At 52.0% G+C, this 115,032-nt stretch carries 118 protein-coding genes and 3 pseudogenes (2 of these 121 cut by a window edge); 36 read left to right on the top strand and 85 right to left on the bottom strand.

Annotated elements, in window-relative coordinates; translation table 11 throughout:
- From IPK01_11885 to sucD, 9 genes are all read right to left on the bottom strand, one after another.
- Positions 1-582, bottom strand: the 5' portion of a protein-coding gene (locus IPK01_11885; GenBank protein MBK7934175.1) for an ImmA/IrrE family metallo-endopeptidase. 30 nt of this gene lie to the left of the window's left edge; the window shows 582 of its 612 coding nt (coding positions 1-582); its start codon is at positions 580-582; the stop codon falls past the left edge of the window.
- Between the two features lie 33 nt (positions 583-615).
- Complete coding sequence (locus tag IPK01_11880) at positions 616-1,137, bottom strand: NADH-quinone oxidoreductase subunit I (GenBank protein ID MBK7934174.1); 522 nt, start codon at positions 1,135-1,137, stop codon at positions 616-618.
- Positions 1,138-1,162: 25 nt separating this feature from the next.
- The gene (locus IPK01_11875) at positions 1,163-2,179 is read right to left on the bottom strand and encodes a DUF4190 domain-containing protein (protein ID MBK7934173.1); all 1,017 of its coding nucleotides are present in this window, start codon (positions 2,177-2,179) and stop codon (positions 1,163-1,165) included.
- A 92-nt stretch (positions 2,180-2,271) separates the two neighbouring features.
- Complete coding sequence (gene ndk, locus IPK01_11870) at positions 2,272-2,688, bottom strand: nucleoside-diphosphate kinase (protein MBK7934172.1); 417 nt, start codon at positions 2,686-2,688, stop codon at positions 2,272-2,274.
- Between the two features lie 48 nt (positions 2,689-2,736).
- Positions 2,737-3,126, bottom strand: a complete 390-nt coding sequence (locus IPK01_11865) for a carboxypeptidase regulatory-like domain-containing protein (GenBank protein MBK7934171.1) — start codon at positions 3,124-3,126, stop codon at positions 2,737-2,739.
- A 17-nt stretch (positions 3,127-3,143) separates the two neighbouring features.
- Positions 3,144-3,353: a type II toxin-antitoxin system HicA family toxin gene (locus tag IPK01_11860; GenBank protein ID MBK7934170.1), complete on the bottom strand. Its 210-nt coding sequence runs from the start codon at positions 3,351-3,353 to the stop codon at positions 3,144-3,146.
- The gene (locus IPK01_11855) at positions 3,350-3,607 is read right to left on the bottom strand and encodes a type II toxin-antitoxin system HicB family antitoxin (GenBank protein ID MBK7934169.1); all 258 of its coding nucleotides are present in this window, start codon (positions 3,605-3,607) and stop codon (positions 3,350-3,352) included. Before IPK01_11855 ends, IPK01_11860 begins: the two co-directional genes overlap by 4 nt.
- Before the next feature lie 29 nt (positions 3,608-3,636).
- A complete protein-coding gene (locus IPK01_11850; GenBank protein ID MBK7934168.1) occupies positions 3,637-4,017 on the bottom strand; it encodes an acyl-CoA thioesterase in 381 nt (126 codons plus the stop codon).
- On the bottom strand, positions 4,014-4,880 hold the full coding sequence (sucD, locus tag IPK01_11845; GenBank protein ID MBK7934167.1) for a succinate--CoA ligase subunit alpha: 867 nt from the start codon (positions 4,878-4,880) through the stop codon (positions 4,014-4,016). Before sucD ends, IPK01_11850 begins: the two co-directional genes overlap by 4 nt.
- 516 nt (positions 4,881-5,396) lie before the next feature.
- On the opposite strand from sucD, the gene IPK01_11840 reads away from it, so the two are divergent.
- The 3 genes from IPK01_11840 to IPK01_11830 are packed head-to-tail and all read left to right on the top strand — an operon-like array spanning position 5,397 to position 7,783.
- Complete coding sequence (locus IPK01_11840; protein MBK7934166.1) at positions 5,397-6,509, top strand: ABC transporter permease; 1,113 nt, start codon at positions 5,397-5,399, stop codon at positions 6,507-6,509.
- A 13-nt stretch (positions 6,510-6,522) separates the two neighbouring features.
- Positions 6,523-7,047 (top strand): ABC transporter permease, encoded by a 525-nt coding sequence (locus IPK01_11835; GenBank protein ID MBK7934165.1) that lies wholly within the window; start codon positions 6,523-6,525, stop codon positions 7,045-7,047.
- A 4-nt stretch (positions 7,048-7,051) separates the two neighbouring features.
- Complete coding sequence (locus IPK01_11830; protein ID MBK7934164.1) at positions 7,052-7,783, top strand: FtsX-like permease family protein; 732 nt, start codon at positions 7,052-7,054, stop codon at positions 7,781-7,783.
- 115 nt (positions 7,784-7,898) lie between these two features.
- Here IPK01_11830 and IPK01_11825 read toward each other — a convergent pair whose 3' ends face one another.
- From IPK01_11825 to IPK01_11810, 4 genes are all read right to left on the bottom strand, one after another.
- Positions 7,899-8,285 carry a hypothetical protein gene (locus IPK01_11825; protein ID MBK7934163.1) on the bottom strand — a complete coding sequence of 129 codons (387 nt, stop codon included), beginning with the start codon at positions 8,283-8,285 and terminating at the stop codon, positions 7,899-7,901.
- A 222-nt stretch (positions 8,286-8,507) separates the two neighbouring features.
- Entirely contained in the window at positions 8,508-9,323 is an 816-nt protein-coding gene (locus tag IPK01_11820; GenBank protein ID MBK7934162.1) for an AraC family transcriptional regulator, read from the bottom strand.
- The gene (locus tag IPK01_11815; protein ID MBK7934161.1) at positions 9,324-10,727 is read right to left on the bottom strand and encodes an MBL fold metallo-hydrolase; all 1,404 of its coding nucleotides are present in this window, start codon (positions 10,725-10,727) and stop codon (positions 9,324-9,326) included.
- A gap of 77 nt (positions 10,728-10,804) precedes the next feature.
- Positions 10,805-12,025 (bottom strand): GGDEF domain-containing protein, encoded by a 1,221-nt coding sequence (locus IPK01_11810; GenBank protein ID MBK7934160.1) that lies wholly within the window; start codon positions 12,023-12,025, stop codon positions 10,805-10,807.
- Between the two features lie 402 nt (positions 12,026-12,427).
- Here IPK01_11810 and IPK01_11805 point away from each other — a divergent pair, with 402 nt between their 5' ends.
- A complete protein-coding gene (locus tag IPK01_11805) occupies positions 12,428-12,688 on the top strand; it encodes a hypothetical protein (GenBank protein MBK7934159.1) in 261 nt (86 codons plus the stop codon).
- A gap of 294 nt (positions 12,689-12,982) precedes the next feature.
- Positions 12,983-13,210, top strand: a complete 228-nt coding sequence (locus IPK01_11800) for a hypothetical protein (GenBank protein ID MBK7934158.1) — start codon at positions 12,983-12,985, stop codon at positions 13,208-13,210.
- A gap of 120 nt (positions 13,211-13,330) precedes the next feature.
- Here IPK01_11800 and IPK01_11795 read toward each other — a convergent pair.
- Positions 13,331-15,347: pseudogene (locus IPK01_11795) on the bottom strand (thioredoxin domain-containing protein).
- 238 nt (positions 15,348-15,585) lie between these two features.
- Here IPK01_11795 and IPK01_11790 point away from each other — a divergent pair.
- Positions 15,586-16,941, top strand: coding sequence for an acetyl ornithine aminotransferase family protein (locus tag IPK01_11790; protein ID MBK7934157.1), 1,356 nt, complete (start codon positions 15,586-15,588; stop codon positions 16,939-16,941).
- Positions 16,942-17,022: 81 nt separating this feature from the next.
- On the opposite strand, the gene IPK01_11785 is transcribed toward IPK01_11790, so the two are convergent.
- From IPK01_11785 to IPK01_11740, 10 genes are all read right to left on the bottom strand, one after another.
- Entirely contained in the window at positions 17,023-17,997 is a 975-nt protein-coding gene (locus IPK01_11785) for an electron transfer flavoprotein subunit alpha/FixB family protein (protein MBK7934156.1), read from the bottom strand.
- 88 nt (positions 17,998-18,085) lie between these two features.
- A complete protein-coding gene (locus IPK01_11780) occupies positions 18,086-19,495 on the bottom strand; it encodes a VCBS repeat-containing protein (protein ID MBK7934155.1) in 1,410 nt (469 codons plus the stop codon).
- A gap of 193 nt (positions 19,496-19,688) precedes the next feature.
- Positions 19,689-20,465, bottom strand: coding sequence for an electron transfer flavoprotein subunit beta/FixA family protein (locus IPK01_11775; protein ID MBK7934154.1), 777 nt, complete (start codon positions 20,463-20,465; stop codon positions 19,689-19,691).
- A 13-nt stretch (positions 20,466-20,478) separates the two neighbouring features.
- A complete protein-coding gene (fabF, locus tag IPK01_11770; protein MBK7934153.1) occupies positions 20,479-21,720 on the bottom strand; it encodes a beta-ketoacyl-ACP synthase II in 1,242 nt (413 codons plus the stop codon).
- Positions 21,721-21,797: 77 nt separating this feature from the next.
- Positions 21,798-22,037: an acyl carrier protein gene (locus IPK01_11765; GenBank protein MBK7934152.1), complete on the bottom strand. Its 240-nt coding sequence runs from the start codon at positions 22,035-22,037 to the stop codon at positions 21,798-21,800.
- 14 nt (positions 22,038-22,051) lie between these two features.
- On the bottom strand, positions 22,052-22,984 hold the full coding sequence (gene fabD / locus IPK01_11760; GenBank protein MBK7934151.1) for an ACP S-malonyltransferase: 933 nt from the start codon (positions 22,982-22,984) through the stop codon (positions 22,052-22,054).
- Positions 22,985-23,011: 27 nt separating this feature from the next.
- Positions 23,012-23,998: a ketoacyl-ACP synthase III gene (locus tag IPK01_11755; GenBank protein MBK7934150.1), complete on the bottom strand. Its 987-nt coding sequence runs from the start codon at positions 23,996-23,998 to the stop codon at positions 23,012-23,014.
- A 46-nt stretch (positions 23,999-24,044) separates the two neighbouring features.
- On the bottom strand, positions 24,045-24,230 hold the full coding sequence (gene rpmF, locus IPK01_11750; protein MBK7934149.1) for a 50S ribosomal protein L32: 186 nt from the start codon (positions 24,228-24,230) through the stop codon (positions 24,045-24,047).
- 85 nt (positions 24,231-24,315) lie between these two features.
- Positions 24,316-24,825 carry a DUF177 domain-containing protein gene (locus tag IPK01_11745; protein MBK7934148.1) on the bottom strand — a complete coding sequence of 170 codons (510 nt, stop codon included), beginning with the start codon at positions 24,823-24,825 and terminating at the stop codon, positions 24,316-24,318.
- 382 nt (positions 24,826-25,207) lie between these two features.
- The gene (locus IPK01_11740) at positions 25,208-26,275 is read right to left on the bottom strand and encodes a quinone-dependent dihydroorotate dehydrogenase (protein MBK7934147.1); all 1,068 of its coding nucleotides are present in this window, start codon (positions 26,273-26,275) and stop codon (positions 25,208-25,210) included.
- Positions 26,276-26,391: 116 nt separating this feature from the next.
- Between IPK01_11740 and pyrR the strand changes: the two genes are divergently transcribed.
- The 4 genes from pyrR to IPK01_11720 are packed head-to-tail and all read left to right on the top strand — an operon-like array spanning position 26,392 to position 29,767.
- Positions 26,392-26,937, top strand: a complete 546-nt coding sequence (pyrR, locus tag IPK01_11735; GenBank protein ID MBK7934146.1) for a bifunctional pyr operon transcriptional regulator/uracil phosphoribosyltransferase PyrR — start codon at positions 26,392-26,394, stop codon at positions 26,935-26,937.
- A gap of 39 nt (positions 26,938-26,976) precedes the next feature.
- Complete coding sequence (locus IPK01_11730; GenBank protein ID MBK7934145.1) at positions 26,977-27,924, top strand: aspartate carbamoyltransferase catalytic subunit; 948 nt, start codon at positions 26,977-26,979, stop codon at positions 27,922-27,924.
- Positions 27,925-27,931: 7 nt separating this feature from the next.
- Positions 27,932-29,215, top strand: coding sequence for a dihydroorotase (locus IPK01_11725; GenBank protein ID MBK7934144.1), 1,284 nt, complete (start codon positions 27,932-27,934; stop codon positions 29,213-29,215).
- 36 nt (positions 29,216-29,251) lie between these two features.
- On the top strand, positions 29,252-29,767 hold the full coding sequence (locus IPK01_11720; GenBank protein MBK7934143.1) for a hypothetical protein: 516 nt from the start codon (positions 29,252-29,254) through the stop codon (positions 29,765-29,767).
- On the opposite strand, the gene IPK01_11715 is transcribed toward IPK01_11720, so the two are convergent.
- The 4 genes from IPK01_11715 to IPK01_11700 are packed head-to-tail and all read right to left on the bottom strand — an operon-like array spanning position 29,764 to position 33,310.
- The gene (locus IPK01_11715) at positions 29,764-29,922 is read right to left on the bottom strand and encodes a hypothetical protein (protein MBK7934142.1); all 159 of its coding nucleotides are present in this window, start codon (positions 29,920-29,922) and stop codon (positions 29,764-29,766) included. The two genes, IPK01_11720 and IPK01_11715, sit on opposite strands and share 4 nt — an antisense overlap.
- Before the next feature lie 26 nt (positions 29,923-29,948).
- Positions 29,949-30,356, bottom strand: coding sequence for a hypothetical protein (locus IPK01_11710; GenBank protein ID MBK7934141.1), 408 nt, complete (start codon positions 30,354-30,356; stop codon positions 29,949-29,951).
- Between the two features lie 2 nt (positions 30,357-30,358).
- A complete protein-coding gene (locus IPK01_11705) occupies positions 30,359-32,173 on the bottom strand; it encodes a carbamoyltransferase (GenBank protein MBK7934140.1) in 1,815 nt (604 codons plus the stop codon).
- A gap of 3 nt (positions 32,174-32,176) precedes the next feature.
- A complete protein-coding gene (locus IPK01_11700) occupies positions 32,177-33,310 on the bottom strand; it encodes an SGNH/GDSL hydrolase family protein (GenBank protein MBK7934139.1) in 1,134 nt (377 codons plus the stop codon).
- 198 nt (positions 33,311-33,508) lie between these two features.
- Between IPK01_11700 and IPK01_11695 the strand changes: the two genes are divergently transcribed.
- Together IPK01_11695 and IPK01_11690 are read left to right on the top strand one after the other, a co-directional pair.
- Positions 33,509-34,291 (top strand): TerC family protein, encoded by a 783-nt coding sequence (locus IPK01_11695; protein MBK7934138.1) that lies wholly within the window; start codon positions 33,509-33,511, stop codon positions 34,289-34,291.
- Positions 34,292-34,526: 235 nt separating this feature from the next.
- Positions 34,527-35,513 (top strand): matrixin family metalloprotease, encoded by a 987-nt coding sequence (locus IPK01_11690; protein MBK7934137.1) that lies wholly within the window; start codon positions 34,527-34,529, stop codon positions 35,511-35,513.
- A gap of 84 nt (positions 35,514-35,597) precedes the next feature.
- Here IPK01_11690 and IPK01_11685 read toward each other — a convergent pair whose 3' ends face one another.
- Positions 35,598-36,491: an RluA family pseudouridine synthase gene (locus IPK01_11685; protein MBK7934136.1), complete on the bottom strand. Its 894-nt coding sequence runs from the start codon at positions 36,489-36,491 to the stop codon at positions 35,598-35,600.
- A 192-nt stretch (positions 36,492-36,683) separates the two neighbouring features.
- On the opposite strand from IPK01_11685, the gene IPK01_11680 reads away from it, so the two are divergent.
- On the top strand, positions 36,684-38,162 hold the full coding sequence (locus tag IPK01_11680) for a sigma 54-interacting transcriptional regulator (GenBank protein MBK7934135.1): 1,479 nt from the start codon (positions 36,684-36,686) through the stop codon (positions 38,160-38,162).
- A gap of 39 nt (positions 38,163-38,201) precedes the next feature.
- Positions 38,202-40,991 carry a hypothetical protein gene (locus IPK01_11675; protein MBK7934134.1) on the top strand — a complete coding sequence of 930 codons (2,790 nt, stop codon included), beginning with the start codon at positions 38,202-38,204 and terminating at the stop codon, positions 40,989-40,991.
- 7 nt (positions 40,992-40,998) lie between these two features.
- On the opposite strand, the gene IPK01_11670 is transcribed toward IPK01_11675, so the two are convergent.
- Both IPK01_11670 and IPK01_11665 read right to left on the bottom strand, forming a co-directional pair.
- The gene (locus tag IPK01_11670; GenBank protein MBK7934133.1) at positions 40,999-41,733 is read right to left on the bottom strand and encodes a hypothetical protein; all 735 of its coding nucleotides are present in this window, start codon (positions 41,731-41,733) and stop codon (positions 40,999-41,001) included.
- A 303-nt stretch (positions 41,734-42,036) separates the two neighbouring features.
- Positions 42,037-42,987, bottom strand: coding sequence for a threonine/serine dehydratase (locus tag IPK01_11665; protein MBK7934132.1), 951 nt, complete (start codon positions 42,985-42,987; stop codon positions 42,037-42,039).
- A 198-nt stretch (positions 42,988-43,185) separates the two neighbouring features.
- Between IPK01_11665 and IPK01_11660 the strand changes: the two genes are divergently transcribed.
- Both IPK01_11660 and IPK01_11655 read left to right on the top strand, forming a co-directional pair.
- Complete coding sequence (locus tag IPK01_11660; GenBank protein MBK7934131.1) at positions 43,186-43,581, top strand: hypothetical protein; 396 nt, start codon at positions 43,186-43,188, stop codon at positions 43,579-43,581.
- A gap of 99 nt (positions 43,582-43,680) precedes the next feature.
- A complete protein-coding gene (locus IPK01_11655) occupies positions 43,681-43,827 on the top strand; it encodes a hypothetical protein (GenBank protein MBK7934130.1) in 147 nt (48 codons plus the stop codon).
- A gap of 54 nt (positions 43,828-43,881) precedes the next feature.
- Here IPK01_11655 and IPK01_11650 read toward each other — a convergent pair whose 3' ends face one another.
- The 4 genes from IPK01_11650 to IPK01_11635 form a co-directional block, all read right to left on the bottom strand.
- Positions 43,882-44,148, bottom strand: coding sequence for a GlsB/YeaQ/YmgE family stress response membrane protein (locus IPK01_11650; protein MBK7934129.1), 267 nt, complete (start codon positions 44,146-44,148; stop codon positions 43,882-43,884).
- A 166-nt stretch (positions 44,149-44,314) separates the two neighbouring features.
- Positions 44,315-45,127 (bottom strand): DUF1349 domain-containing protein, encoded by an 813-nt coding sequence (locus IPK01_11645; GenBank protein ID MBK7934128.1) that lies wholly within the window; start codon positions 45,125-45,127, stop codon positions 44,315-44,317.
- A gap of 35 nt (positions 45,128-45,162) precedes the next feature.
- Complete coding sequence (locus tag IPK01_11640; GenBank protein MBK7934127.1) at positions 45,163-46,515, bottom strand: ABC transporter permease; 1,353 nt, start codon at positions 46,513-46,515, stop codon at positions 45,163-45,165.
- A complete protein-coding gene (locus IPK01_11635; protein MBK7934126.1) occupies positions 46,515-47,429 on the bottom strand; it encodes an ATP-binding cassette domain-containing protein in 915 nt (304 codons plus the stop codon). Before IPK01_11635 ends, IPK01_11640 begins: the two co-directional genes overlap by 1 nt.
- 554 nt (positions 47,430-47,983) lie before the next feature.
- On the opposite strand from IPK01_11635, the gene IPK01_11630 reads away from it, so the two are divergent.
- Positions 47,984-48,358 (top strand): hypothetical protein, encoded by a 375-nt coding sequence (locus tag IPK01_11630; protein MBK7934125.1) that lies wholly within the window; start codon positions 47,984-47,986, stop codon positions 48,356-48,358.
- Between the two features lie 137 nt (positions 48,359-48,495).
- On the opposite strand, the gene IPK01_11625 is transcribed toward IPK01_11630, so the two are convergent.
- Positions 48,496-50,721, bottom strand: a complete 2,226-nt coding sequence (locus tag IPK01_11625; protein MBK7934124.1) for an ankyrin repeat domain-containing protein — start codon at positions 50,719-50,721, stop codon at positions 48,496-48,498.
- Positions 50,722-51,393: 672 nt separating this feature from the next.
- Here IPK01_11625 and corA point away from each other — a divergent pair.
- The gene (gene corA / locus IPK01_11620) at positions 51,394-52,494 is read left to right on the top strand and encodes a magnesium/cobalt transporter CorA (GenBank protein ID MBK7934123.1); all 1,101 of its coding nucleotides are present in this window, start codon (positions 51,394-51,396) and stop codon (positions 52,492-52,494) included.
- Positions 52,495-52,509: 15 nt separating this feature from the next.
- Here the strand turns inward: corA and IPK01_11615 are convergent, their stop codons facing one another.
- The 11 genes from IPK01_11615 to IPK01_11565 form a co-directional block, all read right to left on the bottom strand.
- The gene (locus IPK01_11615) at positions 52,510-53,235 is read right to left on the bottom strand and encodes a DUF1835 domain-containing protein (protein ID MBK7934122.1); all 726 of its coding nucleotides are present in this window, start codon (positions 53,233-53,235) and stop codon (positions 52,510-52,512) included.
- Positions 53,232-53,792, bottom strand: coding sequence for a phosphatidylglycerophosphatase A (locus IPK01_11610; protein ID MBK7934121.1), 561 nt, complete (start codon positions 53,790-53,792; stop codon positions 53,232-53,234). The genes IPK01_11615 and IPK01_11610 overlap by 4 nt, the downstream gene beginning before the upstream one ends.
- A gap of 69 nt (positions 53,793-53,861) precedes the next feature.
- Positions 53,862-54,443, bottom strand: coding sequence for a cob(I)yrinic acid a,c-diamide adenosyltransferase (cobO, locus tag IPK01_11605; protein MBK7934120.1), 582 nt, complete (start codon positions 54,441-54,443; stop codon positions 53,862-53,864).
- 81 nt (positions 54,444-54,524) lie between these two features.
- Positions 54,525-55,508 carry a bifunctional oligoribonuclease/PAP phosphatase NrnA gene (locus IPK01_11600; protein ID MBK7934119.1) on the bottom strand — a complete coding sequence of 328 codons (984 nt, stop codon included), beginning with the start codon at positions 55,506-55,508 and terminating at the stop codon, positions 54,525-54,527.
- A gap of 79 nt (positions 55,509-55,587) precedes the next feature.
- Positions 55,588-55,956, bottom strand: coding sequence for a 30S ribosome-binding factor RbfA (rbfA, locus tag IPK01_11595; protein MBK7934118.1), 369 nt, complete (start codon positions 55,954-55,956; stop codon positions 55,588-55,590).
- Between the two features lie 6 nt (positions 55,957-55,962).
- Positions 55,963-58,722: a translation initiation factor IF-2 gene (infB, locus tag IPK01_11590; protein MBK7934117.1), complete on the bottom strand. Its 2,760-nt coding sequence runs from the start codon at positions 58,720-58,722 to the stop codon at positions 55,963-55,965.
- A 107-nt stretch (positions 58,723-58,829) separates the two neighbouring features.
- On the bottom strand, positions 58,830-60,344 hold the full coding sequence (gene nusA / locus IPK01_11585; protein ID MBK7934116.1) for a transcription termination factor NusA: 1,515 nt from the start codon (positions 60,342-60,344) through the stop codon (positions 58,830-58,832).
- A gap of 6 nt (positions 60,345-60,350) precedes the next feature.
- Positions 60,351-60,842 carry a ribosome maturation factor RimP gene (locus IPK01_11580; protein MBK7934115.1) on the bottom strand — a complete coding sequence of 164 codons (492 nt, stop codon included), beginning with the start codon at positions 60,840-60,842 and terminating at the stop codon, positions 60,351-60,353.
- Positions 60,843-60,959: 117 nt separating this feature from the next.
- Entirely contained in the window at positions 60,960-61,364 is a 405-nt protein-coding gene (locus tag IPK01_11575) for a hypothetical protein (protein ID MBK7934114.1), read from the bottom strand.
- A gap of 30 nt (positions 61,365-61,394) precedes the next feature.
- A complete protein-coding gene (locus IPK01_11570; GenBank protein ID MBK7934113.1) occupies positions 61,395-62,303 on the bottom strand; it encodes an ROK family protein in 909 nt (302 codons plus the stop codon).
- Positions 62,304-62,314: 11 nt separating this feature from the next.
- Positions 62,315-63,349, bottom strand: a complete 1,035-nt coding sequence (locus IPK01_11565) for a substrate-binding domain-containing protein (protein ID MBK7934112.1) — start codon at positions 63,347-63,349, stop codon at positions 62,315-62,317.
- Positions 63,350-63,693: 344 nt separating this feature from the next.
- Here IPK01_11565 and IPK01_11560 point away from each other — a divergent pair, with 344 nt between their 5' ends.
- The 4 genes and pseudogenes from IPK01_11560 (at position 63,694) to IPK01_11545 (ending at position 67,534) form a co-directional block, all read left to right on the top strand.
- Entirely contained in the window at positions 63,694-64,260 is a 567-nt protein-coding gene (locus IPK01_11560) for a hypothetical protein (GenBank protein MBK7934111.1), read from the top strand.
- 83 nt (positions 64,261-64,343) lie between these two features.
- A complete protein-coding gene (locus tag IPK01_11555) occupies positions 64,344-65,051 on the top strand; it encodes a hypothetical protein (protein ID MBK7934110.1) in 708 nt (235 codons plus the stop codon).
- 133 nt (positions 65,052-65,184) lie between these two features.
- Positions 65,185-66,483 carry a UDP-glucose/GDP-mannose dehydrogenase family protein gene (locus tag IPK01_11550; protein ID MBK7934109.1) on the top strand — a complete coding sequence of 433 codons (1,299 nt, stop codon included), beginning with the start codon at positions 65,185-65,187 and terminating at the stop codon, positions 66,481-66,483.
- A 95-nt stretch (positions 66,484-66,578) separates the two neighbouring features.
- Positions 66,579-67,534: pseudogene (locus tag IPK01_11545) on the top strand (SDR family oxidoreductase).
- Between the two features lie 7 nt (positions 67,535-67,541).
- Here the strand turns inward: IPK01_11545 and IPK01_11540 are convergent.
- From IPK01_11540 to IPK01_11470, 15 genes are all read right to left on the bottom strand, one after another.
- Positions 67,542-68,288, bottom strand: a complete 747-nt coding sequence (locus IPK01_11540) for a hypothetical protein (protein ID MBK7934108.1) — start codon at positions 68,286-68,288, stop codon at positions 67,542-67,544.
- A gap of 65 nt (positions 68,289-68,353) precedes the next feature.
- Positions 68,354-69,637 carry a tetratricopeptide repeat protein gene (locus IPK01_11535; GenBank protein ID MBK7934107.1) on the bottom strand — a complete coding sequence of 428 codons (1,284 nt, stop codon included), beginning with the start codon at positions 69,635-69,637 and terminating at the stop codon, positions 68,354-68,356.
- 183 nt (positions 69,638-69,820) lie between these two features.
- On the bottom strand, positions 69,821-72,832 hold the full coding sequence (locus tag IPK01_11530) for a carboxypeptidase regulatory-like domain-containing protein (GenBank protein MBK7934106.1): 3,012 nt from the start codon (positions 72,830-72,832) through the stop codon (positions 69,821-69,823).
- Positions 72,833-72,913: 81 nt separating this feature from the next.
- Positions 72,914-74,116, bottom strand: coding sequence for a hypothetical protein (locus IPK01_11525; GenBank protein MBK7934105.1), 1,203 nt, complete (start codon positions 74,114-74,116; stop codon positions 72,914-72,916).
- A 137-nt stretch (positions 74,117-74,253) separates the two neighbouring features.
- Positions 74,254-75,090 carry a hypothetical protein gene (locus IPK01_11520; GenBank protein ID MBK7934104.1) on the bottom strand — a complete coding sequence of 279 codons (837 nt, stop codon included), beginning with the start codon at positions 75,088-75,090 and terminating at the stop codon, positions 74,254-74,256.
- 144 nt (positions 75,091-75,234) lie between these two features.
- Positions 75,235-75,807, bottom strand: a complete 573-nt coding sequence (locus IPK01_11515) for a zf-HC2 domain-containing protein (protein ID MBK7934103.1) — start codon at positions 75,805-75,807, stop codon at positions 75,235-75,237.
- A gap of 6 nt (positions 75,808-75,813) precedes the next feature.
- Positions 75,814-76,419 (bottom strand): sigma-70 family RNA polymerase sigma factor, encoded by a 606-nt coding sequence (locus tag IPK01_11510; protein ID MBK7934102.1) that lies wholly within the window; start codon positions 76,417-76,419, stop codon positions 75,814-75,816.
- A gap of 60 nt (positions 76,420-76,479) precedes the next feature.
- Positions 76,480-77,394: a hypothetical protein gene (locus IPK01_11505; GenBank protein ID MBK7934101.1), complete on the bottom strand. Its 915-nt coding sequence runs from the start codon at positions 77,392-77,394 to the stop codon at positions 76,480-76,482.
- 7 nt (positions 77,395-77,401) lie between these two features.
- A complete protein-coding gene (locus IPK01_11500) occupies positions 77,402-77,812 on the bottom strand; it encodes a type II secretion system protein (GenBank protein MBK7934100.1) in 411 nt (136 codons plus the stop codon).
- Positions 77,787-78,431, bottom strand: coding sequence for a type II secretion system protein (locus IPK01_11495; protein MBK7934099.1), 645 nt, complete (start codon positions 78,429-78,431; stop codon positions 77,787-77,789). Before IPK01_11495 ends, IPK01_11500 begins: the two co-directional genes overlap by 26 nt.
- A 4-nt stretch (positions 78,432-78,435) precedes the next feature.
- Complete coding sequence (locus tag IPK01_11490; GenBank protein ID MBK7934098.1) at positions 78,436-80,883, bottom strand: hypothetical protein; 2,448 nt, start codon at positions 80,881-80,883, stop codon at positions 78,436-78,438.
- Positions 80,884-81,069: 186 nt separating this feature from the next.
- Positions 81,070-81,555, bottom strand: coding sequence for a hypothetical protein (locus IPK01_11485; GenBank protein MBK7934097.1), 486 nt, complete (start codon positions 81,553-81,555; stop codon positions 81,070-81,072).
- A gap of 36 nt (positions 81,556-81,591) precedes the next feature.
- Positions 81,592-81,960 carry a four helix bundle protein gene (locus IPK01_11480; protein MBK7934096.1) on the bottom strand — a complete coding sequence of 123 codons (369 nt, stop codon included), beginning with the start codon at positions 81,958-81,960 and terminating at the stop codon, positions 81,592-81,594.
- A 61-nt stretch (positions 81,961-82,021) separates the two neighbouring features.
- A complete protein-coding gene (locus tag IPK01_11475; GenBank protein MBK7934095.1) occupies positions 82,022-84,844 on the bottom strand; it encodes a hypothetical protein in 2,823 nt (940 codons plus the stop codon).
- Positions 84,845-85,052: 208 nt separating this feature from the next.
- Positions 85,053-85,253: a hypothetical protein gene (locus IPK01_11470; GenBank protein ID MBK7934094.1), complete on the bottom strand. Its 201-nt coding sequence runs from the start codon at positions 85,251-85,253 to the stop codon at positions 85,053-85,055.
- Positions 85,254-85,288: 35 nt separating this feature from the next.
- On the opposite strand from IPK01_11470, the gene IPK01_11465 reads away from it, so the two are divergent.
- Positions 85,289-85,861 carry a hypothetical protein gene (locus IPK01_11465; protein ID MBK7934093.1) on the top strand — a complete coding sequence of 191 codons (573 nt, stop codon included), beginning with the start codon at positions 85,289-85,291 and terminating at the stop codon, positions 85,859-85,861.
- Between the two features lie 220 nt (positions 85,862-86,081).
- Here IPK01_11465 and IPK01_11460 read toward each other — a convergent pair whose 3' ends face one another.
- On the bottom strand, positions 86,082-86,522 hold the full coding sequence (locus IPK01_11460; GenBank protein MBK7934092.1) for a hypothetical protein: 441 nt from the start codon (positions 86,520-86,522) through the stop codon (positions 86,082-86,084).
- Between the two features lie 650 nt (positions 86,523-87,172).
- Here IPK01_11460 and IPK01_11455 point away from each other — a divergent pair.
- Positions 87,173-87,343: a hypothetical protein gene (locus IPK01_11455; protein MBK7934091.1), complete on the top strand. Its 171-nt coding sequence runs from the start codon at positions 87,173-87,175 to the stop codon at positions 87,341-87,343.
- A gap of 642 nt (positions 87,344-87,985) precedes the next feature.
- Here IPK01_11455 and IPK01_11450 read toward each other — a convergent pair.
- The 3 genes from IPK01_11450 to IPK01_11440 form a co-directional block, all read right to left on the bottom strand.
- Positions 87,986-88,660: a hypothetical protein gene (locus IPK01_11450; protein MBK7934090.1), complete on the bottom strand. Its 675-nt coding sequence runs from the start codon at positions 88,658-88,660 to the stop codon at positions 87,986-87,988.
- An 87-nt stretch (positions 88,661-88,747) separates the two neighbouring features.
- On the bottom strand, positions 88,748-89,821 hold the full coding sequence (locus IPK01_11445; GenBank protein ID MBK7934089.1) for a VWA domain-containing protein: 1,074 nt from the start codon (positions 89,819-89,821) through the stop codon (positions 88,748-88,750).
- 194 nt (positions 89,822-90,015) lie between these two features.
- On the bottom strand, positions 90,016-90,525 hold the full coding sequence (locus tag IPK01_11440; protein ID MBK7934088.1) for a hypothetical protein: 510 nt from the start codon (positions 90,523-90,525) through the stop codon (positions 90,016-90,018).
- Positions 90,526-90,751: 226 nt separating this feature from the next.
- Here IPK01_11440 and IPK01_11435 point away from each other — a divergent pair, with 226 nt between their 5' ends.
- The 3 genes from IPK01_11435 (at position 90,752) to IPK01_11425 (ending at position 92,941) form a co-directional block, all read left to right on the top strand.
- Positions 90,752-91,879, top strand: coding sequence for a DEAD/DEAH box helicase family protein (locus IPK01_11435; protein ID MBK7934087.1), 1,128 nt, complete (start codon positions 90,752-90,754; stop codon positions 91,877-91,879).
- Complete coding sequence (locus IPK01_11430) at positions 91,879-92,487, top strand: hypothetical protein (GenBank protein ID MBK7934086.1); 609 nt, start codon at positions 91,879-91,881, stop codon at positions 92,485-92,487. The genes IPK01_11435 and IPK01_11430 overlap by 1 nt, the downstream gene beginning before the upstream one ends.
- A 67-nt stretch (positions 92,488-92,554) precedes the next feature.
- A complete protein-coding gene (locus IPK01_11425) occupies positions 92,555-92,941 on the top strand; it encodes a hypothetical protein (GenBank protein ID MBK7934085.1) in 387 nt (128 codons plus the stop codon).
- Between the two features lie 373 nt (positions 92,942-93,314).
- On the opposite strand, the gene IPK01_11420 is transcribed toward IPK01_11425, so the two are convergent.
- Positions 93,315-93,965: a SocA family protein gene (locus tag IPK01_11420; protein ID MBK7934084.1), complete on the bottom strand. Its 651-nt coding sequence runs from the start codon at positions 93,963-93,965 to the stop codon at positions 93,315-93,317.
- A gap of 284 nt (positions 93,966-94,249) precedes the next feature.
- On the opposite strand from IPK01_11420, the gene IPK01_11415 reads away from it, so the two are divergent.
- The 7 genes and pseudogenes from IPK01_11415 to IPK01_11385 all read left to right on the top strand — a co-directional run bounded on the left by IPK01_11415 (position 94,250) and on the right by IPK01_11385 (position 99,193).
- Positions 94,250-94,459 (top strand): hypothetical protein, encoded by a 210-nt coding sequence (locus IPK01_11415; protein MBK7934083.1) that lies wholly within the window; start codon positions 94,250-94,252, stop codon positions 94,457-94,459.
- Positions 94,438-94,983, top strand: coding sequence for a DUF2130 domain-containing protein (locus IPK01_11410; GenBank protein ID MBK7934082.1), 546 nt, complete (start codon positions 94,438-94,440; stop codon positions 94,981-94,983). Before IPK01_11415 ends, IPK01_11410 begins: the two co-directional genes overlap by 22 nt.
- On the top strand, positions 94,895-95,695 hold the full coding sequence (locus IPK01_11405; GenBank protein ID MBK7934081.1) for a DUF2130 domain-containing protein: 801 nt from the start codon (positions 94,895-94,897) through the stop codon (positions 95,693-95,695). The genes IPK01_11410 and IPK01_11405 overlap by 89 nt, the downstream gene beginning before the upstream one ends.
- A 191-nt stretch (positions 95,696-95,886) precedes the next feature.
- Positions 95,887-96,222 (top strand): hypothetical protein, encoded by a 336-nt coding sequence (locus IPK01_11400; protein ID MBK7934080.1) that lies wholly within the window; start codon positions 95,887-95,889, stop codon positions 96,220-96,222.
- Positions 96,219-96,620: an SIR2 family protein gene (locus IPK01_11395; protein MBK7934079.1), complete on the top strand. Its 402-nt coding sequence runs from the start codon at positions 96,219-96,221 to the stop codon at positions 96,618-96,620. Before IPK01_11400 ends, IPK01_11395 begins: the two co-directional genes overlap by 4 nt.
- Positions 96,621-96,706: 86 nt before the next feature.
- Positions 96,707-98,400, top strand: a pseudogene (locus tag IPK01_11390) (ATP-binding protein).
- A 271-nt stretch (positions 98,401-98,671) separates the two neighbouring features.
- The gene (locus IPK01_11385) at positions 98,672-99,193 is read left to right on the top strand and encodes a hypothetical protein (protein ID MBK7934078.1); all 522 of its coding nucleotides are present in this window, start codon (positions 98,672-98,674) and stop codon (positions 99,191-99,193) included.
- 277 nt (positions 99,194-99,470) lie between these two features.
- On the opposite strand, the gene IPK01_11380 is transcribed toward IPK01_11385, so the two are convergent.
- The 13 genes from IPK01_11380 to IPK01_11320 form a co-directional block, all read right to left on the bottom strand.
- Positions 99,471-100,412, bottom strand: coding sequence for an ABC transporter ATP-binding protein (locus IPK01_11380; GenBank protein ID MBK7934077.1), 942 nt, complete (start codon positions 100,410-100,412; stop codon positions 99,471-99,473).
- 21 nt (positions 100,413-100,433) lie between these two features.
- Positions 100,434-100,574, bottom strand: coding sequence for a hypothetical protein (locus tag IPK01_11375; GenBank protein ID MBK7934076.1), 141 nt, complete (start codon positions 100,572-100,574; stop codon positions 100,434-100,436).
- Between the two features lie 5 nt (positions 100,575-100,579).
- Entirely contained in the window at positions 100,580-101,371 is a 792-nt protein-coding gene (locus IPK01_11370; protein MBK7934075.1) for a hypothetical protein, read from the bottom strand.
- Positions 101,368-101,556, bottom strand: coding sequence for a hypothetical protein (locus tag IPK01_11365; GenBank protein ID MBK7934074.1), 189 nt, complete (start codon positions 101,554-101,556; stop codon positions 101,368-101,370). The genes IPK01_11370 and IPK01_11365 overlap by 4 nt, the downstream gene beginning before the upstream one ends.
- A 253-nt stretch (positions 101,557-101,809) precedes the next feature.
- Entirely contained in the window at positions 101,810-102,166 is a 357-nt protein-coding gene (locus IPK01_11360) for a hypothetical protein (GenBank protein ID MBK7934073.1), read from the bottom strand.
- A 114-nt stretch (positions 102,167-102,280) separates the two neighbouring features.
- Positions 102,281-103,039 (bottom strand): hypothetical protein, encoded by a 759-nt coding sequence (locus IPK01_11355; protein ID MBK7934072.1) that lies wholly within the window; start codon positions 103,037-103,039, stop codon positions 102,281-102,283.
- A 4-nt stretch (positions 103,040-103,043) separates the two neighbouring features.
- On the bottom strand, positions 103,044-103,988 hold the full coding sequence (locus IPK01_11350) for an O-antigen ligase family protein (protein MBK7934071.1): 945 nt from the start codon (positions 103,986-103,988) through the stop codon (positions 103,044-103,046).
- Between the two features lie 69 nt (positions 103,989-104,057).
- Positions 104,058-104,273 (bottom strand): hypothetical protein, encoded by a 216-nt coding sequence (locus IPK01_11345; GenBank protein ID MBK7934070.1) that lies wholly within the window; start codon positions 104,271-104,273, stop codon positions 104,058-104,060.
- Positions 104,274-104,475: 202 nt separating this feature from the next.
- Complete coding sequence (locus IPK01_11340) at positions 104,476-104,814, bottom strand: hypothetical protein (GenBank protein ID MBK7934069.1); 339 nt, start codon at positions 104,812-104,814, stop codon at positions 104,476-104,478.
- Positions 104,789-104,971 (bottom strand): prepilin-type N-terminal cleavage/methylation domain-containing protein, encoded by a 183-nt coding sequence (locus IPK01_11335; protein MBK7934068.1) that lies wholly within the window; start codon positions 104,969-104,971, stop codon positions 104,789-104,791. The genes IPK01_11340 and IPK01_11335 overlap by 26 nt, the downstream gene beginning before the upstream one ends.
- Positions 104,972-105,244: 273 nt before the next feature.
- The gene (locus tag IPK01_11330; GenBank protein MBK7934067.1) at positions 105,245-106,639 is read right to left on the bottom strand and encodes a sigma-54-dependent Fis family transcriptional regulator; all 1,395 of its coding nucleotides are present in this window, start codon (positions 106,637-106,639) and stop codon (positions 105,245-105,247) included.
- Positions 106,640-106,710: 71 nt separating this feature from the next.
- Positions 106,711-107,082, bottom strand: a complete 372-nt coding sequence (locus IPK01_11325; protein ID MBK7934066.1) for an ATP-binding protein — start codon at positions 107,080-107,082, stop codon at positions 106,711-106,713.
- A gap of 472 nt (positions 107,083-107,554) precedes the next feature.
- Positions 107,555-108,472 carry a PAS domain S-box protein gene (locus IPK01_11320; GenBank protein MBK7934065.1) on the bottom strand — a complete coding sequence of 306 codons (918 nt, stop codon included), beginning with the start codon at positions 108,470-108,472 and terminating at the stop codon, positions 107,555-107,557.
- Positions 108,473-108,490: 18 nt separating this feature from the next.
- Here IPK01_11320 and IPK01_11315 point away from each other — a divergent pair, with 18 nt between their 5' ends.
- A complete protein-coding gene (locus tag IPK01_11315; protein MBK7934064.1) occupies positions 108,491-108,865 on the top strand; it encodes a phosphomannose isomerase type II C-terminal cupin domain in 375 nt (124 codons plus the stop codon).
- A 65-nt stretch (positions 108,866-108,930) separates the two neighbouring features.
- On the opposite strand, the gene IPK01_11310 is transcribed toward IPK01_11315, so the two are convergent.
- Genes IPK01_11310 through IPK01_11290 form a run of 5 tightly spaced genes read right to left on the bottom strand, consistent with a single transcriptional unit; the run spans position 108,931 to position 112,242 of the window.
- Positions 108,931-109,410 (bottom strand): HAD family hydrolase, encoded by a 480-nt coding sequence (locus IPK01_11310; protein MBK7934063.1) that lies wholly within the window; start codon positions 109,408-109,410, stop codon positions 108,931-108,933.
- A complete protein-coding gene (locus IPK01_11305) occupies positions 109,411-110,040 on the bottom strand; it encodes a glycosyltransferase family 9 protein (protein ID MBK7934062.1) in 630 nt (209 codons plus the stop codon). It lies immediately after the preceding gene.
- A complete protein-coding gene (locus IPK01_11300) occupies positions 110,040-110,369 on the bottom strand; it encodes a glycosyltransferase family 9 protein (GenBank protein ID MBK7934061.1) in 330 nt (109 codons plus the stop codon). The genes IPK01_11305 and IPK01_11300 overlap by 1 nt, the downstream gene beginning before the upstream one ends.
- Positions 110,370-110,373: 4 nt before the next feature.
- Positions 110,374-111,216, bottom strand: coding sequence for an NAD(P)-dependent oxidoreductase (locus IPK01_11295; protein MBK7934060.1), 843 nt, complete (start codon positions 111,214-111,216; stop codon positions 110,374-110,376).
- A gap of 3 nt (positions 111,217-111,219) precedes the next feature.
- Positions 111,220-112,242, bottom strand: a complete 1,023-nt coding sequence (locus IPK01_11290) for a potassium channel protein (protein MBK7934059.1) — start codon at positions 112,240-112,242, stop codon at positions 111,220-111,222.
- A 141-nt stretch (positions 112,243-112,383) separates the two neighbouring features.
- Between IPK01_11290 and IPK01_11285 the strand changes: the two genes are divergently transcribed.
- A protein-coding gene (locus tag IPK01_11285; protein ID MBK7934058.1) for a PBP1A family penicillin-binding protein crosses the window boundary here: on the top strand, positions 112,384-115,032 show its 5' portion. Its footprint extends 126 nt past the window's final position; only the first 2,649 of its 2,775 coding nucleotides appear in the window; it begins with the start codon at positions 112,384-112,386; its stop codon lies off the right edge, out of view.

Raw genomic sequence — 115,032 nt, 5'->3', positions numbered from 1 at the left:
TTCCCAGAGACGGGAAACCTTGATCCGAAATTCGACGAGCGGCTTGCTTACTTGAAAGTGTCTGGCGATCTCAGCTACGGTCTTGCCTTCGTTGACCATTCGTTTTAGAGCCGTATACGGCACTAGCGCAGCCGTGCCGGTCGAATATGCTTCTTCCTCGATCGCTTCGTTATAGTCGCGGGCGATGGTCTCGCCATTCTTGTTCTTGTTCTTTATCGCAAGCCTGCTCGGTTGGTGGCCCAGAAAGACGTGGCAGATCTCTTCCATCAGCGTCGCACGCTGCCTCGTTTTGCCGTGGGTCGGATTCAGGATGATCAGCTTTTGCCCGTTTGGCAGTGTTTGCGAAGCGGCCCCGCCTGACCATGCATTTTTGCCGGCACCGATAAGATGAGATTTTGTCTCATCTGTCAATAACGGCTCGATAACGTCATATGACGCAACGAGCAGATTGGCATGATGGGCGAGTCTGAAAGGATCGAGTGGCTCGTCGTCACGCCGAAGCCCCGCGAATTCCCGCAATCCGCGGGCACGAATTTCATGATGACGGCCTTTTTGTGTTGGTGGCAGATCAGTTGGATCCACGGCTTTGGTTCTTACTCCGCTCTCCGCGTCTGACTAAACTTCTTTGTACTCAGAATCGACGTCTTCACTCGAAAGAGCGACGCGATAATTGCTTGACTGCTTTTGCTTGGTGATCAGCAGATCGTCTTTAGTTTTCAATAGATCAGCTCGATTGTAAACGGAAAGCTCGAAGTTATATCCGTGGGTGATCGCATCTTTCGGACACGCCTCGACACAGAATCCGCAAAAGATGCAGCGGCCGTAATCGATGTTGTAGACCTTCGCATAGCGTTCGTCTCTGCCGACGCGTTCGGCATATGGCCGCGGATCGTCAATTGCTTCGATATAGATGCAATCCGATGGACACGCAGCCGCACATAGATAGCACGCAACGCACTTTTCCTTGCCGTTCTCGTCAACGTGCAGCAGATGCTGGCCGCGGTAACGCGGCTGAACGGTGACCGGCACATCAGGATATTGCACAGTCCATTTGGCCCGCGGTATCTCGGAAATTGTGCGCTTCATCCCCTTGATGACCGCAATTGTCGACTGAAAAACGTCTGAGACTAACGACATATCTTACTTTTCAACAAGCCCAAGGCTATCGTGTGGCGTCCATTATCATCGCCATTCCACCAAAAAACAAAAGAAATACCCAGTAAATGAGTCCGATCAAGAAGAAAATACCGCCAACGATCATGCCCGCTATCGCAAGTCCCTTCCCTCCGTAAAGTTCAGGCTGGCTATTTGCATTCTTCATGCCTAGAAAACCAGTTACAAGGGCGGCAAGCCCGGTTATTGGCGAAACGTAACAACAAATTGAAAGTATACCAAGAACAAGAGCAATGATCGGAAGTGTCTTGTTCTGTTCACCGGTCCCGGCCGGAGGCGGCTGAAACGGTGTGTTCGAGCCAATTTCTTGATTCTGCCAGTTCGCATCAGGAACCGGCGGCGGTGTCCATTCGGCCGGTGCAGATGAAACTATCGGCTCGCTTACGGACGGAGCAAAAACAGGTTCAGGCTCCTTGAACGGCGGCGGTTCTGGTTCCGGTGGAGCAAATTGCGGAGCAGGAACATCTTCGAAAACCGCGGCCGGTTGCCCGAATGGCGACGGGATCGCTGGTTCATTCTGAGGCTCAGCAAATGGCGATGGCGGTGGAGCGATCTCAGGTGCAATGAATGCCGGAGGCTCGGGTGCCGCCTCAGGTATGTCCATTATCAGATCGCCGGACGCGTCTGGCGAAGAGAGAGCGGCTCGCATCTCATCCTCTGAGACGTACATCGTCTTGAGCGGATCAGCTTCCGGCAGGTCAAGGACATCGTCAGGTTCGGCGATCGGAGCGTCCACTTGAGGATACTCGGCGATCTGCGTCGCTGCCTCAGATTCGCCCGTTTCGATCGATTCGGCCGACATCACTGCCGGCTCTACGTCCACCGGAGCTTCGGGTTCGACCGCTGCAGGTTCCTCAGGTTCGACAGGCGCCGAAACGCCGGCCGGAGCAACGATGGTCGCATACGGATCGAACGCCGGGGCGTCATCGACCAGCGGCGTGCCGTCGACCTGACAAAACCTCATCGAATCTTCGAACGTCTTTTCACAACTTGGGCATTTTTTCATGAATTTAGTCCTGTCAGGTCCATCCGCCGCAGCAGATGTGGCACTTCCCCTTTTTTAAGCGTTAAAGTTCTGAAACTTTTATACTTTACCGCCTAAACTAATTCAAGTTTGCTAAAGAAATATGCGATCTCGATCGCGGCATTTTCGTCAGAATCCGAACCGTGAACGGCATTCTCGCCGATCGACGTCGCAAAATCCTTTCGCAGCGTGTCCGGTGCAGCTTCGGCGGGATTGGTCGCTCCCATCAGCTCACGCCACGCCGGAACAGCATTTTCCTTCTCAAGTGCCAGCACGACACACGGCCCGCTCGACATAAAATCGCAAAGCTCGTCAAAAAAACCTTTGCCCGCGTGAACGGCATAAAATCCCTCAGCCTGTTTGCGAGTCTGATGAATAAGCTTCATCCCACGGATCTTAAATCCCGCACCCAAAATGCGCGAAACGATCTTCCCCTGATTCCCTGCCCGAACCGCGTCGGGCTTGATGATTCCAAATGTTAAATTGCTCATGATATTATACTTATTGTTCCTAAGTTCTTATAAAAAATACTATTCGTATCAAATTGGTTGGATTGAAATTTCGTCTCTCCCCTCTAACGCAAAATCAAGAATCATCTTGCCATTAGCTGACGGCACAAAGTTGAATCCCTTCAATTCAAATTTCTTGAACCCCATCAAAGCATTATCAACCGTTATGTCGTACTGCATGATCCGATACCATTTTTTTTGTTTCGGATCATACTTTGAATACTTCAAATTTAGTACGTAAACGCCGTTGTCATCGGTGATCGATTCGAACGTTTGACCACGTGAATTCGTCGCCGAAATCTTTGCTTTTGTAATTAGCGCACCATATGCGTCGTAAACTGTCCCTGTCAACACAGCCGTTTGCGCATTCACGAACGCCCCAAATGTAAGTAATAGTAAACAAATGCTTGGGACTTTCATTTCACACCTAAATCGCGTTAAGCCTCATTAAATTTGTCCCAATTCAAACCAAGTTGTTTAATCGCCGCTCGCAGCGTACCCATCTTCAGATCTTTACTTCCCCAATCCGGAATTGGAGCACCGCAATTCTCTACCGGATTGATCCATTTCCGATGGGAACCGCCCTTACTCTTGAGTTCAACACAGCCTAGTTTCCTTAGCTTTTTCTCTACCTCTCGATACTTCACGCCGCTTCCAAGTGTATTATCGTGTCAGCCAGAAATGGAGCCATCCCGTTAATGGGGTTTAATACTGATGGCAAAGGCTTTTCCAGATGCTCGTATATTTCAACTACGGCCTGAAGAGCATCGCTCACGTTTGGTTCGATCTCATCCCACGTATCCGCTTCGGTAATTAGTTCAGGCAAAACGGGACAAGTGATCGTCCATCCCCCCTCGGGCTGCGGAGCCAAGACTAACGGCAGTTTATAAAAGTTATCCATAAATACCTCCGCTCTATCTTAACATCGGTTCATACGAACCGCTCTCTCATTTTCGAATCGATCCGCACCGGCCTCATTGTTGCCTTATCGATCATGCACCAAACCGTTCTTCCCTTTACCAGCAGATCGTCGCCGCGTTTGATCTCGGTGAATCGTTCGCAGGTGACCGCTGTCCATTCGCCGACCCAGGTTTCGGCGGTTATATCTTCGCCCGCGAACGCCGGTTTTTTGTAATCGATCTCGTGGCGAACGACGACCCAGATAAACCTTTCAAGTTGTTCGCGGGTTGCCGCATCATTCCAATGTGCGACCGCGATGTCCTGCACCCATTTTAGATAGGCGACGTTGTTCACATGGCCAAGCTCGTCGATTTCGCCTGAATCTACAGAAAATGAATGTGAGAATCTCACAAACTATCTTTTATCGCCTGTCCAATATCTGCCGGCGACTGCACGACCCTGATTCCCGCGGCCGTCAATGCCGCCATTTTCTCGGCTGCAGTTCCTTTGCCGCCTGAGATGATCGCTCCGGCGTGGCCCATTCGGCGGCCCGGAGGTGCGGTCTGGCCGGCGATGAAGGCGACGATCGGTTTGGTGACGTGGTCTTTGGCATATGCGGCCGCGTCTTCCTCGGCGGTGCCGCCGATCTCGCCGATCATAACGATGGCGTCAGTTTCGTCGTCTTCCTGGAATAAACGCAGAGCGTCCGTGTGATTAGTACCGATGATCGGATCGCCGCCGATGCCGATGGCAGTCGACTGGCCGAGGCCGAGAGCCGTCAATTGGCCGACGGCTTCATAAGTCAGCGTTCCCGAACGCGATACGACGCCGATGCGGCCTTCCATGTGAATGTGTCCGGGCATGATGCCGATCTTGCACTTTCCGGGCGAGATGATGCCTGGACAATTAGGGCCGATCATACGCGTCGAGCGGGTCGATAGATACTCGTTTGCCTTGACCATATCGGCGACCGGAATGCCCTCGGTAATGCAGACGACAAGCGGAATGCCGGCGTCCGCAGCTTCCATGATCGCGTCCGCAGCAAATGCGGGCGGCACATAGATCACCGAGGCGTTCGCTCCGGTTTCGTTGACAGCATCGGCAACGGTATTAAATACCGCAACGCCTTCATGCGTAGTTCCGCCTTTGCCCGGGGTGACGCCGCCGACTACGTTCGTGCCGTAATCGCGCATCTGCAGCATGTGAAAAGTGCCTTCCTTTCCGGTAATTCCCTGGACGATCAGACGTGTGTTCTTATCTACTAAAACGCTCAATGGTGCGCTCCTTATTTCGGTTAAGCTGAATTAAACAAAGGGAAAGTATATCACGCACCCCGCAGAGTCTGGCAAACGCAAAAGGATAGACATTTATGCAATATTGTGCTATGCTTGCAACACTGAGTAAAGTGAATCTCAAACGGAAATGCGAAATTTACTGTGGTAGTAACCCAATGGTCAGGATCGACCCAAGGAATAAAAGTAATGTCCCGTTAAAATGTTGCACGTCTGCTCCCGGGCAACACAGATGAAAAGGTGTGCGCGCGCTGAGGTGCGAAAAATGGGACACTTTAGATAAACGGCGTAACATACAATATTATCAACAGTTTATACGTCAACATGGTTGTCCCGGGACCGTCCCATTTGGGACAAAATAAGCAGATGGTGAGATTTTGCTGAACAAAACGCGGCTCGAATACGTTTGCAACAGTGACCAAAGTTTTGAGTGCCGTACGCCGACGGTAAATATGGATCAAATGGCCAACTAACGTTGGAACTCAAAACCAATTCCTTATGCGCGAAGTTTACTCATTTTATTTCGATGCTTTTTGGATCGCCGTCAAATCAGGCAGCAACCATTTCATGATCACTCGAATGGCTTCGACGGGGCGTATGTCCGACGAGGAGTTTGAACGCAAGAACCGCAACAACAAGGACGTCATCTGGTCAGAATATTTGTACGTCAAAGAAAATTGCAAGAATTGTCTGTATGTCGGAGCTGAGATCGGAGCTAACACTGATGTCAGCGACAATGGCGTTGAGATGCCGTCGCTCCAGATCTTCGGCTCGACCGACAATATGTACGAGATGACCGACAAAACGCTCGAAGAAGGCCGCTTCTTTTCCGCCGACGAGGTTACTCGAGCCGCAAATGTATGCGTAATCGGAACCGATGTGAAAGAAAAGTTCTTCGAGAGCACCTCTGCTGTCGGAAAGATAATTAAGGTTCGCGGCATACCGCTCGAGATAATAGGAGTTGAAGGTAAACGGGGATCATTTCTTGGCCAGTCGATGGACCGAATGATCTACATTCCGATAACCCTTCATAACAAGATGTTCGCCCGGACCGGCGGCATACAGATCCATGGTAAAGCTGAGAACAAGGAGATGTTCCAACTCGCGATCGATGAAGCAAAGCTCCTCTTACGCAATCGCCGTCAGCTCGTGGGCAGCGACGAAGAAACTTTCAGCATTGTAAATACCGAGGAGTTCGGTTCTCAAATGGATCAGTTTACCGGTGCGATCGCCGCTGTCGTAGTTCCGATCACAATGATCATTCTCATTGTCGGCGGAATTGTCGTTATGAACATAATGCTCGTTTCGGTGACCGAACGCACTTTTGAGGTCGGTCTGAGAAAGGCGATCGGGGCGACGCGTAAACAGATACTTCTCCAGTTCCTGATCGAATCATCCCTGCTATGTGTTATCGGCGGAATGATCGGGTTGGTCCTGGCCGCGGGAGTCGTTCAATTGATCACGATCCTCGCCGGAATGACAATGACGATCACCGTCGGCTACATCATTTTGTCCGTAACCGTGTCGAGCGGGATCGGAATTCTGGCAGGTCTCTACCCGGCGTGGAAGGCCTCGAGCCTGGATCCGATCGTGGCATTAACGAAGAGTTAATAAACGTATGGCAATGTCAACATCCTTACCCCGGGAAGTACTCAAGATGGCGATGGACTCGATCTATTCGCACAAGTTTCGTTCGTTTTTGACGATCCTGGGTATCGTTGTGGGCGTTATTACGGCTATCGTCGTGGCTTCGATCCTGACAGGCATGCGCAATTCGATCGTTTCGATCGTCGAGGAGTACGGAACGAACAATATCTATGCGTATCATCTCTCGACCGGTTTCGGTCCCCGAAGCCGGGACGAGCGTAACCGTAAACCACTTACTGATGATGACGCAACAGCGATCCTGGCCCAGTCAACGGCGATTCAGGATCTCACGACCGTTGCTCCGAATATCGGCTCATTCAACGGCGGATTTGATGACAATCTTGTTTACGAAGGCAAAAACTACCGCTGGGCACTGACCGACGGTGTTTTGCCGAATTATATGGAGATGACGAACATCGTCCTCCGTTCCGGCCGCTTTATTACCGGAATCGGACAATTATCAGCGCCGAAACGTTCTCGTCGTTGGAGTAAATACTGTTGAGGCGTTGTTTCCGGGGCAAGAGGATGAAGCGATCGGCAAGTTGGTTCGCATGAATGGCACGACCTGGGAGATCGTAGGCGTGATCGAAAAACGTAAGGCCGGATTTTTTGGGGAGAATGAGGAAGATCGAAAGGTATTCCTCCCATATCGAACCGCCAGAAAAGCAGCTCCTGATCGCGAAGAAGAGTTGATAATCATCCAGGCGAAGCCCGGCCAGATCAGCGATGCTGTTGCGGAGGTCGAAGGAATTTTACGTCAGCGTCGCGAGGTAAAATACGGCGAACCGAACAATTTTGATATCAAGACCGCTGACAATTTCATTGCCCAGTTCGATGGCATCATCGGCGGTGTCGGCATTGCGGCTATCGCGATCTCCTGTCTCGGCCTGCTTGTCGGCGGCATCGGCGTGATGAACATCATGCTCGTTTCCGTTACCGAACGTACAAAAGAGATCGGGATCCGCAAGGCGATCGGCGCGACAAAGGGCGCGATCGTGCTGCAATTCCTTCTCGAGGCGATGACGCTCACATTCTTCGGCGGCATTATCGGGGTGATCGTCGCCGTCGGCATCAGTAATCTCATTATGCTGCTGATTCCAAGCATACCGGCGCAGGTGCCGCTCTGGGCGATCCTCGCGGGCCTTGGAACTTCCATCGGCGTTGGATTGATCTTTGGCGTACTGCCGGCACGCAAAGCGGCCCGGCTCGATCCGATCGAATGCCTGCGATACGAGTAATAATTGCGAGTAATAGTAATGGTCGACCGCACAGCGGCCATATTTATAGCAAAAAAGACAAGATCTCGATCTTGTCTTCGTTGTGTCCTTTCGAGCTGTTAAACGGTCATTATTCTCAACCGCATTTAATGCGGACATACGGAAAGTCGATACCGGTGACCTTACCGTTCATTTTCCCCTCGATCCTGGCAAATAGCGTATCGGCTGATGCGAGTCTATAAATGATCATTTGAGGAAAATCATTGCCCGCATTTTCAAAGACGGCCTCATTCACCGACCACTTGGTCATCTTGAACGATGTATCGACCGCGGCACCATCAGGCCGTGCAAAAAAGGTAACTCCATTCTCGTCTTCGATCAGCTTCATGTACTCAAAACCGGTCATCTTCTCTGCCTTCACTGTTCGTGAGACACCCAACATTGCATTTCCGAGCGGTGCCATCCATTGTTCAGAGATCACCAACTTTCGTTCCGGCTTCCGTATTTCCCAACAACCTGACATAAAAGCCACAGAGCTGATTTTGGGCTTCACAACCTGAGCCGATATTTGCCCGGAGATAAAAACCACAATTGAGGCCGCCATGGCCGTATGAAATAGGCGTAATACGGCGTTATTCAAGATCTTCATTCAATTTCCGTCCTTGCTAAAATATCTGAACACAATATTGTTCAGTGACAAAAGACTAGCAATTGATCCAGATGAAGTATTGGAAAAATCCGCCAATCATTCAGCCGAAATGAACGCCTCCGTCATGCTCAGATGGCGCTGAAGATACTCTTTCGGCGTGAGTCCTGAGAACTGACGAAAATCGTTGATCAGATGTGATTGGTCGTAGTAGCCGAATTTGACCGCGGTGTCAGACACGTCTACTTCATCGCTCGTTTCTACAGAATGGAGTACTCTCTGAAAACGCACGATGCGGGAGTATGACTTGGGCGAGAGCCCAACGGCCTGCCGGAACTTACGTTCGAGGCTGCGTTCGCTGATCGCGGCCATTCGCGCGATCTTTGGGACCGAACTCATACCGGCACCCGCCACTATCAAGCTAACCGCATGATCCACAGCCGTCGGCGATTCGAGTCTTTCATGAAGCCGCGAAATAAGTTCCCTCTCGACGATCCGAACCTTCTGAGCGAACGAACCGGCTTCCGCGAGTCGTTCTGCGACCAACCGGACAGACTGTCCCCAAATAAGGCTCATATCAATTATCCGGCCCGAAAATTCATTCACGTCCGACTCAAAGAAATGTCTTGCTCCGGCCGGCCAAAATCTGATCCCGAACAACGAGACGTTACCGGTAGGGCCGATCAACACGCTTGCTTTCTGCTGGCCTGCAACGATCACTTCGGGTTGAATTTCAGAGTTGCCGAACGCGTCGTATTGCCTAAATCTATCGCCAAGATCAAAGACGATCTCGATGCAGCCGTCCGGCACGATCGGTTCGGGTTCGGCGGCGACCGCATTGCGATATTCGATCGACCAATAGCACTTAACAAATGCGGCCAACCGCTCCGAAGGTTTGGATTCCTGGTACTTCATCTACTCCAACTCAATAGTTTGTTCGTAACCCGGCACCACAACGTTCCAGCCAAATTGGTCGCGAATATGGCCTGCCATTGCTTCGGCAGCATCTGGTTCGCCGTGCGTTGTGAATACCATCTTCGGAGCTTTTTGAAGGCCGCCAAGCCATTTGATGACGGCTTTCCAATCGGCGTGAGCCGAAAATCCCTCCACCTTTTCAATGCGGCAGTTGACGGGTATCCAACGCTTCATTATCTTGACCTCGCGATCTCCGTCTTGGATGCGTCGTCCGGTGGTACCGGCTGCCTGATAACCAACAAATACGAGCGTCGCATTCTCGTTCGGCAGCATTCGAATCGCGTGATGGAGCACTCGGCCGCCGCTCAGCATCCCTGAGGCAGAGATGATGATCCTCGCTCCCTTCATTTCATTGAGCTTCTTCGATTCATCCCTTGATGCCGTTGTCGACATCGACGCCGGTCTCAAAGGGTGACGTTTATGAGCCAATATCGAAGCGTATTCGCGATCGTGTTCTTCGGTAAAGCGATTGTAGACCTGTGTCGCCTGTGCCGCCATCGGTGAATCGACAACTACCGGCAGGATCGGAATTCGCTTCTGATCTTCGAGTTCCCTGATCATATAAAGGACCTCTTGAGTTCTGCCGACTGCAAATGCCGGTATCAGGATAGGACTGTTTCTGTGTGCGGCTTCGTTGATTATCCTTGCCATCTGCGATTCCGAGTCGACTTCCCCATGGAGTCGATTGCCGTATGTCGATTCACACATCAGATAGTCGCAATCGGGCGGCTGGGCGGGATCGTGAACGATCGGCTGATCATAATGGCCGAGGTCACCTGAAAACAAGAATCGGATCGAAGATCCGTCGGGCCTGGCATTTTCCAGTTCAACGAGAACTAGGCTCGCTCCCATAATATGTCCCGCAACCAAAAAGCTCGCCTTGATGCCTTCGCAGATCTCGACCGGATTTCCATCGTTTGGCACGGGTCGAAGCCGTTCGAGCGCAGCTCTTGCGTCTTCTTCATCGTACAATGGCAAAGCCGGAGCGTGGCTTGTCAGATCATGACGATTACGGTAATCAGCTTCCTCTTCTTGCAAGCGAGCCGAGTCGGGCAACAATATCTTAAGAAGATCTCCGGTCGCACGCGACGTCGTAACATTGCCGTTGAACCCGAGCTTTATCAGCCGGGGCAGCCATCCGGTGTGATCGATATGTGCGTGGGTAATGATAACGGCGTCGATATCATTAGGCTTAAATTGAGGATCCTCCCAGTTCCGCATCCTAAGTTCTTTCAGCCCCTGAAACAGACCACAATCGACCAGCAGCCTTTTACCATTATGTTCCAGAAGGTACTTTGAGCCTGTGACGGTTCCAACACCGCCGAAAAATGTGATGCTTGCCATACGAGCGAATTTATCACAAAAACAAAAAGATCAGGCACCTGCCCGATCCTTTTTTGACGACGCCTGCTTGAAGTTATCTAGTTTATATATTCTTTCGGAAACCAGACCACCTTGCTCGGAACAATCGTTTTAGACTGTTCTTTACGTTCACGAGCAACCGTTAGGAGTGATTGGGCGGTCTCGCCGTCTTTCCAAAAGGCTGACGCACCGAAATTGAGATCGATCTGAACGGTTTGAATCTCATTGACGGCATAACTGCAGCCGGCAAATTCTGTATATATGCGTGCGACGATTCCAGCCGCGACAGCTTCTGATGCCGTAGGCAAAATGATCAAAAATTCGTCATTCGACGAACGAGCAAAAAAATCCATCTGACGAAGCTGTTCTTTAATCTTTTGGGCGACAAAATTGAGAATTCGGTCCCCCGCCGCGTGGCCGAATCTCTCATTTATATTTGCAAAGTTTTTGATGTCAACCGCTAACAGTGACAGCGGCCGTCCGTCTCGATTTCGCTGCGATTCAGCCAACTGGTTTTCGACGATCATATAGAACGCACGCTCGTTCGGAAGGTCGGTCACCGGATCGGTGAGTGCCTTTGAGAGGTTTTGCTCGAACGAAATCGAGCGCAGGATCATTGGTGCAATGCGTTCGGAAACTGCCTCCAAGAGTCCGGCAGAATTGCCGTCAAATGCAGTATTAGATCGCGAATATAGTTCGAGAACAGCAAAGACCTCGCCGTTGTGGGTTAGAGGCAAAGCCGCTGCAGATCGATAGCCATTGAGTACGTCGGCGGTAAAGGTGCGTCTCTTTCCATCTGTTCCGCGGTCGATCTGAACGCTGGATGCGGCAAGACTCGATCCGGCAAGGCCGTCATTTATATCGGTCTCGATACCTCGAAGATACCTGGCGTCAGCGCCGTCGGTTTGCACGACCCTCATTCGCCCTTCTGAATAGTTGATCATCAATAACGCACACATATCGAACGGCACCAATTCGCGGACACGGCTCGACATCAGGCGAAACATATCTGCGGGCCTGAGAGATCCGCCGAAATATGATGCCGCCTCTTCAATCGAATTGAGTCTACCTTCAACTTCAAGATCAGAGGATTGAGCTTCTGATCGGCGATTGACCGAATTGGATATTTCATCACGTCCGACCAAGGCTATAGCACAGTACATCAGGAAAACCACGATGATCGCAGAAAACGCTTTCGTTTTTGTATCAAATTCATATGAAGAACTTGCCAGCACAAAAGCCCCGATGATCGCGCCTAGCGACACACCAACGAATGTCATTGGGTTACTCAAAGACGCGGATAGAGTTCTCACATTCAATTTCGGTGCTTCCAAAAATTTCATTTATTGAGTTCGGCGTGAGGACCGGAGAGGGGAAATACAAGAGATTATTTCCATTAAAAAGAATAGCCTTTTTTAACGCCGAAGGTCAACATTTTTCTGCGCCGCCCAATGATCACGGGCATCCCGCGAGTAAATAAAAATCCCTCAAATCTGTGCCGAAAAATAATTGAAAAAAAGTGATTTTTTTGTTGATTTTAGGTTGACAAACTCCTCGCATATTTCTATTCTCTCGTTTGCCGTGAAAAAGAAAGAGTTTGCGGCAAACGGTTGTGTTTCATCAACCGACCCCTGGAAACAGGATTTAAATTTTACTTTGAGAAAGAAAGGAGTCTTATTAAAATGACAAAAGGAATTGTACTATCAGCAGTTTTGGGCCTCAGCGCTCTTGGAATGGCTTGCGGCGAAGCTCCGGCTAACAACGCAAACAAAACAAACACAAATGCAGTCAAACCGGCAACGCCGACAACGACTGCTCCGGCGACCCCGGCAACGACTGCTCCGGCAACCCCGGCGACAACTGCTCCGGCTACTTCGTCGACCATGAAACCGGCTGACACCAAAGCAGCAACCCCTGCAACTGCAAAGCCTGCAACCAAATAGTATTTTTAGCTCTATAGCTATTTACTTAAAGAGGCCCGATCGTTTTTACGGTTGGGTCTTCTTTTTTATTTAAATATTTCACCAGTAGATCCTGTCCACCAACAATTTTATTGACACTTACAATGTGAAGATTCGTCATTTTCGAAATTTCCGGGTTGACTTGCGCAAAATTGATCAATATATTGGCGAGTGTTCCAAAAAATTAAGAAAGATGAGGAACACTGATCGTTTAAACACGGTCAAAGACGATACACTTTAGATCTAATCTTTGAGAAAGACAGGAGAATCAAGAATATGAAAAAAACGATCGCACTTTCAGCAGTTCTTACATTGAGTGCCCTGGGAATGGCTTGCGGCGACGCAGCAAGCAACAACACCAACGTAAAACCGGCGACTCCGGCAACGACGAAACCGGCAACTCCGGCGACCACCGCACCGGCTACACCGGCGACCACCACTCCGGCAACTCCGGCAACGCCTGCGGCAGCAAGCCCTGCAGCGGCAAAGCCCGCAACCAAATAATTGATCAAGCCGAAAGGCTCGACAGAACTTTAGGCTCGACTGTCTTTGACCGTCGAGCCCTTTTTTTGTTTTTTGTAAGGATTGATGCTCAAGCTGGATAAGGCAGCTGAGGCTCGATACTCAAATCTCAAGTTCTTCGACCAAGGTGATAGGTCGTGCGCAAACAAAGTTCTCGCATACATAAGCTGTCGGCTCACCATTGATCATCTTTCGATCTTTCAGGGCTGGAATTAGCTCGGAGTTCAAATCGCTCTCTGACGACAATACTATTACTGCATCCGGCAGATATTGGGCCAGGATTTCCTGGCTTATCTCATTTCCGGCTTCGCCGACAACAATGATCTCTTTGGTATTCCCCAGATAAAACTCTAGGGACGAGAGTGCCCGTCCAAACCCCTGCGGATGCTGACTCAATTTAGACGCTGTCAACCGGAGAACTGTGACAGCAAACCGTTCATATTTTTCGTCACTCAATAATTTCGCAAGCCGCAGCAGAACATCTGCCGCAACAGAATTGCCAGACGGTGTAGCGTTGTCGAAAAAGTCCTTGCTGCGGACTATTAGTTCCTCATGATCGTTTGACGTGAAGAAAAATCCGCCGTTGCCCTCATCCCAAAACTCAGTGATCATAGCCTCGGCAAGCATCTTCGCCTCGACAAGGTAATTGGTATCACCGGACACTTGATACAGCACGATGAGACCGTCGGCGACATTTGCATAATCTTCGATGTAGGCGTTTAGTTTGGCGTCACCTTCTTTCCATGTCCTAAGCAGTCTCCCATCGCTTTTCAGTTCCCTCTCGACGAACGCAGCGTTATTTTTTGCGATCTCCAGATATTCCTCATTTCCTAGCACAGCCGATGCGTCGGCAAAGGCTGCCAACATAAGACCGTTCCATGCAGTCAACACTTTTTCGTCGCGTGCGGGCTTGATTCGTTTTTCGCGTTCAGAAAATAATATGGCCCTTGCCCCGCTCAATGCAGCAAAGCGAACGGAACTGAGTTGGTTCCGGTCGCGAACATTGAGGATATTTGCTCCTTCAAAGTTCCCTTCCGTCTTTACGTCATATAAAGCACAAAACTCACGAGCATCTTCTTCACCCAAGATCCCGCTGATCTCCTCCGGCGTCCAAACAAAGAACTTCCCTTCCTCACCTTCGCTGTCGGCGTCCTGGGTCGAATAAAATCCGCCGGATGCGTCGAGCATCTCGCGTCTTACATATTCAAGCGTCTCAACGGCAATGCGTTTGAATAACTCATCACTGGTCACTTGATACGCATGCAGATATACCCTAATAAGCTGCGCGTTGTCGTAGAGCATCTTCTCGAAATGAGGTACCAGCCAAATAGCATCGACTGCATAACGATGAAATCCGCCGCCGAGTTGGTCATAAATGCCGCCGAGTGCCATTTTAGTGAGCGTGTGAGTGACCATCGACAAAGCCATATCGTCGCCGGTCCGTTTGTGATATCTCAGCAAAAACTCTAACGCCATCGCCGGCGGAAATTTTGGAGCTCCGCCAAAACCGCCATTCACCGTGTCGAATGTTCGCGTAAAGCTCGAAAATGCCCGATCGAGCAGATCGGTCGAAATGCCACCAGAAGTGGATTCAACGACACTCAATCGTCGCAACTCAACCACGATGTTGTTAGCAGAATTCTCTAAGTCATCGCGTTTTTCGCGAAATGCGTCCGCAATGCTAGTCAATATCTGCGGCCACGAAGGCATGTTGTATCGCGGAGCAGGAGGAAAGTACGTCCCGCCAAAGAAAGGCCGTTTGTCCGGCATCAAGAAGACGTTCATAGGCCAGCCGCCGCGGCCGGTCGTGAGTTGGACAAAGTTCATATAGATCTGATCAACATCCGGCCGTTCTTCCATGTCGACCTTGATGTTGATGAAATGCTTATTCATGCACCGCCGCCACAGTCTCGTCCTCGAACGACTCATGCTCCATTACGTGACACCAATGACACGCCGAATAGCCGATACTGACCAACACGGGTTTCTCCTCAGCGTTTGCCCGTTCAAACGCCTCTTCGCCCCACGGATACCAATCCACGGGATTGTGGGCGTGCTGCAAGAGGTAAGGACTTGTCTCTTGTATCAGGCGGTTTGTGAACTTGGTCTTGGTTTCCATTCGATTTATTGTTTCATGCCCCAACTGATTTTTGAAACGCCACGGCCATTCTGTTATATTAGCGACATCTTTTGTTATGACTCCGCGATGCATTTCAAAACTCCGACCGATGAAGCAGCGGGCGAATCTTTTCGCCGGTGATTAATTTTACCCATTTGTTAAGCCCTCGGTCTTCGACCGATTCCATTCCTTAAACCGCGGTCACAGGCCACCTGCTTAAACACTTTGGAGAAATACCATGACACCATCAACAGAATTACAGCGTCCGGTCATTAAAACAGAATTGCCGGGACCGAAAGCACTTGAGATCATCAGAGCTGACGCAAAATACGTCACTCCGAGCTACCCACGTCCTGATTATAAGCTCGTAGCCGAAAAGGGCTACGGCGTTTGGATCGAAGATCCGGACGGCAACATTTTTCTGGATTGCAACGCCGGCGTCGCTGTCTGCTCGACCGGTCATTGCCATCCCGAGATCGTAAAGGCGATCTCTGACCAAGCCGCAGAACTTATACATCTTTGCGGAACGGACTTTTATTACCGCCACATGCCGGCACTCGGCAAGAAACTCGACGAAATTGTGCCGATCGACGGGCCCACCAAATCACATTTTGCAAATTCAGGTGCCGAAGCGATCGAGACTGCTCTAAAACTGGCGATGTATCACACTCGCCGCCAGAAATTCATCTCATTTTTCGGTTCGTTTCATGGCCGGACTCTAGGTGCTCTTTCGCTGACATCTTCGAAAAAGGCTCAGCGGCTTGGCTTTATGCGTCAGGCATTGGACGTCGTCCATGTGCCTTACCCAAACTGTTATCAATGCCCTTTCAATCTTGGCACATGCTCGGACGGTTCCTGCTGCATGGGCACCGTGAGCTGGATAGAAGATCGGATATTCAATACGACAACACCTCCCGAAGAGGTCGCCGGAATTGTTCTCGAGGTCGTTCAGGGCGAAGGCGGATATGTACCGGCTCCTCCTGAATTTGTCCGTGAAATTCGACGTATTTGTGATGAACACGGTATCATGTTGATCGTCGACGAAGTTCAATCAGGCATGGGCCGCACAGGCAAGATGTTCGCGCTCGACCATCACGAGGGCGTCAAAGCCGACATCGTCTGCATGGCCAAAGGCATCGGCTCAGGAATGCCGATCGGCGTCTGTACCGCAAAAGCCGATATCATGGACTGGCACAAAGGTGCTCACGCCTCGACGTTCGGCGGCAACCCGGTCGCGATCGCATCGGCGCTGAAAACGATCGAACTGCTCGAAGGCGGCCTTGTAGATAATGCCCGCGAAGTCGGTGCATACCTTGAGGCCGGTCTTCGCAAACTTGCAGATAAATACGATTGCATTGGAGATGTCCGCGGCCTCGGCTTAATGCTCGGAGTGGAGTTTGTCGACACCAAGGCGACGAAAAAGGCGGCCCCTGAGCTTCGCGACCGCATCGAAATGGCCTGCTTCAACAAAGGTCTGATCATACTCGGCTGCGGCACAAGCACCGTTCGCTGGTCACCGCCGCTTATTCTCGCGAAAGAACACGTCGATGTTGCTCTTGAGATCTTCAGCGAAGCGATCGCCGAATCGATCTAAGAGGTTGCCACGAAACAGACGAAAGGCACGAAAGAAGGGAGCTCCTTAATTCGTGCCTTTCGTATATATCGTAGGCTTTTACTATGCCTTGGCCTTTTTTATTTCCTCTATCATCACCGGAACCGCCTCGAATAGGTCGCCAACGATACCGTAATCTGCAATGTCGAAGATCGGCGCTTCCGAGTCCTTATTGACAGCCACGATCGTGCCTGCGTTCTTCATGCCAACGATATGTTGAATGGCTCCGGAAATACCGAGGGCGATGTAGACCTTTGGCGCCACCGTCTGCCCCGACGAACCTATTTGACGGTCGATAGGCAGCCATTCGCTGTCGCAGATCGGCCGCGAAGCCGCAAGATCGGCCCCAAGGACATCGGCAAGCTGTTGCGCCAGAGCGATATTCTCCTGCGATTTGATACCGCGGCCGACTGCAATGATGATCTCGGATTTTGTGAGATCGACAGTCGCTTTTGCTTCCTGGAAAGGAGCTTCAGGCGTCATTCGGATATCGCCTACGTTAACATTCATTAATTCGACCGCTGCATTTCCCTTTGCCGCGTTATCGCCGCGGAACGAGCCGGACTGAAATGTCACAAAATACGGGGCTTCGCCGCCGACCGTTACGTCTGCGTCCAGCTTTCCGAGGAATATCCGTCGCGTTAGCACGAGCTTTCCGCCCTCTGCCTTATAGCGAATGCAATCGCCGACAACTTCACGCCCGAGCCTTGCGGCAACCTTTGGAGCAAAATCACGCACCTGATATGTGTGCGACATCACGATGTACTGCGGGTTTACAGCGTTAATGACTTGCTCCCACGCATCAGCATAGCCGTCCGGCGTGTATATGCCGAGTTTTTCGTTCTTGGCAACGATAACCTTTTCGAGGTCGTAACCGGCAATTTCTTGGGCAAGTGAACAATCCTTATCGCACGGCAGGACAGCCGAGACCGTCAGGCCAAGCGACTTCCCGATCTCCTGTGCGGCTGCGACCGCTTCGAGCGAGGTTTTGTTCAGGACACAGTCCTTGTGTTCGATGAATACTAGAATATTGCTCATAAGTGTTGTAACAAAGAAAGATTATGACAAAAAGACCGGAGCCTGACAAACGCCAAGCCCCGGCCGCTATCATACTTTCCAACAGAATTTAGGGAACCCTGTTTGGTGCAGATACGGGAATATCTCCCGCTTGGCCAAACACGGTCTGATATATCCCAGCCGTACTGCGATTGATATACCAAGTATTATTCGACGGTCTGAACACCGCGAAATCATCGCGTCGGTCACCGTCGTAGTCTGCCGCCTGCGGGACATCACCGCTCAGGCCATGCTGAAAAACTTGAAGTTGGCCGGCCGTTAATGAACTGCGAAATACATACCAGTTTCCTTCGCTGGGCCGGAAGATGGTCGTATCTGTCTTACCGTCGCCATCGAAATCGCCGGCGACGGGTATGTCCGTCGAGACTCCCCATACCCGCTGAAGGACAGTCGAACCGTAGTTGCCGGAACTGCCGCGAACAGACCACAGACCGTTGCTTGGTCTGAAGACCGCAGGATCGGTCTTGCCGTCCCCATCATAGTCCCCCGGGACCGGCTTATCACCGCTCGTACCCAGAGCAACTACGTTGAACGAGCTATCAGAGCTACGAAGGATATACCAATTGTTTTCTGAGGGCCTGAATATCGCGTGATCCGTTATACCGTCACGGTCATAATCTCCTTGAACGGGAACATCGGTAGCAATTCCCCACGCCTTGGCATTGTAGTTATTTGCCGGGTTTGTCGAAGTGTACCAAGTGCCGTTAATTGGGCGGAAAACGGCCACATCACTTGTCTCGTCGCCTGTATAATCTCCGGGAACCGGAACGTCGCCCGTGGATCCAAGTTGAGAATTGACCACGCCTCCAGCCAAAGGTTGCGTGTGAAATGTGGAAAGAGGTCCGCTCGGACGGAATAACGCAAGGTCGGCACTTCCGTCATTAGCAGCATCATATCCCGGATTTCGGCAACCTGTGGCTATCGTGCGCCTGAAAGTATAGCTAGGACACGAAGTTCCAGCATTGATGTTATGAACTACGATAACGTAGGTCGCCCCTGCAGCCACCGAGAAATTCATCGAAGTCGCGAAGTTGGTTCCCGTGCTTAGACCCGGATCGGCTATTGCATTGGTTACGGGACTACCCGGAACAAAACTCGTTAAATATGCTGCCATACTGACCTGGTTGGTAGCCACACCACATCCGGTCGCATCGAGGTCAACAAAAACACATATCGGTCCGCCAGTCGAATTTGTAAACGTGTGCTGCTCGAAGTCGATCGCGGCAGCTCCTGAAATAAACTGGGGGCGATTAAATATGCAGGTTGTGCCAATGCCGTCACGAAATAGACGGCCAACCTGATCGGGATCCGCCGGGTCAATATTGCCTGTCGTCGCGATCGGGGCTCCCGTAACATTGCATTCCGCTTGTGCCGGAGTGTCTGAAAAGGTCGCCAACAAAACCGCGAGGGCAATAGCCGGGAACAAAAACAAGGAACGAAATCTGCGAAATAAATTCATTATCTGATCTCCTTCTGCATTTTTTTGGAATTGTAGAGTGATAGTAGTGGAAAGTTGATTGGAATACAAGGATTTTGATATTTTTTTTATTTTGGAGCCCCGTGGGAGATGCAAAGGTTCGGCCAACGCAGATTCAAGACGACAAAAAAGGGTTCAAATGAACCCTTAAAGGAATACCTAATTCGAAGGTCTTTTACAAGACCCGAACCTCATCCTTTAACTTCCCAATCAATTCTACCGCACCGGCCTTCGCATCGCCGTTGCCGAGGATCTGTGTTTGTTTGGTCTTGAGCGGCATATAGACTTTTTCGATGGTTGCCGCCGAGGCAAATGCGCTGATGGTCGGTGTGACATCGCGGATCTCTTTTTTCTTAGCCGCCATAATGCCCTTTAGCGAAGCGTAGCGGATCTGAGAGATGCCTGATTGGATGGTGAGCAACGTGGGCAGCTGATAGGTAAACCACTGATACCAGCCACTCTCAAGCTCACGCTTGACACGCAATGTTTCTCCCAGGCTCGCGCGATCGACCTCGATCACGATCGTAGCGTGCGGAATACCGAGAAGCTCAGCAAGTACCACCCCAGTCTGGCCAAAGCTCGCATCATCCGATTGCAGTCCCGAGAAGATCAGATCGGCTTTCTCGTCCCTGACGGCATCGGCGATCGCAGATGCGATCTGATACGCAGAGAGCGTCTTGCTGTCCTCGACAACCACGTGAATGGCACGATCAGCACCACGCGCAAGGGCGTCTTTGATTACCGTTTTCGCTGACTGGGGCCCGAGCGAACACACTACGACCTCACCTTCGCCTTTTGCTTCGATCGTGCGAAGTGCCTCTTCCAGCGCGTAGCCATCAGATTCGTTCGTTTGCTGCGAAATGTCAGCTTCGTTGATCCATTTCCCGTCGCCTGCGATGCGTAATACTGCATCTTTGTTCGCGACCTGTTTCATCAGAACAATGATCTTCATATAACCGTTCCTGCTAATCTGAATACTTCTTAAAAATCAAACATGCATTGGTCCCGCCGAACCCAAAATTGTTGGAAAGGACATATTCGACCTCCGCTTCGCGAGGTTGATTAGGAATGTAATCAAGATCGCAATCGGGATCCGGAAATTCGTAGTTGATCGTCGGGGGCAATTTGTTTTCCATCAGAACCTTGACCGAAAAGACGGCTTCGAGACCGCCCGCAGCACCTAGTGCATGACCGGTCATCGACTTGGTCGAGCTTACAGGAATATCATACGCATTGTCGCCAAAGACCTTCTTGATCGCGAGCGTTTCAAATTTGTCATTGTAGGGCGTCGAAGTGCCGTGGGCGTTGATATAGCCGATCGCTTCGGGTTCAATACCCGCATCCTTCAATGCACGCTGCATCACGCGAATTGCTCCCGACCCCGTTTCGTCAGGCATTGTCACGTGAAAAGCATCGCCGCTCATTCCGTAACCAACGATCTCCGCGAGGATATTTGCACCGCGGGCCTTTGCAAACTCCAACTCTTCGAGGATCAGCAATCCTGCACCTTCGCCGATCACAAATCCGTCACGCGTCAGGTCGAACGGCCGCGAAGCGTGCTTCGGGTCGTCATTCCTTGTCGAAAGGGCTCTCATAGAGGCAAAACCGGCGACAGACATTGGCGTGATCGCACTCTCCGCTCCGCCACAGATCATTGCGTCCGCATCACCGCGTTCGATTATCCGAAAGCTATCGCCGATCGCGTGGGCACCGGCCGAACAGGCTGTCGCAGTTGCCGAGTTCGGTCCCTTTGCCCCATGCCGGATCGACACGTTGCCTGCGGCCAAATTGACGATGGCTGAGACGATGAAGAACGGCGAAACGCGGTCAGGGCCTGATTTGAGCAGCTTTTCATGCTCGCGTTCGATCGCCCAAAAGTCGCCGATGCCCGAACTAATGTAAGTGCCGATCATTTCGGCATTCGATTCGTCGATCACCAGCCCGCTGTGCTTCATCGCTTCATCCGAAGCGGCTAATGCAAAATGCGTGAATGCCCCCATTCGCCGAGCTTCTTTTTTGTCAAGGAAGTTGAGCGGGTCAAAATCCTTGACCTCGCACGCGAATTTGGCGGAATAGTTCGACGCGTCGAATTTCTTAATGTAATCGGCTCCGCTGACGCCATTCATCAACGCGTTCCAAGTTGTTGGAACATCGTTTCCGCATGGCGTGACCAAACCAAGTCCTGTAACTACTACCCGACGTTTCATATCTTTGTGAATCGTGAAATAGTGAATCGTGAATAGACCTGGTCTCTATTCACGATTCACCAAACACCATTTACCAATTAAGCAGCTTTGTGCTGTTCGACGTATGCATAAGCATCGCGAACACCTTGGATCTTCTCAGCATCTTCGTCCGGAATTTCGATGTCGAATTCCTCTTCGAAACGCATCACGAGTTCAACAAGGTCGAGTGAATCGGCACCGAGATCCTCGATAAACCGGGCATTTTCAGTAACTTCTGCTTCATCGACACCTAGTTCATCGACGATGATCTGTTTGATCTTATCTTGTATTTCTGACATAAATTCTCCTGTATTTATAGGCTTACTAATGTACTTTTCAAACTTTCGGAATTCTCTATATTTGCGTATGTTACGTCACGATTTATCTGACGCACAAGTCCGGTCAAAACCTTTCCGGGTCCGATCTCAATAAACCGTTCGACTCCACTAGCCGTCATCTTCTCAACGGACTGGAGCCATTTCACCGTCGACGACACCTGCAGCGTGACCTTTTCTCGAACAACGGACGGATCTGAATTGACCTCGGCATCGACATTGTGAACTATCGGAAAAGCAAATTCGCTGTACTCCAGCTTAGCCAGATCGGCCGAGAGCCGTTCTTGAGCGGGCATCATCAACGCACAATGAAAAGGAGCCGAGACATTCAATCGGATCGCCCGCTTAGCTCCCTTATCTTTCAAGATCTCACACGCCCGGTCGACTGCTTCGCTGTTACCAGCGATCACCACTTGCGACGGTGAATTGATATTCGCTGGGCTGCATATCTGGCCATTCGACGCTTCGGAACAACCTGCTTCGATCGCAGCCGCGTCAAGCCCCAATATTGCCGCCATCGCACCGACGCCGACCGGCACGGCTTCCTGCATGTAAGTCCCGCGATTTCGCACGGTTCTCACGGCATCAGCAAAATCCAAAACTCCGGCCGCTACTAGCGCGGAATATTCACCTAGACTGTGGCCTGCGACAATATCCGGTTCCGCAATCCCTTCAGCACGAGCCGCATGGTACGCCGCGACCGATACCGTCAGGATCGCGGGTTGAGTATTGGCCGTAAGCTGAAGCTCAGCTTCGTCGCCCGAAAAACACAATTCCGAAAGCGAAAAGCCAAGCGCGTCATCAGCAGCCTCAAACACTTCGCGAGCCGAGGTAAAATTATCAAAAAGCTCTTTTCCCATTCCAACGGCCTGAGACCCTTGTCCGGGGAAAATATACGCAGTTTTCGACATACAAATTACAGATCTAAAAACTGAGATCTAAAATCTGATCACAGTCCCGGCCCATGTGACTCCGCCGCCGAATGCTGTGAGCAAAACTAAACTTCCCTCATGGATGCGGCCGGACTGTATGCACTCATCCATGGCGATCGGGATCGACGCTGACGAAGTATTGCCCATCATCGCAATATTCGAATAAACTTTTTCTTCCGGAACGCCGAGCCGCGAAGCGACCGCATCTGTGATCCGCTGATTCGCCTGATGCGGGATCACAAGATCGATGTCCTCGACCTTATACCCGGCCTTTTCGACCATTTCCGCCGAAATATCCGCCATAGAGCGCACAGCAACCTTGAAAAGCTCGTTGCCCTTCATCTTGAAAAAATGTTCGCCTTCATCGATCGTTTTGTGAGATGTGCCGAGTTTTGTGCCGCCGCCGGGAGCGTAGAGCTGCTCTTCATAACGGCCATCGGAGCGGATCTTTGTGGCCAGGATACCTTTGCCTTTTGGCACAGGCCCGAGTACCGCAGCCCCGGCGCCGTCGCCAAAGATCACACATGTGCCGCGGTCAGTGTAGTCGACGTATTTGGTCAAAACCTCAGCACCGATGACCAATGCATATTTGATCTGTTCTGTCCGGATCATCGATTCGACCATCGTGATGCCGTAAAGAAATCCGGAACAAGCCGCAAACACATCCATTCCGGCCGCATTGACGGCCCCGATCTGTGCCTGAATCAATGCACCTGTTGAAGGCATGATCTGGTCCGGCGTAGTTGTCGCACAGACTATAAGGTCAATATCTTCGGGTTTAAGATTTGCACGCTCAAGGGCCTGCAGAGCGGCCCTGACGCCGAACTGCGATGTATATTCATTGGCAGCAGCCTTGTGGCGCTGTTTAATGCCGGTGCGCGAGGTTATCCATTCATCGTTCGTATCGACCATCTTTTCCAGATCGGCATTCGTTAAAATGCCCTCCGGATAAGAGTGCCCCATCCCGATGATTCCCGCGTTAAATGCTGTCATTGATTAGAATTAGAATTCAAGATCTGCACAATGTAAATTCAGAGATTTAGTCGGATTCTTTGACGTCGATAATCTTCCGGCCCTTGTACATGCCTGTCTTTGGGTCAACACGATGCGGCTTTTTGGCTTCGCCTGTATCTTTATCAAGATAAAACTGCGGCGTGACCAGCGCATCATGAGCTCGTCGCTGACGCGTGCGTGAATGTGAATGTCGTCGTTTTGGATTTGGCATTTGTTACCTCAAAAATAATTGGCCGCAAAAATCACTTGAATCGCAAAAGTCCTATCTTGTATCTTTTGCGCCTTTTCGCGGCTACTTAAAAACCTTTTAGAGCTGACCATCTCGGGTCGATCTCATCTTCAATACATCTACAATCTATCAAATTTCGGTTCGATCCGCACTCCGGACACAAACCCTTACAATCATCATCGCAATAAACCTGATCCGGCAAAGCAAGTATTATCTGCTCTCTGACGATCTCAGCAAGGTCTATCTTTCCGTCGATCGCGATCGACTCATCGAGTGCATTAGGATCAAGGACGACCTCGATTTCATCAGGCTCGTCCGCCGGATCAATGAATATATCGTCGAATGAAATTTCAAACTCTTTCGCTACCGGCACCAGACAACGCGTACAATCGACCAAGACTCCAACGTTGATAGTTCCCCGAACGTGAGCCTTACCATCCACCCTCTCGGTCTCACCCTTAAACTTTGCGTCACCGGCCAGCTTAGCACCTTCGATCTCAAGGTCGATCTCATCCGGCAAGAAGTTAAGTTCGATCGCCTTCGGCCGAGCCACAATGCTTGTCAAATCAATTATCATCACTCGCAGTGCAAATAACAGCTTCCACCGAGCCGAAAGCAAACGTTTATTATAGCCTCTTAGAGTTCCGTGTCAAATAAATAGCAGTTGATGCCTCGAATGTCGGTGACTTTGTATCGGAGTTAGTTGCCGAGGAAGGGTAAGCGGCAGCCATGGACTTGTGTGAATGATCGAAGTGCGAGACGGCGGTGAAAATTTGCATTTTTTGTCAAAATGAAACACCTAGCGTCTTATAATTAGTTGCTTGGATATAACGACACAGGTGTTTTTCCTGCCTTGCCATTTCTTGACGTATTATCGCGTTTCTGTGAAACCGACCTCTATTACGCGACGTAATGTAGCCAAGGACCCTAAATACAGCTCAACACCAAGAAACTTTTTCTCAATTCGTGCTCGACCCTACAGCCTCGTCGAATGATGCAAAACCACGCTTTTTCAGAATTGCAGCTAACCCACGGTTGATCTCGACCGCGAACGCTGGCCCGCCGTACACAAATCCGGTGTATGCCTGGATCAAGCTTGCACCGGCAGCGATCTTTTCAAATGCATCGTCGGCAGTAAAGATTCCACCGACTCCAACGATCGGCAGTTTACCCTTAGAATAGCGGTAAATGCTCGCGATAACTGTAGTCGAGCGGTTCGTCAGCGGCATTCCGCTTAGTCCGCCGGCCCCGATTGCGTCAATGTTCTTTGTTTTCAAACCTTCACGCGATATCGTCGTATTTGTCGCGATGATCCCCGCCAGCTCGTATCGCATGGCAATACCAACGATCGACTCGATCTCTGCTTCGCTTAGATCCGGAGCGATCTTGACCAACAGCGGCTTCGCTCCAAGCTCTCGATTGTTCTTTTGCAGTTCTCCAAGCAGTTCGTCCAAACTTTCAGCTTTTTGTAATTCCCGCAAATTCGGAGTGTTTGGCGATGATATATTCACCGCAATGTAATCTGCAACCGGATGGACGATATCAAAACTCTTGAGATAATTTTCAGTCGCGTCCTGGTTAGGAACGCCTTTGTTCTTGCCGATATTAACGCCGACTACGCATTTTCGTTTGATATCCCGCAATCTTTCAGTGACGACCTTCGCACCATCGTTGTTGAAACCAAGCCGATTTATCAATGCCTTGTCTTCCGGTAAACGAAACATCCTCGGCTTTGGATTGCCCGGCTGCGGATCATAGGTGACGGTACCGACCTCAACAAACCCAAACCCGAGCGAAGCAAGTTGGTCGACCACAACGCCGTTCTTATCAAAACCCGCCGCGATTCCCAATGGATTCGCAAATTTCAAACCAAACCGCTCGACTTCGCCTGATGCCGGTTCATCACCAGACGAAGCAAAGATCGACGCCAAGCCAAGTTCCATCGCCTTGATGCCGAGTTCGTGTGCTCGCTCGGCATCGAGACGAAATAGTGCCGGCCTGATCAGCTTTTCCCAAAGAAATGACATAGTCTTAGTGCTTGATTTTAGTTGAAGCGGCCGAATATAAAAACTTCGAAGTAGAAACTTTGAACTTTACCCGCACGTTTGTTACGATTTGCTAGCAAATGGGTGACGATATCAAATTGGTAGAAAAATCGCGGATCATGGATTCCGCCGCGATGAAGCGCGCACTGCGTCGGCTGTCAACGGAGATCGTCGAGACGAATCACGGTGCAAAAGACCTTTATATAGTCGGTGTCCGCCGTCGCGGCGTGCCTCTTGCCGAAAAGATCGTCGATAAGATCGAAGCACTCGAGGGCGAACGCCCACTGTATGGAATTCTCGACATCACACTCTATCGCGACGACCTTTCCACCGTCGGCGCAAACCCGATCGTTAATCGCACTGAGTTGGACCACGATATTGACGACAAAATAATCGTTCTCGTAGATGATGTGCTGTATACAGGCCGAACCATTCGCGCGGCTATGGACCAACTCATGGATTTCGGCCGTCCGCGCAAAGTGCAGCTTGCCGTCCTCATCGACCGCGGCCGCGAACACCGCGAATTGCCGATCCAGGCCGATTTCATCGGCAAACTCGTACCGACCAAGCAGACCGAGATAATTAAGGTCATGCTAAAAGAATTTGACGATGTCGAGGCCGTTGGCATTTTTGAAAGACCGTAAACAGGCTGTGCAGCCTGTTTTTTTTCGCTTAATTTTCGAATGGATAAACCGTTCAGACGACGAGACTTGCTTGGCATCCGCGATCTAACTGCCGCGGAGATCACCGGTATTCTCGACACAGCGGAAAATTTTAGTGAGATCTCAAATCGGGAGGTCAAGAAGGTTCCGGCCCTACGCGGCAAGACGGTCATCAATCTCTTTTTCGAGGCCTCAACCCGCACACGAACGTCTTTCGAACTTGCAGCCAAACGGCTCTCCGCTGACGCGGTCAATATCAGCGTATCGTCATCGAGCGTCAGCAAAGGTGAAACGCTGCTCGACACGGCGATGAACCTCGACGCGATGGCACCCGACTGTATCGTCGTCCGCCATTCGAGTGCCGGCGTTCCGCATCAACTTGCAAAAGTAAGCAAAGCCGCGATCATTAACGCCGGTGACGGTGCCAATGAGCATCCGACGCAGGCACTGCTCGACGCGATGACGATCCGCGAGCACAAAAAGCAGATCGCCGGCCTCGAAGTCGCGATCGTCGGCGACATCCTCCACAGCCGCGTCGCCCGCTCAAACATTCATCTGCTAACAAAAATGGGAGCAAAGGTCCGCGTCGCCGGCCCGGGAACGCTTGTCCCCGGCGACTTTCAGCATCTGGTAGAAAACAATTTACAGGTCTGCGACCACATCGAAGACGCCATCACCGGAGCCGATGTCGTCATGATCCTTCGAATCCAAAGCGAACGCCAGGACGCCGCGTATTTCCCGTCCTTACGCGAATACTCGATCCACTTCGGCCTGACGAACGAACGCCTCGATCTCGCTAAAAAAGACGCCATCGTCCTGCATCCCGGCCCGATGAACCGAGGCATCGAGATCGCGTCCGAGGTTGCCGACAGCTCGCGTTCGCTTATCTTAGACCAAGTAAAATACGGTGTCGCGGTGCGAATGGCGGTCTTGTATCTCGCAACAGGAGGCACGGCTTCCGGTTCGTAGTTTTTTTATGAAGTTACTGATCACAAACGGCCATCTCATCGACCCGGCGGCTGAAGAAAACACGGGGATGAACATCCTCATCGAGGATGGCAAGATCGCGGCGTGGCTGCGGCCGAACGAACCGACGCCCAGCGATTGCGAAGTGTTTGACGCCAGCGGGCTGCTTGTGGCTCCGGGTTTTATTGACATGCACGTGCATCTGCGGGAGCCGGGACAGGAGCATAAAGAAACGATCGCGAGCGGTTGTGCGGCGGCTGTAGCTGGCGGTTGGGCGAGCGTTTGTCCGATGCCGAATACTAATCCCGTCAACGACAATGCTGCGATCACGCGTTACATGATCGAGCAGGCGGAACGCGCGGGCCTCGCGAATGTGTTCCCGATCGGCGCCATTACAAAATCTTCCGACGGCAGCGAACTCGCTGAAATGGGCGAGATGAAAGCGGCCGGTGCAGTTGCCGTCTCGGATGATGGCCGGCCTGTGCCGAACGCGGGAATTATGCGGCGGGCGATGCAGTATGCACGCGATTTTGATCTACCGGTGATCGATCATTGCGAAGACAAATCGCTTTCCAGCGGCGGCGTGATGCACGAAGGCCGCATTTCCCTGCTGCTCGGCCTCAAAGGAATGCCGGCCCTCGCCGAAGACATTGACGCTGTCCGCGACATCATCCTTGCCGCCGATACCGGAGCTCACGTTCACATCGCGCATGTCTCGACGCAAGGGGCCGTTGACGCAGTCCGCCGGGCGAAAGCCGAGGGCCTGAAAGTTACGTGCGAAGTCACGCCGCACCACTTTACGCTTACAGATAAAGCGGTCGAGGGCTACGACACCAATACCAAAATGGCTCCGCCTTTACGCTCCGAGGAGCATCGCGAAGCCGTGATCGAGGGAATAAAAGACGGCACGATCGACGCGATTGCCACGGACCATGCTCCGCATCACGCGGATGAGAAGGCACTTGAATACGACCGGGCCCCGATGGGCATTACGGGGCTCGAAACAGCGCTCGGCCTGGCCTTTAATGAGCTTGTCCACAAAGGCGTCATCGATCTCGTTCGGCTAGTACAATTATGTTCCACGAATCCTGCGAAGATCTTCCGCCTTAAAGAGCGCGGAACGATCCGTCCGGGCTCGATCGCAGATATTACGATCATCGACCCCGACCTGCAATGGACGTACCGCAACGCAGACTCCAAATCCAAGTCCCGCAACTCCCCGTTCGACGGCTGGCAATTCACAGGCGGAGCCGTCGCGACCATCGTCGGCGGCCGAATTGTCTATCGCCGCTAATTGTGGCAAAGTGTTGCAGTAAAAAGGAGAACAACTATGAAATATTTACTTTCGTCAGTTATTTGTATGTTCGCGTTTGCGGGCATCGCGTTTGCGCAGTACACCAGCATCTATACAAGCACCAAAACCAGTGCATGTCGTACCATCAGTTCAAATCCTGACGAGGCCGGCTCTTACGAAGGCGAATGCAGCGGCGCCGGCGGCTACAAGATCCGACTGATCGAAGGCGATATTCGACAGACGATCAACGTCATCACGCCCGCCAAGAAGAAATTCGAACTGAATTTCTGGGCTTTCTATGGCGGTTTTTCCTATGTGGGTGAGAAGATCGAGTGGCGTATGAAAGGAAAAGTGCCCGTCGCGATGATCGTCCGTTATAACGTGGCCGGGAGCGACGACTCACAAAAGAGTACTTCCTATCTCATGGTCTCGAAAGTCGGCGCAAAAGAATCATGCGTGACGGACGTCATCATGCCGGGTTCCAAGCAGAACGAAGAAGCACGCATCGCCGCGGATAAGGCGTCTACTATGCCGTGTAAATCACTTGACTAAAATATCGAGTAGATGAATGGGGCAATTGCTGACGATTGAGCAAATACAAGCAATGCCCCGATCCCTACCAAGATAACGACCATCGGCAACAGCCAATATTTCTTGTTTTGTTTGAAAAACAGCCAAAATTCGTGCAATAACTCAAATCTTCTCATTGGTTCGCTTCTCGTTTTCTATCTTATCAAAAGAGCCTCTCAAATTGTTCGTTGTCGGGTCGGGTTTTCTCGCGTCTGTGCCAATAGCTTTCGTGGTTCTCTGACCGCAGGTCGAGCGGATCGCGGCCTCTAAGACGCGAAATGAACCGGTACGGAACAAAGACCAGACAATACACTAGCGTTAGAATTATCCTGCTGTTTACGTAGCCAAGCGCAAAAGCGATCTTCATCCAGACCCGATGAAAGACCTTTGCAGCCGGAGCAACGAAGGCTCCAACAAGGAACAGGACAGCGGCGATCGCCCCCAAAACAATGACCACGTTCATTCTTCCGCGGTAAAGAAACCAGGCTGTGGCTCCGACGAGCACGACCGCCACAACAAACGCTGTTTTTCGGGCCTCTTCGCGAGTTACGCCTTTAATGTCTGTATTCATTTCTAATCCAGCGGAAACTCCGCATGCCAGTCGCTTTCCATTGCGATCGCAGCCGTCTGATCGTTCTTATCGAGCACAATGTCTCCCAACACGAGATAGTCCATACCGGTTCGCATGAAACATCGAAACGCGTCCGCCGGTGTGCAGACGATTGGTTCGCCGCGCACATTGAATGATGTGTTGATCAAAACCGGATCGCCGGTAATTTCACCAAACCTCGTGATCAGGTCGAAGAACCGAGCATTTCCCTCACGAGTAACGGTCTGCACGCGGGCCGAATGATCTACATGTGTGACCGCAGGGATACGCGAGCGTGGAATTCGCAGTTTGTCGAGCCCCCGAACGCCATCGTCCGACGCCGCAACACGCTGCCGTTCACTTACCGCGGCAACGAGCAGCATGTACGGCGAGTCGGAATCGAGATCGAAATATTCGCTTGCTCGTTCACGTAACACCGCAGGTGCGAAAGGCCGGAAAGATTCGCGGAACTTGATCTTCAGGTTCATTCTCGACTGCATCTCCGCCGAACGCGGATCGCCTAAAATACTCCGTCCGCCAAGTGCACGTGGACCAAACTCCATCCGTCCCTGAAACCATCCGACGATCTTTCCATCGGCCAAAAGCCTGGCGACTCGATCGATCATTTTGGTCTCCGCCAGCTCCAGATACACCGCTCCCGCATCATCCAAAACTTTCCGAACAACCGCTTTTGAAAATTCCGGCCCGAGCAGCGAACCCTTTATCGAATCTCTCGGGCCAACCTTTCTCTCGTTCCCAAGATATTGGTGCCAAACCGAAAGGGCCGCTCCGAGAGCCCCGCCGGCATCACCCGCCGCGGGTTCGATCCAAATGTTCTCGAACGGCGTTTCCCGCAAAATTCGGCCGTTCGCAACGCAATTCAAAGCAACGCCGCCGGCGAGGCATAGATTGGTCTCGCCAGTCTCTTTGTGCAAGTGGTTTGCCATCCGGAGCATAGCCATTTCCGTAACTTCTTGTACGGAACGTGCCAGGTTCATCTCACGCTGTGTCCATTTAGTCTCGGGACTTCGTTCCGGGCCGCCGAACAAGGCTGCAAACTTCTTGTTTGTCATCCTGAGACCAGCTGCAAAGTCAAAATATTCCATATTCAGCCTCAGCGAGCCGTCGCCGCGCAGATCGATCAGATTGTCCAAGATCGTCTTCACATAAACCGGCTCGCCGTATGGAGCCAAGCCCATCAGCTTATATTCGCCCGAGTTGACCTTGAAACCCGTAAAATACGTGAACGCTGAATACAGTAGTCCGAGCGAGTGTGGAAAACGCAATTCCGCGAGAATATCGAGTTCATTTCCATTGCCTATGCCGTAGCTCGACGTCGCCCATTCGCCGACGCCGTCTATGGTCAGAATCGCAGCGTGTTCAAACGGCGAGGGGAAAAAAGCCGACGCTGCATGAGCTTGGTGATGTTCGGTGAATAGCACCTTGCCTTCGAAGCCTGTCTGCTTTCTGATCGTTTCGCGTGTCCAGAGGTTCTCGGTCAACCAAACCGGCATCGCTTTCAGATACGAACGAAAGCCGCGTGGTGCAAAGTCGATGTAAGTCTCGAGCAGCCTCTCAAAGGTCAAGAGAGGCTTGTCATAGAAAACGACGTGGTCGATATCGTCGCGGGTAATGCCCGCGAATTCGAGACAAAACTCCATCGCCTGCGCCGGAAAACTCTCGTCGTGCTTCTTGCGTGTAAAACGTTCCTCCTGCGCCGCCGCGACAATGTCGCCGTCCTGAACGAGACAAGCTGCCGAGTCGTGATAAAACGCCGATATACCGAGAATATTTACCATTATCTATCGCAGTTCGCACATCCTTCGCCCCAACTCGGTGCCGGCGACCTGATGACCGAGCTTGTTCCAATGCCCGTATCCAATGTTTCCCTCTATACCGTGAATGTCTGCTTGCACGCGCCTTGTGTAGTCGCCCAAGGCCGTTGCAAGCGCAATGACGGGAATCTCTTTCGATCTGCAAAACTCGGCGATCCTCCGGTCGGGATAAAGAAGATCATTGATTCCAAGCATCGACGCTAACCGATCTCGCTCTTGGACGTTGGGAAGGACTTGACCGCCATTGCTCCCAGTAACGACAACGAATTTGGCATTCGCTGAACGAACTTCGTTATTCATCAGATCGAGGATACCCTCGGTAACACGCCACGCATTCTGCCAATTTGCATCGGTCGGCTCGCGATACACTTGATAGTCTACGCCAACTTCTGCTACCGGCGGTGATGGTGCTGGTCCGACCGAAGTATTGCCGGCGGAAGATGTCGTTGAGTCCTTCCATTGCCGGTATTTGTATTTGATCGAGGTTTGAGCTTCGCCTATTGCTTGGACAACACGGAGGCTATTCTTGAGCCAGATGCCGAGACGGCTGAGGTTCGAGTTTCGCACCAAAAATGCCCGCTCGGTTCGAAAACTCTCGTCCAGAACAAGCATGCCCTCACGGTATTCAAAATATGGTATCGGGACCTTCTTAAACACGCGGGCGTTGTCTGAGATGTCGTTATTGGTCGTCATCAAAAGTATAACTGCGTCGGGCGAGTATTTGAGAACATCTTCCCTGAGCATCAGTAGCTGCTGCGCCGTGCCGTAGCCGGAAACGCCGAATCGCAGCACCTCGAACTGTTGGCCAAAGCCGCATTTTTCGATTTCGGCTTGCATAAACTGCACGAACGATTCATCTCTCTCTACCTGTAATGCCTCAACGTAAGAGTCTCCGATAATTGCGATCCGCGTAACACCCGGGGCTTTTGCGATAGTGTGTTCGACATCACGAAACCCGGCGCTGTTTATCTCGACGAAGCTCCGGCCTTCCTTACGATACTGGCCGTGCATGTTCGGGATCAGCGAATAGCCGCGTGTTTCATGGGCTGTGTAGAATTCGGGTGACGAATATCCGGCAATTCGCAAGACTGCTTCAGCCACGACCAGACCGGCCAAAAGACCGCAGGCCAAAAGCACAAGCGCGAATACACGCTTTTTCCATTTAGAAAGACCAGTCCGTGATTCTGTCGGCGTTGTTTCCATTTGCTCAAACAAATCTATCAAACAATTTTATAATTCGTCACTGTGACATATAATATTTGAGATTATCGGCTACGTGCCTTTGGAGAATCGACCTACATGGAATTCCTTTCAGATCCGCAAGTATGGATCGCTTTTGCGACTTTAACGGTACTTGAGCTCGTACTGGGCATCGACAACGTTATTTTCATCTCGATCTTGTCCGGCAAACTGCCGAAAGAGCAGCAGGCAAAGGCCCGCTATATCGGATTGGCTCTCGCGCTGATAATGAGGGTCATTTTACTCTTCTCGCTTTCGTGGGTGATCGGCCTCGTTGCTCCGCTATTCACGATCTGGGGGCAAACCTTTTCCGGAAAGGACCTCGTTCTGCTGATCGGCGGGCTGTTCCTGATCGCCAAATCGACCCACGAGATCCACGGCTCGCTTGAGGGCGAGGTTGGCCACGAATCTAAAAAGGTCTATGCGGGTTTTGCCAGTGTTATCCTGCAGATCGTGGTTCTCGACATTGTTTTCTCGCTTGATTCGGTCATAACTGCGGTCGGTATGATCAGCGACCAATACGGCCCATACGGTATTTGGATCATGATCACGGCGGTGGTCATCTCGATAGCCGCGATGATGGCCTTTGCTGGCTCGATCGGTGCCTTTGTACAAAAACATCCGACCATCAAGATGCTCGCACTGTCGTTCCTGCTGCTGATCGGCGTAATGCTTGTCGCAGAGGGCTTCCATCACAAGATCCCGAAGGGCTACATCTATTTCGCGATGGCCTTCTCGGTTATCGTTGAGATCCTGAATATGCGACTCCGTAAGAAAGCGGAACCGGTCCACCTGCACAATCCGTTTACTGACGACGACGAAAAAAAGGCGGTCGGAGCATAATGCCCGTGTTGGCTTCCCGGCCGCTTGACCGGCGAGGTTATCGGAGCCGCGGATCAAGATCCGCGGCTCCGTTCAAATTGTCGCTGCGCGACACTTATCCGCTCGAAAACAGACGGCGACGTTCGATCTTTTCCCTGCAACCTCTTGAATCGCAAATAACATCCATCTCCACAACGAAGGTTATGGTATCTTGTAAATCGTTGTGAACAAACAGATAAAAAGGCAGAGTGGCTCGATGGTCTTGTTTAAGCAGGTTTTGGCAGTGGTGTTTGTGCTGCTCGCGGGCATTGCTTTGTCCGCAAACGCACAGGTTTCGAGCAGGGGCTATGCCGTTACAGGTGCGGGCTGGCAGTGGCCGGCCTCGACTGACGGCATTGCTTACATTCCTGTCTGTTGGGAAAATCCAAATGGCTGGAACGCCGAAACGGCGGTCGTCAAGAATAAGATAACGAGCACCTGGCAAGCCGCGGCAAACATCAATTTTTACGGCTGGCAGCAATGCGTCGCTGCGAGCAAAGGCATCCGCATCCTGATCACCGATACGCGCTCGAATTCGGGCATCGGCCGTTACATGGATGGCTCGCGGAACGGCATGGAGCTGAACTTTACGTTCAAGAACTTCTCGCCCAGTTGCCAGGCTGCCAATCGGCGCATGGCGTGTATTGCGAGCGTCGCGGTGCACGAGTTTGGCCATGCTCTCGGGCTGATGCACGAACAGGATCGTGCCGATTCGACTTGTAAGACCGAGGCTCGCAAATCGGGCGGCCTGCTCCTCACCGTGTACGACCCCGACAGCGTGATGAATTACTGCAACCCGCGTTGGAACAACGACGGTGCTCTCTCCGCTCTCGATATCGTCGGCATCCAAAAGCTATACGGCGCACGCAAGAGCACCGCCCCCGGCAGGATCACGATCACCGATGAACTGAACATTGCCGCTGGGCAACGTGCCGAGAACATTATTATGCACTTCGGCTCGAACAACGTCAGGCGCGACTTCGTCGTCAATACCAAGACTCCCGTCGCGAAACAGTCTTACACCTTTAACGGGCCCGGAAAGTACTGCTATAAACTCTGGTCGAATACGCTCTATGCCGATAACAAGTATTACGAAGGCTACGGCGAAGGCTGCTGGACCCTCGAAGCCGGCAAAAACTACGCCGTCAGCGTCCGTTTTAAGAAAGGCACACGCGGAAAAGCGTTCGACATAGTCCTGCAGTAAATGGCACAAGCCCGCACGCAGTAAGGGCGTAACGCGCACGTCGAATGTTACGCCCTTACTGCGTGCGGGCTTATGCACCTGTTCTCAGAATATAACGTCCTTCTCGAACCGCATCATCTCCCGCGTCGTCGGATGCGGGAACGCCAGGCGGTAGGCATGCAAACATAGACGGCGGTACTTCGAGCCGGCACGCTGCACATCACCAACAATAGGATACCCAATATGGGCAGCGTGGATGCGGAGTTGGTTCGTACGGCCTGTGACGGGCTCGAGTTCGAGCAGCGTTGTTTTTTCGTAACGCTCACGAACCTTGTAATTGGTCACGGCTCTCTTCCCGTCGTCCTTTACGCCCCAGAGCTTTATGTCCGCAAACCGCCCGATCGGTGCGTCGATCGTTCCGCTGTCGTGCTCGACCACTCCGTCGACCAACGCAAGGTAAAGTTTCTCTACCCGCTTCTTCAGAAAATGCCCCGAAATAATCCGATGAGCCCTCGCCGTCTTCGTAACGACTACAAGCCCCGAAGTAAGCCGGTCAAGCCTGTGCGGAAGGCCTGGACGGATCATGTCGTTCTTGTCAGAACCGCCTGCGTAAGCGGGCGGCGTGTGCGAGCCGATTAAGTCGACCGACACGCCACCCGCTGACGCAGGCGGTTCTGACTGGTTCAAGTAAAACGCCAGCGCATTCAGCAGCGTACCGCTGTTGTCACGATGCGAGGGATGCATGAGCATGTCTTCGGGCTTGTTGATTATTAGCAGTTCGTCGTCCTCGAATAATATGTCGAGCTCGATCTTCTGCGGCTGCATTGCCGTCCCGCGTGTGTGGTCTACCGTGATCTCAACAAAATCGTTCGGGCGCAGTTTGTAGCCGCGGTTCTCCCAACGGCCGTTCACCTCGCACTGTTCGGCCTTCACGACCGCGCGAAGATACATCTTGCTGAGCGAATGAAATTGCCCCAGCAGAAAGTCTTCGAGCCGCATTTTATTGTGCTCGTCCCCGGCTGTGATGTGTACGCGAGTTTCCACCACTTGATTGTAGCGTATCCTTTGTCGGGCAGAGCGGAAACGCGAGTGTGAACGGACGTGCCGAAACGAATCACCCCGTTGGCGCACTCGTTTACCCTCGTGTTTCCGTCATCAGGCCGCCGTTTGCGCTACAATTTTGTAGGTAAAGTGAAACTAGACCACATCGATCTCATCGCGACGGCGGCCGGTGCTTTTGCGGACGGCAGCGGGCTTCGCGATGGAGCAGGCGTCGTGACGAAGACAGTAATGCGTGCATTGTCGGCTGACGTCGCGTTCATCGTCCGGCAGCGTGTCGACGACGGTGTCGCCGACCTCGTCGCGGCCGAAGGCGTCGGCGTTGCCGATTTTCGCCGCCTCGAATCGCGCATTGCAAAGAGCAGCCTTTGGCGTATGTTCGAACTCTCAAAACCTCTCGCCATCGATGACGTCGGAGCCGACCGGGCACTCGATTTCCTGGCATTTGGCACCCAAACCCGCTTCCTCGTGGCTGTCCCCGTATCAGTAAAAGGCAAGACCGTCGGCATGGTTGCGGCGGGCTTTCGAGGCGGAACACGCGTTGAGGAGAACCGAGTGGTCAGAGTGCTCGGTGCATTTGCCCCTGTCATCGCGCAGGCGATGTTCGTCGAGCGGATGTTGGACGCCGCCAATCGTAAACTCGCCGAGGAGAATCTTCACCTAAAGCAGGAGCTCAGGCAAAAGTATGACCTGTCGCAGCTCATCGGCAACTCCGGGGCGATGCGTACGGCCCTCGATCAAGTGACGCAGATCGCACGATCAAACTCGACCGTGCTTCTCCGCGGAGAGCATGGGACCGGCAAGGAACTGATCGCCGGCTCCATTCATTACAACAGCCTGCGTTCGAAACGCTCGTTCGTAAAGCTAAACTGCTCCGATGTGCCCGACGCGTTGATCGAAAGCGAGATCTTCGGATCGGATAAGAAGGGCCGATTTGAACTTGCCGACGGCGGAACGCTTTATCTTGACGAAGTAGGCGGTCTGCCGCTCCATCTCCAGTCCAAGGTGCTCCGTGCGGTGCAGGAACGCAAATTCGTACGCACGGACAGCGGCGAAGATGTTTCCGTCAACATCCGTCTTATCGCATCGTCTAGTCAGGATCTGGCTGATGCGGTTCGCGTGGGCACGTTTGACGGTGAACTGTTAGATCATCTGGCCGGCTTTACGATCTATCTGCCGCCGCTACGCGAAAGGAAGGCCGACATTCTGCTGCTTGCCGAGCATTTCCTCGAAAAGTACGAGATTGAACACAATAAGAACGTCAAGCGTATTTCGACGCCCGCGATCGACATGCTCACTGCCTATCATTATCCCGGCAACGTGCGTGAGCTCGAAAATGTCATCGAACGGTCGGTGCTGGTCTGCGATTCGAACGTTATTCACGGCCATCACCTCCCGCCGACGCTGCAAACCGCTGAGGTCAGCGGTACGGAAACTCGCGTGACCCTGGCCAGTGCAGTCGAAGCGTTCGAACGGGACCTGATCATCGACACGCTCAAATCGACACGGGGCAACGTCGCTAAGGCCGCGAAAATGCTCGATTCGACCGAACGCATTCTCGGCTATAAGATAGTAAAATACGAGATCGATCGAAAGCGTTTCCGCCGATGATGCAGAAGCCCGCACGGTAGTAGGGACACAACGCGAGCTATGCGTAAAGAAGAAAATCTCATCAAGGACCTTCCAGACGCCGACGCCGCCCGGCGATTTCTCGGCCAGTTCACCGAACAGCACGCCGCCCAGCACGAGAAACTGTTGAGGCAGGACGGGCTGCTGTCAGATGTTTTGACGCTTGTCTCGTTCAGCCCCTTACTCGCGACTACGCTGCTCCAGCATCCGGATTACATCTGGTGGCTCGGACGCAAACGGCTCGAATCGGGCGTTCGCAGCCGCGAGGAATTGATCGAGTCGCTCGCCCGGTTTGCTCTGACCAATTCCCAACTCGATCCGCAAGTATTATTCGCTCGTTTCCGCCGCCGTGAATTGCTTCGGATATATCTCCGTGATATTCGCCGGCTTGCGACGATCGCTGAGATCACTGAGGAAATATCCAATCTCGCCGATGCGATACTCGAAACTGCCCTCGAACGGGCACGCCACGAGATCGACAATCGTTTCGGCCATCCGCAGGAGGCCGACGACAAAGGCCGCTTCGTTCCGTCCGGCTTTTGCATTGCCGCACTCGGCAAACTCGGATCCAAGGAGCTCAACTATTCCTCCGACATCGATCTGCTGTTTATATATTCTGCCGAGGGTAAGACCACCGGCGGTTCGCGTGAAAGCGTGACCAACCGCGAATACTACGTAAAGCTCGCTGAATACATCACCAAACTCGTCGGCTCGCCGTCGGGCGAGGGTGCGGCATATCGCGTCGATCTGCGGCTCCGCCCGCACGGTTCGCTCGGGGCGTTAGCATTGTCGGTGGGCGATATGATCAGGTATTTCAAGACCGAGGCCCGTGCGTGGGAACGCCAGGTGCTGATCCGTTCGCGCGGTTGTGCCGGCGATACTGAACTGTTCAAACAATTCTTCGGCACGGTCGAGGACCTGATCTTTTCAAAAAAGCAAACTATCGAAACCGCCCTTGCCAACGTCCGTCGTTCCAAAGAACGGATCGATCAGGAGAACATAAACCGGCGTGGTTTCGATGTGAAGCTTGGCCGCGGAGGCATTCGCGAGATCGAGTTCCTTGCTCAGGCCCTTCAGCTTGCCTACGGCGGCAAGGACAAATGGCTCCGCAGCCCGCACACGTTGATCAGTTTGTCGCGGCTTGCGGACCGCAAGTATATTTCCAAAGCCGAATTGTCCGAGCTGTCCACCGCCTACGAATTCCTTCGCCGCACCGAGCACATCCTGCAGATGAAGAACGGCGTCCAGACGCACACAGTTCCCGATGATCCTGATAAACGCGGCCTCGTCGCCCGCAAGATGTCGTTCGCATCCGCAGGCGATTTCGAGGCCGATCTGACGCTCGCGACCGACAATGTCAGCAGGATCTTCACCCGGATCTTCGGCGAAACTCCTGCCGAGGATGCCGATCTCGAAGTTACAGAGGTGCCCAATCGCGAAGAGCGAACGCGTTCGCATGTCCTCGAGTCGATCGAGAAATCCGACGTTGACTTCGACGCCACCGAATCGAATGTCGCTGTGCTGGATAAACTCGTCTCGGTGTCGCCGCACTTTGCCGCAATGCTGGCGGCGAACCCGCAGTTAGCGGTCGATCTGCCCGATCCGGAAGACGAATTCGAGCAGCCGGACTACGAGATGATAATGTCGGCAGCGATCGACGGCACGAGAGATTTCGGCCACCGTTTGTCGGCGATGCGAAAGGTATGGTCGCGGCTGCTGCTTGAGCTGGTGGTGCGTGACATCTTTGGCAAACTTGGCCTCAACGAATCTAAACGGGCTCAGACCGAGCTTGCCGAGGCGAGTATCAAGGCCGCCCTCGAGGTCGTCCGCGACGAATTGACCAACCGCTACCGCCCGCACGAAGTCAATCTCGATATCGCGATCCTCGCCCTCGGCAAACTTGGCGGCCGCGGGCTTGATTATGATTCGGACCTTGATCTGGTGATGGTCTATTTCGATCCCGGGCATCAGATCGCCGGCGTGACGGCGGCCGAGTTCTATGCACGGGCCGTGGAATTGTTCTCGACAACGCTTTCGTCAATGACCCGCGACGGCAATCTGTATCGCGTCGACCTTCGTCTGCGCCCCTTCGGTTCCAAGGGCATGACCGCGATCTCGATCGACGCGTTTCTGGACTATATGCGCGATAAAGCGGCCGTCTGGGAAATGCTCGCGTTCGTCAAACTCCGCGCGGTCGGCGGCGACCAAAGCCTCGCTCGGAACGTCGAAAGCGAAACCCGCCGCATCATCCACGAACGTGCCCTCACCGTCGACACCGAAGAGCTACGCACCGAGACCCGCCGCGTCCGCCTCGCTCTGGAAAAGGAAAGGACGCGCTCGTTGCGTGGCGGCGACATCGATATAAAGTACGGCAGCGGCGGCATGCTCGACATTTACTTCGCGATGCGGTATTTGCAGCTGCGCGACAACGTTCCGGACGTTGCGGATAGAAACGGAGAAGAGGAGAAGAGGAGAAGTGGGGCCGATGAGAACCCGCGCTCCACTTCCACGATGTTAGACAAACTTGAGCAACATCATCGCGAAGCGTCTTCGTTACCCGACTCCTCTACTCCCCTTCTCCCTCTCTCGGCTTTGCGAGATGGCCACACTTTCCTCTCCGCTCTCGACCACCAACTCCGCCTCACCATCGGGCGGACGACGAGGCTTTCGATCGCCAACCAAACTGCACTTGCGACCATCGCCGAACGCATGGGTCTTGGGTCGCCCGCCGAACTCCTCGAACATCTCACCGCCCACCGCCTCGCCATCCGCGAGGCATTCGACGCGATATTACCGGATTTGAACAGATAAATGTGCGTTAGGCCGCCCAGCTGGTTATCCACGCGGCAAAGGTCAACCATGCGTTTGTCTCCGAAACCATCAATCGCAGCGGATATGACGCGATCAGAATTGCAGCACCGATCATGAACGGCTTGTTGAGCTTCCCGTTCTTAACAGTGTCGTAGATAAGAAATCCAAGCGCCAGAAGTGTTGGGATACCAAAGAAGAATAACGGGCCGAAAGCCTGAAGTGTCGGAATTGGGATCCGGGCTACCGCGGGCGGCAGAAAGTTAATCACTGTCAGCAGCATCAGCCTTTTGTGATCGGCGAGCTGTTTGCGAAAGTAGATCGCGGCGCCAAAAAAAACGGTGAACAACACTATGTCAACGAACGGGACGATAAAAAACGCTAGAGGCGGAATATCCGGAGGCGAAGCGGCCGAACCATTCTTAGCGGCAGCCGCGCCAGTAAAGAAGCCAACAACAATGACCACAATTGCCAGGGCGATGCCAAGCATGCCCATATTCATATGAACCTTCGCCCGCTTTGTGCGGATCAGCCAGACCTGCGAAACAAAGAACGCTACCCACAGCGTCATCACCAGCCCATGAATATGAACGAGGATCGACGGCACCGCCGGACCGTCAACGACATACCGAAAATAGTAGGTCCTGCCAAAGCCAAGCAATACCACCAGCACAAACACTACCGCGACGGCCCCATAAACGCGCCTGTCCGAACGTCTCCAGTCAAAGTCCGAATTTGTTGCCATAACTTTCTCCCCGTAACCGAATTCGGGATATAGTACAACGGATCTCGCTCAACTGAAAGCCGCGTTACGATTCCTTAGAACGCCTTGCAGCAAGCAAATAGACTTCTACGGTGGGCAGATAACCTTCTGCAACGACCAAATAACCTTCTGCTACGGCGAAATAACCTCCTGCTTCGACAGAATAACCTTCTGCTACGACGAAATAACTTTATGCAACGAGCAAACAACCGTTCGTTCGGCAACGAAGTTGGCTCTCGATCGGCAAGCACGTTCACGCCACCCGCTCACGCAGGTGGTTCTGACTTAGAGCAACTGCAAAAACCCGCAAAGGTCGCTCACGCCCGTATTGCCGCCGCAGAGGATGAGGACGACGCGGCTGTCGGCGTTGAAGTTGTCACGCAGTTTCTCTGCCGCGACGAGCGTTACGGCCGCCGCGGGTTCGGTAATTACCTTGAGCCGCTCCGCGATGAAGACCATGGCCTCGACCGCTTCGGCGTCAGTGACGACCGTGACCGATTCGTAGTATTTCTGCACCATCGACAGCGTCAGATCTGATACATAAGGGGCTCCCAGCGTCTTTGCAATGGACGTGATCGCATCCATCTCGACTACTTTACCGGCCGCAACGGCTCGCGACATCGCATCAGCACCTTCCGTCTCCACTGCCCACATACGGATATCAGGGTTGAGCGACTTTGCCGCCACAGCAACTCCGCCCGCCAAACCACCTCCGCCGATGCTCAGAATGATGTCCGTGGTCTCCGGTGCGTCCTCAAGGATCTCCAGACCCACCGTTCCCTGCCCCGCGATGATCACTTCGTCGTCAAACGGATGCACAAAGACACGGCCTTCGGCCTCGTAGTCCTTTATTCTGTCGAACGCGGCCGCGATGTTGGGCTGAAGTTCGACCGTCGCACCATATCCCCGCGTCGCATCTACATAGACCTGCGGCGTATTTGCAGGCATCAGGATCACCGCGTCAACGCCCAGGACGTTCGACGAATACGCAACGGCCTGCGCATGATTGCCCCCGCTCACCGCGACCACGCCCTTGGCACGCTCCTCGTCCGACATGGTCAGAATTTTATTAAACGCCCCGCGAGCCTTGAATGCACCTGTCTTCTGGAAGAGCTCGAATTTTACCGAAGTATGCACCCCGAGCCGCCGACTTATACTGTTGCTGTATTCGAGGTGTGTCCGCCGGACGTAAGGCTTTATCCGCTCCGCTGCCGATCTGATGTCGCTGATGTCCATTTTGGTAATATATCACGCCGGTGTCAGTAGCCCGCACGTAAGTAAGGGCTCAACGCGGTCATGAATACAGGTTATACCGGACCAAGCGAGGTGTCCGTCGAGTCGAATAACCCGTCACTTGAGCCCTTACTCACGTGCGGGCTACGGACACATATCGAACGCTTGGGCAACTGACCCGGACGAAGTAATATATATAGAATGTCAGAACCCGAATTGATGAAAGAATCCGACGTGCATGCTTTCGGCGTCGAGATCGTATATAAGCAACTGCTCGAAGCCGGTTGGGAGATCGACTCCGCCGACGTCTATGCCGACCGAATGCAGGAACCGCAGATCGTTGCCCACAAGGACGGTGAGATCGGTTTTTTCGTGGTCCGCACTGCCATGTACCCGGGCCGCGGCCGAATCGAAGGCCAGGAAACCTTCGAACATCTCGTCAATCACGCCAATAACCACGGCGCATCGTGTTATTTCGCCAGCGTCGGCATCGCCAATTCCGAAGGCAAGACCGAGGAAGAAATGACCATTCCCGTCAAAGGCGTCGCGTACCACGTAGCGTTCGACGGGCTGGTAAAGATGGAACTTCCGCAATAAGCCGCGAGACACCAAATCTCCGCTATGTATCATGGCACACGGTCTTAGTGCCGAATATCTGTGAATCTATGTTTGCTGAATAGGCAAAAGGGGGTTCTTATGGATAACAAAAAGACATGCGGCCACAACGCATGCGGCTGCCCCGTCGGCGAAGATTCGACATATTGCAGTGACCACTGCACGGACGCTGCTGAAATGGATCTGGACGAGATCAGCTGCGATTGCGGTCACGAAGGCTGCGGCTAGATCGAAATTCAGCGGTTCGGAATAACTATCCGAACCGCTGACTACTTGGCTTACTTAATCTTTCTTACCGAACAACATCCTAACAAGCAGCAAGAGCAAGACCGCCCCAAGGATCGACATGATCCAACCGGCAGCATAACTTTCGCCCGCCCACAGCGACCTGGCGATAAATCCGCCTACAAACGCACCTGCTATACCGAGAACCGCGGTCAAAAGCCAACCAAGAGCCCCGTCGGGCAGAGCTTCCTTTCCGGGCACGACAAGCCTGCCAATAATACCCACAATCAATCCACCGATAAGCTGTCCAATGATATCAAACATATTATTTCTCCTTCACCGAAATTAGCCGGACGGCCCGAATACCTAATTAATACACCTACTATCTATAAATCAAAAGTGCGCGTGCGGTAAACAGAAAAACACCATCTCGAAATCGAAGCAAAACAGCCGCTTGATACGTACTGTTCCTACGGGCTTGTGATGCTGTTCAATATGGCTTTTGGAGCGGTTGGGGCGACAGCTTGATCTGCTGGAACTCTGCCTCAGTCTCTTCGGAGGTGTTACATGCGACTATTCCCGCGAGAACGGTGTCGCCGAATTCGGTTTCGATGTCTTCGATCAGCCGCCATTCGGAGCTTTCGTCTTCGCGCCAGAAGGCGGAGAACATGTTGAGGCGGCGTGTGATCTTTAGGTTGACGTTGGTCGTGATCGTAGGTATCTCGATCGGTGTCGTGAGCGGTTCGTACTTGTCCTTGCGGCGGGCGTCGAGGCGGATGCCGCTGCCTCCGCCGCCGATCCCGCCGAAGGCTCGTTCGAGCCGAATATAGTTATCACCGTCGAGATAGATCAGCAGCCCCGCACCCTGATAGTCGCGGGTCGGCACAAAATTGACGCGGACCTCGACCTGAAAATCGCCGGTCACGGCCTTTACCAAACGCGGGGCAGTGCGGTTGCCGCCGTAGAGGTCTTTGGTCGTCGGGATCGTCATCGTCAGGCGGTTGTCTTTGAATTCGTACTTCGTCGGGCTAAACTCGCCGTCCGGGTCGATCCAACGCCAGCCGGCCGCGAACTTGCCGCCCTCGAATTTCACCGGCATCACCTTGTCGACAACCACGCCTTTCGGCATACCTTCAGAAGGTGTCGCAGTAGGAACGGGCGTCGCCGCAGCCGGCATCGGCTCAGGCGTGACGGCGGGAACGTTGGCGTTGTTCGCCTCCTCAACGTTTTTCGCCGGACCCGAGAACCAACGGCAGCCGAACACAAAAGACAGAGCGACAAAAACAAACAAAAGCCTGTTCATAATGGACCTTCCGACCACTGACTGCTGACAACCGACTAAGCCTGCCGTATCCACTTCCAAACTTCAGGTATCGTCGCACGTTTGCCGTACATTAGCATTCCGATGCGGTAAACACGCGACGCCAACCAGACGAGGAAAGCGATGGTCAGCACATTGAGCCCGATCGAGAGAGCGATCTGCCAGAACGGCGGCATCTCGGCCAAGATCCGCACGGGCATCGTCAGCGGAGCAAATAGCGGTGCGATCGAGACCCAAAACGAGAGGTCCGAATTGGGATCGCGGATCACGGCAAAGCAAAAATAAAAGCCGATAAGCATTATCATGATCGGTGGAAATGCAAATTGGCTGCCTTCTTGTGCGGTCGTGACCATCGAACCGATCAGAGCAAAGATCGACGCGTAAATGAAGTATCCGACGATAAAATACAGCAAAAAGAGCAGGATCATCAGCGGCGAAATATTCGGCAGCGAACCCAAAACTTCGCTGGCTCCGCCCTGAGCGATCAGAAATCCTAACATCGCCGCGAGTGAAAAGACCCATATACTGATCTGCGTCAATCCCGCCAAACCAACCCCGACAAGTTTGCCGAGCATCAGTTCGAACGGCCTCGCGGACGAGAACAGGATCTCGGCAATACGAGTTTCCTTTTCCTCGATGACCGCTCCCATTATGACCTGGCCGTAGATCGTGAGGGCGATGTAGATCATCATTCCGATCACCAGGGACGCGATGAAGAGCATATCGCTGTCTTTCTCTTCGCCCTTTTCGCTGATCGCTTTGGCCTCGAACGCGACATTCTGACTTAGGCCTTTCAGCAATGCTTCGTTGATACTGGCATCTGCCAACCGCTGCGACCTAACGGCCTGGTTGAGAGCATCCTTAAGCGTTTCGTTTGCAACAAAATCGCCCGCCTTGCGCGAACGAAACTCAAACGCCGCCTGCTTTTCGTCAATATTGGCAGGTATGATCAAATAGGCGTCGATCTCGTCGGCTGCGGCCTTTTTGTTCAATTCCTGACGCATTTGGTCCACCGATCTGCCGGTGCTGTCGTAATCGATGAAGACAAATGCGGATGCGAGCTGATCGGCCCCGCGTTTCATCTTTTCCTCTTGCGTGGGGTTGAGGTCGCCCATCTGATCTTTCGCTGCCTGACGAGCCTTTGCCTGGATGCTCTCGGCCGATAGATTCTCTTTCAGCCGCGGAGCGATCTTATTCGACTGGTCAATGACCACGATCCGCGTCGCCTCGCCCTTGATCGAAAAAATGATCGCCGGCACTACCGCAAACCCGATCCCGATCAACGGAAACAACAGTGTGCCAAGCAGAAACGTCCATTTGTAGACGATCTTTTTGTATTCGTGTTTTACAACTGCGAGGAATTTTCTCATTATTCGATCCCACCGACCTGTTCAATAAAGATGTCATTCAAGCTCGGCTCGACCTGCTCGAATTTGGAGATGACGGCTCCCGCTGCGATCAGATTCGCGAGCAGCTTTTGCGGGTCGGCCCCGTCCGTGAGTTCTATATCCTTTTCATCTGCATGCTCGATCACCTTTGCGACCAAGGTCTTGTCGTTCAGCACCGTATCGCCGCCCGTTGCACGCAAGGCGATGCGGTTGTGGCCGTAGCTTTCCTTTATCTCACGCAGACTGCCGCCGATGACCTTTTTCGATCTGTTTATCAGGATGATGTCGTTGCAGAGGCGTTCGGCGGTTTCCATGAGGTGCGTCGAGAAGATGACGGTCTTGTCTTTCTTCTTGAATTCCGCGAGAACATCGATCATAAACTCAACATTTACAGGATCAAGGCCCGAAAACGGCTCGTCGAGGATAAGCAGATCGGGGTCGTGCAGGACGGTCGAGATGAACTGTATCTTCTGCTGCATTCCCTTGGAAAGGTCGGTGGTCTTCTTGGATTTCCACTCCGAAAGGTTCATCCGTTCGAGCCAAAAATCGATCCGTTTGTCGGCCTCGGCACCTGAGACGTCTTTCAATGCCGCGAAATAGCGGAGCTGATCGACGATCTTCATCTTCTTGTACAGACCGCGTTCCTCGGGCAGATAGCCGATCTTATCCTGCAAAGACGGGCCCATTTTTTGGCCGAACAGCTCGATCTTGCCTTCGTCCGGGGCCGTTATGCCCACGATCATGCGGATAGTGGTCGTCTTGCCGGCACCATTTGGCCCGAGAAAGCCGAAAACACGCCCGGCACGCACGTCAAAGCTCAGCCCTTCGACCGCCGTAAATTCGCCGAAGCGTTTGGTCACATTCTCAACCCGCAATGTCACATCTTGCTCACTCATATTTGATTCAGATTTTATCGGCTGCAGCCAGGTTTAGCTAGCGGTGCGGCGCGTTCTCAAAAAGCAGATGGAGGCCGGACAATCAGACGGGAGTCGAAAAGGGATCGAAAACGGGCTTAAAGGGGTTCCTTTAGGGGTTGTAAGCGGTGCCGAAAACGATCAGATCGATCGGCCGGCTGCGGAGAGATCGAAACGACGCTTCGACACTACGGAATGATATTCGAACAGCACGCAACCGGCCTGCCAACACCACCAAGATGAGTGCTGCGGATCGCGGAATTTGTCGAGGGATCGGGGTTGTCCTGAGTCAGGCAGCAAAAATATCAGAAACGATAAGCGGTCGAATGATCCTTACTGATGCTCCTGCCCTAACAAGCGCCCATAAACTGTTAAAGACGACGATCCGGCTATCGATCATACACGGCATGAATACAAATTCGGTCGGCCTATAGTGGCAACGAAAGATCAACGATCATATCCTGCAAAGAAATTTTGATATCTTATCTATGCAACATCCACTTGTATGTGGTACACTAGTGGCCGGAGGTTAATTTATGCCCAGAAACTGGAAAATTGTCGAACACAGCGCGGCGAGCCGTTGGGCGGTCAAATATGCGTCGATCAATCCAAACGGCGAGATACAACTCAGCCGCGTCACGATCGAATCAATGGGAAATCCAAAATCCGTGGTCCTGATGTACGAGGCCGAAACAGAAACGATCGGCCTGAAACCCGCCCGCAACGGGGAGCAGCATGCGTTCCCGCTGCGAAAACGCGGATCACGAGGCGGCTATCTCCTTCGCGGGTACAAACTGATGAAGGACCACCACTTGAAACTCACTCAAACCCTGAAATTTTCCGATATTCAAACCGAACTCGGCGTCTTGCTGCTCGATCTGAGAACTGCGGAACCGGTGCGGCGGGCGTGAGATCCCGCAAAACACAGATCGCCGAATGCGAGCCGCAGACAACGGCCAAGAGTTAACGCCCGCATTTCCGGCCGCTTTTCTGCCTTGTTCCCTGAATAGAAAGAAGATGCGGCGTTCGGCTTCGACTTTGTTTGGCGTTAATTTGTCCCGATCTTATTGACGGCACCCGCGGCATCGAGGATCTTTTTGACATCGCCGTCGCCGCCGCCGAGCGATTTTCGGACTGTTTCGCCTTTTGCGTTAGTCGCGTTAACGTCGGCACCTCCATCGACAAGGGCCTGCACCATTGGCAAGCGCGCGTTTTTCATTTTCTCGAATTTCGGATAACCCTTGCTCGCCTCGTCGTTTGCGACGATGTGAAGTGCCGTGTCTCCCGCACGGTTCTTGGCGTTCGGATCCACTCCGTTTTTGAGAAGGAGTTGAACCAGAAGTGTGTCCCAACGGAGCGCCGCAATGATGATCAATGGTTGACCGGTTTCGTCAATGACCTTTTTGGGGGCTCCGTGCAAAAACAACTGGCTCGCAAGAGGTCTATTACCCATTTTAACCGCATGGAGAATGTACTCCGGCTTCTTAGCATCGGCCCCTTTCTCGATCAACATTTCGAGAATATCTGCAAACCCACCAAACACGGCTGCACTCATTCCGTTCTCTGGATCTGCGCCGGCTTTTAGAAGCATCGACACGATCCCGAGATTACCTTTCTTAGCGGCAAGTGTAATAAGTACCGGGGAAGAAACGTCGGCCTTATTATCTACCAAAAGCTGCAGGATCTGCTCCCTACCACTCTGAACGGCTACCAACATTCCCTTTGTCGGATCGGCCCCTCTTTCGAGTAACAGGTTCACTATTCGAACGTCGCCAACTAAAACGGCCGTTTCAATGAACTCACCGAACTTAGCGTCCGCACCCTTATCCAAAAGGTATTTGGTGAGATCATAGTTACGCTCCTCGATGGCTCCACCAATTATCGAGGTGGGGTACCCGCCGGCCTCGATAAGCACATTTATGACCTCCATGTTACCGATTCTACCCGCAAGTCCTAAGATCAATTGGTCCGTGGGAATGGCCTTGGCAGCCAGCAGACGCCTTACGAGCGAGATCTTTTGCCGCTCGACAGCGAACCACATCGCAGGGTTGGGGTTTGCACCTCGGGCGAGCAACATGTCAATGATCTGATCGTTGCCGCTCTCAACGGCAGGCATCAGACCCGAATTTGCATCCGCGCCTCTGGCCAGTAAATTTTCGACCATTGCGGCGTTGCTAGCTTTGACCGCCACGGGCAGCCCGATGGTCGGGTTCGCCCCGCGGTCGAGAGCGAGGGCCAATGTCTGAGCATCGTTAATAGGGATCGCCAGATCCATGGCCACTTGCGGAGTTGCCTTGTATTGGACAAGTGATCTCGAAATCAGATCCGGCATTCGATTCTCGATAGCAAAAATAAGTGCCGTATCGGGATTGGCACCGGCAGCAAGAGCCGCATCGATCATCTGCATATTTCTGGAATAGATCCCGTGGCCCATTGCACGATTTGGATCAACGCCATATTTCAAAGACATCAACGCGACCCCGATGGCCCCAGAAGATATCGCCAGATCAAACATCTCGTTGGTCATTCGGATCGGGAAATTTCCTGCAACGGCCCTCAACATTCCTTCTCTATTCCGAGAGGCAATTCGGTGAAGTGCTGCATTCATGTCGCCGCCCTTCGCAAGCATTGCCAGTAATGCAGGTGTGTTATCAAACTCGACCGCGAGCGTTACCGGCGTCTCGTTGGCACTATTTAGTGCGTTGACGTCGATCCCTCGATTGAGAAGATCGTTGATCGCCGGAATGTCATTTCGCCCCACCGCGAGATGCAGGTCGTTGTTCCCGTTGGCGTCGCGGGTATTAACATCCGGCGGCGCGTTTGGCGTTATATTGGGTGACAGCAGGCACTGTTTGGCAAGGCCGGAGGCGGGGTCGCCGAAAACGGTGTTGTTGCAATCGACGCCGTTAGTGACTGTCTGAATGTTCCATTTGTTCCCGACTCCGTATCGCACTTCGGCAGTACCTTCAAATTGGCATCTGCCTCCTTCCGAGGCACACACCGTCCAGCCGGTAAGATCGGGAGCCGGTGGTTCGGGAGCGGCTTTCGGGGTTCGCCCGTATCGTTGGTTGTCGAGACAGCCTTCTCCAACATCCTGGAATCCCGGCGGACAGTTGCGGGAGCAAACCCCAACGCTAATCGAGTGGTAACCAGGTACGCATCTTGGGAGGGCAAAATCGCCGGACATATAGCACCTTTGTTTCGGTCCCTGGTTGTCGTATCCATAGATCTGTTCTTCTGCGCTCCGGCTTTCACAATTCTCGAGCGCGGTCATATTCTTATAATTATTCCCGTCATGGCCGTATACCTTATTAAAGCTTTGAACACTGTAAGACGGGGGTTTTTTACACGTAAAATCATCATTTCGGGTGAAGCCCGGCGGACATTTTTGCTTGCAAACATTGCCCGCAGCCGGCTCAAAGCCCGGCCGGCAGTCTTCGAACTCCTGGGCATTTGCTGACTGAGAAAATGCGAACCCGCAGATCAGCACCGCCGAAAACTGAGCGATCTTCAACCCAATTCTACGGCAATTAATGTTTGTTTTGCGGGATGAATCGTTTTCTTTCAATATCGACAAAGGGACTCGCACGACAGATCTCATTTTCTTATTACCTCTTTTTTGGCCCCTGAACCTTAAAAAAACAGAACCATTTGATAAACGGATCTTAACGGTCACACTGGCGACGCTGATGCCCTATTGACCGCTTTTGACGATCGCACGTGAAACATAATGTTTCGATAGGTAAGCGTAATAAATCAGCGATCTCTATCAGCATTCCTTCTAACAAGGAGCCTGAACAGCGGACTGTAATTGGAGAATGCAGTCAGATTAAACGATTATCCGGATCTGGTCAATGCTATCGGGCAAGAGCAAAAGTGCCCGCAGGCACGAGATCTAAAAAAATGAGAGGTATGACCTCGGCACGGGAGAGCCGTATTAGCCGCGTTGGATTTCTGCAAACTGGTCGGTGCGGTTAATATATTCGACATGGAGATCTTCGTATATAGAAAGGACGCTGAGCAGGTCGAAGAGGGCTTTACGCGAGAAGACCTGCCGGAATTGTTGGCCGACCAAACGAACGTCGTTTGGGTCGACCTGCAGGGCGAAACAGTGGAGCAGCTTGAAGAAGCAAAAGACGTGATGCTCAACGTCTTTAAGTTTCATCACCTGACGGTGGAGGACTGCATCGAGACGCGAAACCAGCCTAAGGTCGAGGCGTACGAGAAATATCTCTACTTTATTGTCCACGGCATCAAGCCCGAGGAGACGAACCCGTCCAATTTTGCGACCAAAGAGCTCGACGGTTATCTAGGCTCGAACTTTGTCGTCACATTTCACATCCTGCGTTTCCGCAGCATCAAGCTGGTGAAACAACATCTTCGGAGCTCGCCGTTTCACTGCAAACGCGGGGCGGCGTACCTGCTGCATCATATTTTGGACGAACTCGTCGATCTTTATATGCCGATCGTCGATGAATTTGACGAAGAGATAAATGCACTCGAGGATCGTGTATTTGACATGGGCCGCAACGGCAATGCGGTCCTCGGCGACGTGATGGATGTTCGCCGCAGCGTTGCGCGTTTGAAAAGAATATCTTCGCGCCAGCTCGAGGTGCTCTATCGTATGTCACACGGCGAATTTCCGCAGATACCCTCCGACATACTGCCATTCTTTCGCGATGTTCACGACCATCTGCTGCGGATCTCGGACCTTTCCGAAGGCTATCGCGACCTCGTCGCCGGACTGTTCGACATCCATTTCGCAGTTATCGGCAACCGCACTAACGACGTGATGAAAACGCTTGCCGTGCTTTCAGCGATAATCCTGCCTCTCAGCTTGATCGCCGGTATCTACGGCATGAATTTTGAGAATATGCCCGAGCGAAAGTCTGACCGCGGTTATTTCCTGACGCTCGGTGCTATGGCCCTTATCACCGTCGGCCTGCTGTTCTATTTCTGGCGACGCGGCTGGATATTTCAGGGCGACTCGGAGATCGTCGTTCCCCAAAAACCGGAGCGGTCAGAAGAGGGTTTTGAAAAAATGTAGTTGTTTGGTATTTGGCTAGGACGATCCGTCGATTATTCGCTGAACCTGTAGGTCGCCGTAACCGTAGACGCCGGCACGGCGTTTGAATTCGGCGAAGATCTCCTCGAATTCGGTCTTGCCTTCGAATTGGATCTCAGCGACGATCTCAGCCGGACGTGTGACGCGTTCGATAGCGGCGTCACAGACCTCGGCAAGGTATGGAAAACGGCCTTGTTCGGCCTTTGAAAGCTCGATCAGCCTTTCATGGTCGTTCTTTCTAAACGCGTTCCACAGATCAGCACCGAGTTGGATCTCTTTCGGAGTGAACCTGACACGCCGGCCGTAGCACTTTTGCAGATCGACCGACCCGAGATTGCCAAATCCGTCCCAGCGGTCTTCCGGTTTCAGCACGACAGGTTCGACACGAAAGACGGCCGCTCCCGTTTCGCTCAGAAGCCACAGGCAAAACCACAGATTCACCGAGCAGAATAGTTCGTATTCGAACCAGAGATTGACTTCATCATCGGAGTCGAGATCGAGGAGAACTGCGAGTTCGTCAGCGACCGTTTCGTGATAGACGATCTCGTCTTCGCCGTATTCTGACAATATAAATCTTGCGCGCTGTTCCCAAAAATCAGGCAATATGTCGGCATCGACATCGCCAACCGCGAGGCATTCGCGGCAGACGATCACCTCGCCACGTATCTTAGTTTTTTTGAATTCCTCAGCGACCGCGTCGCCGGGGAGAACGTGGTAGATCATACCAATATTGTGATCGCATACGCGATGGACAGACACATTCCGGCATAAACGCCGGCGACCAGATCATCGGCACAAACTCCGACCCCGCCGGGCAGGTCTTGTAAACTATCGATCGGATACGGCTTCCAAATGTCGAACAATCGAAATAGGCCGAAACCCGCGAGAACATAGATCCAACCGGCTCCTTGCGGTATGAAAAGCAGCGTGACGAGTACACCCATCACTTCATCAACGACCGCCTCGCTCGGATCGGAGTTGCCGAATATCGGGATCGTCCTGCCCGAGGCCCAAATGCCGACGATGACGAGGATCACCAGCATGATCGAGTTCGACGCCCAGACAAGGGCGCTCACCTGCTCTGCGGTGAATCCCGCAGTAAAGAATCGAAAGCCCGCAAGCACATCGAACCAGACAACGCCAAAATAGATCGCGACGCCAACCATCGAACCAAACGTTCCCGGCATCAACGGCAAATAGCCCACGCCCCACGTCGTGAGCGCAAGTGCCACGTAATCGACGATGCCGGATGGTTTTCGTTTTTCGACGGGTGTCTTCATCGGTTAGAGTGCAAGCTTTAGCTTGTTTCTGGCTGCAAAGATACAGCCTAAAGGCTGCACTCTGAACTTTTAAAACTCAATTCCCTGCTGTGCAAATATTCCTGCGTGGAAAGGGTGTTTGATCTCTTTCATTTCGGTGACGAGATCGGCCTCGGCTATCACTTTTTCGAGGGCATTATCTACGTTTCTGCCGGTCAATATCAAGTGCAAGTGCGGCTGTTTTGCACGTATTTCGCGGATCTCTTTGATAACAGCATCGATGTCGAGAAAGCCGTAGCTGAGAACGTAAAGCAGTTCGTCGAAAACCAGTACGTCGTAGTCGCCGTTTCGCATCTTATCGACGCAGAGTGCCCATGTTTCCTCGCTTGTTTTGATGTCCTGCGATTTGTCGTTGGTGTCCCACGTGAAGCCGTCGCCCATTGTGTGGACCTCTATGCCGAGCTTTTCGAACGATTCGTGTTCGCCGTAGCGGTCGGTCCTGGACTTCATGAACTGGATCATGCAGCAATGCATTCCGCGACCCGCGGCACGCACGAGCACGCCGATAGCGGCGGTCGTTTTTCCCTTGCCGTCGCCCGTATTGAGCATCAGCAGGCCTTTGGTGTTCTCGCGGTAATCGTCACGCCGCCATTTGTATCTTTTTTCGGGCATTTGCAAAATTATGGCAGTAGAAGTGTTGGTCGGCAAATGCGACGGCTTCTACTGCCCTGAATATCAATAATTTTCCTCTAACTATTTGTACCCGTTGCCGTTAGAACCGTTTTGCGATGTATCGATGACGTAATGCAAAGCATTCACGATCTTGGCTTCGGCTTCGTCCCAATTGCCCTCGATCCGCAGGCCTGCAGCGTTCTTGTGGCCGCCGCCGCCAAAAGCTTCGGCGACCTTGGCGACATTGATATCACCTTTTGAACGCAGGCTCACACGATATTTTTCGTCGCCGACCTCACGCATATAGACCGCTGCCTGAACGTCTTTAGCAGCGAGCGGGATGTTGACGAAGCCGTTGTTATCCCCGTCGATCGCACCGGAAACCTCTTTCATTTCAATGGTTTGGCGGAGCATCGCGATGCGGCCGGATTCATCGCGTTTTACCGTTTCGAGTACTCGCCGCATTAGCTCGATGCGTGACCAAGGATAGTTGTTATAGACGGCCTCGCCGATGGTCGCGGGCCTTGCTCCGGCTTTGATCAGCTCAGAAGCGACCTTGAGTGTGCGGTCAGATGTGTTTGGAAAATGGAACGAGCCGGTGTCGGTGACCAGAGCCATATAGACACATTCGGCGATCTCCTTGGTAATGCGGCCGCCGATGGCTTTGCAGAGATTGTAGATCATTTCGCCGACAGCTGACGCGGTCGAATCGATCCAGTTGATCGTCCCGAAATGTTCGCTTGTGGCGTGGTGGTCGATGTTTACGGTAAATTCGGCTTCGAGGCCAGCTATGCCGGGACGCTGAATATCGCTACATTCGATCACGAAAATAGCGTCGTACGTTCCGTCGATCTGTTTTACATCGCGGATCTCGTCGGCTCCGGGCAGGCTGCGGTAGGCAGGCGGAACTTCGCCGTGCACGATCACTTCGGCAGTTTTGCCGAGCGAACGCAGCAGCCAGCAAAGCCCGAGCGAAGAACCAACGCCGTCGCCGTCCGGCTTGATGTGCGTGGTTATCGCGAACTTGCTCTTGTTTTCAATTAACTCTACTACTTGACTTAACACGTATTGTGCGAGCAGCGAGCGGTAAATGCTAAATGGTGAACGTCAGAATCGATCTCTAAAACTCATCACTCATCACTCATCACTCATCACTATCTTCCTTACTAAATTCTCCCTTGATCTCGAGATCCTGCAGGATCTCGCTGACACGCGCTGCGTTCTCTTCGGCAGTGTCGCGTACAAAATGGATGTGTGGAGCGTGCCTCAGATTAAGATTCATCGCTACCTGTTGGCGAACGAATGTCGAGGCATTTCGAAGCGTCTTGAGAGCCGCTGCGATCTCGTCGTCCGATCCATTTATCAAAACATAGACCTTAGCATCACGCAGATCAGGTGCGACCGAAACGTCGGTTACCGTCACCATCACGAGCCGCGGATCGTCGAGTTCGAACCCGACAACCTCACCGATCTCTTCTTTCAATGCCTCAGCAAATCTCTCGGGCCGCCGCATAGCAGTTTACAACTCCGTCGCGGCTGTCCGTTCGATTATGAATGCCTCGATCTCGTCATCGATCTTGAGATCGTTGAAATTGACGAGGCTGATACCGCATTCGAAGCCCTGTTTGACCTCGTTGGTATCTTCCTTAAAGCGTTTGAGCGTCGCAATGTCGCCTTCCCAAGTGACAACGCCGTCACGGATGAGGCGGGCTTTCGCCTGACGTTTGATGAGCCCGTCGGTGACGCGGCACCCGGCGATCGTACCGACCTTCGAGACCTTGAAGAGCTCCTGAACAACTGCTTTGCCAAGAATGACCTCTTTCTCGATGGCATCGAGCATGCCGATCATTGCCGCCTTGATCTCTTCCTCGACCTTGTAAATGATCGAATGGAGACGAATGTCGACGCCCTCGTGTTTCGCTACGTCGGCAACGCGAGCCTCCGGGCGAACGTTGAATCCGATGATGACGACCGCGGTCGAAGCATCGTCCGCCTGGGTCGCCGAGGCGAGCAGAACGTCCGATTCCGCGATCGCACCGACACCGGCACGGATGACGCGGACCTTGACCTTGTCGGTCGAAAGTTTTTCGAGTGTTCCCTTGAGAACCTCGACCGAGCCTTGTACGTCAGCCTTGAGAATGACCAGCAGTTCCTTGATCTCAGCCATACCGAGCGATTCGATGCCGCGTTTGGTCGTCTTGAGCATCGCTGCCTGACGAGCATGCATTTGCCGTGTCTGAGCAATGTCCTGAGCACGTTCGACATCGGCGACGACCTGGAAAGTATCACCCGCCTGCGGTACACCTTGAAGGCCGAGAATTTCAACCGGTGTCGCCGGCCAAGCCTCGGTCACAGCCTCACCGCGATCTGAGAACATCGCACGGACCTTGCCAGAATACTGTCCGACAATAAACGGATCGCCAACTCGAAGAGTTCCCTGTTGGACAAGAGCGGTGGCAACAGCTCCGCGTCCCTTGTCGAGTTTTGCTTCGAGCACGACGCCTGAAGCACGACGTGTCGGGCTGGCTGTGAGTGCGAGAATATCTGCTTGCAATAGAACCGTTTCTAGCAAAGTGTCGAGATTCTGACGCTGCTTTGCTGAAACTTCGACCATTTCGGTCTCGCCGCCCCATTCGACAGGATTTAGGCCGAGAACCGCAAGGCCCTGTTTGACCTTGTCCGGATTCGCTCCGGGCTTATCGACCTTGTTGATCGCCACAATGATCGGAACACCGGCGGCCTTTGAGTGCTCAACGGCTTCGACGGTTTGCGGCATGACGCCGTCGTCAGCCGCAACGACGAGGATAACGATATCTGTCGCCTTCGCACCGCGGGCACGCATCATGGTAAATGCTTCGTGGCCCGGTGTGTCGAGGAAAACAACGCGTCGCGGTTCGGCCGGGTTATCTACGTTCGGGACCATTACGCTGTAAGCACCGATGTGCTGGGTGATTCCGCCTGCCTCGCCTTCGGCAACATTTTCTGAGCGAATGGCGTCAAGCAAGCTCGTTTTACCGTGATCGACGTGGCCCATGACCGTAATTACCGGAGCACGCGGCAGTTCGACGTCGTCGGCATCGGCGGCAATGAGTTCTTCGAACTCCTGCTCGATGACCATCTCCTCGAACGGCACGAAGCTCACTTCGTATCCAAATCCGGTGGCCATTTCCTTCGCCATTTTCTCGCCGATCGGCTGATTGAGCGTCGCAAATATGCCTTTTTTGATCAAAAGCTGCACGATGTCGCGCGGAGTGATGCCAAGAGCCTCGGCAAATTCTCGGACCGTCGCACCTTCCGTAAGACGGACCGACCTGAGATTTGAGCTGTCGATGGCACCGACCTGATCGAGAACACGTTCTTCGATCGTACGCTTCTGCGGTGCATCGAGATCACGTTCGGCAAACCTGCCTCCCTTGTCGGCAGCACCCTTGCGGCCTCCGCCGCGGCCCGGCCGTCGGCGATTGTCCGTCGGCGGCGTGTAGGTCATCTGCGGGGCGGCATTTTCGCCCGGCGTGCCTTTGAATTCAACACGGCGGCCGCGAGAGTCGACTCCGCTCTTGTCACCGAGCAATCTTCCGGTCTTGGTCGGGGCGTCGCTGACCAGCTTATCGCCCGGCTTGATGCCCTTTTCAAGAGCCTCTTTACTGAGCGTCAGGGTCTTTCTGATAACACCGGACTTGCCGACGATCGGATCGGTAGCAGCCGGTATCTCGGAGACAACGGGAACTTCTTCGACCGGTGCAGCCTCAACTGTTTCGCTGGCAGCCGTCTCGGCCGGACCCTCGACCACCTCGGCGGCGTCGGGCTCGACAATTACCCTTTTCTTTAATGTCTTGTTAACGCTGACCGTCGGTTCGACGACCGCCGGCTCAACCTTTTCGGGCACCTTGGTCGCGACGAGCTTTTTGACCTTTGAGGTTTTGGGTGCTTCGTCCGATGCGGCAACTGGCTCGATCGCCGCCGGTTCTGCCGTCTCTACGACAGGGATCTCGACTGGTGCTTCGGCTGAAGGTGCGTCGGTGGCATGAATCGCCTCGTCATGATGGGCACCATCGTCAGTTTGTGCCGCTTTTTTGATGATCTTGATCGCCCGCTTTGGAGCGACCTCGGTTTTGGGAAAATACTTGAGCCGGACCTTTTCAGCAAACTCGGCGCTGACCGAGTTTGACGCGACGCTGACGTCTGCACCGACACGGCGCAGATCTTCCATCACACGCTTCGTGTCCTGCTTCAGCTCTCGCGCCAAGTCGTAAATTCGAACTGCTTTTCGAATTGCCATATATAAAATATCTCAACCATCGCCCGATCGGTCCGGGCATTCCTTGCTGATCCAGCAAGCTCAATGGCCGCATGCGGCCTCTCATCGATCTCGGACAAAAGCCATAATTATTCAGCCTCTTTCTCGTCCACTGTTGTCGCTTCGGCTTCTTCGTGGCTTTCGTCACTTGCCGCCGCTTCGACGGCCTCAACTGCCGTTTCCGTCTCGATCGGTTCTTCTACAGCCTCAGCTTCAACCTCAGCTTCGGTAGCATTCTCAACTAATTCTTCCGAGATATCTTCTTCCGCCAATTCTTCTACTTCGGCGGCGGAGTCAGCTTTCGGCTCAGCCTCGGCGTTCTTCGCCTCTACCACAAGGGCTGCGGCCGAGAGAATTGATTCGGCCTGATCGAGGCTGACATCAAGATATTCGACCAGATCATCGACCGATGTTGCTGCCAGTTTCTCGACATCGTCGATGCCCTTTTCAGCAAGAGTTTCGGCCTGTGTAGTGGTCACGCCTTCGAGAGCGGTGATCGGGACAGCCTCGCCGGATGCCATCATACGGCCCATCTGTTTCGTGATCTCTTTCTTGAGCAGCTCTTCGCTGACGATCTTGATATCCCAGCCAACCAGTCGTGCGGCCAGGCGGACGTTCTGTCCCTTCTTGCCGATCGCGAGGCTTAACTGATCTTCGCCGACGATGACCTCCATCTGGCGATTGTTAAGATCGGTGATACGAACCTGCGAAACTTTAGCGGGCGACAAAGCATTCGCGGCGAATACCGACGGCTCTTCGGACCACTCGATAATATCGATCTTCTCGCCGCGGAGTTCCTTGATAATGGCCTGAACCCTCGACCCTTTCATACCGACACATGCCCCGACCGGATCGACATCCTTTTCATTGGATGAGACCGCGATCTTAGCTCGATCACCGGGCTCGCGGACACAAGATTTGATGACGACCGTATCGTCGTAAATTTCGGGCACTTCCATCTCAAAGAGACGTTTGAGCAATTCGGACGAAGCACGCGAGCCTTTGATCTGCTGTCCGCGTTGATCTTTGGAAACATCGACGATGACGACTCGGATTCGTTCGCCCTGATTCCACATTTCGCCGCGAGACTGTTCGCTCTTGGGCACGATAGCCTCGAGGTTGTTGCCAAGATCGACGATCATATCGCCGCGTTCGAAACGCTTGACGGTACCGTTGATCAATTCGCCCTTGCGGTCGATATATTCGTCGTAAACCTTTTCGCGGATAGCCTCGCGTACCTTTTGGACGAGTATCTGTTTGGCGGTCTGGGCAGCAATTCGGCCCATCTCCTCTTGCGGAAGAGGGATGAGAAGCATATCGCCGACCTCGATCTCGTCGCCTGCCATTTCGATGGCGTCGGTGAGCGAGAGTTCGGCGGATTCGTTCTCGACCTCTTCGACCACGGTCTTTTGGACCGAGATCTCGATCATTCCTTCTTCGTTGTTCCAATCAACCTGAATGCTGTCGCCGGTCTTGTCCTGATTGCGAAACTGCTTACGGGCCGCCGCACGAACGGCTTCCTTCATGGCTTCGATGACCATGTCGCGATCTAGGCCTTGTTCCGTACACAGCATTTCGATGCTCTGTCCAATGGATGATGTCATAACTTCCTAGCCCTGGCGTTTCTTAAATTCCGCATCGAGATCTATCTTCAAATTTGCCTTCGTGACGGTTTCGTACGGGAATTGTACTTCCCCGACCGTTCGATCTTCGATCGTGATCTCGCTATCCTCAACGCCTGTCAAACTACCAACAAAATTCTTCTGTCCGGCAAATTCCTGCGAGGTCTTGACCTTTACAAGCCTGCCCTTGAATTTCTCAAAATCTGCAAGCGTATAAAGCTCGCGTTCGATACCGGGCGACGAAACCTCGAGAACGTATTTGCCCGGAATAAAATCTTCGGCGTCCAACACGTCTTCGACGCTTGATGAAAATCCGCCGCAATCGTCGAGCGTAACCCCATCCGGCTTATCAATGTAGATACGGACGACCGAATCACGCTTTGTTCCGGCGACCTCAGAATGAACCAATTCGACGCCTCGATCCTCAGCAACTCTCGCTGCGATCTCTCTGATCCTGCCCGGAATCGAAAACTCTCCCATCATTCACTCACTACAAAAAATAAAAAGTGGGCACGAGACCCACTTGATACGTCCGAAATACGCATCGCAACAAACGATTAGTATATAAGGAAACTACTCAGAAATGCAAACGAAAAACTACACAGCACTTCTGACGGCCGTCATGATCTGGCTTACCTCGGCAACTTTCAATTCGATAGGCTTCAGCGTGTCAGACCCTGGCGCGGCAATAAACTCTTCGATGACGACGCCTAGTTCGCGGGTCGCGGCAAGCATACGGTTCGCTTCTCGCTCGAGATTGCGTGCCGCATCGGGGCGTTCGGAGCCGGTCTTTTTGACCTCGGCGATGCCCCAATGGGTGATTCGGACGATGTTCGCACGAGACTCGGTCACCCAACTTTCGGACTTCATGTGCGAGACGATGTCGTCGATACTCGGGAAATAGCCCTCGCGTTTGGCGATCTCGACGAAATCGACGTCGACGCTCTCGCGGCCTCCGGAAGCCTCGAACACCTTTAAAAGCATTTTGTGATATGTATCCATTGTTTACTTTTTCTGGTCAGAGAAAATGATTTAGCCTATCCGCTCGAACGCGATTCGGGCTGCACCCAGAACCCCGGCATCGTCGCCCAGCGAAGCGCGAACAATCTTAACACGTTCTGCCGGATCGCGAAATGCCCTTTTACTCACCTCATTTCGAACATCTTCGATGAACAATTCCCAACCCGCCGAAACGCCGCCGCCGACCACTATCAGATCCGGGTTGAGCAAATTGACCAAGCCCGCAAATGCGATGCCGAGATACGTACCCATTTTGTGAAACACCGCGGCGGCGGACTCGTTTCCGGACTTTGCAAATTCGAAAAGTTCTAGCGAAGATTCCACTGATGATCCGGCCTCGTTCGCCATTCGGACGATCGCTGTCCCAGACGCGAATTGTTCGACGCAGCCGCGGCTTCCGCAGCCGCACGGCGGGCCGTCCGGTTCAACACAGATATGGCCGACCTCGCCGGCAGAACCGCTCGCGCCGAAATATGGCCGGCCGCCGATGATCAGTCCGCCGCCGACGCCTGTCCCGAGCGTGACCCCGATGACATTTTCGAACCCTTGCGATGCTCCGAGCCAATGTTCGCCAATCGTCGCAGCTGTCGCATCATTCACTATTTCGACCGTGAGCCCGATGCTCCGCCTTATTTCGTCGCCGAGATCGACGCCTTCAAGTGCCGGCAGATTCGGCAGATCTGTCAAAACGCCCTGGCCCGAACCAAATGGAACAGCTGCAGCCACGCCGATGAAAGTCTGGCCCGCGAGCATCTCAGTGACCTCGGCAAATCCGCCCGAGATCATTTGCAGCACAGGCCCCGACGTGCCGAATCGCGGCGTCTTACCGTGTGCCCTGGCGAGCACTTGGCCGTCCTCGCGAACGGCGGCAAAACGTGCGTTCGTACCGCCGAGATCAAGTGCCAGAACTACTTTTCTCATGTTAATACCGCTCAGCGTTTCGGACGGTCGGCCTCCGGCACATTTTGGTAGACGTCTTCGAACTTTGCATAGCCGTCCTTGATGATCGTTTCCATAATGTTGCCCTTATCGACGGTCGTCACCTCAAGCAAGATCGCCGGAACTTCTTTACTCGCATCATCTTTCTTGAATGGCTTGGTATCGAGCGGCTCTTTTTTCGCAAGCTTGATAGCAGCCTCGACGGCAGCACTTGCGAGTGGAATTATCGGCTTATATACGGTCATTGATTGCTTACCTTCGACGATTCGCTGGAGGGCACCTTTGTCGGCATCCTGCCCTGTCACGATGATCTTGCCGGCCAACCCTTTCTTGCTGAGAGCACTTGCTACTCCGCCGGCCATCCCGTCGTTCGAGACAATGAACGCCTGAATGTTGTCATTATTCTGCGTCAACGCATTTTCAGCGAAGTTCAACGCCAGTTCGGGCTTCCAATCTTGAATATTCTGCCTTGCGACGATCTTGATATCGCCTTTATCGATCGCGGCTTGAAAAACCTCCATCTGAGCCTTCTCCATAATATGAGCGTTGTTGTCAGTGGACGAGCCGAGGACCATCACGTAATTTCCCTTCGGCATATTCTGCAATGCATACTCAGCGATCTTTTTGCCGATGACGGGCACTTGATGGGATATGTACAGGTCGATCTTGTCTGAGTTGATAAGGCGGTCATAACTGACAACGGGAATGCCCTGAGCTTTTGCCTTATCGACCATCGAGGCCGCCTGCGTCGCGTCCTGCGGTGCAATGACAAGCACGTCGACCTTTTGCGTAAGTAGATTATCCACATCATTTGCCTGCCGGTCGGGGCTGTTGTCTGCAACGGTAACAACGCATTCGACATTCATTTTTTTGCAGTGAGCCTCAAATGCATCGCGATCACGCTGCCAGCGTTCCTCTTTGACCGTTGCCATCGCAAACCCGATCTTGATCTTTTTCTCTTTTGGGCCGCTCGAACACGAAACCGCCAGGAATGCCGCAATTACTGTGACAATTAACTTTAACTTCATATTGGATATCTCCGGCTGATTTATTTTACTGACGAAATTAGAACAGAATAAACTGACTTCGGCAATCCCTCCGAACCCGGGTTGTGAGGCCGAAATTGGATGTTTTTCGTTTTTTTTTGCAAAAGTGACGTTTTTGGGCAAGTTTTCGTTTGAAACATTACCGTTCTGTGTTATAAATAGTTACCAAATCTCAGCTTAGAAGTTTCATTAAGCGTCTCTGGTTGAATTTCTTATTTTTGAGCCTCTCGGGTGGTTTTCATTGACAACCAGCTCAGGTTCGCGTATAAGATTGAAAGGTCTGATTTTTTGATAATATTGATTTGAAGCAATTGAAGAGGAGAACTATGAATAGCAAACTGTGGATTAAGAAAGCACTTTCGACGTGCTCAATGGTTGCGATACTCGCGACATACTCAATGGTAGCGTTGGCGGGTGACGTCAAAGCAGCCGGAGAACTTATTGTAAATGGCAACAATGTTGTCACCGTAAACGGTGAAGCCGCTAAGAGCGGTCGAACGATTTTCACCTCTAGCATCATCTCAACGCCCGCAGATACTGCAGCGACACTCAATCTCGGCAAAGCCGGAACCATTGAGCTTGCCGCCGGCACTTCAGTAACGTTGTCGTTTGACGCCAATTCGATCAACGTCGACCTTAATTCAGGTTCGGTCACTAACCTTCGCTCGGCTCAGGCAGTAAATGTCAATGCCCGCGGAACGGTCAAGGCGATCACCGCCGGCGAGTCAGTGAATGCCGCTGCTCAGGACGACGACAAAAAGAAAGGTGGCACCGCCTGGTGGATCTGGGCTGCTGTCTTCGGCGGAGCAGTTGCCGTCATGATCTTTGCAGCAACCCGTAACGACGGTGCAAACTTAGGCGGCGGCACAACAGTGGTCAGCCCCAACCGTTAAATTTTTTGTACCACTTAGCGGGAAACGCTAAAACGGTAATTCATCTATTCGACGTAGAATAGTACAGGAGGATATTTACTCAAATGCTCGGCACAAATAGAATTCGCAAAATAACTACTTTATTCACAGTTGCAGCCGTTTGGACGGTTTACTCAATGGTCGCATACGCTATCCCTAGCTTTATAGGCGGCGAGATCACGGTAACAGGTACGGTGACCGTTAATGGTCAGGCAGCGGTTTCAAACTCAACAGTTACCTCGGGCAGCACGATCGTGACCGGTGCGAATTCGAATGCTGTGATCAGTCTCGGCAAATCGGGACGTGTCGAAGTGCTCGCAAACTCGAGCATGACGCTGAGCTTCTCCGACAGCAGCATCATTGGTACCGTCAACGAAGGCAAGTCGCGTTTTGCAAATGCAGCCGGCGTCGCCACGACAGTAACAACAAAGCATGCCACGACGATCGCTGATGCCGGACAGGCAAATAACTTTACGGTTGAGGTCGAATGTTCGCACACTCACGTTGACACGACCAGTGGCTTGGTCACGATGCGTGAAGGCTCGACCGACAAGCAGGTAGCTGCCGGAACGTCGGCAACTGTCGGCAACCTTTCACAGACAGGCTGCCAGCCTTGTCTGCGACCGGGTTCGGCTCCGGAAACTGCCGTTGCCGGATGGCCATGGCTCCTCCTCTTAGCTGCTGGTGCGGCCGGTGCAGCGATCTTCTTGGGAACGCAACGCGATGACACCACGCTCGGCGGCGGTGCCGTTATCGTTAGTCCCGCTCGATAGTCTCAAATCAATTGTTTGTGAACATCGCGGGTCATGTAATCTTACGTGACCCGCGATCTTTTATTGTCAGTTTGTGAATTATTTAACAAGTAATTTGGTTTTCGCATTTATTCGCACTTAATTTTTAATTGATATGCATATCGCAGTAATTGGTACAGGTTATGTTGGTCTTGTCTCTGGGGCCTGTTTCGCCGAGTTCGGCGTGGATGTCACATGCGTGGACGTCGACATCACTAAGATCGACAAATTGAACAACGGAATTATCCCGATCTACGAGCCCGGCCTCGATAAGATCGTGACAAAGAATGTCGCAGCCGGACGTCTTCACTTCACAACGGACATCAAGTCCGCTGTCGAAGGTGCCCTGGTCGTGTTCCTTGCTGTCGGCACCCCGCCGCAGCCTGATGGAACGCCCGACATGAGCTACTATCGCCAGGCTGCAAAGGACATCGCAGAGTCGATGAACGGATACAAGGTTCTGGTCACAAAATCCACAGTGCCGGTCGGTACCGGCAAGTGGCTGCGAGAGTTTGTCGCGGCAAATCTGGCTGTCGAAACGGATTTCGGCGTCGCGTCAAATCCTGAGTTCCTTCGCGAAGGTGCCGCCATCGAAGATTTCATGCGGCCCGACCGTGTAGTGATCGGCAGCAATGAGGAACGTGCGATCGATGTCATGAAGGACCTCTATCGCCCGCTGTATCTTATCGAAACACCGATCGTCATCACTTCCCTCGAAGCCGCCGAGCTGATCAAATACGCCGCCAACGCTTTCCTGGCGACAAAGATCACATTCATAAATGAGGTTGCCAATCTATGCGATGCGATCGGATGTGATGTGCATGACGTTGCCCGCGGCATGGGTATGGACAACCGTATCGGCCGCAAGTTCCTGCATCCGGGCCCTGGTTACGGCGGATCGTGTTTCCCAAAAGATACTCGTGCGTTGACGACCGTTGCCGACCAGTTTGGTGTCGAAACCCGCATCGTTGATGCCGTCATCGAAGCGAACGAGCGTCAACGCGACGCCATGATCCCGAAGATCGAAAAGCTTATCGGTGATCTCACCGGCAAAAAGATCGGCGTCCTGGGCCTTTCGTTCAAACCGGAGACCGACGATATGCGCGAATCGCCGGCGATCGACATCATTGCCCAATTGATCAAACGGGGGGCTTCGATAAAAGCATACGATCCGGTCGCTATGGAAGAATCGCGACATTACATCGACGGGATCGAATACGCGTCGGATGAGTACGATGCAATCGATGGTGCGGATGCTCTTGTGATCCTGACCGAATGGAATCAGTTTCGAGCTCTCGATCTGGACCGCGTCAAAGAGCTTCTGGCTTCGCCGAAGATCGCCGATCTCCGAAATATCTACGAACCCAAAGATATGCGCGAACTCGGCTTTGAATATGTCGGCGTCGGTCGGTAAAATTAGTCCGGAGACAGTGATCATGAGGCAAAAGCGATTTGTTTCCTGATCATGTCTCCGGTTTCTCGTCTTTGGTCTCTTGTCTTAGTAAAGCGATGGCGATCACCACTAAAGTTCTCATCACCGGCGGTGCCGGATTTATTGGCTCTAACCTTGCTGATGAACTCATCCGGCAAGGTGCAAAAGTGTCCATCATCGACGACCTTTCTACCGGCAGTATCGATAACATAAATGAGATCAGTGGAGATCTTGAGTTCATTGAGGGCGACATCAACGATGACCAAGCTCTTTCCCGGGCTATGGAAGGTGCTGAGATCATCTTTCACCAGGCCGCACTGCCCAGCGTTCCCCGTTCCGTGGAAAATCCGGCTGAGACACATCGCGTTTGCGTGGACGGCACGTTCAAGGTCCTGTTAAAGGCGAAGGAAACCGGCGTTCGACGAATCATCTACGCCGCGTCGAGTTCGGCATACGGTGACCAGCCGACACTTCCTAAGGTGGAAACGATGAGGGCCGACCCGCTGTCGCCATATGCGGTTGCAAAATTGACCGGCGAACTTTACCTACGTTCCTTCAACAACGTCTACGGCTTGGAAACCTTCGCATTGCGATATTTCAACGTCTTTGGGCCGCGGCAGAATCCATCGTCAATGTATTCTGGCGTCATATCAAGATTCATCGATGCATTGTTGAAAGGCACGACGCCGTTGATCTACGGTGACGGCGAGCAATCGCGTGATTTCACTTACATCGCAAATGTCGTCGACGCCAACATCAAAGCGGCCCAAGCCGCGACCGGCATCGGCATGACGATGAATGTGGCGAATGGCGAACGTATCACTCTGAATCAGTTGTTAGAGGTGTTGAAAAGATCACAGGCAAGACGGAGGCAGCTGCCGAATATCTGGACGCCCGTCGGGGTGACGTCAAACATTCGCAAGCAGATAATTCGCTCGCCGTCGAACATCTCGGCTATCAGGAGCTCGTCGGACTCGAAGAAGGGCTAAGCCGAACGATCGACTGGTGGAAGAACAGCAGGTTCGCCCGCTAGCTTTTCCTTATTTGGGCATAGCGAAGACGCTGTCCTCTATCGTTGAATTCACTAGTATCACTTTCGACTTGAAGTCGGCATACGCCGTCAACTGTCCCAGGTCGAAACGCTGCGAATATCGCTCCGGCACAAGCACCCCATCCACCAACAGACATTTATCGACGACGACAGACGTGGTGATCAGACGGCCATTGTATTCATAGCTCGACTCATAACCTTTGATCTGGCTGGTCTTTTCGTTGATCAGGAAATCAGTGTAATAGCCTTCAGGCGTCGTTATACGAAATCCGTTTCGTCTCTTCTTTTCGTCAGCGAGAGGCGAGATCACATAGCCGGTTTCGCCGATCTTGGGCAGCAGCGGGAAGCCGAGACTCGTGATCGGCGGCAACGCAAATCCCTGCAGCGACGAAAAGGTCTGCTTGCCGTCAAAGATCTGCTTTAACGGCTGGAAAGGATTATTCAGTTCGTAGTTGTATTTTTCGCCGGCGATGACCGTCACAAATGTCGAAGCGATCGCCTGATTGAATGCGGTAGTCGTTATATCGACCGACCCTCGCATTACAAGGCTTTTCATCTGCTTCAATTTTTCGCCCCCATGAGCCGCAAGTGCGGCATTGGCAAGTTCTTTTGCCGCAGATTCGGCGGGATTTGATGCTTTAGGTGCGACAGCCGTAGTGCCGGAAGCCGCCGGCTGAGCGAATGATACGAGCGAAATGAGAAAGATCGACGAAACTAAACAGAAAATTTTCTTCATGGGTTGGTATACGGCTGAAAATCAAAATTGGTTTTACATTCCATTGGCTTAGATGCCAGTAGACCTCAAGGCTTTGGCTTAGCCGGCGGATCGATCATGTCGCTTAATTTTTGTGCCTGATCGGGATCCAATGGTTGGATCTTCGCCACTTGTTCCTTTGCTTTCTGCGTATAGCCTTGCGCGGCGACCAGTTTCTTCTGCGTTATCGCTTGATCACGCATGTCACGATAAAGCAGTCCTATTTCGTAATATCCGTCCACGGACTTCGGATCAAGCTTCACTGCCTGCTCACAGGGCGGCAATGCCTCCGTAAACCGTTTCAATCTACGCAGGTCCATACAAAGGTCGGTTTGATACTTGCTGTTGCCTGGATCCCGTTTTAAAGCCTCACGGGCATATTTTTCGGCTTCGATGTAGTTGCCTGAGCGGTTATATGCGATCCCGATCTCCGAATATGCCATTGCATTGTCCGGACGGAGCTTTAACGCTTCTTTATAGGCGTCGATCGCCTCGGCGAACCGGTTCTCATAATCCAGTGAATTCCCGAGATATACCCACGCGTCATAATCATTCGGTGCCGTTTTGACCGTGTCCCGAAATGCCGTGATCGCCGAAACATAGTCTTTGAGGCCGTAATACGATTGTCCGAGCTGGTACATCACGGTCGCGTCGTCCGGCTTTAGTCTTAACGATTCCCGATACTCAGGGATCGCTTCCTTGTATTGTTTTGTCGCGTAGAGCGAATCGCCATAGAGACTGTGCGAGTAAGAATAGTCCGCCTTAAGACGAATCGATTCCTTTGCCTCGGTAATTGCCTCACCGTATCGCTCCAGTTCATAGAGTGCCAGACCTAACCGATATCGATAGAAGTGATCGCTTGGCTTTAACTGAACAGCTCGCCGCATCGAGCGTTCGGACTCCGTGTAATTCTTACCGCCATGGTACACCAAACCAAGCTGCGAATGAGCAAGCGGATTATTCGGATCGATCCCGGCGGCCGTTTTCAGCGAGTTTACTGCATCGTTATATTTCGATGCCTTGTCCTGACATATCCCTTGGTACACCCACGAAACATACGATTCCGGCTTCAATCTGATCGCGGACGCGAAAGCACCCAACGCATCGCTGCAACGGTCGATCAAATAGTAACTAAGCCCGAGATTGTTGAAACCGGCAGGGTCCGTAGGAGCCAGTTTGGTATACTGGGTGAATCCGGCAGCAGCCATTTCATAGCGGCGAGCTTGAAAGTCCCCCATCGCGCGCTCGAAGACTTGCGCCGCCGACTGTCCATACGCCGATGCCGAAATTGCCAATAGGATCGTGAAAATTGATATCGTTCGCTTTAACATCACTCTACTCCTCAGAAACAAAGATAATTTTAAGCTGCGAACATTATACTCCCGTTTTGCCGTATAGAACGCATCGATCCGTAAAAGTTTTATACCTGCGATCGTCTGTCAGAATGAAAAAAGGAGAGGCCGGATCTCGCGACCCTGCCTCTCCGAAAGGAGACAATCTAGCAATTTGGAGGGCTAGAAACTAAATCGGGCCTGAAGTTCGATCCGGCGATTTGCCGTCGCTCCGCCGCCGCCGCCGCCGCCGAACCCGCCGAATCCTCCGGCGATATTTGTCGACTGGCCAAAACGGCCCGAACTAAGATTACCGACCGGTGTACCGAAGTTCACCGTATTGAACAGATTATTAAAATTAATGCTCAAGTTCAGATTGTAAGGCTTTCGGCTGTCGCCGCCGCCGCCGAACATTCCGCCCATACCGCCGCCGCCGCCGCGGCCGCCCATTCCGCCGCCCATGACCATTCCGGGCGAACCGCTTGGGCGGTTACCGCCGGTCTGTCCTGCTCCGGCCGTTGCTCCCGCGGTCTTGCCAAAGCCGATCGACTTCGAAACTCTGAGATTGACACTCACGTAAGCCGGCCCGACACCGAAGTTACGCGGAATTATCGCATTCGGATCCTGGCCCGCAACGTCACAGTACGACGAGGTCAGATTCAGTTCCGTGCAACGGCTCCCGAGTTCACCGAACGTTGGCCGTTCAGTAAACAGTGAGTCACCATTTAGGTCCACACCGCGCGTGATGTTGAACGGACGTCCCGAACTGGCCGTAATGAACGGATTAAGCGAGATCTGCCATGGAAGGGTCACGTTTCCGCCGATCACAAAATTGTGCCGAACGTCGAACGCCGAACGGCCGAATTCACCCGTAAGATCATAACTATAAGCAGGAAAACTTCCGGCTCCATCGGTGTCGCTATCGGCAAAACCTAGTCGATAATTTCCAAAAAGCGAAAATCGCGAACTGTAATTGTTCCTAAAATTCAGGATCAGCTGCGTTTGCTTGTTAACGCCTGTCGATTCGTATTCAAATACATTTCCCTGTGTCGGATCGGGACGCGGTGCGTTAAGACAATTGATCTGGGCCGGACAGACCGGAGCATTTACATTCCGGGCACGCAGCTGGTTGTTAGTTTGGGATTTAATGAAAAACGCACCGAATGTGGTCTTGAACGGCAGTTGTCTTTCAACACCAAGAGCGACCTGTATCGTGTACGGCACTCGTAGATCGGCCGAGATCGTCCTGATCGAATTAGACTGCGGCAACGCCGCAAGTATCTGTGCCGCCGTCGGAGAATTGGTCACACCAGCCAGTGTGAATACAGGCTGTGCGAGCAACGCGAGGGCTGCCGTACGACGGATCGGATCCGTTTCGTTCGCACTAACTATAAGATTCAACTGAGTCGTTCCGTCGAATCGGTCCGCCTGAAGCGTCAGGTTCTCACTAAACCGGTCATAAAAGAACCCGGCACCGCCACGGAACACCGTCTTAGGTGCCTTTGCTCCGCCTGCACCCGGCGACCAAGCAAATCCAAAACGCGGAGCAAAGTTTGTGTTGTCGCTAACATTCGTTTGATTTTCATACCGCAGGCCAAAGCTCAGCATCAACGCCGGCGAAATGCGCCAGTCATCAGTGATGAACAATCCGGCATCAAACCGCGACACTTTAGCAAGAGGGTCGCCCGTGGTCAATGAAAACTGGGTCGGATCATACCGCGTGCCGGCAGCGTTAAGAATGCTCGCTCGATACTGTTCAAGCGGCGAAACTACGCCGTCACCGTTCGTATCAAAGGCATCGACGCCAAAGAAACCGGGAAACACATATGTGCCGCCATAATTATTCTCCGAACGATCCGAGATCGAATTATTTCTGATCCTAAAGCCGAACTTAACGGAATGCTGAGAATTCTTGCCAAAAGCCGTTGTAGTAAAGTTACTTAACTCGAACCTGCTGCTCTTGTTATAGCTGGTACCGATCTGAGCTCCGCCGCCCGTAAATGCGGACGAGACATTGATCGTCGGTATCGAATTGTCACCCGTCTGCGAACGCTTATCGAATGAGTATTCAAACCTGGTCTCATTGATCGTTTTGGCATTGATTATTGCGGTCTCGGTCAACCGGAACTCGTGGCCAAAGCTTGTCGTGTTGTATGCCCGCGAAGGAAGCGAGGTGTCTCCTATACCCTGATTGTCATTGGAACCGGTATTAAAGTTGTATCTGGCAACCAGCGTGTTATTGTCGTTGATCGCAAAATCCACCCGGGGACCGATCGAAAAACGGCGGCTGGGAACGACAAATTCCTCTCGCAAATTTACAGGATTTAACGCAGCATCTAGAACCACAGCGTTAACAACAGCGTTGCCGTCGTTGTCGCGGTTCATGACATCCAAAAAGAAAGACGATCGTCCTTTCTGCAGCGGCCCGGAAATGTTGCCGCCGAATGAGCGCAGCTGGCTGGGTGCTCGGTTATTCGCAAACGGATTGCGTGAGTTCAAACTCTCGTCATTGAAATTTGCCGAGACCGAACCGCGGAACTTGTCCGAACCGGGCTTCGTCAATATCTCAATTCGGCCAAAACCCAGACGGTCAAACTCGGCTGAGAACGGATTCTGATTAATGCGGATCTCCCGGATCGATTCTTTCGGCGGTAATTGGCCGCCCGTAAATCCATCGATATATATCTGCCCGCCGTTTGGTCCCGCCGAGGGGCCGGCAAGCGCCTGAAGTGCCGATTCGAGTTCGTCCGGATCGTCAGGAAGTGCATCAAGGTCCTTGCCCTTGATGACGGTCGCGTCTGCGTTGTTATCCGCATCGTTAGAGACGGTCTCGTTTCCGCCGACGTCAACGCTCTCTTCAACTCCGGAAACGGTCAGGACGACAAAAATGTCGGTCTTCTCGCCCGCAACCACATCCACCTCTGCATTTTCGTAGAGAGCGAATTTTGGAGCGATAGCCTTGACCGTATATTTGCCGGCTTCCAACCCCGTGACGTTATACTCACCGCGAGCATTTGTCACGACCATCTTTTGTGTCCCGCTCTGAGACACGACCGTTACGGAAGCTCCAACGACGACCGCTCCAAGCGAATCGGTCACCGAGCCGCCAATGCTGCCCGTCGCCTGTCCAAATGCCGAGCTGACCGCAAACGCGGAAACCAGCCCGAACAGTAAAATAGATCTAATGAATTTCATGATAAATACCTTTTAATATATGATGCTGCGCAAATGCCGAGTGCAGTTAGCTCCTCGGCAATTTCTTAATAAATATGATCTTTAGGGGAATCCGATGCCGTCCAATCCTGGGATCGTAAATCCGCCCTGAACCGCCTGTCCGCCCTGGCCGCGTCCGCCGCCCGATGTTGCCTGTGCCAATCGTATGAACGGTTCGACACCGGCGAGCAGTTTGATCGCGTTCACACGCGACGTGTTTCCGTTCCTTGTGCTCGAGATCGCGATGATATCGCCGGCCTTTAGGTCTTCGGCTTTAATGTTCGGAAAACGTTCAAGCATGTCGTCGATACCGCCTTGCCCACCCATTCCTGGCCTTCCCTGTCCGGGAGCACCGCCTGCCGGCCGGACCTGGCCGCCCGTTGTCGGCGGTCCGCCTGCTGCCGGCTGTCCCTGCCCCGGTGGCCGCGGGCCTCCGCCGCCCATTGCTCCGCCAGCGAGGCGTTGGGCCAATTCAGCGGGAAATCTCTTCATCATCGACGCCGTTCCGATGGCGACCGTAACGTCCTTTTTGGTTTGAAGGTCTGTGATAATGACCTCATTTTTTTCAATATCGATCGACTTGACCGTGCCCGCAATTGTCTGGAAAGCTCCAGTAACCACCTGCTCTGCAGAAAAGCTGGTCCCGTCTGCACTTTTGTCGCCAAGAGCTCGGATCATGTCACCCTGTTTGACTTCCGCTAATGAGCTGTTCAATGCCTCTTCAAATTTGATCGAATCCGGTGCATATCTATGAAAGACCGCATCTGCATTGGGCGTCAGCACCATCGACGTGCTGCCCATTAGGCTCCTGATCTCGACCGTAAGCTGATTTGTCTGAGCATTCACAGCTGTAACACGGCCCGCGATGCCACGCGTTCGCCAGTTCTCGGCTTCCTTCGCCTGCTTTTGGGCAATGTCTGATTTTGACATCAAATAAACGGCCCGAGCCGGCAACGATTTGCCATCGGCACTCAATATTCCGGTAACCAATAGTTTGTCGCCGACACCGATGTCAGCTGCCGACGAAGCGATCGCGGTCTTAATGCTCGGATTTTCAGCAGTAACCTTTTTGAATTGCGTTGCGGCGGTCAGGACGGCCTTGACTTCCCCGGCTGCCGAACTTACGACGATTTCCGTCGAACTTATAGACACCACATCACCTGTTACCACTGACGGTTTGACCGCTTCGGCAGTCTGGCCAAAGACGAGGGCAAACATACCCGAAAATATGAATAAAAGAACTGTAATAATAAGATTCTGTATCATTTTGTTATAAGACCCTCGAAACGATCTACGCTCGAATAATGCTGATTGTTGCACCCTTCAAGTATCTATGACGTTAATTCTATCAGTAAGGTTCGAGCTGATTTGTAAAGAAGTGTAAAAATCTGCAAGCAATTGACTTACGCAATTTGGCGGAGTCGCGGTGAGCGGGCTGTCAGGATCAACCCGATCCCGAATGCGAAGACCGAAAAGAGAGCGATGATCCAAATATACGGCAGCGAAAGCAGCAGCGTCCAGATCAGGACGCCGGCAAGTATCGCGAGTGTTTCGGACCGGTTGTTCTCTGGAAAGAAGTGTTTCTGGAGCATCTTTCCGGCACTGACCTGTAAGGCAACGCGGCCGAAAACATACCCGAGCAGCAGCAGGAGCATTCCCATTGCCCCGACCGTCGCACTTAGGAATGTAGGTAATGTTATGGCACCTGTTACGATCAAAATGGAAGCGAGCATAAATGCGCCGGCTCCGATACCGCAAACTTTGAGCGAAGAAAGCTGGATCCGTGCAACCGCCCGGCTAACGGCACCTGGAGCGACGGTCGTCATTGCAAGCGAAATAACGAACCACAGGAGTGCCACGACGATGCGTTGGGCAACAAAGCCCCACGACCAGCTCGGAGAGAATATCTGCGAAGGGTTTTGAGCCAGGTCTTTGATCTCATCCTCAAGAACGCCGAACATCACAGTCTCTTTTCCGGGCTCACGCAGCGGCGTTTGACTCTTCGGTTTGTAACTTCCGCCGAAAACGATCACGTCGCCGCCGATATAGCCGCCTTCTTCCTGGATCACGTTGCCGCCGATGGTCGCAACATCGCCTTCAACACGGCCTTCGACCGTCACGTCGCCGCCGATCGCGAGAACGCCCTTGGCCTGCTTTTTGACGATCACCGCTTTCCCAAATACGTAAACTTCCTGTTCAGGTGCGTTCTGAACGATCACGGTCGTGTCGTCATCGGACATCGATATTTCAGGGTTCGCAAACGAGACGAAACAGAATGCAACAATGCATGCAGCAGCAGCAAAGACGCGTATCAACGTCGGAATATAAGCCGTCGTAGAAGTTGTTGAAGGTAATAAATATCGCACAGTGGCAGGAATTAAGATCTAGATTCTACGCAGCCTGAAGACCATTTTTGAGATCAAAACAGCCGCGGCCGCAAAGAGCCCGAGACCGGCGGCAATACCCACCAGCCCGATCTGAAGAGGTGCAGCTATCGTTCTCAAGACAACGACGACGCCAACAAAGAACGAATATACGATGCGGCCCACGAAGCCAACGACCGCCGCTGTCTGATCGATCGAAGCGGCAAAACCCGAAAATTGATCACCGGCTTCGGCTCCCAAGGCAAACAGAACGAAGAGCAATAACGCTGCAATAATAAAAACGGCATTGAACCGTTCACGCTGCCCCCTCAGGCCGACAACGCTACTTTCGGCATTTGCCACGATCTGCCGAGTAAAATCCTTAGGCAGTTCCAACTCGCTTTCATTGCTCAATCGGCTGTTCAACTGGATGAGGAAGTGTTTCTGATGATTCAACTCGGCCGAGCAGATGCCGCACGAAGCAAAATGAGATTCGAGGCTGAGTTCACGCTGCGCGTCGAGCTCGCCGTCAAGATATGCGGCGATCTCAAATGACGGACAAGCGTCCAATTCAATGTCGAATTCGTTGATCATCTCGAATTATATTCCGTCAAAACCTCTCTCGATAAAGAGCTCGCGCATCATTTCGCGAGCGCGGAATAAACGGTTCTTGACCGTTCCAAGGGGCAGATTTGTTACCTCAGCGATCTCGTCGTAGCTCAGATCCCGCGAGTGTCGCAGGATGATCAGGTCGCGATAGGCCGCCGGCAAACAGCGCACGACCGCGTCGATCTCGGATCGCCACTCATTGCGTTCATGGTCCTGTTCGGGCGACGGGCCGCGGCTCTCTATTTGGAGCTGAAATGTTCCGTCCGCATTTTCGGCTTCGATACTTTGAGCGGTGACCGAATTACGCCGCATATGATCGATCGCCGCATTGTGTGCTATGCGATAAAGCCATGTCGAAAATTTATATTCGTCGCTGTATTTTGAGAGTGAATTGTAAACCTTAATGAAGACTTCTTGTGTAACGTCGAGCGAGGCTTCGTAATCGCCGAGCATGCGAAAGACATAGCCGGTGATCGGCCGCTGATAACGGTGAACGAGCTCCTCAAAGCTCTCCGAGCGGCCCGTCATCGCACTTACGATGAGTTCGCCGTCGGTCAGCGTCTTAAAGCCATTTATTGCTATTGATTGGGCAAGCATATCTTTCGAGAATACTACGGTATTCTCCGAGATAATGTTTCAAACTGCAAGTCGGCTTTTTTAGCCCATCGCCGCGAGAGCAGCCGGAGCGGCGATCTCGTCAAAATTGAAGCTATTGTCCGGAAGATAGAGGCCGACATCGTCGGGCCGAAGAATCTGTGCCGTGCGTCCGAGAGCCTCGGCAGCAATATCCTTGATCTTTGCGGGAACGAGGTCACGGCCGATCACCAGCAGTCGCTCAAGCGTACCGCCGTTATCGCGGCCAAACCGGTCGTTGTAAAACATCAGAAGCCGATAGATCTCGTCGTCGATCTCATTTTGTTCGCAGGTAACGCTTCGCACGACCGAAGGTTCAGAACCGCGAAGCAGCAATGCCGTAAATCCGTCATTCTGTCCGCTGATCAGCATCGAATCGCCCACGGCCTTGCTGTTCAAGAGCCAGTTCGCTTCGCTTACAGCACGCGGCAGGATCAGCCCTGCTTTCCAACCGAAAGCCTCGAACACACTCTCGTATTCATCGATCACCGACAACTTGATGGCGGTCGCGAAATATCGGGCTTTGCCTTCGCGATCGGGCGAGATCGCCTGTTTGGACATCCGCAGTTCGGACGCAGGTGCACCAAAACTTTGCTCGGCTTTCCAATCGAGAATTTCCTCGGCTTCGGCTTTTGCCGCCGGCTGAGCTTCGAGCGTAAGGATCGCAGTTCGTGCCGTGCTGCTCGGCAAGGCGACGGACCATCGCTTTTGGCTCAGCAGTCCGGCATTGGTCACCGCTTCTTCAAGACATGCAGCAAACTCTTCGCGGCTTGCAATGTTCTGATCCAAAAAGCTCGGCGACACAAGTCCAGCCGGCATGCCGACCGTCGCGGCCTGCTTGATCCCAAAAATGCCGCGGCCCTGTTTCTGCAAAGCGATAGCAGTAATACCGTCGCGTTCGATGCCGATCGCGGCATTTGGATAATTTGGTTCGAACATTTGATTCTCAGTATTTGCTAAATTCGTTGCCCTCGCTGTCGGCTCCGTCAGCCATGCTTTTGACGTCGATCAGGCCGGATTCGGCATCAGGCGAATTGGTATCTTCACCCTGAACCTCATTCCACTCGGCCTTTTCCAGTATCGGGTCCATCGGCTTTTCACGCAGGTATTTGTCGGTGACGAGGTCGTCCAGCGATTTTGGTAATTTGCCTTTGTCGGCAGAATATTGATCGATGGCACGGCGCATCTGCCAGAGATTCTCCTTCAGAACGACCTCACGGGCATGCTGCACACTGCGCTGATAGGTCGGCACCGCCACCGAGAGCAGTATGACCAGGATCAGCATCGCGATCATCAGTTCGAGCAGCGAAAAACCGCGTTGAGCGGCTGATCTACCATGTACTATACTTCTCACCATTCAATCCTTCTTCTTCCGAGCTTGAACGAATATCAAAGACATTTATCTCGTCCCAATTTTCCGAGTCCTTATCCTGATATGACGATCGTATCTTCCAGTCAGATTCGCCCGTCATCGGATCGATCGGCAATTCGCGCAAATATTTCTTGATCAGTTCTTTTGTCTCGTTGATCTCGGTTGCTTGGCGAGTGCCGTCGGTGATGCCGCTGCCGCCGCGAAGATTTGCACCGCGAGCCTTTACCTTTACACCGTCGACCAGGGTGTCGAGTGTCGGCGGATATCGATCCAGATTGTCCGTCTCAAAGATCTTGCAGTCATCGATGACCACGCGCGAACGCGGATCGGCAGGAATGTTCTGACCGGCACCCTGAGTCGGATTGCCTGATGTCACTGCTCCCTGAGGGCATGCACCGAGCGTATCGCGTTTGAACTCATCAATAGCAGATCGAACGTCACGAAGGGTTTCTCTCAGCCGCATCTCCTTTTGACGCGTTACCGCATTTTGGGCGACGGGGATCGACCCCATAACAAGTATCGTAAGCACGGTCAGAGTCGCGACCAGTTCGAGCAAACTGTAACCCGCCGAATCGGCAAATCGATCTGTTCGAAAAACCTTCACCCTCTTACAAACCAAACTTGACGGTAAAATTCTTGCCGTCGACCGTTAGAAAATTGAGCACGTCCCGATCGAAGCTGATCGCGGGAATCCCGTCCGCCAATGCCTCGATCTCAACATACGCAAGCACGCCGTTCGCGGTACCCGCCCGGTCATCCGCCGCGATCAGCGAAACAAACGTCTTGCCGTTCTGATTAAGGAACGGTGTGATCGCCTTATTTGCGGAATTTACACCGTAAACATCGCCGATAGTGACCGAACGGACTGCCAGCTTTTTGGCATCGTATTTAAGCCCCAGGACAGCCGAGCTGAACGTTGAATTACCATTGACCATAACCGCGATCCTTGTCCGCTGGCCGGCTTTTAATTCGGTATCGCCGACACCGAGTTTTAATTCCGTAGATGGGCCGCTGGCTTCCATCTCGACGTCAGTCTTTCCGTTTTCGCCGACGACATCAGAGGTCTCCTTCAACTGAAGCGTCTTAACGCTCGAATCGATCGGTTTGAATTTCTGTTCACTATCTGCCGAGACCTTGGTCAGGACCGCATCACTTTTCGATGTCGCTGCGGAGGTGTCGTCCCGGACGTAGGACGGAGCCTCGACCTCACGATCAGGAAGCTGTACGTCAACCGTCGTCCGCACTCTGCGTGCTGCCGCAAGCAGATCTTGCTGTTCGTCCTCGATCACCATTGCCTCAAGCGAATTTTGCGTCGGTACGGCCAGACTTCCGGTCGGCCTTTCGATCTCGTCCTCCGGCAAAATGGCCGGAGCACGGATCACGCGAGGCGTGACTGCAATGACTATATCGACCTGCCGGTTGTCCCTCGTTGGAGCCGTAAAGAGGCGCCCGAGGATCGGAATTAGGCCAAGGATCGGAATTCCCGAACGGCCATTCGTCTCGACGCCCTGAGCGACGCTTGCAAGAAGCAGCGTCTTGTTGTTCTGAACACGTGCGGTGCCTTTGATCGTTCGCTCCGTAAATGTCGGTGTCAGTGTCGAGGCACCGGCGACATCTTTCGATTCGATCTCCATTGCAACCTGCACGTCCTGATTCGGGAAAACCAGCGGCTTGAATTTTAATGTCAGACCGACCTGTTCGTAGTTAATGACGTTCGAAACGAAACCCGGATTGGTTCCGGTATTGCCCCCTGTGTTGTTGCCGTTGTAGATCTGAGCACTCTGAACCGGCACGCGTTGCCCGATGCGGGCCGACGAATCTTCATTATTGAACGCGTGTATCTGTGTCGAGGCGATCAGCTTGGTATTTGATTTCGCCTGAAAAGCTTGAAACGAGCTGATCGGCAACGCGAACGCAACACTGGCGAGATCCAGGAGTTTGAACGGCAAGCCCGAAGTGATGTTTTGCGCACCGCCGGCCTGAAGACTGCCAAATCCCGCTCCGCCCATATTGGTCAACGTCGTCGCCGACCCGACCTGATTGCCGAATTGAAGCAGATCGTTCTTGTTTACCTCATAGATCGCTACGTCCATCACGACCTCGGCACGGTCTTTGTCGAGCGATTTGATCAATTGACCGATCAGGCGAATGTTCTCTTCAGTATCGCGGATCGTCACGCTGTTGGTCGCGTCGTCGGTCAACACGATCGTCTGACTGCGGCCGGGTTGAGCCGGGATCGCTGTCTGTACGACCTTGGCAATGTCTTTCGGAGACGCGTTCGCAAGGTAAAATGTACGCAGGACAAGCTGTTGAAATTTCGTCCGCTGCTGCTGGCCGGCGACCATGATAGTGTGCGGGCCGACTCGCTGGAAGAATAGGCCTTCTTGCAAAAAGATGTAATCGAGTGCGCGTGCCGCCGTTACGCCCTTGAGTTCGATATTCGTCTTTCGCCCGGCAGTACGAAACGATTCGGTATCAAAAAGTACGTTCAGATCGAGGTCGCGGGCCAATTCCTTGATGATCGCCTGAAGGTCAACACCTGACGGGAACGTTATGTCCCTCAATTTTTCGAGCCGCTGCGGCATCTGTGCGGCCGGATTGGCCTGCGGGCCATACGACGCGGGCACGAAGTTTTTGTCGTCCTTTTTGCCGCCCGGGAGTGTTCCGTTTTCCGCTTCCTGCAGCCTCACCATTCGTGCCATTTCGGACTTAGCAAAATCATTGGTCGGGTCGTATGCGTATGCCTTCCGGAATGCAACATAACCACCCTGATAGTCTTTTTCCTGAGCGGCAAGCGTTCCCTTTTTGATGTACATTTGCGACGCCATGAAGAGCGAACGCATCAAATGGAGCCTATATTCGGGGTTTCGCGAATTGTCAGCAACCGCAAGCGCAAATTCCTCAGCGGCCTTGTCCCATTCCTCGGCCGATTCGTGCTTCATTCCCTGCTTAAAATGCTTTTTGCCGTCTCCGAAAGCCAGGACTGCCGTCGGCGAAAACATCGCTGCCATCAGCAGCAAACTAAGAAATGCGCGAATATTGAACGGTCTTTTCATAACTATTTAAAAGTTTAATTGACGCCTACGAAAGCTTGGCCAAATCGGCGGATCAACCATAAACACGACCCCTGATCGTATTTGTTGCAATTATTTTGTCGAACGGCTGCCAAAAACTGTACTCCGCTAATTTTCGGTTTTAATCGGGAAAAATGCAATAGGAAATTCGATTTCATTAACAGATCGTCACTTCTCCAAACGCTCTTTCGCCTTGTCGATAAAGACTTTGATCATCTCTGTGATCCGCTTGGTCATCTCATGGCTGATCAGGTTTTCGCCTGCCAAACCGGCGAGATAATGCAGGTCTCGGGCATTCTTTCGCCGCAGCTCGACCATCTGCGAAAAATGCACTACCGTCAGATCCTTCGTTTTTTCGAGAAAATCAGCCGAATAGCGCAGTAAGTTCCCCGTATCTACCCCCACCGGCGACCATTCGATTCGATCTTCTGAGTTCTCGACAAGTTCGACCGCAAATTTCTGCAGCATCTTGCCGACCAGCGGTATCTCGGCCTGTATCTTCCAATGAGCGACCCCATGCGCATCCATATGGATCTGCGATATCCCCGGCATCAGCTCAGCGAAATTCGTCACATCCGCAAAAAACTCACGGACCCTGTCAACGCTGGACCGAACCTCGATCTTGTTGTTGTAACCTGCTTTTACGGTAAACATATTCTTTGTCTTGGAAGTCGAGTCAGTCCGGGAAGTCTAGGAAGGCATTCGTAAATGAGAACTCAGTCCAAAGACCATCTTACCGACCTCATCCAGTTTTTCAAATAGATCATCAAATTGCGACTGTGAAATATGACCGACATCCAACGCCAGATAAAGATGCGATTTGGTTTCAGCGACGGAACCTAATGAGATGTTCAGAAAATGAGCAAAGTCCTTATCGGTTCGCCGACCTTGCCCCTCGGCAATATTCGCCATAATGGAAATGCTTGACCGCCGTATCTGGCTGCGTAGATCATAATCTCTGCCAAATTCGCCCGAACCGCATATTAAGTAGACATCCCGGGCGATCACACGAGACTTCTGCCATGCCAATATGTCCTCAAACCGCTTAAAAGTCGCCATTCGCCAATACCTTCCCAGACTTCCTAGACTTCCCTCACTTTCTAGACTTCCCGGACTTTCTTCAAAACACTCCGTTGAACAAGATCGCGTTAAAAAACGGCCTTGTATTCGCCCTGGTCATACCCCGGAAGAAAGGATCTTCGGCAAACAGGACAACGTGTCCGCTGCCCATCGATTCGTCGATTACGTAAGCCGTGCCCTTGAGCAGACGTTCGGTGTTGCCTTCCCACACGAAACCTGAGATGGTCAACGGCTTTTTAGGGTTGGCGTCGAAAACAAGGGCATTGGTGCCTTCTTTCGAATACCTGAAAAAATAACCGCTCGCCATCAGCACCGGCATCTCATCCCTGTCGACTCCGTAGGTCAAATAGGTCGTGCGGTCGACTTTCGCTCGCATGATCGCTCCCGGCAGGGCCTCGGGTACATTGTTGGCATTGGCCGAGGGCGACGCGATCGCGGGCAAACTCGGGGCGATGCCCTCAGTGCGGTCTGATGCAATTTCAGGGGGAGCAGCGTCCGCCGGTTTTGCACCGGGCGACGGCGAGGGTTTTGGTTCCGCCTTATCTTCGGTGATCTTGCCCTTTTGTTCATCTTCGTCGCTTCCGACCATTTTTGCCGAAGTCAACCCGACATCCTTTAGTGCCGCAAAAACCGACGCGCCGCTAATCGTGACGATCGTGCCGCCGCCGGAGGCGAATTCCTTGAGTACTGACACGCCGCCGCTGCCGAACGAGCTCATATATCTACCGGCCGAGCCCTCGGGGATTATCAGAACGTTATAGCCCTTCAGTGCACCGCCGCGGATCGAGCCGATCGTCATCGGTGTAAATTTGATGCCGTGTTTATCGAACGTCCACCAGATCGAACCGTATGATTCCTGAGTAACGCCTTCGTCGGCCGCGATCGCGATCTTCGGCTCGCGAAGCGAGATCACAGCCTCGCCGCCGACGCTCGTGTCGCCTTCGTCCGAAAATCCCGAGTTCACTGCCGTGACGTTGACGCCCATTTCACGCGAGTATTTTGCGATCGCGTCGTGGATCGTGTCCGGATTTCGCGAAACGCGAACCACAAATGTGCCCTGCTTCCAGTTCCGTCCGCCGGCGTTCAACTGCCGCGTCGCGACCGCGACCCTGTATCCGTTCTGCGTAAGGCGCATCACCATCGCGCTCGTCGAATCGGTCTCGTACGGAATGATGTACGAGATCGAGGCTCGCCCGTTCACACTACCGCGTTTTGCCGTTTCGAGGTACGCCGCATCGACCATCGTTCCGGCGACATTTGTCGATTCCTCGGTCCACCACGCCTCGACACCGAACGACAGCGGCAGCGACCACGCCGTGATATCGTAAAAGCCGTAGTCTTCCTTCGGCTGCCCCTTGCCGCGCATCTGATTGCGTCGAAAACGCGCCATGTTCTCATCGATGAAGGCCTTGTCCTGCGGCGTGTTCTGTTCGAGGATCGATTTTATAAATATCCGCTGCGGTTGATCGAGATCGACGATGTAAGAACCGGCAGGAAAGGTCTTTGATGCGGCGATCGAGTCCTTTTCCATGTAGGAATGGGCCGTCGGTGACGTGAAAGATGCCGACGCGACCTTGACCTCGATATTTGAAAGCCTCATTACCTCGACCATTTCGGCAGCTTTTACGCGATCGCTGGTCGGGTCGATGACGACACGCTTCATCTTCGAACGGGCATTGTCGGCCATACCTTTAGCACGAAAATCGTAAAAATCTTTGAGCCGCTCGACCTTGTGCCTGGCGTTGGTCTCAAGCGTCGTCATCGAGGCGACGTAGTGCTTTGCGATCGACGAACGAAACGTCACGATCGTACCATCCTCACGTGTCCAATTCAGTCCCTTCGGGCCGCCGCCGTCGGTCTCGTATGTCATTCCCGTAGCACCGTTCAGCGACGGATACATGTCCCAATATCCCGGATAGAATGCGTCAAATATGTCACGGACATAGTAATCCCATTTATTCGCGTCAAACGCCGCCGCGTTCGCACGGCCGTATCTCTCCTCCCATTTGGATGTTACCGGCTGCGGCAGATTGGGATTGGCCGGCAGGCTGGTCGGCGGAAAGAAATACTGCGATGGCTGGCCGTGATGGTCGACCGCGAGCTGCGGGTTCCACTCCATATATGCTTTTTGCATATTGCGCGATTCTTTTTGCGTAAACGCGAGCGTGTCGCGATTGAGGTTGAATCGATAGTGATTCACCCGGCCCCAGATCGACCACGGTTCGCGATGCTCGATGGCATTGCGGTCAGGCGAACCGATCGCGACCGAGTTGTACCACGTCGCAAAACGCTCGTGCCCGTCAGGGTTCTCGCCGGTCACGACCAGAACGACCGTATTCTTGAGAATATCGAGCGTTGCCGGCTCGTTCGACGCCGCGAGCTGATATATCACCTGCATGAACGCCTCGAAGGACGACGATTCGTTGCCGTGAATCGTATATGCCATCCACGCGATCGACGGATTATTCTGCGCTATTGCGTTCGCCTCAGACGCTGAGGTCGTCCGCGGATCCGCGAGCTTTGCGTTCGCCGCCTTGATCTCGTCGAGCCTCGCCATATTCTCAGGCGACGAGATCGCGACAATGTGCTGCATTCGATGTTCGTTGGTCGTGCCGATGTCAAAGATCTTGACACGGTCCGGAGCCGCCGCCGCGATGGCGTTTATCACCTGCTCCATCTGTGCATAGGTCGTATGATGGTCGCCCACATCAAACCGCAGCAAACTCTGCGGCCTCGGCACATTAGCACGATATTCGCCGCGAGCATAAAAATCGAACTTCGGCTCAGTCTGACCAAAGACCGCTGAGCCGAACACACTAAGCACTAAGCAAAATACTGCAAGATGCGTTTGTCTGGTTTTCATCGTAAACAAAATAAGGAATCTGCTAAAATTGGACGCGGAATAGTACGTGTCGAGTATAACAAATGATTCAACGCGTCAGAACCGAAGTTCCCCTCCTTACGCGGTTGTGGACCTACCACAACACTGGCAAGATCTATTTGCCAGAACGAGGGGTGGCAGCCGCTTCGGCTGACGGGGTGGTTCTCTCGCCCACAGTCCCGCGTCGTCTTCATGCAGATTTTGCCTTTTGCCTTAACATTTTATGCCAGACCGATCGCCAACCCTCTGCCCCAAATGCAATTCCCGCGATTTCAAACCGTGGGGCGATCTCGACCACGACGAACAGATCGCCGCGGAGGCTCGCCCAACCAAATTCACGCCCGCCCAAAGAAAAAAGCACCGCATCTGCACGCGGTGCTGGTTTGAACAAGCTGAATCTAAAACCGATCTGGTCTAGGAAGAGAAATCCGTCAAGCTATCGTACTGGACCTTTTTGCGAGTATAGCCGCCGGTGCTGTTTGGGTTCTCCGTCCTTCTTTTCAAGATCGTCTCGGTCGCCACCTCGTCCTCAGCAAGATCACCGGCGCCGTCATCATCGCTCTCGGCGACCAGAATACCGGCATCATGGGCAACGATCAGGGCCTCGTGGACGAGATCATCGCTTGCGGCAAAGAGACCGGCGAAGGATTCTGGCAGCTTCCGCTCAGTGCTGAATACAGCAAGCAGATCAAATCTGACATTGCCGATATCAAAAACATCGGCCCTCGCGGCAAAGCCGGCACCATCATGGGCGCCGTCTTTATCCAGGAGTTCATCGACAAAGCCAAATGGGCCCACCTCGACATCGCTGGCACAGCCTGGCTCGACAGCAACAAACCCCACACATCCAAAGGCCCAACCGGCGTCGCAATTAGAACGCTAATAAGCCTCGTCGAAAGTCGCAGTAAGATCGAAACGCTAACGCAATTCGGATCACCGAATTCAAAACATACGACCAAAAAGGCTTTGCCATCACGGACAAACCTTTTCATTTGCTAATCGTCAGAATCGCATGTCTGACACTAACCTTCTATACCTTCTCCGCCGCTCCTCTTAGGCACAATTATTTCAACTTTTAGATTCTTAATTCCAGGCTTCGCAGTAATTAATTCTGTTTCAGCGAGGGCCGATGAGTTGCCCAAATCAGAGATGAATGTAATCTTCCAATCTCCTTCGGTAGATCCATTCGATCGTGCCGGTGCTCACGTCGATGCTCGACTCAAAATCCAAAGTTGAAATTCCGCGCGATGTACACGTCACCCTTACGATCTCGAAGCGTATAGTAAATGGATCGCCAATCTTTGCTGGTTTTCATTAGTGCGTTGCCATCGGCGTCAATGATCGTTATCTCGACAACCTGCAATCGCACCTTCACTAGTATATTTCCAAGGTCAATAGGTCTGTCTGCTTTAAGACTTACGGTCGTAACTGCTAGATTGGGCAGGGTGCGGCAGAACTTCTCAGTGGGTGGCAAGTCAATCAAAGTGATAGCATCTGGCGAAACGGAACCCACAACGAAAAGTCGGCGATTTCGTTCGGTGCGGTTACTAATATTTATTACTGAAAAACCACCATTTGAGTCGGTGAAAGTACCGGCTTGATAAGTGAATGTATCGATTTCCTCATCTGAGTGGGACTCCAAAGAGACCATTGCGTTCACAACTGGTTTCCCAATTTGTCAACGATTCGACCCTTGACAACCGACGTGTAAGATTGGGCTAAACAACCAATACTCATTGCCCAGAAAACTGAAACAAGGAAAACCCACTTATATAAAATTCTCATTTTCTTGACTCTAATCGACAACCTTATCAATCTCGGTTTTACATACTTCAGAATCTTGTCCGTATTCTTTTTGGACTTACCGCTATATTGGTTTCCTCCATCGTCGGGAATCAGAGCTTCGCCTTTTTGTCCAAAACCATATGGGCAAGTTCGTGTAAAATAGAACACGTACCTTATTCGTATCCGGTAAATAACCACTAAACCCGGGGAAGCCATTTCCGAAGCGTACTTTATTGAACGGGTCGAAAAACGCCACCGTATCTCGGTGCTGGTTCGCAAACTGAATCTAAAACCGATATTGCCTAACAGGAGGGAGCAATCGGAGTCAGGCCTGCTTTCGTGCTTTGTTCCCAGTATACTCTTCATCGACCTTTTTATATGATGCTTGAAATTGGTCATCGGTAACAACGCGTATAACGTTCGGTGCCAGATTGGCTGTTGCTTTTCTTCAGAAAGTTGACCGATGCCTCACGCGTACATGCCCCGGATCCGTTGTTGACCGCAAAGCTGCCCTTCATAGCCGTTATGATACGCCAATTCTCTCAGGCTCGAAAGAAATTTTTGTATGGTGCACAAAAAGCGTTGGGCTTGCCGGACGCTAATGGGCGGTTGGTTTCATTGGGTGAGATCGGATCCGTCAGATTCATCGCATCCGTCGGAGTTATCAACTGGTTCGTAAACACTAGTCTGGACTAAATTTTCCGTATTGCCGTTCGCTTTAGCGAACGGTGCCGGAATCATAAAATAGATTCCGGGCTTTAGCCCAACCACGCGGCTGGGCTAACGTCCGAAAAACGATGTCTGCTACGAATCCGTTGGCTAAAGCCAACCGCAATACTACCGCACAAACGCATTCGACACGATTCTTTTCTCTAACAATGTTCAGATCAGGAACCCTCATTTTTTGGTCAAAAATATTGGGGTTCCCGATCCTTCAGGGTTCCGGTATACCTTTATGAGGTTCGGGCGGGCTTTAATGGGGTTCAGGTGCCCTAAAACGGGTTCCGACGCCTTCGTTTTTGTTGATAAAATTGTGGTACGTACCACAATTCACCCAAACAGCTAAAATACACGTTTGGTCTTCCCCAAAACAAAAATGAAATGGTACCGGCGGCAAATGCGTGTCTCCAAGACCAAGAGACAAGCCTACGTCGACACTCCCAAACCGCCCGGACAATTTTACGAATACGCGTCCGTGCCGTCGCCGCTACGAACACCTCGCACTTCTCGAACTCCGCGGTTGTTTACGGTACTCCTTAAGATATGCGAGTAAGAAAAAGGCAGCCCGGGGAAATTTTTCCCGGACTGCCCTTTTTTGAACCGAAATCACGATCTCGCCTAAGGCGTCATCTGCACGCCGAAATCAAAGAATTTCGAACCGACGCCGGCTCCGCTGTTTGCATTACCGCTGTTGAGCAGCATAAAGCCGTATTCGCCTTTCTTTAAGGGTGCAGTCGCGGTTATTCTGAATGTTCCGTTGCCGAGATCCTCGGACTTGAGGCCAACGACATATTCGTCTGAGAGGCCGCCTTTGCCGCCCCACGAATTGCTCTTGGCGATGGTCACCTCGCGGTTGTCGCTGCGTTGGTTAAAACGCACAAGCGTAAATTCGTTCGGCGTCGAAGGTATTCCGCTCGAAGTGTTCATACCGCCGCTCGACGTGTCGAGGTAAAAATAGAACACCGGATCGGTCGAATTGATCTGCAGTGCCGCCGTTACGGACGCCGCTCCTGAAGTTGTGGTGCCGCCGGTCGATTTGCTGCTCTTTGTTTCGAGCATTGCTCCGACCACGTCATCGCCGACACCGGCCTGCTTCAGCTTGATCAGTGCGTCAGTGGACATGTCAAAGTTCGTCTTTGTCGTTCTGATCTTGCCGATAATGATCGAACCCGCCAGTCCCGCTCTGGTCAGCGAGATCACTTCGTCGTTCGTCATTTCCTCTTGAGCAAAGACCGTCGCGGCACTAAAACAGAGCAACAGACTGAAAATCAGGGTTGAGACTACTTTCTTCATACTTACTTCTCCTTAAAATTTCTTTTTAGAAGCCCGCACGCTAGTAGGGGCAATTCGTTCAAATCAATTATCACGCCCCTGTCAAAACTACAGCTTTTTCTTCGCCGTCGAATAATTATCACGGGCACGAATATCAAGATCCGGACGATAAACACGCACTCTGATCGAGTACCGCTTGCCCGGCGTTTTTTCACTGCTAGGATAATACCCCAAACTGTAAATTTTGCGAAGTTCGTCAGCGATACGGGCAAATGCAGAATTGAGATTCGTTGTCGAACTGACGCGTTGCATGCGTCCGCCTGAGTGCGATGCAAGATCTTCTAAGAATTCCCTTGCCTTGCTGTAGTCCTCTTCCTTTTCGCCCTTTACCAGCGGAGCTTCAACAATATACGGCCGGTCGTCGTCGTCATAGAGCACCTGTGCGTCCTTTCGACGCGACTCTCGAACGTCGTCGAACGTATCGTATTGGAGTGGATAAACGAGCGTGTCCATTTCGTCGATCTCACGCAGAATGTCCGCCGGCTTCGCGGTCTTGCTGGTCGTATCGACCCCGTCGCTGAGCAGGACGATCGCCTTACGGCCGGCGATCGACTTGAATCGCTCATTGATCACTTTATCAACCGCCGTATAAACGCTTGTTCCCGAGCCGATCTTTGCTCCCTCGATCGCATATCGCAACGCCTTTCGATTATCGGTCGCTTCGCAGAGAATGCGGACCTTTTCGTCGAAAGACACGATCATCACTTTGTCATTCTTACGCAGCTGAGCGATGAACAGCATCGCCGCCGCCTGTATCTCGTTGAGCTTAAACACACTCGAATAGCTCATATCGAGCATCAGTGCGACCGTAAAAGGCTCGTCCTGGCTCGAAAAATATGCGATCTCCTGCTCGACGCCGTTCTCAAATATCTTGAATTCGCCGGGTTTGATGTCCGGAACAGGCCGCCCACCTCGCGTCATTACACGAACAGGTATCGTCACGAGATCGGTATCGACATGAATTACGTCGTCATCCGATTTCTTTTGTTCTTTTGTTAATTCGACGACCGGATCGTTCGCCTCATTTCGCGAAACACTCTCAGAATAGTTCTTATGAAACCCCGACTGTGCCAGGACAGTTGAGCATAAGATCAGACTTAGAATTGAAACAATTGCACGCATCGGTAATGCGATTATACAGAAAATCGGTGGGTCTAAAACATATTTTTCTGTCAACATATCGATCCCGGCGGGATCGAAAGTTTATGGCAACAAGGTCACGCACAAAAGGCACGACCCCGGCCGGGGTCGAATGTTTCTGAATACCATGGTGTTATAAAGATCTGACGCCTCTGGCGTCACGGAAACGATAAACTCTAATTCGACGTCTTGATCGCCGTTACTTTCCAGCGAATATTCGCCCGGTCGTCCTTGTGGCTGAAACCGTCAAGTGTGAGCGTGATCGGAATTGTCTCGCCGGGCGGCAGAGCAGGCTGCTGAACCGGCACGACGAGAATTCGGCGTTCGCGGAGAACGTTGTTATTAACATCGACGACCCCGACGTTCACCTCGAGGGCGGTGATGTTTTTCGTGCCTTTGTTCTTGATGTTGCCGTTTATATACATCGAGATCGTGCCCATGCCGGTCGGCGATTCCACTGTCCGGTCATCGGTCGCAATGATGATGTCTCTGCTGATCGCCGCAAACTCGGGCGAGCCTTCGCGAAGCGATCCTTCGAGGATCTGAGCCGTCTGCTGCTCCATTGGCGGCTTCAACGACAGAAAATATATCGCAACGCCTATCAACGCCACGCCGATCAGCACACCCAAGATCAACACCGGATTGAACCCGCGTTTTGTTCCCTCGTATTTGAATTCCCCGTCCATAATTTGATTTTACCGCAAAGACCCCGAGAATCCAGCAAACAAATTTAACCGCAGATAGATTAGGATGAATATAGATATGACTACCAGTAACCAAGCCAAATAAGATCCTCTTTTCTTATCCGTTTTTATCTGTATCGATCCGTGGCCAATTCTCTTACTTCTTAGACACCGCCTTTCGGCAAAAGGTGACACGATAGGTTATCATTTTGTCCACAGACGCGGAAAAATGTCCGATCCCGGTACCGAAATCCAAACGCTTCCCCGCTACGTCGAGGCCGCCCTGCCGGTGCCTTTGCGGCGTGTTTTCACTTACCGCGTGCCGGAAGAATTGCGCGAAAAGCTAAAGCTCGGAGCCCGCCTGATGCTTCCCTTTGGCCGCCGAAACGTGACCGGCTATGCCGTCGGTCTGCACACGGATCTTCCCGCCGATGTCGAGATCGACGAATCAAAGATCAAAGACATAATCGACGTCACCGACGAAGAACCGCTCATCACACCCGAGATCCTAAAACTCACCCAATGGACCGCCGACTACTACGCCAGTTTCTGGGGCGAAATGCTCAAGGCAAGCCTGCCCGCCGGCATCAACAGCGAAAAAGTAAGGCCTAAGAGACGCAAGGCGGTTAGGCTAAATTCAACGAAAGCTCCTCCTTACCAAGGAGGGGTGACGCTTCGTCGGACGGGGTGGTTCTTCTCCCGCCAAAGACCGCTCACGAATGACCAAAACACCATAATCACTCTCCTCGCGGCCAACAACAACGAAATGCTCTTCACCGACGTCCTCGAACAAGCCAACGTCGGTGCCTCGCCGCTCAATACCTTAGCAAAACGCGGGATCGTCGAGATCTATATCCAAGATGTCGATCGCGATCCGCTGAAGGACGCCAAGCTGCCCGAACGCGACGATTTCACGCTTACTGCCGAACAGCAGACTGCGCTCGACGCGATCACGACGGCGATCGGCGACCACGACAAATTCAAGGCGTTCCTCCTACACGGCGTTACCGGCAGCGGCAAGACCGAGGTGTATATCCGAGCGATGCGGCATGCTCTCGATAACGGCCGAAGCGCAATGATGCTGGTGCCCGAGATCGCTCTGACGCCTGTGTTCTCGCGAAGATTGCGTGCCGTTTTCGGCTCGGAGGTCGCGATCCTCCATTCAAACCTCAGCACGGGCGAACGCTACGACGAATGGCGTCGCATCCGCCGCGGCGACGCCCGCATCGCGATAGGCACGCGCGCGCGGTCTTTGCACCGCTGGAGAACATCGGCCTCGTCATCGTTGACGAAGAACACGACCCGTCGTACCGCCAGCACGAATCGCCGTTTTACAACGCCCGCGATGTTGCAGTAATGCGAGCCAATCTCGCCGGAGCGGTCGTCGTTCTCGGCTCGGCAACGCCTGCGATGGAATCGTTCTATAACGCCCAGACCGGCAAATACACATATCTTCGCCTGCCCGACCGCATCGGCGGACGCGGCCTGGCGACGGCGGAGTTGATCGATATGCGTGACGTTTTCAAACGCTTTGGCAAGGACGTTGCGTTGTCGCCAGAATTGCTCGAAGCAATTACCGAAACGCACACACGCGGTGAACAGGTCATCATCCTGCTCAACCGACGCGGATTTTCGCAGTTCGTGCTGTGCCGCACCTGCGGCGAAACGCTCACATGCCCGAACTGCGACATCACGCTCACCTTTCACCGCGGTGATGACAAACTGCTCTGTCATTACTGCAATCACCGCGAACGCTCGCCCAAGAGTTTGCCCGCATTGCCAGAGCGAATATCTCTATTTCGTCGGCGAAGGCACCGAGAACATGCCGATCAGCTCACGAAAAAGTTCCCGAACATGCGGATCGCACGCGTCGACCGCGACACGATGGCGCACAAAGGCGAGATCGAAGACGTCCTGCTCAAATTTGCCGCAGGCCATCTGACATGCTCGTCGGCACCCAAATGATCGCCAAAGGCCATGATTTTCCGAACGTCACCTCGTCGGCGTCATTTCGGTTGATATCGGTTTAGGTTTGCCCGATCTTCGCAGTGCTGAACGAACATTCCAGCTCATCACCCAGGTCGCTGGCCGTGCCGGCCGCGGCAAACAGGCCGGAAAGGTCCTCATCCAGACCTATTACCCCGAACACTACGCCCTCAGACACGCTAAACAACAAGACTATGAAGGTTTTTATGCCGAAGAGATAAAATTTCGCCAGCGTCTAGGCTACCCGCCGTTCTACGTCCTCGCGTCGATCCTCATCAAACACCGCGACCACGCCTACGCCTCAAAACAGGCCAATACCTTACGCCGGTCATTGGACCATGCCGCCAAGAGTATCGACTCTCCTGGTCTCCGTGTCTCCAAGTCTCCAAGTCTCCGAATATTAGGCCCCGCCCCCGCATCGCTCTCGCGCTAAAGAACGAATTCCGCCTCCAGATCATCCTCAAAGGCTCGACCCGCCGAACCTTGCGGAAACCCTAAACATCGCCCTCCTCGACGCCGAACACCAAGGCTGCGACCTCCGCACAATCAACGTCGAGATCGACCCGGTTAATCTAATGTAGTTTGCACAAGCCCCACCTTAAGACAGGCGAAACCTGCGAAACAGATCTTAGTGACTATTGATCAAGAAGAGAATCGGGTGGTTCGAAGACGAGATTGTGAGCGTGGTCATAGCTGATTGACTCTCCGAAATTAGAGTTCCAGAATGCATCTTCTCGATGGGACTGAAGAACTAGCTCTTCGGTGGTTAGATGATCATATTTCTTCGATAACCCATTCCAAGAACCTCAATTGACGGCACTTAAACTACTTGTTTCGGGACGATATGATTTTTTCGGCAGGATTATTCGAGCCGGTTTACCCTTTGAAGTAATATTCTTTACTCTGATCTCACCTTTCTTCTCCAGAGTCCTCAACGTGTTATCGTAATTTGGAAACAGAGGGCCATATTTGAGAGCGACATATTCAATTCCTGAGATGCCGCGCTTCGCTTTTCTAAAATAACTAAAGTCACTATAGAAAAGCAGTTTGTTAAGCCTTGTCGGATTGAGGTTTTTACCTTTCGATGCTAAATGAATGATCATCGCATCGATAGTTTCACCTGAGAATTTGCGGTGGCCATTAAATAGGCTTTCAGTTTCTTCGAACAATCCAGGCTGATAGATTCTCGTTCTTGGTTCCTTCCACGCTTTCAGATTCGGTTCTTCGAGAAGTCTCTCAAGCTCTTGTGCGGATTTGCTAGCGGACATGATCAACAATTCGCCATCGTCTTCCAAAATCTGTTCCCCATGTTTCTCAATTAAATATAAAACATGCTTCTTGACAACACTTTTTGAATATAGTGAGTCCTTCTCTTGTCGGAAAAAGATTTGAACGAACGTCACAACACGGTTGATCTGTTCCACGCGCGTTGTTTCTGAAAACGTAATGGTTTCCATAAATCTCGCCTCCGGGCAAATAAAAGCGTCCTTTTCTGGATAACTCGTATGTTAAACAATTGAACGATGACTGTAAATAGTTTTATTTCAGGTTTACTTCCGATTTAAATAAGTCTTTACATTTTTGCTTTTGCACGGATACTATCTTCCACACAACAAAAATACTGTGAGTTAACCACATGGCTCAAGGAAATCAAGACAAGAATTACTTGTTCCCCGTTTAATGTCACCGTTAATCCAAAGTGTTGTTCGCCAGTTAATATTTCGAGGAGTAGACCAACGCAATGAGTAAAACCACAGCCGTCATCTGTCCTAAATGCGGTAACGAATTCAATGTTGAAGACGTTCTTGCCCACGGTATCGAAGAAAAATTTCGTGAAAAATACAACGAAGACATTACCAATATTGAAAACAATATAAGGGCAAAGAAGACTTGCTTAATGAGCGAGAGCAGGAGCTTCGAGAACGAGAAGTGGAAATCGCCGAACAGATAGAAAAAAAAGCAATAGCCTTAGCCGCAGAGCGCGAGAAAGAATTGCGCGAGAAAATTCAAAGTGAAACCGAGGTGGAAAAAAACGCCCTCCTTTTCGATCTCGCCGAGGCACGTGAGAAACTCGCTGCTTCGTCAAAGATTTCAATTGAAAACGAAAGACTCAAACAGCAACTAAATACTCAAGAAACAGAACTAGAGCTCAAATACTCCAAATTGATGACGACTCAACTTCAGGAAGAGGTTGAGAAGGCTCAGAAAACCGCTAACGATGCCGCTGAAATGAAGCTTCGTGAGGCTAACAGAAAGGTTGAAGTTGCGAATGAGCAAGTCGCGGAAATGAAACGTAAGCTTGAGCAAGGCTCGGTTCAATTGCAAGGTGAAGTTCAGGAACTTGCAATCGAAGAGTTCCTACGGGAAACATTTCGTCTGGACACGATTGAAGAAGTTAAGAAAGGGGCGAGAGGAGCTGACTGTTTGCAGGTGGTGCATACACGGAAAGCAGAACCTTGGTTCCATCTACTTTGAAAGTAAGAGGACGAAGGACTTTCAGAAATCGTGGATTGAAAAGTTTAAGTCCGACATGCGTGAGAAAGGAGCCACTTTTGGCGTACTCGTGACTGAAGCGATGCCCGTCGGCGTAGATCGGATGGATTTGATCGATGGCGTATGGGTTTGTTCATATCATGAATTCAAAGGATTGAGTAAGGTTCTAAGAGAAACAATAACTTCACTTGACGGGGCGATGACAAGTCAGGAGAACAAAGGGGACAAGATGGAAATGTTGTATTCCTTTCTCACTGGAAACGAATTCAAGATGAGAGTTGAGGCAATTGTCGAAGGATTCACGGAAATGCAAACTGACTTACTCGCCGAACAACGAGCTGCAAAAGCTCAATGGAAGAAACGGGAAAAAAGGATTGAAAAGGTTCTCGAAAATACAATTGCAATGCATGGTTCAATTAGAGGAATCGCCGGAAAGGCCATCGCTTCGATTCAACTTCTTGAGTTACCTTCTGGAGAAGATGAATTAGACTCTGACTTGGTAACTAAAATTAAAATGAAATATTTCTTTCTACACGGCCAACGATCCATCGCGTTAGACGACGTTAATGGTGAGCAAAATATTTTTCTGGACAATGAGAATGTAACCGAAAGGCACGCTGGCGAGGATCTTGACGACTTAGGGGAAGAAAAAGATCCCGAACACAGTATCAAGAATTTTTTCGTAAACAGATAAAAATCTTATTATCCTTTCGGGAGCCGGAACATCAGTTGGAATTGGTGCTGACGAAAACCAGGGCTTGTTGATGTCACAGTTATGGGATGCGGCAGACGCAAAACTAACTAACGAGGCTTTTACAAAACTATGTTCTGATGTCGGGCATGACATCCAAGAAAAGAACCTAGAAACCTTATTATCCAAGGTCGATGGACATATTAATTTTGGACAAAACGCAGAAAAAGGTTGCTGAGCTTGAAGGACATAGAACAAGCCTTTTTTCGCTGATTATTGAAAAGTGCACTTTGAAGGGCCCGAAGGAGAAGAATGACTTTCCTCATGCAACTTTCCTCGACAAGATAACTCAACGAAAAGTCACGTTTCCTCGCGTCAAAGTCTTTACCCTCAATTACGATACGTTATTTGAACAGGCAGCAAATTTAATCCAGTCCGTGGTATTAGATGGATTTTCTTTTTTGAGTCCACGCGAGTTTAGCGGTCGTCAGTTTGACTTTGACATTGTCCAGAGAGAAAGAGTCGAATGAAGGATGAGGACAGTTTCATCTCAAGGTTGTTTCATCTTTATAAGCTACATGGTTCGCTGAATTGGGAAGATAATGACGGAAGAATTCAGATAAACGATACTCCGGCAAAGCCGTTGATGATATTTCCGCGAGAATCAAAATACGAGAATTCCTATGACCAGCCATTCTTTGAGATGATGGCAAGATTTCAGCAAAGCATTCGGCCTGACAGCACTGTTTTGGTCTGTATTGGGTATAGTTTTAATGACAAACACGTCAATGTTGCAATTAATGAAGCACTAGACCAGAATCCCGGATTTCAATTGATAATCGTAAATCTGAATATCAATCCAGAAAATACTCTGCTTTTTGCCCTACATCGAACAAGCAAAGTCTTCAGAAAGAGTGATGATTATTGATGAAAAATTCGAAGAATTTGCAAAGTGGTTTCCCGAAATCCAGACCTATGGATTTGAAACGGAATCAGAGAATAGGTTTAAACTGAATGACGCACAAAATTAATCCATTCGACCATAGCTATTTCTTAGGCTATGTTAGTCAGGTCTCACCACAGTACGTTAAGGTGCACTTTCCTACGTCCGTCTTGCTGAACGGATTTACACCTTGGTCAAGATTTTAATGAGGCCTTGTCGGTGCATTTGTAGTAGTTGAAGGTGATCGATATGGCTATCTAGGCCGTCTCACTGAACTTTCGCTCCCGAAAGTGAACGACTCGCATTGAACGAGAAGGCATTTCAGACCAGCGATTTCATCCCACGGGGAAAATAGAGATTTTACTGTCTTTCGATTTATTCAAACCCTTCGAGATTAGTATGGGTTTGGACGCTTATCCAAATATTGGAGCGAAGGTATTTGTTAGCTCCGGGAAGTTAGTTCAGGAATATCTTAGCGCCTTTGGTAAGCGACACGATGACGGGGATGTTCCGATGGCAAAGTTGGGACGGCTTATTTCAAATCCGTTGACCTCCGTTTCCTTGAAACTTCAAGCAATATTTGGACGGCATTGTGCGGTCGTCGGCACTACAGGCGGAGGAAAGAGTTTTACCGTCAGCAAATTAACTGAAGCATTAGTTAACGCTGGTGCAAAGACCATATTGCTAGATGCTACTGGCGAATATAAAGGCTTCGAGAATAACGATTACTGCATGAGCAACGTAATTGGCGAAGACTCTTTCCATTATCGAAAACCTGACGGTCTCAGACTTATTTGCCCTTTTGTTTCCATCCGGTCAAGTTCAACAACCGATCTTATTGGAAGCCGTACAGAGTCTAAAGATTGCGAATATTGCTCAGAGAAGAGCGCACAATGATTGATATCAACGATGGCATTTACATAAAGAACCAAAGGACAAAGAAACCCTGATCGACTTCTACAATGAATTTGTGCGGAAATAGAAAAAGAAAAACGCCGATTTTGACATTCTCAAGTTGGCTCAGCAATTGTGACGTGAATGTGTCTACGACTCTGCTAACTTTGGCAACGACATCACAAAAATGGGGAGATATCGACAAACGTGAATTTGAGAATAGCACGAGCCCTTTCTCAGAACGGAAACGCTTATTCAGGTCACCAAGTTTAACGGTGTGTTCGGATTCGACAAAGCATGCGGCGATGACTCAGAGTGTGCAAAGATCATCACTGATTTCTTAAACGATGATTCAAAGCATCTTCTTCGCGGCTTCGAGAAAGTAGGGTTTGAATTCCAATCTAGAGAAATATTAGCGAATTTTTAGGTCGATATTTACTGCTAGCCGCAAGAGCTGGGAAGTTCAAAGAAAATCGTTAACACTCTTCGCAGACGAGGCAATCAGTTCTTGAATAAGTCTGTCAAAGATGAATATTTCCAATCCGTAAGTCTTGATGCGTTTGATTCGATTGCTAAGGAATGTCGAAAACACGGATTATTTCTCTGCATAGCCACTCAAATGCCACGCGATATTCCTCTCGGCACTTTGAGCCAAATGGGGACATTCATAGTTCACAGATTGATAAATCATAATGACAAAGAAGCAGTCGTTAATGCGTGTAGCTCGGCAAACAGAAATACTCTTGATTTCCTTCCAATTTTAGGAGAAGGCGAAGCTATTTTAACTGGCGTAGATTTTCCTATGCCAATCATGATGAAATTTGATCTTCCAATATGTGAACCAGATTCTCGAACTCCTAAATTTAAATAATCCATTTTCGACCTTAATCCAGTCGCATTAAATAATGCTTGACACCTAAAAACTCACGTCTGATATGCTTCCGTCGTTGATTTTTTAATGGTCTCTGGAAAGCCGGGTTTGTTGGTAAGGCACGGTGAGGTTGGGATGTTTTAGTTAAAGCTGATCGTTTGCATCCTGCGTGATCGGTGTACTTTTTTGGACAAGGCGACAAACTGCTCACACGCTTCCACGGCGGACTTTAGACTTCCGGTACATTAGCCTCACAAACTCAGCAAAATTCATGTCAGAAGTCGGACACGCTAGGAATTTGCAGAATTTCCAGTCGTTGATCTCGTTTGTCACGGGCTACGGTAGTGTTTACAAACCGTCAAATGCACAGATCGAGCTCGCACAATTGACAGCGGCATTCTCGCTCGCGGATACTGCGATGGACGACGTGACAGTCAAGCTCGGCATCAGCAAGACCTCTATCAATTCGCGGCAGAATGTTTTCGCACCGCTCCAGACCACGGTCGCACGTTCGGTGAACTATTACGCTTCGACCGGAGCCGCTGAAAACTCGATCGCCGATGTTAAGAGCCTCAAGCGAAAGATCGACGGCAAACGTGCATCGCCCAAACCTGTTGACGATCCGAACACGCCCGAGAACGAGGCCGACGCCGCACATTCGGCAGCTCAGACAAGCTACACACAGCGTGTCGAACATCTCGACAATATCATCGCCATTTATCAGGGCGATCCGCTCTACATTCCGAATGAAGCCGACCTTACCATCGCTGCCCTGCAAGCACTTTCGACATGAAATTTGTCAGATACGAAGATTAGCGGGCGAAAATCGTCAGTGATCGAGCTTCGGCAAAGCGTTATCGAGCGTCGTTCGTATGGAAAAGATGCGGAAACAAAACGTTATTTTGCTTCCGCATTTGGTTATGTCGTGATGTTCAGCGAGATATTTCGTCTACGCACAAGGTTATTTCCTTTCCGCAAAGAGTTATTTCTGCTGTTTGTATCTTGCTGCAAAACATTATCTCGCGATGTTCGTTTGATACCTTGCTACCGCAACTTGTTATCTCGCGATGTTACTTGTCTTCCGACTCACGTACGAACAGTTCTTCGAGCGATTGTTTGACCGGATGGATCGAGGCGAGGCGGCCGCCTTTTTGGCGTGTGATGTTTAGGACGGCGTCGATGTCCGATTCGTCTAGTATTTGTATGTTCGCACCGTTCGGTTTTGGGATGAACGTCGCACCGGCGATGAATTCGATTCCTTCACGTATCGCGTCTGCGGCGACGCCCTGAATACTGATCTCGAGTGCCCGCGAGTCTTCGCCGCTAAGCAGTTCGTTGAGGTTGCCCGACGCCGAAAGCTTTCCGTTTCTCAGTATCGCGACCTCGTCACACAGGGCTTCGATGTCGGACAAGATATGCGTGGACATAAAGACCGTTGTTCCCTTGTCACGAAGCGATGCGATCAGTTCGCGTATCTCCCTTCGCCCGACAGGGTCGAGGCCGCTCATTGGTTCATCGAGAAACACGATCTCAGGATTGTTTATCAGCGACTGTGCGAGGCCTACACGCTGCAGCATTCCCTTAGAGAACTTTCTCAATTGTTTCTTCCAGTCTTTCTCATCGAGCCCAACAGCGGTCAACAGTTCCGAAGTCTTTGCCGCGCGTTTCGATCTATCGAAACCAAACAGCTCACCGAAGCAATCCATCAGTTCTCGAGCGGTCAGATAATCGTAAAAGTATGGATTCTCCGGGCAATAACCGATCCGCCGATGCATTTGCACGTCCGCAATGTCGCATCCCAGTATCTTCGCCGAGCCTGCGGTCGGAAACTGCAGCCGCATCAGCGTCTTGATCGTCGTGGTCTTGCCCGCGCCATTGCCGCCCAGGAACCCAAAGATCTGCCCCGGCCGCACATTCAGCGTCAGATCGTCGAGAGCCCGCACTTTCTTTTTCCGCCAAAAGCCGGTCTCGTAATCCTTTGATAAATTCTGTATCTCGACTGCGTATTCCATAGACATTTCCGGACCCGAACTCTAATATGGCGAGATCGGCGACTTCTCAAGGTCGAGTGTGGCCTTGCAATTCTCCTTATCAAGCAAATACGGAACGTCGCTCGGATCGACCAGCCGTCGTGCACCATCGATCTTGAGCGATCGCCCGTCAGGCAGCTTCAATTGGGTCAGAACCGCTCCGACCTCGCCGAAACTATTCGCACATCTGCCGCGTTCTTTTCCTTGAAATCTACCAACACACGGTCGATCGCATCACGGTCGTCGAGCGAATCGACCTGCATCAGCCGCCGTTTGGCGGTAACGGCCACTGATTCATCCTGCGCATCGGCGAGCATCTGCGTGTACATCGCCCGTGACGTCGAACGGCTGCCGCCTTCGGTTTTCATCGCGGCGGACATCAGCTTCATGAACGGTGAAGCACCTTCGATCTGCGCGCCCTTTGCGTAGATATCTGCCGATTCGTCATAGCGCTTCAGCTTCCAATAGATGTAGCCGAGATGTTGGTACAGGCGCCATTCGTTCGGGTTGTTCTCGATTCCCTTTTTAGCGATCGCAATGGCCTTTTCCTCGTCGATCGCCGGCAAGATCACGGCACCATACGCATAAGCCGCAGTAAAATGCGGGTCGAGGTCGGTCGCATTGTCGAGAGACGGATAGAGCAGGCGTGGATTGAGTTCGCGCAGGTCGTCGATGTTGATATCGGTCTTAGAATTCACAATCTTGCCGCCGATATACTGCAGCGACCGCATCCAATACCAGTCCGCCATCAGGCCTTCGAAGCCAAGCGCAAAGCCTTTCAGCTTTGAGCCGTTCATTGCCAGATCGCTGTCATCGTAACCGGCGGGCATTTCCGGTCGATTACGGTCCATATATCCGCTCAGCCCTATCACTGCCGCGAATCCTGCGACGATGATAACGGCAGGCAATATGACCGATCTGAATGCGTTCGAACTCATCATTTGAAATTCCGGCGGCTGAAAATAACGCCTGTTATCGTCATGATAATTACGTCATAGACGAGGGCATACGCGGCAGCACTTCCGATCCAGGCAAGTGTTGGCGCGTCACCGTTGGCACTGTTCGCGATAAAACTGAAATTGGATAGATTTGGAAGCAAAACGTAGACTGCCGTGAAAAGCCACACCGCCGATCTCGAGCCTAAACTGGTCGCAAGATCAAGCAGCGAAGAGCTGAAATGACCGGATCAAAAATACAAAGAAAGTGAGTAATGCCGAAAGGGCAGGTGTCGAAAACGATGAGAACATGATCGCCACCGCCGTAACGATGGTGAGTTCCAGAAAGATCAGCAAAACAGCCGCCCAAACGCCTTCCGATCAAGCGTCCGCCGCCTACGTAAACGAGAGCCAGCGTGACGCCAATGCCCATTATCACGACATTTACAAGCAATGCGAGACAAAGCCCGAGATATTTGCCGATGATGAATTCCCCGCGACCAATGGGCTTCGAAAAAGATCGAATATACGGTCCGCTTTTCGATCTCTTTCCACACCAAACTGACCCCGACAAATATCGCGATGAAAGGCACCAAACAGCAGCACCGAGCTAAGCCCGAGGTTAACGATCACGCGTGATTCTTGTCCGGCGGTCAATTCGCCGAGAAATATCGCACTTGCTGTGATCAGCAGAACGAAAATGATCAGATTGTAAAGTATCCTGTCACGAACGGCCTCGCGAAACGCATTTTTCGCGATGGTCAAGATCCGGGGCAGGAATCCTGTTCCTTCGTTAGGCATAGTTGAAGTTGATTAGTGTTCGCATTGACGACAGACCAGGGCTGTCAACGCAAATCGTATGTTATCACAAATTTGATCGTATTTGAGCCCTCAAACAAGCGGCCAAGTCGACATCTATTCATTGGCCTCACTGGCGGCCGGCGTCGGTTCAACATAATTTCGGACCGCGTCCTGCGGCACAAGTTCCGCCGGAGGTGCAATGTTCTCATCGGTCTGAGCCAGGTAGTATGCCTCAACGCTGCCCTTTTTCACTAAATGATACCAACCGTTTGCGTTCCGCAGATCAACATCTCTTGAGATCTGAAACTGACGCTCGGCATCAACGGATCTGCCCTGCTTTTCGAGAAAAACCGCGTACTCGGTTCGGAGATAGATCGAACGCGGATAAACTCTCAACGACTCTTCAAATGTTGCCTCGGCCTCGTCCATAAGGCCTGCCAATATCTGCTGTTTTGCTAATGAAGAGTATGTCAATGCCATCCCGATCCCGTTATCGATCGCCCTGCGGGTATTGATCGCTGCTTTGTCCGGCTCATTGTCGGCTGTATTTCGGGCGGCATTAGATAGATGTAGTCCCGCATATTCCGGAGCCAACGCACGAGCGATGTCATAGTGGTAATGAGAAACGACAGTGTCTCCGGTCTTTTCAGCCTGGTCGACATTGTATTCGGCAATTATCTTCGAAGAACAATAACCGCCCATCAGCAATGTGATCGCCCAAAACGCTGCATATATTGGCCCTTTAATGCGAAATCCACGAGCCGATCCACTCAAACGTCGCTCATTCTTTGAAAGCTCGTTGACGGCGATCGCAAAGACCATAAAGAAGACGACTCCGTTCTGGGCGGACCTGAACGAAAAGGAACTTACCATCGAACTAAACGCGAACGCACATTCCCGCTGCCGACGCCCACAACATCGGCGAAGATCTGTACCGCTTTTTTACCAACGTCCGGACAAAGTAAGCTCCAAAGATCACGAACGGCACTAAAACAAGGATAAGCCCGATCACACCCAACTCGGCAGCGATCTGTATCGGTTCATTGTGGGCTCGTTCGAAAATGTAATCTTCGCCGGGCTCATCTTTAGGGTCGTCTGGATTCGACAGTCGGTATCTTATGCGAGAGGCGTTGAGTTTTATCCCAAAATTATCGGCCCCTGCACCGACGATCCAATTGTCAGCAAACATCTGACCACCGAGTCCCCAAGAAAAGACCCGAAACGCGGTGGTCGTTCGCGTCGGATCATTGGCACCGGTAATATAATCCGTCGTCGCGGGCACATCCGATGTCACGGAGAAAAATCCTGAAACCCAACGGTAAAAACGACCCATATCACCGCACTTATTGCGATCCGCCGTCGAAAAAACCCGAGGAGAGAAGACCAATGAGCCCACAAAAAAGAAAATAAATCCGAGCAGCCCGCCTAGAAACGCACCCTTGCTGAGTGACAGCATTATTGTCATCCAGCTGAGGATCGCCCCGCACGCAAATAAGAACTTTAGCGAACGCTTATTCGCGTAAACAGAAAGAGCCCACATGATGGGAGAGATCGCCGCGAGCATTTCTGCATATTTGCCATAACGGATACGGATATATCCTTCGTTCAACTTGAAATCCGCCAACGTCAAATAATCAAACAAACAAAGCACGCCCAGGAATATGCTCAAAATTGTGATCGTCGATATTATGAACCGGTTCTTCGGATCGTTCCCCAATAGGGCAGTAAATACAAGAAAATATACGAGATAGACCGACCAAAGGAGTGTATGGTGAGCCGCTCCGTCAACCACGCCCCCCAAATGAAGGATATTCCGCTCCACGCTATGAATCCCACGATCGGGAAACTAATGTATCTAACTATGAGATCTGATCGAAGTTGAGCGAATCCGTCACCTCTGATGGAACGCAGAGTAAAAAAGAAGGATCACCAATAAGGCTGCCGTCAGCATTGTTTCGGCCTTGAATGGCAAATTGACCGGAATTGTAGGCTGAGGAAGCGGGAAAAGGATCGTCAAAAGTGCAACCGAAAGCAGGATCGGCACAACGAGTGCCACGATCCCGCTCCCGGTACTGCTGCGAAGAGTAATTCGATCTAAAATGGACATTGATCTTAATTCAGTTATCTCAGGCTCGAACCCTCGAAGTGAGATTCTACCACGAGCGGCAAGATCGAAAAAGGAGATCCGCTGTTCGGATCTCCATCACCTCATGACCTAAAGCGATCGCTTCTTAGATCTTCGTTTCCTAAAACCAAAAGCGGGAAACATTGCTAAAATGTTTCCCGCGTCAGTTTTATTCACTAAGCAACTAGTTGCTGAGTGGTGTACCTGCGTTGACCGCGACGCTGTCTGCAAAGTGCGTGAGCGTTGTATCAGCCATGATGACGCCTGCGGTAGCAACACCGAATTTGCGTGAACCCGTTGCTGTCACGCCGGTCGTGGATGTCGGAATAGCCGAATACCAGAACACGGCAGGTGTGGTCGCAGTTGCAGCAGTGCTGCCGCCGACGTAAGCATAGCCGCTCTTGGTTGCGGTTGCCAAAACACCATCGATCAGACCATTCGTTCCGAGCTGCGAGAGAGCAGTCGTGCCGCTGGCACCGACACCGGCATAGCTGCCGTTACCGTAGGTCGAAGCATAGGTCATCTGTGCGCCGCAGAGTACGCATAGCGGAAACGGTTGAACCTTCATTAGCACTGCGGCGTGCGGCCAGCAGGTTGGGAATAGCGATAGCGGCGATGATGCCGATGATCACAACAACGATCAAGAGTTCGATAAGCGAGAAGCCCTTTTGGTTTTTCATTTGTAAGTTCACAATCTCCTAAAATATTTGAAATCTGTTGTACCTTTCCAGGCAGCCGTATCTAATACAACCGGCGTGCCATTCGGTGACATCTGCACGCATACAGAGATAAGTGCCTTATTTACGGGGTTTATGCAGTATTAAACTGTGGGAAATACAGTGAGGCGAGAGGGAAGAAACGGGGTAAATAACAGTTTTTGGTAACTATTAACTGACAAAAAATGTCAATAATGCCGTTGAAACCTAAGATTTAGAAGAGCGAACGTTGTTCGATCAGTCCGAAGTTCGCATTTGCGCTGATAGCGAACGAATACTGTGCTTATCAAGCAGGTGTCGCAGCGACCTGACGGGCATTTGAAGAAGCTCCGCCGCCTTGGTTTGATTTCCTGAAGTTTGGCGGAGGGCCTCAACGACATAAGTCTTTTCGAGGTTTTCAAGATGACTGACAAGATTGATGCCGTCTTCCGGCAGATCGAACTCAGCCTTAATTCGTTCCGGGTTGTAATTAGTAATGTGGTCCGGTAATCGTTCGGGTTGAATCTCTTCACCGCGTTCCAGAGCAACCGCTCGTTCGATCGTATGTTCCAGCTCACGGACATTCCCATGCCACGCATAATTCTCCAAAAGCTGCATGGTGACCGGCGACAGGGTGAGCGTTTTCTTGCTCTGATCGCAAAACTTACGCATGAAATGATCGACGAGCTCAGGGATATCCTCGGCACGGTCGCGAAGCGGCGGAAGATGAATCGGAATAACCGAAATTCGATAGAACAGATCCTCGCGAAATGTCCCGTCGCCCGACATTTGCTTGAGATCCCTATTCGTAGCGGCAATGACCCGCGCGTCGATGACCAATTCGTCGTGAGCACCGACCGGCCGCACACGTCGTTCTTGCAGTACTCGTAATAGCTTGACTTGCATTGCCGGTGACATCTCGCCGATCTCATCCAGAAAGATCGTTCCTTTATCTGCAGCCTCAAATAAGCCCTTACGATTAGTATTAGCACCGGTAAACGCACCCTTGACGTAGCCGAAAAGCTCAGATTCAAGAAGTGTTTCAGTAAATGCTCCGCAGTTGATCGATATAAATGGACGCTCGCCTCGCGGGCTTTGGTCGTGGATAGCACGTGCGACAAGTTCCTTGCCTGTTCCGCTCTCACCGGTGATCAAAACTGTCGATTGTACTTCGGCAACCGTCTCGATCATCTGAAAGATGGAATCCATCTTCGACGAAGTGCCGACAATGTTCTTGATGCTGCCGCGATCTCGCTGTGCCCGTTTGAATGCTCGATTCTCAACGATCAACTCCTGTTTCTCAAGCGTCTTGCGAACGATCAATTTTAGTTCTTCTACATCGAACGGTTTCTGAATGAAATCGTCGGCACTGAGTTTGAATGCTTCTCTGGCAGTTTCCACCGACGCGAATGCGGTCATTAGGATGACTCCGAGATCCGGTAGTGTCTCGCGAACAGCACGGAGCATCTCGATGCCGTCCATATCCGGCATTTTAACATCTGAGATAATCACGTCGGCGGGCGATTCTTGCAGCAATTCGATAGCCTGGCGGCCATTCATCGCGGTGCGGATCTTGTGACCGTCGCTATCGAAAACAAGGCTCAACAGTTGGCGGTAACTTTGCTCGTCATCAACAATTAGTATATTTGCCATTTGATTTAAGGTTCGTAAACGGACCGGCCCAATTAGACCATCTTCATTTTCACAAATCCAAAGAGCTTAATTCAAGGTGATTTTGTGTTCGAATCGTGATCTACCTTAAGAAACTGTTTTAATTTAGTAGTTCCTTCAGCATTATCGGCCTTTTCGGGTATTTCAGCGCCTGCTGATCGATTTTCTCTGGGCAATTCGATCGTTATGACGCTGCCGCTTCCTTCAATGCTCCGGACATTTATAGCTCCGTTATGATCTTTGACGATCTGGTAAACGATAGAAAGCCCGAGGCCGGTGCCGCCGGTGGTTGAATTGGCGAAGGGTTCGAATAATTGTTCCACCTGTTCCTGAGACATCCCGCGGCCTGTATCTTCGAGAACAATTCGCACTCGGTTGGTAGGTAGTGTCTCGAGCCTGACCCTGAGCGTCCCACCGTCGGGCATCGCTTGGATCGCATTACGCCAGATTCCAGAATATTTGCTTCAGCTGTGACGCATCAGCGGCAATTACTGTGCGATCCGATCCGGATTCGTCAATAAAATTATGACCGTCGTGAACATCGGGACTATGCTTTAGCAGTTTGAACATCTCTCGTATCGCTTCAGCGACATCCATATCAGAGAAATTTGTCGCCGCTGGACGGGCATAGTTGAGAAAATTCGTGATTATACTGTTCCAGGCGATCAGACTCTTTCAGAATTATCTCCATCAGTTCCGCTTGAGTTGAACCGCGCGATGTGCTCGATTCGAGCACTTGTATCGCCACGCATAGCACCGAGTGGATTTCGAATCTCATGGGCCAGACCGGCCGCCACTCGGCCTACCGCTGCCAGCCTATCCTTCCTTCGAACGCTTTCTTCCATCGAACGGATCTCAGTAAGGTCCTGAAAGGTAATAATAAGGCCGGTCGCTTGATTATTCTGCGAAAACAACTGCGGAAACGCCATATCCAATGCGAACAGCAAATCCGTCCGGCGTGTGGAGGTCAGCTTCGAATCGCGGAGCTTGGTCGCCCGCGGAAACGGCCTCAAGCGACAATTTGATCGGTTCGTGGATGTTCCCGAATAGCTCGAATATCGATCTGCCGCGTACTTCTTCTGCACGGTAACCGGTTATTTCGGTTGCCGCCGCATTGAAAGTGTAGATCTTTCCATCAAGGTCGGTAGTGACTAGGCCTGAACGGATAGACTCGATTATTCGCTCGTGAAGTACGCGTAAACTAGCTAATGTTTCGGCCGTTTCTTTGAGTTCTTCGCCCGACGACCGACGATCTGACAACCTCGAGGCAAGTAAACCGACTACCAGAAAGGCGACGACGTGAAAGCTAACGATCTGGACCACTTTCGCCGTCGGCTGACCAGAAATTGCTGACTCAAATATCCCGTTAACGGACAGCATCGCGAGTGTCGTGAGCAACGCAACGCTAATTACGGCCATAAAAAGGGTCCATAAAGGCCGAAGAAAAAAACTGGAAACACTGATCAGGACGATATAGAGACTTATATAAGGAGAAGTAAGATCACCTGTTCGCCAAACCAACCACGTTACCAATAAGGCGTCAAACAGGAATTGAATTTTCACCTGCTGTGAATAACGTCGTTCGATAATGCGAAGTAAGAAAAAATAAACTATCGTCAGTCCGACCGAAATTAGGAATACCAGGAACAAGCCTTGAGGAAACATCTCCCAGGACAACTGCAGCCGTCCGCTGTTCCATATCCAGATCGTCACAAGCAGCACGAATATCACCATTAACCGTCCAATGATGAGAGTCTGAATACTCTGCATCTTCTTTGAATTTGCGGTTGTTGATTTTTCGTCTAAACTGTTCATGCAGACCGTTTAAGCCTTATGTCAAATCAAACGGAACAGGACGTTTCACCACTGTACGACGAACGCCCTTGGGGCAGTTATACCGTTTTGGACGATGGTGATTACTTCAAGGTGAAAAGAATCGAAGTGCTGCCGGGAAAGCGTCTCAGCTATCAGCGGCATTCGCGACGGGCCGAACACTGGTTCGTCGTCCGCGGCACTGCTAAAGTAACATTAAACGGCAAGGAAATTCTAGTCCGAGCCGGCGAGGCCGGTCGATATCTCTGCAGAATCGGCACACCGCGTCGAGAATCCGACCCGTTGGGTAATCTCATCTTTATCGAAATTCAGACCGGCGACTATTTCGGTGAGGACGATATCATAAGGCTCGACGACGACTTTGGCCGCGTCTGAACAGATTCAGTTCGTACTTGTTCGGCCCAATATCTCTTCCACGGCATTCCCAAAGTGATTTGCGATCACCGTTGGCTGCACTTCGAGCAGTTTCTTTTGTTCGGGCCGTAACCGGTCAAAACCATTGCAGTACTTAGGTTTCCGTTCCATCCGGTTTCGATATCGATCTTTTTGTCACCGACCATCCACGATCGTTCTATGTTGATCTCAAAGTCAGCTTGCGCCGCTTCGATCATTCCTAATCCGGGCTTCCTGCAAATGCAGCCCTCGTCCGGCAAATGCGGACAAAAATAAAATGCGTCGATCGCACCTCCGAGCTCGATTTGCATCTGATCGTGGATCTTATGCATATCCGTCTCGGTATAAATGCCCTGGCCTATACCCGACTGATTGGTCACCACGATTACCAGATATCCGGCATCTTTCAACGCCCGAATTGCCGATACCGAAAATTCGAATACCCGCAGATCCTCAACGCGCGACAAAAAATTGACCTCTTCGATCAACGTGCCGTCACGATCAATAAATATTGCCGATTTTGTCATTTAGTGTAACAATTGAATTTCGCTGAGAGCATCGGCATCATTTCGATGATTAGTGTCCATAGTTCTAAATGCTTGGTCAAATACACGATCGACCGTTATACGGGTCATACACCTGTGATCGATCGGACATTCTCGCAACATACACGGCGAACATTCCACTGGTTCTCTCATGACCATCGAATTCCGGGAAAACGGAGCGGTTGTTTCCGGATCTGTCGGGCCAAATAGGACAATGGTCAGGGCGCCGACTGCGGGAGCCAAATGTGCCAGGCCCATATCGTTCGAGATCATCAGATCGATCTCACTAAAAATGGCGGCAACCTCATCGATGCTTGTCTTGCCGACAATACTTATCGGCTTATTAGAGGCCAATGACGCGACAGATTTGGCAACATCCACCTCATCCTTAGATCCAACAAGCAAAACATTTACGTCCAATTCCGCCTGCAGACGATCGCTCAACTCGGCGTATCGCTCTGCCGGCCAACGCTTTGCACGCGAATTCGTCGAACCGACACCAAGGGCAACAGTCCTTTTCGACAGATCGACCCCACAGTCGGTCAACTGTTCGCGCGCCGCAAATTGCCGTTCTTCTGAGATCTCGATCGTCGAGTCGAGAACACTATGCATCACTGTTTCCCGGCCGAGCACAGCCTTTTCGATGTCAATGCCGATTCGAACGAGTTCGGAAAAAGCACTGCAAGATCATAACCATCTTCTCTCAGGAACTGCGAGTTATCCAAAATGTCTTTGATCACCCATTTATGCTTGTCATATGTCACGATCTCGTCGATGAATGAAGCGTCGCGAAAAACGCCTTCCGCCCAGGAACGCGTATGCAGCGTGATCTTAGCGTCCGGAAAGATCCGACGCAATTCACGCATCGCCGGAACGGACATAACGGCATCGCCTATCCAGTTGGCCCCGCGAACAAGGATTTTCTTAATATTCGGCTGCATTCGGCTAAAAGAGCGTTCTTAGTCCATCCTCGAGAGAAATCTTGGGCGTCCAACCCAATTCCTGCGATACACGCCCAAGATCAGTTACAAAATTGAATGGTGCGGGCGACGGCAGCGGATTCTCTTCATCAACGACTGCCTGAAGACCCGAAACCTTTTCCATCATAGTGATCAGATCTCGCAGCGAACATGCATTTCGTGCTCCACCGCCCAGATTGTAGAGGCCATGGCGAATGATCGAATCGGCAAAGGCACTACATGCCTCCGAAAAGTCGTCTACGTGAAGCAGGTCACGTCTTGGCAAACCGTTTCCGGGCAGACGCAATCGTTCGCCTTTGTTGACCGCATCAACATAATGGCCAACGAAATTTGGAGAATTCCCTTCGCTCAGTGGTGCATACACTGTCGATAGCCGAAAAATACACGAACGAAAGTTTCGCGTATTTGCATAATATTCCACGTATCTCTCGGCGATCAGTTTTGACCATTCGAGGGCAGATTGCCCCGAATAATAGGTCTGGCAAGTTTCAGGCACTTCAGAAAAATTATCGGCAAACCTGCCGTAAACATCTTTGGTCGATGCGAAAACAAATACCGCGTCTTTTTTGACTTCCCGGAGAACATTGATCGTTCCTTCGACGTTTGTCCGGAAGACTTGATCGGCGGCATCCGGCGATTTGTTCAGTTCGGCCGCGAGATGTATGACGACGTCATAATCAGCGACGACCTTAACATCGTCCGCTTCCAAGATATCGAGGCCCGAGTGTCGCGAAAGGTCGTCGGCATTAAGAAAACGCCGTACGTGCGTGCCGAGATATCCGGTGCCGCCAGTGACAAGTGTCCTCATTGCTTATCTATTTGCCTCGACCAAACGCTGTACCGATTCAGCCTTTCCGATAACGATCAGGAGATCACCGTCCTCGATCATCGTGTCGCCTTTTGGTTGAAACGCCAGTTCCCCGTCCTTGCGACGGACCGCCACGACGATCAGGCTCAATTCGCTCATAATGTTCGTGTCCTTGAGCAATTTGCCGGCGTACGATGATGCCGCGTCGATCGCCACCTCTTCAAACACAAGATCGAGCGATTCGGCTACGATCGAGTCCATAAAATCAGCGATCGCAGGCTTTAACAAAGCTCTTGCCATCGATTGGCTGCCAATTATCGTCGGGGCGACCACGCGGCTTGCTCCTGCCCGGATCAGCGTCGGCTCCGCCTGTTCCTCCACGGCTCTCGCAACGATATGCAGGGCCGGATTTAGGCCGCGGGCCGTCAATACAACATAAACATTCGCCGCGTCATCAGGCAGGCAGCTTGCAAGCCCTTTTGCGTTTCGAACGCCTGCCTTGATCAAATTCTCCTCAGACGTTGCATCGCCGACAATGATATGCGAAACACCGTCATCGACCTCGTTTAGCCGATGTTCGTCGCGCTCGATTATAACGTGCGGCAGATTTTGGCGTTCGAGGTTGCGCAAGATCCGTCGGCCAACTCGACCGGCTCCGCAAACGATGTAGTGTCCTTCTAGCTTTTCCATCTCTTTCAATTTCCGGCGGCGGTCCAGACCATGCACCATTTCTGACTGGATAACGGCCTGAGCCAACACGGTCAGGGCATACAGAACCGTGCCGGCACCGGTCAACATTAATAATATCGCGAAAAACCGCCCGCCTTTAGTGACCGGCGTCAGATCGCCATAACCAACGGTCGTTACGGTTTGTGCTGACGTATAAAAACTGTCGAGCCACGAGAATCCCTCAAAATATCGAAATCCCGATGCACCGACCACAATAATGAAACCGACGATCACTGCCGCAAATGCCAGCCGCCGGCGAATGATGTGACTTAAAGTGGCGAGGATTCCGACAGTCATAGCCAAGAATTAGTTCGACATTACGGGGCAATACTCGCTAGAATATTAAAGGCACCCGCCGAGATGATAATCTCATTTCGTCTTCGTATTTCCAACCAGTAGATGCAGGATAACTTACCAGCGAAAACAACTCGTTCAAAGATGCCGCCGAAAGGCTGGGTAAATGCGCGTCGAGGTAGTGTTTACAAGGCTCCGCCTCCGTCGCGGTTCCGCCGCATCCTGAATAAGATCTTCAATCGCTACACTCTTGTGGCGTTTCTTATCCTACTGATCACGTCGTTTCTAATGTTCACGTATTTCTGGTTTGAATTCTCGGATCGCATTGACCGCAAACTGCTGAGCGGCGAGGTCTTTACGCCCTCTGCTGGCATTTACTCGGCACCGAAAACGCTTAAGGTCGATGAAGGTATCTCGCTTCAAGGGCTGATAGATTATCTGAAGACCGCAGGATACATCGAAAAGAACAACAAGGCCGACGCATCACGAAGTCGTTATGCCGTTTCTGCCGAGGGTGATGTCGTAAATATCGAGCCGGGAGTTACCGGTGTGATCGATGGCAAAAAGGTATTTCCGACGGTCGCCGTTAAGTTTAAGAAAGATCTAAAATCGGTCGCTGCGATCGGTGATATCAATACGAATGAGCAGATAAAAGAGGTACGGCTTGAGCCTAAGATGCTCAGTTCGATCGCTGCCGAAGGTGATGGCCGCCGTAAGACCGTCACTTACAACGATCTGCCCCCGCACCTGATCAAAGCGATCACCGTCACCGAAGATCGTGCCTTTTTTGAACACTATGGTGTCAATTTCCGTGGCATCGCACGTGCTCTTTGGCGGCGTTACGACGGCGAAGAGAACACGCCTTTGTCGAATCAGGGCGGTTCGTCGATCACGCAGCAGTTGATCAAGAACACGGTCCTGACAAACGAACCGACGCTCGAGCGAAAGGCCAAAGAGGCAATGATGTCGATCATCCTTGAGACGCGTTTGACCAAAGAAGAGATCTTTACGCTCTACGCGAATCAGATATATCTCGGCCAGCAATCGGGTGTGTCGATCTATGGCGTCGGTGAGGCGGCAAATGCCTATTTCGGGAAAGATGTGTCGCAGCTTTCGCTATCCGAAGCCGCGTTTATAGCGGGAATCATCCGCAGCCCGAACCGCTATAACCCTTATAAACACCCCGAAAAGGTCAGAGAACGCCGTAATCAGGTGCTTGAATCAATGACCGAGACCGGCGACATTACGCCTGAGAATGCTACGGTCGGAAAGCTCGACGCTATCGTCCTCAAACAGATCGATAACCGCAAAGATCTGCAAGGAATGCCCTATTTCTCGCAGTTTGTGACCGAGGAACTGCCCAAAGTCGTCGCCGATCCCGAAGCTGTGCAGCATCTGCGCGTTTATACGTCGATCGATCCTGATCTGCAGAAAGCGGCGTACGAGATCGTCAACAAACGGCTCGAGGCTCTCGACAAACATTTCCCGAAAAAGGAGAAAGGCAATCTCAATGCTGCCTTGATAGCGATCCGTCCGAAGACCGGTGAGATCGTTGCGATGGTCGGTGGACGCGATTACCTGGCGAATCAATTCAATCGGGCGACCGATGCTAAGCGTCAGCCCGGTTCGGTCTTCAAACCCTTTGTCTATGCGGCCGCTATCAACTCGGCATATGACAGCGGGACGCGGCAATTTACGGCCGCGACGATATTTAAGGACGAAAAGAAAACATTTACCTTTAATCAGGATAGCTATACGCCGGGAAATTTCGGCGATGTCTTTTCTAACAAAGACACAACGCTTCGTGACGCTTTGGTCAAAAGCAAGAATGTGATCACGGTCGATCTTGCGATGCAGTTGAACATCGGAAAGGTAATGAATCTGGCTGCCAAGGCCGGTTTTCCAAAGGTTGATAAGGCATACCCATCGATGGCTCTCGGAACGGCCGAGGCTACGCCGCTTGAGGTTGCGACGGCGTACACGACGTTTGCGAATTTGGGCGACCGTGTGATGCCTGCGCCGATCACGCAGGTAACACAGGGCGATGGACGCACCGTTGCGTTGCCGACGCCTGACCGCAAGACGGTCATTCGCCCCGATGTCGCCTACGTGATGGACGACATAATGAAAGATGTCATAAACCGCGGCACGGCAGCACAGGCTCAGGGCTGGGGATTTCGCAATGTACCGGGCAAGACCGCGTTTGCCGGCAAAACAGGCACTTCTCGTGACGGTTGGTTCGCCGGGTTTACGCCCGAGCTTGTATGCGTGGTGTACGTCGGGTTTGATAATAACGACGATCTGGGAATGAAAGGCTCAGATTCCGCGATGCCTGTCTGGGCGGATTTTATGAAAGAGGCTCTTGCCCTTCATCCCGAATGGAATGGCGACTGGGCGATGCCTGCGGGCGTGAGAAAGGGCGAGATAGACGTCCGCAACGGCAAGCTGATCCGCGAACTCGACGCTGTCGAAGCACAGGTGATCAAACCGAGCCCAACTCCGACGCCGATAAAGACAAACGTCGACCCCGCACTCGTCGAAACGCCGCCCGAAGAACCAAAAGAGATCTACGTGACCGACGTTCCGCCGGAGTTTCGCCGCGTTGAGCTGTTCATCGCCGGCACTGTGCCGAACAAGGCTCTCATCACGACCGACGAGACGGCCGTCGACCTCGAAGACCGCCGCCCTACGCCCTCGCCGACACCCGTTTCATCGACCTGGCAGGACGGCGTCGAACCTCCGGACGGCTCACCGTCGAATCCGGGCGGACGAACGACCGGGGACGACACCGTC

It is taken from the genome of Acidobacteriota bacterium (genome assembly GCA_016713675.1).
GTDB lineage: Bacteria > Acidobacteriota > Blastocatellia > Pyrinomonadales > Pyrinomonadaceae > OLB17.
This window is presented reverse-complemented; position numbering and strand designations above follow the sequence as displayed.

What these genes read in the sequence shown, in the direction of transcription:
- IPK01_11740 (MBK7934147.1), bottom strand. Translation starts at nt 26,275, where the DNA reads ATGTCATTTCTTTGGGAAAAGCTGATCAGGCCGGCACTATTTCGTCTC.
- rpmF (MBK7934149.1), bottom strand. Translation starts at nt 24,230, where the DNA reads ATGCCAAATCCAAAACGACGACATTCACATTCACGCACGCGTCAGCGA.
- fabF (MBK7934153.1), bottom strand. Translation starts at nt 21,720, where the DNA reads ATGAAACGTCGGGTAGTAGTTACAGGACTTGGTTTGGTCACGCCATGC.
- IPK01_11855 (MBK7934169.1), bottom strand. Translation starts at nt 3,607, where the DNA reads ATGGATAACTTTTATAAACTGCCGTTAGTCTTGGCTCCGCAGCCCGAG.
- IPK01_11310 (MBK7934063.1), bottom strand. Translation starts at nt 109,410, where the DNA reads ATGACAAAATCGGCAATATTTATTGATCGTGACGGCACGTTGATCGAA.
- IPK01_11515 (MBK7934103.1), bottom strand. Translation starts at nt 75,807, where the DNA reads ATGATCAACGAATTCGACATTGAATTGGACGCTTGTCCGTCATTTGAG.
- IPK01_11670 (MBK7934133.1), bottom strand. Translation starts at nt 41,733, where the DNA reads ATGGCAACAAATTCGGACTTTGACTGGAGACGTTCGGACAGGCGCGTT.
- IPK01_11615 (MBK7934122.1), bottom strand. Translation starts at nt 53,235, where the DNA reads ATGATCTACCACGTTCTCCCCGGCGACGCGGTCGCTGAGGAATTCAAA.
- IPK01_11440 (MBK7934088.1), bottom strand. Translation starts at nt 90,525, where the DNA reads ATGGACGGGGAATTCAAATACGAGGGAACAAAACGCGGGTTCAATCCG.
- IPK01_11635 (MBK7934126.1), bottom strand. Translation starts at nt 47,429, where the DNA reads ATGAGTGAGCAAGATGTGACATTGCGGGTTGAGAATGTGACCAAACGC.
- IPK01_11450 (MBK7934090.1), bottom strand. Translation starts at nt 88,660, where the DNA reads ATGAAGAAAGTAGTCTCAACCCTGATTTTCAGTCTGTTGCTCTGTTTT.
- IPK01_11290 (MBK7934059.1), bottom strand. Translation starts at nt 112,242, where the DNA reads ATGACTGTCGGAATCCTCGCCACTTTAAGTCACATCATTCGCCGGCGG.
- IPK01_11765 (MBK7934152.1), bottom strand. Translation starts at nt 22,037, where the DNA reads ATGTCAGAAATACAAGATAAGATCAAACAGATCATCGTCGATGAACTA.
- IPK01_11315 (MBK7934064.1), top strand. Translation starts at nt 108,491, where the DNA reads ATGTCAAATCAAACGGAACAGGACGTTTCACCACTGTACGACGAACGC.
- IPK01_11445 (MBK7934089.1), bottom strand. Translation starts at nt 89,821, where the DNA reads ATGCGTGCAATTGTTTCAATTCTAAGTCTGATCTTATGCTCAACTGTC.
- IPK01_11335 (MBK7934068.1), bottom strand. Translation starts at nt 104,971, where the DNA reads ATGAAAAACCAAAAGGGCTTCTCGCTTATCGAACTCTTGATCGTTGTT.
- IPK01_11805 (MBK7934159.1), top strand. Translation starts at nt 12,428, where the DNA reads ATGACAAAAGGAATTGTACTATCAGCAGTTTTGGGCCTCAGCGCTCTT.
- IPK01_11865 (MBK7934171.1), bottom strand. Translation starts at nt 3,126, where the DNA reads ATGAAAGTCCCAAGCATTTGTTTACTATTACTTACATTTGGGGCGTTC.
- IPK01_11815 (MBK7934161.1), bottom strand. Translation starts at nt 10,727, where the DNA reads ATGGCAAGCATCACATTTTTCGGCGGTGTTGGAACCGTCACAGGCTCA.
- IPK01_11825 (MBK7934163.1), bottom strand. Translation starts at nt 8,285, where the DNA reads ATGTCAGGTTGTTGGGAAATACGGAAGCCGGAACGAAAGTTGGTGATC.
- IPK01_11575 (MBK7934114.1), bottom strand. Translation starts at nt 61,364, where the DNA reads ATGGATACATATCACAAAATGCTTTTAAAGGTGTTCGAGGCTTCCGGA.
- IPK01_11510 (MBK7934102.1), bottom strand. Translation starts at nt 76,419, where the DNA reads ATGCTTGCCCAATCAATAGCAATAAATGGCTTTAAGACGCTGACCGAC.
- IPK01_11540 (MBK7934108.1), bottom strand. Translation starts at nt 68,288, where the DNA reads ATGAAGAAAATTTTCTGTTTAGTTTCGTCGATCTTTCTCATTTCGCTC.
- IPK01_11480 (MBK7934096.1), bottom strand. Translation starts at nt 81,960, where the DNA reads ATGGCGACTTTTAAGCGGTTTGAGGACATATTGGCATGGCAGAAGTCT.
- IPK01_11300 (MBK7934061.1), bottom strand. Translation starts at nt 110,369, where the DNA reads ATGCAGCCGAATATTAAGAAAATCCTTGTTCGCGGGGCCAACTGGATA.
- IPK01_11720 (MBK7934143.1), top strand. Translation starts at nt 29,252, where the DNA reads ATGAAATATTTACTTTCGTCAGTTATTTGTATGTTCGCGTTTGCGGGC.
- cobO (MBK7934120.1), bottom strand. Translation starts at nt 54,443, where the DNA reads ATGCCCGAAAAAAGATACAAATGGCGGCGTGACGATTACCGCGAGAAC.
- IPK01_11525 (MBK7934105.1), bottom strand. Translation starts at nt 74,116, where the DNA reads ATGATACAGAATCTTATTATTACAGTTCTTTTATTCATATTTTCGGGT.
- IPK01_11395 (MBK7934079.1), top strand. Translation starts at nt 96,219, where the DNA reads ATGAAGGATGAGGACAGTTTCATCTCAAGGTTGTTTCATCTTTATAAG.
- IPK01_11435 (MBK7934087.1), top strand. Translation starts at nt 90,752, where the DNA reads ATGTCCGATCCCGGTACCGAAATCCAAACGCTTCCCCGCTACGTCGAG.
- IPK01_11570 (MBK7934113.1), bottom strand. Translation starts at nt 62,303, where the DNA reads ATGAGAAAAGTAGTTCTGGCACTTGATCTCGGCGGTACGAACGCACGT.
- IPK01_11550 (MBK7934109.1), top strand. Translation starts at nt 65,185, where the DNA reads ATGCATATCGCAGTAATTGGTACAGGTTATGTTGGTCTTGTCTCTGGG.
- IPK01_11560 (MBK7934111.1), top strand. Translation starts at nt 63,694, where the DNA reads ATGAATAGCAAACTGTGGATTAAGAAAGCACTTTCGACGTGCTCAATG.
- ndk (MBK7934172.1), bottom strand. Translation starts at nt 2,688, where the DNA reads ATGAGCAATTTAACATTTGGAATCATCAAGCCCGACGCGGTTCGGGCA.
- IPK01_11370 (MBK7934075.1), bottom strand. Translation starts at nt 101,371, where the DNA reads ATGATGAGTTCGAACGCATTCAGATCGGTCATATTGCCTGCCGTTATC.
- IPK01_11430 (MBK7934086.1), top strand. Translation starts at nt 91,879, where the DNA reads ATGCGAGCCAATCTCGCCGGAGCGGTCGTCGTTCTCGGCTCGGCAACG.
- IPK01_11645 (MBK7934128.1), bottom strand. Translation starts at nt 45,127, where the DNA reads ATGAACAGGCTTTTGTTTGTTTTTGTCGCTCTGTCTTTTGTGTTCGGC.
- IPK01_11785 (MBK7934156.1), bottom strand. Translation starts at nt 17,997, where the DNA reads ATGAGCAATATTCTAGTATTCATCGAACACAAGGACTGTGTCCTGAAC.
- IPK01_11610 (MBK7934121.1), bottom strand. Translation starts at nt 53,792, where the DNA reads ATGAAGACACCCGTCGAAAAACGAAAACCATCCGGCATCGTCGATTAC.
- IPK01_11385 (MBK7934078.1), top strand. Translation starts at nt 98,672, where the DNA reads ATGTCAGAAGTCGGACACGCTAGGAATTTGCAGAATTTCCAGTCGTTG.
- IPK01_11745 (MBK7934148.1), bottom strand. Translation starts at nt 24,825, where the DNA reads ATGATAATTGATTTGACAAGCATTGTGGCTCGGCCGAAGGCGATCGAA.
- IPK01_11500 (MBK7934100.1), bottom strand. Translation starts at nt 77,812, where the DNA reads ATGGTGAGAAGTATAGTACATGGTAGATCAGCCGCTCAACGCGGTTTT.
- IPK01_11325 (MBK7934066.1), bottom strand. Translation starts at nt 107,082, where the DNA reads ATGCCCGACGGTGGGACGCTCAGGGTCAGGCTCGAGACACTACCTACC.
- IPK01_11675 (MBK7934134.1), top strand. Translation starts at nt 38,202, where the DNA reads ATGCGTAAAGAAGAAAATCTCATCAAGGACCTTCCAGACGCCGACGCC.
- IPK01_11415 (MBK7934083.1), top strand. Translation starts at nt 94,250, where the DNA reads ATGAGTAAAACCACAGCCGTCATCTGTCCTAAATGCGGTAACGAATTC.
- IPK01_11820 (MBK7934162.1), bottom strand. Translation starts at nt 9,323, where the DNA reads ATGAAGTACCAGGAATCCAAACCTTCGGAGCGGTTGGCCGCATTTGTT.
- nusA (MBK7934116.1), bottom strand. Translation starts at nt 60,344, where the DNA reads ATGACATCATCCATTGGACAGAGCATCGAAATGCTGTGTACGGAACAA.
- IPK01_11695 (MBK7934138.1), top strand. Translation starts at nt 33,509, where the DNA reads ATGGAATTCCTTTCAGATCCGCAAGTATGGATCGCTTTTGCGACTTTA.
- IPK01_11780 (MBK7934155.1), bottom strand. Translation starts at nt 19,495, where the DNA reads ATGAATTTATTTCGCAGATTTCGTTCCTTGTTTTTGTTCCCGGCTATT.
- IPK01_11505 (MBK7934101.1), bottom strand. Translation starts at nt 77,394, where the DNA reads ATGTTCGAACCAAATTATCCAAATGCCGCGATCGGCATCGAACGCGAC.
- IPK01_11360 (MBK7934073.1), bottom strand. Translation starts at nt 102,166, where the DNA reads ATGCCTAACGAAGGAACAGGATTCCTGCCCCGGATCTTGACCATCGCG.
- rbfA (MBK7934118.1), bottom strand. Translation starts at nt 55,956, where the DNA reads ATGCGGCGGCCCGAGAGATTTGCTGAGGCATTGAAAGAAGAGATCGGT.
- IPK01_11485 (MBK7934097.1), bottom strand. Translation starts at nt 81,555, where the DNA reads ATGTTTACCGTAAAAGCAGGTTACAACAACAAGATCGAGGTTCGGTCC.
- IPK01_11340 (MBK7934069.1), bottom strand. Translation starts at nt 104,814, where the DNA reads ATGACCTATGCTTCGACCTACGGTAACGGCAGCTATGCCGGTGTCGGT.
- IPK01_11875 (MBK7934173.1), bottom strand. Translation starts at nt 2,179, where the DNA reads ATGAAAAAATGCCCAAGTTGTGAAAAGACGTTCGAAGATTCGATGAGG.
- IPK01_11555 (MBK7934110.1), top strand. Translation starts at nt 64,344, where the DNA reads ATGCTCGGCACAAATAGAATTCGCAAAATAACTACTTTATTCACAGTT.
- IPK01_11355 (MBK7934072.1), bottom strand. Translation starts at nt 103,039, where the DNA reads ATGGTAAGTTCCTTTTCGTTCAGGTCCGCCCAGAACGGAGTCGTCTTC.
- IPK01_11380 (MBK7934077.1), bottom strand. Translation starts at nt 100,412, where the DNA reads ATGGAATACGCAGTCGAGATACAGAATTTATCAAAGGATTACGAGACC.
- IPK01_11710 (MBK7934141.1), bottom strand. Translation starts at nt 30,356, where the DNA reads ATGAATACAGACATTAAAGGCGTAACTCGCGAAGAGGCCCGAAAAACA.
- IPK01_11400 (MBK7934080.1), top strand. Translation starts at nt 95,887, where the DNA reads ATGGACATATTAATTTTGGACAAAACGCAGAAAAAGGTTGCTGAGCTT.
- IPK01_11320 (MBK7934065.1), bottom strand. Translation starts at nt 108,472, where the DNA reads ATGAACAGTTTAGACGAAAAATCAACAACCGCAAATTCAAAGAAGATG.
- IPK01_11330 (MBK7934067.1), bottom strand. Translation starts at nt 106,639, where the DNA reads ATGGCAAATATACTAATTGTTGATGACGAGCAAAGTTACCGCCAACTG.
- IPK01_11810 (MBK7934160.1), bottom strand. Translation starts at nt 12,025, where the DNA reads ATGACATTCGTTGGTGTGTCGCTAGGCGCGATCATCGGGGCTTTTGTG.
- IPK01_11455 (MBK7934091.1), top strand. Translation starts at nt 87,173, where the DNA reads ATGATACGCCAATTCTCTCAGGCTCGAAAGAAATTTTTGTATGGTGCA.
- IPK01_11790 (MBK7934157.1), top strand. Translation starts at nt 15,586, where the DNA reads ATGACACCATCAACAGAATTACAGCGTCCGGTCATTAAAACAGAATTG.
- IPK01_11535 (MBK7934107.1), bottom strand. Translation starts at nt 69,637, where the DNA reads ATGTTAAAGCGAACGATATCAATTTTCACGATCCTATTGGCAATTTCG.
- IPK01_11835 (MBK7934165.1), top strand. Translation starts at nt 6,523, where the DNA reads ATGTCAACATCCTTACCCCGGGAAGTACTCAAGATGGCGATGGACTCG.
- IPK01_11755 (MBK7934150.1), bottom strand. Translation starts at nt 23,998, where the DNA reads ATGACAGCATTTAACGCGGGAATCATCGGGATGGGGCACTCTTATCCG.
- IPK01_11625 (MBK7934124.1), bottom strand. Translation starts at nt 50,721, where the DNA reads ATGACCGCGCTCGAGAATTGTGAAAGCCGGAGCGCAGAAGAACAGATC.
- IPK01_11660 (MBK7934131.1), top strand. Translation starts at nt 43,186, where the DNA reads ATGTCAGAACCCGAATTGATGAAAGAATCCGACGTGCATGCTTTCGGC.
- IPK01_11840 (MBK7934166.1), top strand. Translation starts at nt 5,397, where the DNA reads ATGCGCGAAGTTTACTCATTTTATTTCGATGCTTTTTGGATCGCCGTC.
- infB (MBK7934117.1), bottom strand. Translation starts at nt 58,722, where the DNA reads ATGGCAATTCGAAAAGCAGTTCGAATTTACGACTTGGCGCGAGAGCTG.
- IPK01_11715 (MBK7934142.1), bottom strand. Translation starts at nt 29,922, where the DNA reads ATGAGAAGATTTGAGTTATTGCACGAATTTTGGCTGTTTTTCAAACAA.
- IPK01_11530 (MBK7934106.1), bottom strand. Translation starts at nt 72,832, where the DNA reads ATGAAATTCATTAGATCTATTTTACTGTTCGGGCTGGTTTCCGCGTTT.
- IPK01_11520 (MBK7934104.1), bottom strand. Translation starts at nt 75,090, where the DNA reads ATGTCCGATGACGACACGACCGTGATCGTTCAGAACGCACCTGAACAG.
- IPK01_11630 (MBK7934125.1), top strand. Translation starts at nt 47,984, where the DNA reads ATGCCCAGAAACTGGAAAATTGTCGAACACAGCGCGGCGAGCCGTTGG.
- IPK01_11420 (MBK7934084.1), bottom strand. Translation starts at nt 93,965, where the DNA reads ATGGAAACCATTACGTTTTCAGAAACAACGCGCGTGGAACAGATCAAC.
- IPK01_11685 (MBK7934136.1), bottom strand. Translation starts at nt 36,491, where the DNA reads ATGCGGCTCGAAGACTTTCTGCTGGGGCAATTTCATTCGCTCAGCAAG.
- IPK01_11295 (MBK7934060.1), bottom strand. Translation starts at nt 111,216, where the DNA reads ATGAGGACACTTGTCACTGGCGGCACCGGATATCTCGGCACGCACGTA.
- IPK01_11475 (MBK7934095.1), bottom strand. Translation starts at nt 84,844, where the DNA reads ATGAAAACCAGACAAACGCATCTTGCAGTATTTTGCTTAGTGCTTAGT.
- IPK01_11565 (MBK7934112.1), bottom strand. Translation starts at nt 63,349, where the DNA reads ATGAAGTTAAAGTTAATTGTCACAGTAATTGCGGCATTCCTGGCGGTT.
- IPK01_11725 (MBK7934144.1), top strand. Translation starts at nt 27,932, where the DNA reads ATGAAGTTACTGATCACAAACGGCCATCTCATCGACCCGGCGGCTGAA.
- IPK01_11655 (MBK7934130.1), top strand. Translation starts at nt 43,681, where the DNA reads ATGGATAACAAAAAGACATGCGGCCACAACGCATGCGGCTGCCCCGTC.
- IPK01_11800 (MBK7934158.1), top strand. Translation starts at nt 12,983, where the DNA reads ATGAAAAAAACGATCGCACTTTCAGCAGTTCTTACATTGAGTGCCCTG.
- IPK01_11690 (MBK7934137.1), top strand. Translation starts at nt 34,527, where the DNA reads ATGGTCTTGTTTAAGCAGGTTTTGGCAGTGGTGTTTGTGCTGCTCGCG.
- IPK01_11305 (MBK7934062.1), bottom strand. Translation starts at nt 110,040, where the DNA reads ATGCATAGTGTTCTCGACTCGACGATCGAGATCTCAGAAGAACGGCAA.
- IPK01_11880 (MBK7934174.1), bottom strand. Translation starts at nt 1,137, where the DNA reads ATGTCGTTAGTCTCAGACGTTTTTCAGTCGACAATTGCGGTCATCAAG.
- IPK01_11490 (MBK7934098.1), bottom strand. Translation starts at nt 80,883, where the DNA reads ATGAAAAGACCGTTCAATATTCGCGCATTTCTTAGTTTGCTGCTGATG.
- IPK01_11730 (MBK7934145.1), top strand. Translation starts at nt 26,977, where the DNA reads ATGGATAAACCGTTCAGACGACGAGACTTGCTTGGCATCCGCGATCTA.
- IPK01_11775 (MBK7934154.1), bottom strand. Translation starts at nt 20,465, where the DNA reads ATGAAGATCATTGTTCTGATGAAACAGGTCGCGAACAAAGATGCAGTA.
- IPK01_11345 (MBK7934070.1), bottom strand. Translation starts at nt 104,273, where the DNA reads ATGTCCATTTTAGATCGAATTACTCTTCGCAGCAGTACCGGGAGCGGG.
- IPK01_11580 (MBK7934115.1), bottom strand. Translation starts at nt 60,842, where the DNA reads ATGGGAGAGTTTTCGATTCCGGGCAGGATCAGAGAGATCGCAGCGAGA.
- IPK01_11650 (MBK7934129.1), bottom strand. Translation starts at nt 44,148, where the DNA reads ATGTTTGATATCATTGGACAGCTTATCGGTGGATTGATTGTGGGTATT.
- IPK01_11665 (MBK7934132.1), bottom strand. Translation starts at nt 42,987, where the DNA reads ATGGACATCAGCGACATCAGATCGGCAGCGGAGCGGATAAAGCCTTAC.
- IPK01_11705 (MBK7934140.1), bottom strand. Translation starts at nt 32,173, where the DNA reads ATGGTAAATATTCTCGGTATATCGGCGTTTTATCACGACTCGGCAGCT.
- fabD (MBK7934151.1), bottom strand. Translation starts at nt 22,984, where the DNA reads ATGTCGAAAACTGCGTATATTTTCCCCGGACAAGGGTCTCAGGCCGTT.
- IPK01_11640 (MBK7934127.1), bottom strand. Translation starts at nt 46,515, where the DNA reads ATGAGAAAATTCCTCGCAGTTGTAAAACACGAATACAAAAAGATCGTC.